A 108322-nucleotide genomic window follows, 5' to 3' on the forward strand; every position below is an offset into this window, starting at 1 on the left:
CACGGCCACGCAAGCTCGACGCCTTCCTCCAACGCTTCTTTATGCGCTTCGTAAAATTCATCGGCTTCTTCCATCGAGTCAGCACGCGCATATACTTCGCAATATTTTTCCCATAGTTCCGGCCTTGAGGGCTCGCTGATAATGGCGCCGTGGAAGCTTGCTTTGAAATCCTTCCGTTTCAGTACGTGATTAAGAAGTCCGGTTGCGGAAACCATCGTTCCGACAAGTACGATCGCAGTCGCCTTAGACCCGATCGGCACAACGACGGAGTTAAACCAATGGACGAGCTTTTCGCGCGCTTCTTTAGTTCCCTCGTTGTTCGTCGATGATGGGTCGTCTATGATAACGAGATCCGGCCGGACAGCTCCGTGCCTTTTACCCCGCAGTTGCTTACCTGACGAGGATGATTCGATAAGAATATTCGTCGTCGTAATGAACGCTTCTTCGTTATCTTTTTCGTTGCGGCTTGCGGATTCATGCATCATCGGACCGAAGTCCTCACGCAACTTGGCGTTGAACTTCATCTGCTTATTGACCCATCCGATCAGCTTTTTCGAAAGTGAGTCCGTTTCTGAAATTACGAGTATATACTTACGACGTCTGAAGGCCGCCTGGTGCAACGGTAGCGCATTCGAGAACATACCGGACTTCGAGTGCCCCCGCGCTGCCGCAATAGCAAGACGCGCATTTCGTTTTTCCTCGTTAACATAATCGCAAAGCTCGAAAAATTCCTCGTGAATCTTCGCGATATCTTCTATACCATCATGCGGCGTTCCGTCATCCGAATTCCTTACGACATTGTCTTCGTTTCCCGGATTCAGACCGTCGCTCAAATACTCGTATGTAAAATAAGCAACGTCTATTTCCGCACGGTGAACGCGTTTAAGCTTAATTAATTCCGCTTTGTTTTTCCGGAACATATCAATATGGTATTCGGTTGCTTTTTCGGACTTAATTAGGGCAGCCAACCGACGCACACTCTCGACTAATAAATTAATGCGTTCCTGCCGTTCTTGCCGCCCTATCCATTTTCCGTTAATGTACGCCAAATTTTCACCCTCCTTTCGCTTGACTTACGTTATTACTTTCGTTAATATTAATTTAACATATTGAGAACGGAGTGAAATTCAGATGAACGAAGTCCAACCGATTAGAGAAAAACGCCAAATAAACGCAATAAAAAAAGCCCTTCGTGGGCGCGATCTTCTGCTGTTCACACTCGGCATTAATTCCGGCCTACGTATTTCCGATATTCTTGCGCTAAAAGTCGGCGATGTCCGCGGTAAGGATTTCGTTACGATTACGGAAGGCAAAACGAAAAAGTCTAAGCGTTTTTTCTTCAACGCCGCAATCAAGAAAGCCGCCGCCGAACTGATACCGACCGAAGCCGTCGATAATGATTGGCTGTTTCCTTCGCGCAAAGGTTCGAAGGCTATCACCCGCGTACGTGCTTACGGTATACTTAACGAAGCCGTTGAACGGGCTGGCCTTGCGGAAAAGCTCGGCACAATCGGCTGCCACTCTTTACGTAAGACTTTCGGATATCACGCGTATAAGAACGGCACCGACCTTTCGCTCCTGCAATCGATCTTCAATCACTCGAAGCAGTCGGTCACGCTTCGTTATATCGGAATTAACCAGGACCGGATTGACGAAGTATACGCTAACGTTAATCTTTAAGCATCGGGGCTCTACGCCTGCGGTGCTTTTTTATTCATAAAGCGAGATTCATTGCGAAACCCGCTTTCACAGGGGCGGCAGGAATTGAACCTGCCCAAATAATTCGCCACCGAGGAACATGCGCCCCTATTTGCCCCACCGACCGTGGTCCGCATCGTTGAGAGGCGTGTCGGTGGATGCGCTGGCGTTACCGGAAGGCTCGGAAGCACATTCCAGCTGATCAGTAAAACGCAAGCACAAAAAGACCTCCGCCGTAGGGTGCGGAAGCCTCGTTCTGATTGCGTTTAATTGTCGCTTACTTCTTCGTAAGTCTTTTCGAAAATGTCCGGCTTACATGGGTAAAGTTCGCCCCCAACGCCGCGAATAATATAATCGCCTACCTGCGCAGTCATTACGCCTTCTAACGTCGGTATATACATTACGACCGGCTTTTGTCGGTAGTCTACCCGAATTAAATTATCGTGGGCTATTTCCGCTATAGCCGATATAGATTCCGTCGTATCTTCGAATTTTACCGCTTCTACTTCAACCGGCTTCTTGCGATACTTCGCCATCCTTTCGTCCTCCCTTCGAAATCACACGAAATTAGCGTTTCTAACGTTTACCCTACCGAATACCCTCCGTCTGGATTAAAACGGCTGAGACGCTTTAATTTCGTGGTAAAATCATTATGCTAGTCCGTGCGTCTTCTTTAACGCATCCACTTTCGTCATGATCTGCCGCTGAACTTCGTCAGCTTCTTCGGTTGCATCCGGCGTCTTACGCAGCTTTTTATGCTCCCGGATCATTCTGCGCGTTTCATAGTCGGTTACAATGACGGTGTAATGCTTCGAACAATGCGGACACTCAAAATACGTTTCCTCAATGCCGGCATTATTTAACGGGCGCTCCTTCGGTTGCATTTCGAATTCCTCTAAACATTCGTCGCAAGATACTTGCATGCGGTCACCTCCGTTCAGTTGACGCCCTGAGTTCGAAAAATTGTGCGCAAGTTCCGAACAGCAGTCGCCATGGATTTTTCGGACGGGCTTGGGGGGTCCGTCGTTTTCGTGATCAGTCGTTTGAGTCATCGTATATATCATTCGCGTTTATGAATAACGAATTTAACAGAAGTAAATTGAGTTACATTCGAATTCAATCGCAATCATTGATATACCAACGTTCATATACGTTTACGTATCGCAGTTATCCGTATGTTATTTATGCATTCGATAAACCGCGCTAGATCAACGCGTGCTGACTACGGTACATGCCGCCTGCTATGCATAGGATGGTGCATATTGCGGTGGGCATCCGGTCCAACCCCGTGAGTTTCGGAAGGGCTTACGCTCCGCGGTCTTCTCGTTACTGCGAGTACCACAACGCAACGATAACGCTTAATCTTCCGCCGCCTTCCTTCTTATATAACTATACGTATGCATATACGGTGTTACATCCGGTGTACTATACCCGTAGCCTAACGGTTGCCTATGCGGTAGGTTATACGATATGTTACGTCCTTCTATTACGTAAGACAGCATATCGGGGTAAATGTTGATACATATTCGCTAAGTTTCCGTAATTAATTTCGTTAGGTTAGCGCAAGTCTTTCCGTAGGTATTTAAACATAGCGCTAATTCCGGTCACTTCGTTCCCTACATACGCGCAGATATTAATTAATAAGTACTTGATCGCGATAATACTGGACGAAGGCGAAGCCGAAGTTCCAGAGGCTTGTGATTCACAAGACTAAGAAGTGATTGGCGGCCTAAAATCGCTGTATCCCTTGCGGCTCTAAGCACGAACCCACTTTTCGGTTGTGCGAATAAAGTCGTGTTTTTCGCCGATTTGTGCGAATAAAGTCGTGTTCATTATCAATTAGTTTTCCGTAATTGAGAATCGGAGCCTACGAAAAAAGATGACGCCATTTCAACGCCACCTCATCGACCGTATTTTCCCCGCCAGAAACAACCCTACGACGGCCCTCCGTTTTATCATCGTCAGGTACATCCGCCGAGCCCAACTTTCCTCATGCCTTAGCGCTACCTCAACCGCCTTCCCTACGTTCGGATGCTCGACTATTCGTTCGATCAGCGCCAACTTTTCACGCAGCCCTTTATCGCAGCCCGGCTTGAACTCGTTCTGAATACACCCGTTGACCGCGATATAACACTTCCGCCTTGCCAGGTCCAGCGCTACCTTTTCGTTGTACAAACCCCATCGTTTCGCATACGTCTCCAACGTATTGCCGTTTATGTACGAATCGAATAACTGCGGGTTATATTTGCGCATCAAGCTTTCGTCATTAATCTGCCGGTAATGATACAGCGGCCTATCGATATAGTACGCCGTCTGACAATACGTAAACGCGTCCATATTAAACAGCCAATCTTCGCCGAGATATTTACCGTCAGGAAACGCTAGGCCATACGTATCTATTAAACTTTTGCGGATTACTTTCCATACGCCGCCATACGATCCGTTGTATAAAAAGTCCGTTAGTATCTCCGCCTTTATCGCGTCCCGACCTAACGGCGTATTTGCTTTTGTGCGATAACTTTTCGTATAGCTTTTCGTTGTATCTTCGTAATCCCAGCAGATATCCGTAAATACAATATCGGCATTATTTGCGACTGCGACCTCGTACATTGTTGCGTATGTTTCTCGTTCGATCCAATCGTCAGCGTCGATAAACGCGACGAATTCTCCGCGCGCCTGCTTTAGCGCATTATTTCGCGCCGTTGCCGGCCCTTGATTCGCTTGGTAGATCGGCTTAACGCGTTCGTCAATGGCTTCGTAGTAACGCAATATAGTCCGCGTTGAATCGGTCGAACCGTCATCTACTATCAAAACTTCGATATTCTTAAGCGTCTGGTTGAGTACGCTGTCTATACACTCGCGTAGGTGCTCCTCGCCATTGTATACCGGGATAATAACGCTCACTTTGACTTTCGGATTCATTTCGTCCATCCTTTCGATTCGGGAATTCCCGAACTGGTATCAATAGGATAATTATACCAGCTGAGGGCCAGATTTCAAGACGAAAAAAAAAGACGCCGATTAGTCAGCGTCCCCAACTTCCTCTATTTCGAATAGCTCCTCGACTTCCACGCCGAGCGCCTTCGCAATCGAAAAAACGTGCCAATCTTCGTGGCGACTGTTCTTATCGAATCGCGAAATCGAACCCTGTGGTACGCCCGATGCTTCCGAAAGCCTTACTTGCGTCCAGCCTTTTTCTTTCATAACGGCGTTTAGACGCGGCGTAGCGTTTAATTTCATTTCGATCACCTCTGCGACTATTATACGATATCGAATAAATTTCCGCAAATCCGTTGACATACAATATCGTATATCGTATATTTAGGTCAACGAAGGGCCCTCGTTAATAAAATCCGAGAGGGGTAACGAAATGATTAACGAAACACAAAAACTGAATAAGGCGATTCTAGAACGAAACGGAGGCGCAGCCCCACCGACCAAAGCAAAGCTGCACCGTCCGAATCGAGCGAAGCACTTCCAGTATATCACAGCGTTTCTTCTATGCGCAATGTTAACCGCATTCACCACAGTCACCGCGCTAGCCACCGATGTTTACCGCAACTTTGCCGAACTCCAAGCCGACGAACCCGAGACCAACTACAACATATTCGCGATCGACCGCAATACGCCCGTTTTGATACTCGCGCCACATGGCGGCAGTATTGAAGGCGGAACTAGCGAACTTGCTCGCGAACTCAGCGACGACTATTCAACGTATCTTTTCGAATCGCTTAAGACGCCCAACGGCTTCGACCTCCACATCACGAGCACCCACTTCGACGAACCGACCGCGCTTGATCTGGTTATGCGCCACCAACGCGTTATATCTCTCCACGGTTATAGCGACAGTGCCGAGCACATTATCGTAGGCGGCACGGATCCTATACGCGGTCAGGCGTTAGTAGACCGCTTGAATGCCACCGGCTTTAGCGCCGAACTCGTAGGCGAAGGACATCGCTTTGCGGGCACCAGTGCCGCGAACATAGCGAATAAGTGCGTAACCGGCGAAAGTCTACAACTCGAGCTCAGCACCGGATTGCGAAAAAGCATGTTCGGAACGTTCTCGCTTGCTGGACGCGCCGGAACCGAAACCGCGACGTTCTATAAATTTACCGGGTTGTTGTCGGTCTTTATTAACGAAAATTATAACGTTGGAGGTAACGAATAATGCGATATACGTTGGAAGTCGAAAAGTACGGGATCAGTGACGATATTACGCAGGCAGACAGAACTACGGACGGATTTAACCGCGCCCTCCTTGACGCAGTAGAGATAGGATATCCGGAGATCTATATTCCGCGAGGTATTTATTATATCGATGCGGTCAATAAAGAATCCGCATTAAAGCCGGAAGAACACGCTGGTATCATCGTGCCAGGTAATATTACGATAATAAAACACCCGCAGGCTGAATTCCGTGTGGTTCCGAATAATTCGTTTGGGTATTCGTGCTTCTATATCGGCGAGGTCGAGAACGTGACGCTAAGAGGCGGCAAAATACGCGGCGAACGATATCAGCACGATTTTACCGGACATGGCGACTTCGAAAAGAAGAAAACGCACGAATGGGGTTACGGAATAAACGTCCATGGCGCTAGGAATGTCGTGATCGAAGGCGTTGATATTTCGGACTGTACGGGCGACTGCATTATCGTTAACGCGCAAGGTATGCTTAACGTTTCCTGGACGACTTACCGCCCTGCTCGCAATATAACGATTAGGGGCTGCGTTTTAGACGGAGCGCGCCGCAATAATATATCGGTGACGGGCGGCGAAGACGTTAAGATTGATGATAACGAAATTACCAACGCAGGCATTAACGACGGCTGCAAGCCGATGTTCGGTATTGACATCGAAGGTTACGGAGAAGGCGACATCGACTACGAAGAGCCTCGGAACGTAAAGATAACGAATAACACTTTCGCAGGCAACGTTGGGCAATCGGTGTGTAACTTTAACGGCTACGAGGTTGTTATTTCGGGTAACCACTCGGACAATACGATCTCATACGGATACGGCACCGAGACCAATATCGAAAATAACATACTCGTTCGCAAGGATAAGAAATATACCGCGATTGCCGGACTCGGCGTTTCGTCCGGATTTAACGGAAATAACGCAACGATTACCGGCAATACGATAAAAGGCTTCAGCAGTGGTATCGACATTCGTGGTGCAGACGTTACGGTATCAGATAATACGATTTCTGACCTTAGCACGGAAGGCATTGCGTTAGCGGCATTCGAAGCTAAAAACGCTAAATTCTCAGACAATACTGTACGCCACTGTTCAGGTAAGCTATGCTGCGCGCGTAATTCAAAAGACGTAACATTCGAAAGCAACGAACTTAACGACTCGGATATTACTGCGATAGAGATTATCGATTCGTCCAACGTTAAAGCAAAGTCGAATGATATAAAGCGAAGCAAACAGGGCGTCCTGGTTACGAGGTCTTGTGCGAAGATTATCGATAACGACGTCGATCTAATCGAGTATTCCGGTGCTGTGGGATACGCTATAGCTTTCGATAAAGGTAGCGACGTGTTTATTAGAGATAATCGCATATCCGCGCCTACTAACATGGCTGTCTACGGAGAAAGCGCTGAGGGTCGGAGCGTACGCATCAAAGCCAACGATGTTACTAACGCGAAATGTCTGATACCGATCTATGTTATCGGTGGCAAGCGCCATGAGATATCCGGCAACGACATAACGTTCAATCGGACGGCTTCCGGCGGCTACGGTATCCAAACGAAAAACACAGATGGTGCGTTAGTAAAGGAAAACGTTGTGTATTCCGTTAGTTCTTTCGCGTTATATAATCCGATAAAAACATCCGAATCTGTTAATTCGCGAGTTATCGGAAATAAAATAGCCGGCGCTCTTTCGCTGAACCAAACCGATATAGAAACGAATAATATTCCAATTTAATTGTTGACATACGTAATACGATATCGTATAATTAAGTTATAGAAAGGAGGTGAACGGTAAATTGATTGACATCATCGTAAAGCTTTCCGCACTACTTGCGACTTGGTTGGCGATATTCAAACTTTCGCTAGAACTACACAAGATGCGCAAGGAACGGAAAAGCAAAGAACAGCGACGGCAGGTTCCGCCAAAGAAGCGCCGTCGCCGAACATAACCAACGGGGGCGAAAGCCCCTGTCAATCAATTATACCACGTATGCGAAAAATAAATACTACGGAAATTTTGTTAATTATCGTCCTCATCACTTGGATCGCACGCTTGAGCTTCACGAATCTAGGCGTTCTCGACTATATCGGAATTGTAACGACGATCGTATTTATCGCGTTGCTGTTCTTTCGACGGAGGGATAAACGCAATGACGCTTAAATTACGGACTTTGTGGTCGGACATACCGGCACTTACACCGCAGCAGGAAGCGCAGATCCTCGATTTATACGAGCGCCCCGCCGCCGAATTCGGTAGTTGTGGGCGTGCTTACCAAATCGGAATCAATACGCTGTTAAATTATTTCGGATATCGAGTCGAAAGCTTAATCGAAGATCAAAACGGAGGACATTAACGATGATTGAATACGCCTGTGACGAATGTAATTACGCAAAGCTTGACGTAGATATTAAACCAAACGCGTGCTGCCCTACGTGTGGAGTGCGCCTACAGGTCGAGGAGGAAATCGTATGAAACGTTTATTTAAATCAATCGTAATCGCCGCGGCTTTGCTGACGAGTACTGTCGCCCTAGCGCCGCAAGCAGACGCAGCATGGTCGGGCTGGCAGACGGAGAAGTTCGGACACAAAGCGCGCGTTTATACGGATGCGACTACGTATACAAGCAGCGCAAAGACGGTCGATTGGAAAGCCGAAAAGAAAGGCGCGGCCACGCTTTACTATACGGCCGGCGTTTATAAAAAGCGCTCAGGCGGAGGACTTACCGATACGGGTTTGATACAGCGCGGCAGCTTTAAGACCGCAACGCCGCTGAAGTCGTTTAGCGTGAAGACGATTCGCAGTAAGACCGGTGCCGGCAGCTACGTGATCCAGGTCGATTGTTATGCGGATTCAGGCAAGCGTCATTATATCGGGACTTTTGAGTCAGCGCGTTTTAACGTGAAATAAGCGTGTGTGAGCCGTTTTAAGCTGCGGGGTACTTAGTATACCTGATCGGCGTTAAGGCGGCTCTTTCGCTTTGATTTCGTGGATAAAACGTTGTTAGGAGCCAAATTAGGAGATTTCCGACTGGCCTTACGTGTTATAATTTACCTATACAACGCGAATAGACACGGAGGTTTAGTGAATGGAGGAAAAAGACTACGAAACAAAGGGATACGATACGACGATAACGTACGAATACAAGGAAATGCCGGATGTTCGCGCAGGGCGTTGCGATAACTGCGACTATACGCTGTTTAAAAGTTCGGTTAAGCACGGCAAGTTTTTGCGCGAATGCAGGCGCTGCGGCATGAAAAAGAATATATGAGGAGGAAATATTAATGGGAGATATATGTAAGGCCTGTGGATTTGAGGAGACTGAAAAGGAAAAATTCAGAAGAGTGGTTAATGGCGGAGCTGTTGAGTGTCTAACCAGCCCTGATAGCTTTTTAACCGAAATCGATATGGAATCTTACTTAGGCATGTGTCCTAAATGCTTTACTGTTCGCGTTCTAAATGTTGATTCCAATTAAAGAAAAATAAAGACGCCTTTACGGGCGTCCTTTTTTCGGTCTATACCTTCTTAACGTTAAATAGCGCAATCAGCGTTTTGTCAGGCGCTTTTGACTGACGATAGAAAACGTTAGGATTAAACGTAAATCGCTCCGGCTCGGTACCGACTTTAATACGCGCGACAACGTACTCCCCGTCGAATTTCATCTGCTTAAGGCGACGTCCTAACGTGTCCGACGTAACTCCGATAGCCTCCGCAAGCTCTTTTTTATTGAACCATCGGATGCGCTTCGGATTCTTTTCGAAAGGATTTTCGCAAAGTGCGTTCGTCTCGAAGTGTATGAACGGTAGCATGCGATAAATAAGACCGATGTCTGTCGCCTTCACTTCGCTGTACACACGTTTGATTTTCGCAGTGTATAACTTCACAACGTACTGACTTCCGAAGTTACCTTTGAAATGATAGCGTTCATTTACGCTATACACGCCGTCTTTTTCCCGGATAATATCGTGCTCAGTACACGCGGTTAGGAAGTCGTAGAATGTTCGCGGTTTCTTTCCGAGCTGCAATACGTCCATCATGTCGGCCGTTGCCATTGGCGTTTTATTGCGGCTGGATTTAACGAGCACACCGGTATAGTCGACGTAGCACTGAAGTAGCATCAAATAGCCGCATTGAGCCGTCGTAAGAACGTTATAGACTTCGTGAATATTAGGCATATTCGCGTTAGAAAAGTCGCGCCGATCAGTTGCTTTTTCTTGCTGCTGACGGAAGGCTTCGTCTTGGTTGCGGTGCCGCAGCGTATAGATTTCCGATAGATCCTCGCCAGTTTCCGTGTTTACAACTCGTAATCTTCTACTCATGTAACCGTCCCCTTTAAGCGCTTAATTAGTGATACACTTTTTTGCCTGTGGCTATATTTACAGTGAATTGTCCCGGTGACTTTCCGTTAACAAAAGCGGAGTAACGTTTGCGGCGCTCTAAATTACGAGCCTTGGCGCGCTTATCGACTTGAATACTTTCGTACGTAGATAGACGTCTTCGTACTGGTTTGCTATTATTTTTTCCGAAATGGTCGTATTCTTCTGCCATTTTCTCTGAAGTCTCGCCCGATCTTCGCGTTTTCTCCATCCGTTCGCTCATGATCGGATATTCTTCGCGCATCTTGTTCTTATTGGTGTTAGAAAGTTCTTCGTAGATTATGAGATTAGCCATTCGTTCAAGCGCAGTGATATCCGGCTGTTCTCCGGTAGAGTCATAATAAGAGTTTACTAATGCCCTAGTTTCTTCGATACGTTCCAAGCGGGATAACTCACCTGCTTTGGTTCGCTTATACAATTCCGTAATAGTTTCGTGCAATATCGGTTTATTCATTGATTCGTCCTCCTAATCGCGTAGCCTTCGCTGTGGCTCGCCCAGTAGTAGTAAATATCCGCAATTCCTTCAGATGCCCGATTAAGAAGGTGATTGACCGCATCACGTTCGATACCCATCCGTTCGCCCGCCTCGGCTTGCGTTAGTTCGCCGAAGTAAACGAGCTCGATCGCCTGGCGCTGTCGGTCCGTTAAATCCGCTAGTTCAAGCGCCTTGTGAATGTCGATAAGAATCGTAGCCGCGTCGTAATCTCCGCAATGCTTCCGACTGACGAACTTCTGATAATCGGCGAGCAATAGCTTGACACCTTCTGCGTTATCGAGCGCATAGGCTGCGTCGAATTCGCGTTCCTTTCGGTGTAGGTCGACTTTGACTGAACCCATCAAACCACCTCCGCATCTATGCCGCAAAGTAAGTGAAGAAACTTGGTCTCGGCGCTTACCGTACCGAACTCCGAAGGATTAAGCACATGATGCGGAATCTCTTCCGACTCAATAAGGTCATCGTAAGGAATTAGATCGTCGTCCCAAACCACATTTAGTTCACTCGCGGTTAAGTCCGTATAAGGAAGGACGTTAAGCGACGAAAAGTGCATAAAATCGTCTCTATCGTTTTGAATAAAGAAAGCCCCTTTGCTTTTTCTCGTCAAAACGTCGCAATGTACGACCACTGCGTTCATGCCACGGAACAATAAGTTAAATAGTAAAAACGGTATTGCGCGATCGCTCATTTCCTCGCAGTGGTAGAAATACCACGAAGGCTTATAGTCGAACGGTGAGTGGTTAAGCCGGTCCGCATGCCATTTAGATATAGTCAATCCGCCAGTTCCGGCGCACCCATCGTAAGATGTTCGTGAATAAGTGCCGCCGTTTGCTATGGCCGATAAGAGGTCGCCTACGCTTCCGGGTGTAAAATCCTGTTTCTTATCCTTTCGATCAGCGTGTTCCTCTTGAAAATACACGTGAAATACGTCCTCTTCCGTTTTGCAAAGTTCTGGATCATCTACGAACTGTCTAAATATGTCCTCACGAAGTTCTCTATCGAACAGTACCTCCATAATTCTCGCAGGAGCTTTATAAGAGTCGTCGATCCCTAATATACGATTGATTTTGTCGGTAATTGTTTCTCGCAATGCCTACACTCCCTTTCGTTGACTCCTTCGTTAATTTCGTTTATGATTAACGTAAACGCTTCCGAAAGGAGTTTCGTTTATGGTTCTTACGTGGATATCTAACGACTTTGAGCGCAACCTCAAAGCGTACATAACTATCGAAAAGCAGCGCCGCCTATTTATCTCGGCAGGAGCGCGCCGCATTATCGGCCTACCAACGGACGGGTCGTTTTATCTTACGGTCGCATACGACGCGGAGGAAAAGCGCATCGTGGTCGGCAAGCCCGAATTAGTAAACCAGCCGGACGTCAAGCCGTTCAAGTTCGATAAGCGCGGCAACGTGTCGGCCATTCCGTTCTTGCGTAAGGTCGGCATTGACTTCGATAACCTACCGCAGCGCTATTATTTGATCGGCGACGGCGAGGCGGCCAAACAGCCATATCTGGCTTATCCGAAGCATACGTACGCGTTTCAGCTAGACGCCGACGCCTAAGTCCGTCATCAACGCGTCCAGCTTCGCGTATAGTTCATCGATCGTTCTGTCGTTTGTAATTTCGTAATCAACTTCGAAATCATCGACCGCTGTTTCTGTCGCATGTTCTAAGTCGGCCGGATCAAACTTATCTCCGCGTTTCTTAGCGCGATCAATACGTAAGGATTCCGGCGCAACTATGCGGACTATCTTAAAGCCTTCTGCGCGGACACGATCGTACTCTATCGGTTTTCTTATGTCGGTAATTAGTACGTTTGCAGGTCGGCAACACTGCCGCTTTATATAGTCGTTGATTTTTCGGAATTCATAGTCGACCCATACCGATTCAGCGCCAGGAACAGGCAGCTTCGTAATTCCGTTAATAAAGTCGCGCATAGGTTGCCGTGGTTTATGCTCGTATTGCATCTCCGGAAATAGATCGTAAAAGATCGACTTTCCCTTCGAAGAAAAGGTGAATGGTTGAAAATCGTGCATAGTAACGATGTAATTTGTTGCGGCGTCTTTTCCGGATGCGAAACGTCCAGTGAAGGCGAGCTTCATAGACCGGCCCTCTTCAACGCCGCAAATGCTTCCGCTAGAGCATCTACGTTTGTTTGCGTTTTCTCGCCGACTTGTTTCGTTACCCGCGCCAATTCTTCGCCGAGCGTCCGGTTGTCTTTGTGCAGCGTGTCGATTTCGTCTTGTAGCGCTAGATAGCGTCGAGTGTTTTCGGATCGAATTTTCAGATCTTCGTCCAAAGCCGCGTGTAGTTTTTTATTCTCGCGCTCTAAGTCCGCTACTCGCGTCGCCAGACTAGATACGACGTCGATTAGATCGGCTGGCTGCGGTTCGTCGGCTGCGGCGGTTTCTACCGGGACGAGCACGCGGTATTCTTCGCGATAAATAAGTCCGCTACAATTCCTGTCGGATGAAGCCCCGTCACTTTCTACGTCTCCATCTACCGGACAGTACTTGCGATCTACCGTAAAAACATCGCCGTTTTTATAGCCCTCCTCGCAATCATTCTTCGCAACAATTACGATCTTCTCGTCAACCTCCGCCTTCCGATCGACCTCTACGTATTCGCGCTTGATGCCGCCAAGTGTTTCGTCAGCCAGTACGTGGATGCTTGCGTTAGATTTCGTCATTTATTCCGCCCCCTCGTCTTTTAATTCGTTTCTTACGCGCATTAAAATCTTGCCGAGTTTATTCTGTCCTCGACCTCTACAAACGCCCCATATAGCGTCACCCCACGTGTTCCCTTCGATTAGTTCACACGATCCAGTAGCAAGAAGTCGCTTTCTAAGAGCTTCGTTTTGTCTGAACTTCGCCAATACTATTTCGTACATGTATTGTTCTTTGACGGACTCCCAATCGTCGCGCAGCTTTACGTTACGCCCCTTTCTCTTCGCGTGATTCGGAGGAAGTTCCGCGAATTGTTTCCGTATATCATTAGACAATACTTTCATCGCTTGAAAGGCTGCTTCATTATTTTGATACGTGGTACCTTCGTATGTCACCGGTGCCGAATAGAAGTTACTTAGAAAATAAAACTTTCCGCGAAACTCATCTATTTTGTTCATCCGATCACCCTCCCGTTAATTTATTACGCGAACCTGCACCGACTGCCGTCCGAACTGCACCGCGTCGGCCTCTCGCGCAACTAATACGTCAATCTTGGCGCCTTTAATCGCCGAGCCCGTATCTTGCGCCACGGCTTCAAACGTCGTGCCGTCCGCCTGTTTTATTTCAACCGTCGAGCCCAACGCAATCACTGACGGATCGACCGCTATAATGCGCTTGCCTGCGTGGTAGATCGTTCCGGTTACGTCTAGTCCGGTCGCTGTTATGCCGCTGCAACCTTCGGGACAATCCGCCGTATAAGCCGAAGCCTCGAACGTTTGCCATGCGTTTGGCGTTTCGTTAATACTTTCGTTATCCACCTTCGGTTTTGAGCGCGCCTTGGACTTCGCTTTGACTTCCGCCTTCAACTCCGCCACTTCGTCTTCAAGCGCTTGGATGCGTTCGTTCGCCTTCGCGGCACCCGCTTCCGCCTTCTGTAGCGCCGCCTCTTCTTCGGTGATGCGCGGTGGTTCTGGCGCCGGAGGCTCCGGTGGCTTGGCGGTAGGATTCGTAAGTAATTGCGTTGACATCGCTAGATTCGTTAGTATACCGATGCTTACACCTCCTCGAAAAATTGTGCGGTCCATGGTTCCACATCAACCACTTCGCGCCTTAACGCTTCAGCCAGTTCGGTGATTTCAGCCTGTGCGCCGCGTCCCTTTTTGCGTTTGGAATAGAACGATAGCAGCGCGGTCAGATTCGCAGTCATTACGAGATTCGTTGCGGTTGCATTAGGTAGGACGGCGCGGGCATCTTCGGCAGGCACTCCGGCCTCTCGCAATTTATCGTAAGCTTGTTGCGCTATTTCCATAGCCTCCGCGAATATTTCCGTAGCTGGACGATCCGTAATTGGCGCTCCGTACACAAAGTCGTACATGTCCGCCGTTTTATTGCTCGTAACTTTCTCCGGTACCACGTAATCGAACCCGCCGGTTTTGTCATCGCTTCCCATCCGTACGTAACGCTGTGATTGGACGCTGAAGCTGAAACCGACGCGATGCCGTGTAAGCTGCGCTAATAACGCCCGGCTGACGCCTTCAATCGCAAAGGTGAACGTCAGGTGCTCGAGGGTCGACGTGTGTTTGGACGCGAAGATATGTCGGAATAGCCGGTCAGCGTCCGTACCTGCGCCGCCATCTGACGCCTTGGAGCCGAAATACTTGGCGCCTTCCTTTGCGACGATTTCGGTCGGCTTGTTGGCGCTATAGCACGATCTGATTGCGGTTAGGGCGACCGCTTGGCCGTCGGTTACGTCGTTATCTTCGACATGATTGCCGTCAAAGCACCCGAGAATGACATCATAATTTCCGTAATTGAGAGAACGATAGAACTCCTCGTTCAATTGCGTATGTGCGATTAGCTGTACGTTCATTTTGGTTTCCGTCATCTATTCGTCCTCCTCGATCACCTTATACGTAAACACCTCAACTTCTTTGCGGTTAACCGCAAGCGCGTGACCATTATCTTCGCAAAATACCTCAATAAAATCCCGATTAGCCTCATCGTCAATGTTATTTCGGAGTTCTTCTAGCTCAGCCTCGGTCACTTTCGCCCAATGCTGATTCCCACCCTTAGTTAAGATATATAATTCGTACATTTACTCGTCCTCCAATCGTTTTAATGCTTCGCCGTTTTCGCAAATAGTTTCGTTAATTAATAATCTGCGGGCTTTCTCCTTCGTAGTTATTCGGAAGGTGCAATCGTCCTTTCCGTACATCTCGCAGTTAACGACGTAATCGCGAAATAGATCGTTCATATATTCGATGTCACCACATCCGTATAACTTACCGTTTAGAAAGCACGCATATATTTGCGCCATTTACTCTCCTCCTCCGTATCCGCTGTGGGCACTACTCCCGAATACTCCGATTGAAACAACCACCGCTGTAATACCCGCGGACAATACGAAAGGTACGATAACTTCGGCCAATCCATCAGCCCTATCGTTCGCGAGCATCGCCGGTTGCGTGAATAAGTAAGCGAAAAAGAAAACGATAGTTCCGTAAGTAACCCAGAACTTCATCTACTCGCCCTCCTTCGCAGTAACCCCGCTACTCCCAAAGCCGCCCGCACCTCGATCGCTATCGCCAAGCGCATCAACTTCCGTAAACACCGCCTGCTCGACCGGCTTGATTACGCCTTGCGCGATACGATCTCCTTTGCGGATGATGTACGTATTTTCCGGACGCCAATAACCGAATTCAAACAATTTCTCCGTCTTTTCCGAAGGTTCTACCACCCGCCAAAGTAACGCGTCCCTATCTGATTCGATCGACACCGCGTAACCTACCGATTCAGGCACCGTATAGTATCCGTCTTCGTCAGAATAACGGACATCTAAATTGTTCTGCGCAATATTATCGACAATCACTCCGACTTCTCCCATATATCCGCAATCTACAGTTCCGAGCTGCACGCGTAATTTAGTCTTCAGCGTAATGCCGGATCGTGGCCGGATCTGCATTTCGTAACCTTCCGGAATCTCGAACGCCAAGCCCGTTGGCACACACGCGGTTGCACCCGGCTCGATAATTACGTCGGCCGACGCAACTAGGTCGAAGCCAGCGTCCGTTGCGTGTGCGTAGGCCGGCGTTTGAGCGTCCGGCGATAAGCGTTTTATATTTACGTTCATTTCGTTTCCTCCTTCGTAACGTCCTCATATATAACTGCAACCCTACTCGCCAAAACGGACACCTTTTCGCCCTCATTATTAACTGCGTATTAACTTTCCGTTTGGCACAACGGCTTCATATATAACTGCGTATAAAGTTCGGAGAATGGACGCTTCTTAGGCGCTTTTATTTCGCCCCCAATTCGATTCTTTAATTAATTCGAATTTCCATCCGTCGTATTCTTGGCGTTCCTTACGTAAGCACTTATTTATAATTGGTCGATGTAAGCCGTATTTCTCAGCGAAAGGACGGAGTCCCTCCACTCGTATAATCTCTCCGTCCGGTGACTTAGCTACGAAGTGGACTCGTGCATTTGACATATTTCTATTAGCGTTATTAATTGCTCTAGTAACGAAACAGCAAGTAGCCACTGAATATATCATTTTGTTTTTCGGAACGCCTTTTTGTTTTATATCTTTGTCTAGGTATATAGTGCGTTCCTTGAATTTCCGCTCATCATAGCCTTCAATGTTTTGCAAATCCTTTAAAAATGATTCGAAACAATGCCAACAGCCGCATACCCTAACGCCTGCGCCTCCGTAGTCTTTGTAGCGAGTGCAAGTAGTATCATAACAACGTTCTAACATTCCGTTCCAAACACTATAAGCCGCTTTGTTATTTACCATTTTCGTGTTTCCGAGAAATCCTACACCAAACACAGACCTCTCGAAACGATCCTTTACCGTTCCTCGGTTTATCTGAACCTTTTCTACAGTAGTTTCATAACCTGTAGCCTCAAATCTCAGTTTGTACCTGTTCGCTTTTCCTTTCTCGGTGACTACTTTCTCAATAACAACGAATGACTGACCTCGGTTGTTCGTAAACCTGCGATTAATGAAGTCATCATCAGTTCTCAAATATGAAATCCTCATCCCTTATAGCCTCAACAGTGGCCTTTTTATATCCATTTCCTTGCAATGAAAAGAAGTCATGCGACTTGGTCTTCGTACTAAGCCCGTTCATCACAATTGGATTAACGGATTCATCTTCGAAATATGGATCGAAGGCGAGGTTTTGCAGCGCTTTATTTGCGTTATACCGTAAGAACTTTTTAACATCGTGAGTCAATCCAAGATCATCGTAAAGATCTTCGGTATATTTAACCTCATTCTCGTAAAGTTCCGCTAATAATTCGACTGCAAAATCGCGTAACTCTAACTGAACGGACGGATCTTGGCGGTTATATACTTCCTGTGCGAGCAAACCAACGTAAACGCCGTGGATCGCTTCATCGCGAATAATTAAGTTGATGATCTCGCCTGATTGCATTAAACGTCCTTGCCCGTAAAAATATAACGGATAATAAAAGCCGCTGTAGAAAAGAAAACTTTCGAGGTATACCGAAGCGACCAGCGCCTTATACAGCGAAATATCATCGCCGGGCTCAATCGCGTTGTACAGACCGACGATCCGCGCCGCCTTCCGCTGCAAATACGGATTGGTCTTAACCCAATCGAAAACTTCGTTAATTGTTTCGGTAGGAGCGAGCGTCATGAAAATATTAGAGTACGACTTCGCATGGACAGCGTTCTCCATCATCGCCATAAAGTTCAGCACCGCTTTCCGCTGGTGGCCGGCGATGTGTTGCGCGATAGTCGGCATGCCTACGTTGCCTTGTTCGGTGTCAAGTAGCGTTAGGCCAGCCAGGACGCGCATATACGTCGTTTGTTCAGTCGGGCTTAGCGACTTCCACGTTAAGAGATCGCCGTTTAGCGAAATCTCTTCCGGAAGCCAAAATTGCTTAACGTTCTGCGCGTAGAACATTTGCGTAAAGTCGTCTTCGTGGCGCGACCAATCGGCCGCTGTGTGGATTGCGTTTGCGTTTAAGTTCGTCAATTATTCGTCCTCCCAAAAAAGTTTTATAATTCCCTCTTTACATGCGATAACGCACATGATATATTATAAACAAGAGATGCGATAACGCACATTACAAGGAGGAATTCAAATTGGCTAAAATAATTAAGTTCCCTGGTAAATACGTAAATGAAATGGTAGGTAAAAAAGTAATCAGTATAGACGGCCCAGGTCAAAGTGAGAACTCACCAGCAAAAACAGGAACTATCATCACTGAAACTTCTGAAATTTGGGGTGACTTTTGGATAGTTCAATGGGATAATGGACACCAGGAACCGTATTATAAAAGTTCTATTAAACACATTAGTAAGATTTATGGAATTGGAGTGTACTATCAATAATGTCCGTGCTAGATAAAATAATGGGTGTAGATGAAGCCTCCGAATTATGGGGGCTTTCACCTGGATACATAAAAAACCTCTGCGCTAATAACAAAATCGAATGCAAAAAGATTGGTAAGACATGGATAATCTCTAAAGAACAGCCTAACCCTAAAAAACTGTAAAATTAATCTGGTTGATTAGAGGCCGCTTGTTTGAATATTAATAATTTCATAGGCGATTTTATCTGTTTTCCTTTCAACTTCTTTGCTATACATGAAGAAACCAGGCAACCTCTCTGCGGCCTCATAAATCGAACCTATTTTTTCGGAAAGCCGCTTAAGCTCTTGCCTTATTAACTTTGTGTTATCATCCTCATGAAAAGGCTTCACATCCTTTAAATTAAATTCTCCTCTACTAATTAACTTCTTAGCGGCTATTCCATCGGTCGTACGTCTAACCATTATTTCGAATTCGTCATTTATTACTACTTTGACGGATTCTTCTTTGCGGTTGACATATGCCTTTATTGTCCCTTTCATTATGAGATCCTTAGTTATACTACGCATGACAAGCAGCCCTCCTGCCCCGTATCCTTTGTCCGCGCATAATACAGCGTTTTGATGCCGCGATGATGTGCGTATAAATCAATCCGGTTTAGATCGCGCGTCGTCATCGTATCCTTCAAGAACAACGTAAATGAGATGCCTTGGTCGACGTGCTGCTGAATCGTTGCGATCATATCGACGACTTTAAACATATCCATGTCGTACGCTTCCTTGTAGAAGAACCAATTCTGCGGCGATAACCCCGGCATAGGATAATACGTCTTCGAATTACCATACGTACGCTCCTCGATGCGCTCCACAATCGGCATGACCGACGCCGTAGCCGACTGCACATACGAAATTGAACCCGTTGGCGCAATCGCAAGTCTGTACGAATGGTATAGGCCGTACTCGCAAACGTCAGACGATAAGTTATACCAGTCGAGGCCGTCCGGAATCCATACGTCTTTAAACAACGCTTTTACTTTCTCCGTCTTTGGAAAACAGTCGAGACCTTCGCCTTCTTGTTCGTCAACATACGCGTATTTAAAGAAGTACTCACCGGTAGCATACGAAGATCCCTCGAACCCTTCGTACGTGCTTCCAGTTTCTTTCGCTAGCTCCATCGAACGCACAAGCGACCAATAATTAATGAGCGCGAAGAATACGTTAGCGAAATCGAGCGCTTCTTCCGATTCATAAGCGATGCCGTTCTGCGCTAGATAGCCGTGCAAGTTCATCGCGCCGAGTCCAATCGAACGCATCTCACGGTTAGCTCGCGCGACGGCCGGCGCATTCTTGATATTCGAAGTTTCCGAGACTCGCGTTAGAGCATCAACGGACAGCTTGACGATAGATTCGAAGTCGCCGTTTTTCATTACGTTTGCAACGTTTAGCGATCCGAGATTGCACGAAATATCGAGGCCGATATCGTCCGGTTCCCCATAGTCGGTGTATTCGGATACCTGCGACGCCTGAAGCACTTCGCTACAGAGGTTCGAAAACTTAACTTTCGATTTATGATTGTTCGCGTGAGACGCATTAACGTTGCCTTCGAACATAATGTACGGATAGCCCGATTCTGACCGCAGCACGGCAAGCTTTTCGAGTAACTTCCGCGGATTAATTTTTTCCTTCCGCACGGTCGGATTATCGACGAGCTGATCGTACATCTCTCCGATATCCATTTCGTCTAGGTGCTGGCCGTACGCTTTATAAACGGTGTGCGGATAGAATACGTAAGCCGGTCGATCTTCGCGCGCTAACTCGATGAATTTATCCGGGATAACAACGCCGATGGATAACGTTTTAACACGTACGTCCTCATCAGCCGAGATTTTCTTCGTATCCAAGAAATCGTTAATGTCCGCATGGAAAACGTTAAGATACGCTGCGCCCGCACCGCTTCTCGCGCCTTGCTGATCTGCATATCTAAACGCGTTATCGAGGAGCTTCATTACTCCGACGACGCCTTTCGTTACATTCTCGATATCCTTAATCGATTCACCTTTCGCGCGAATCTTAGATAAATTCAACGCCACGCCTCCGCCTACTTTCGAAAGCTGCATCGAGATTCCTACGGCTCTTTCGATGTCGTTCAATGAGTCGCCTACTTCGAGTAGGAAACACGAAACTAACTCGCCGCGTCGCTTCCGGCCAGCATTCAAGAACGTCGGCGTTGACGGCTGATATTCCTGACGCATCATTAAATCAACGTAATCTAGCGCTTTGTCCGCATCGCCTTCCGCAAAGAATAACGCACAGCAAGCGACCCGATCTTCGTAGCGTTCGAGGATCTTTTTGCCGTCGTTCGTCTTCAATGCGTAATCGTTATAAAACTTGAACGCGCTCATGAACGAAGGGAATCGGAATTTGTGCGCATATGCCGCCTGATAGACCGCCTTGATTTCTTCGAACGTATAGGCGTCCAGAAATTCGGTTTCGTAGTAATCGTTATCGCGTAGGTAATCGAGCTTTTCGCGAAGGTCGTGGAAAAATACGGTGTTTTGATTTACGTAGTCAATAAAATAAGCGCGGACGGCTTCGAGATCCTTTTCGAATTGGAACCGGCCGTCCTTCTGTAGCATGATTTCGTTATTAAGTTCGATATAGCTTGCGTGTTTATTCGTCAAGCGCATTCACCCTTTCGATAAATTGTCGTACATCTGCGTCCGTGCCCGCTAATTCAAAGCGTCCGACTATCGGTACGCCGTACTGAGCCGCTATCAAGCCCGCCGCCTTTGCGTAGTTACCGCCCCAGTTGCGATTTCCCGACGCAGCCACGCCCGCTAAGTGCGCGCTATTAGCCGCAAGGAAATCCGCTACCGGCTGCGCCACCTGACCGAATCCGTACGTTCCAGTCACGCAAACGAACGGCTCGGATAGCGTCAGGTCCGGGCGTAGTTCGACGGCGGGTAGGCCGGTCTTTGCGACGAATCGGCGTACGTTGCCGGTCCGCGAATAGTAAGCGATTAGCATACATCCGCCACCAAGACCGCGAGAGGAATCGCGACCAATAGAACGAATATAACTTTCGCAATCTTTGCGCTGACGCTGCTTCCGTTTTTACCTGATACGTCAGCACTTACCGCAAGCAAAAACAACGCGACCAAACATCCGATTGCTAAATACGTCATCTAACCGACCCCTTCCGTCTCTCAATTTCTTCTTCCAACGCCGCTATATTCGCAAGCCGCCGATCCCTTTCGATTCGCAATTCGATCAGCTGTCGTTCATGCCGACTTATTGCGTAATCATCTTCGGCAAGTCCTTCGCGATGAATCCGTAACATCTGCTGTAGCTGTGCGTCCGTCGCTGATCCCATCATTCGACCGGTCCCTCCGTTTCGCGCTTGACGTCCGCCTGAAATTGCTTGTGATTGCGGTAAGATTCGACGATCAGCCAGTTAATGAATTCGATGACTAACGCCCCAAGTATCAATAACGCAACAAGCGTTAAAATTATTTTCACCACCATAGCAGCGATCGGAAAAATACTAAGTAGTGCCGGAATAACGGCGAGAGATATCGCTACAATACTTCCGACTAGCAAACCGATTACCGCAAAGACGAAATAAACAACGGATTGGATAAACCTTCGCTTAAACATTCGCATCACTCTCCTAATTCGTCTTTGTACCGTTCATTTAAGGTGTCTGCTAATACCTTGGCATATACAAGAAACGCATTGACAAAATCGGCCTCTTCTTGTGTTATAATTTCATTTTCTCTGCCTTGCTTCGCTTGAATTCGTCTAGTTAAAGCAACTGACGAATTAATAAGGGCGTCGAATACCTCTTGCTTAACAGTCATATCTGGAGTATCTTCCATCCACATCACTTCTCCTCGATCGTCATTATATTTTCGTACATCGACATGAACGGAACACGAAAACCAATCGTCTTAAACTCGTACGTCTTACCGATCTCAATTTCCGCATACAGATCGCTGGAATTAAACTTCCGCGCAAACAAAGCGTCCGTGTTTTCGAATACTTTTGCGTTGCCCTTCTCGTCCTCTCCGAAGATTAAATACTTCGAGGAATCTTCGGAGGTTTTCGTTTCTTTGTCCGTCACATTAATTACGTAAGTGTTTTCGTTATTGTAAGACGCGATCGTAACTAACGGCGCCACAACTACGAGAGCAATTACAACCAACGTGATTACCGCGATCGTTCCCCATTTAATTAAGCGATCCATCTATTCGTCCTCCTTCGGTTTATCTATTACGCCTTCATGAATCAGCCACGCAAGCCCAACCGCAGCCGCATCGCTTTCATCAAAATTAGCGAACTCGCCGGTATAGTCGGTCATGCGCCGCACCGCCGCCTGTAGTTCGTCTTTCTCCGCTCTGCCTGATCCAGCCACCTCCAGCTTGACCGTCGTTGCAGATATGCCGAGATCTGCCGTACGCTTTCCCGGCTTCCGGAACTTATCGAACGTAAGCCCGAATCGCGATGTCGCTCGTTCACACGCGCTCCATGCCGCCAGCACCGGATAGTTCGAAGTCGACGTTTTGCCTGCGAAGTCCTCCCGCACCACATAGTCGAAGCCATCTCGCGGGCAGTTTTTATCGAGAAAGACTTTCGCCCACCCTTCAATAACTTCGGCTCGGTGCGCATGATCTCGGTTTTTGTTCGGCTTAACGTGCGATAGCGCTTTGATCGTGGGCTTTCGGTTACGTACCTCAATTATCGCGACGCCTGGGCAGGTCATCGACGTATCGAACGCGAGGCACCGGATAGGCTTGGCGCTACTCATCCTCGGACGCCTCCTCGAAATCCAGGCCCGATAGGTACTCTCGTAAGTTTTTATGATCGTATTTACCGGCTAGGTTTGACGTTGCATACCGCTGCTCAGCCTCGATTAACATCGTCTTTTCTTCGGCGGTTAATTGCGACTTACAGTGCCCTTTAAACGCACAAAACGCACACTTTCCGGTCATTTCGATGGTCATTTTCGGAAGAGTCTTCTCGTACACCAATCGCGCTTGCTCCGCTAGATCGTTTAGTAAATCCTCCTGCATTTTATTGGTTATTTTGAAATGGAACGCGCGAAGATCTGGTTTCGGTTTTCCGTCCGCCCAAGTCTTTCTCGTCTTCGGTACGCTTTTATTCCCCTCGTCTGAAAACCACGAGGGTTTTTCGGTAGATTCGTAGAGTATAATCCCCTCGTTGATTCCGAATATAAGAGATTCAGCCGTAACTTGACGTAAATGACTGCTATCAGCTCCCTTAAAGTCGAGCTTACCGTTCATAGCGACTAAACCCGTAGCTTTCGTTTTATATTCGAATATTAACTTTTGTCCTTTATAATCGAGTATTCCGTCGGGCTTTGCGGTGATTGCGAATTGTACTCCGTTCCGTTCAAAAACTTTCCGCTGTTGAGCTGCGTCTTCAAAAACCCATTCCTTTACGCGATATTCCTCTCCGTCATCGTCTTCATAGGTCGACCAATCTTCAGCGATTGTAAATTCTGCTTTTTCTCCTAAACGAGCAGGCATATGAATCAAATCAAGTTGCACGAAGTCTACTATCGCGGTCCCTTGTCTTCTCTGCCTTCCGCGAAATGGCTCATCTTCCGATTTTTCCGCCTTAGTCTCGCTGTTTTTGAAAACAACTTGCCTATCGCACATATCAGTACCCGACGCTCCAAAGGTAACCAGTCCGTCTTCCGGATACGGTCTCCAAGCGAGATGGCGTACTTTTTGTTTATAGAACCTACGCTCTAATTTTTCGATGTAGAATGACGAGCTGGGATGCGCATAGTATGCGTCTAGTTGTGCTATGAACTCCTGCGCTAAATCGGATGGATTTGATTCCGCTAATTGGGCGCGCAGTGAGTTTGCGGCTGATCTTGCGTTTGCGTTCGTCAATTAATCACGCCCCTTCCAGTGTTTGCGCACGAGTGCGACTTGATTTTCGTAGTCTTCTTCTTTCGTATAATCATCGCGATTCACAACGCCAGTGAAGTATTCTTCCGGCTTCATTTCGAGCATCCAGGCGGGCTCTATAACGGTATCAGTTACGAGAGGTACCGATAAGTTAGCCGTATTTGTCATAACGTCTTTGACGAGGTCAATGACTTCGGGCGTTAGTTCGTCTTCTGGAACGCTGATTTTAATTTCATCATGGATACTCGCGTTGAACTCCCAACCACGCTCCATACAAATTCGTGCCATTCGATTTCCGTTCATCTTCAGAATATCGGCGCCTGTTCCCTGGATAACTGCGTTAAAGGCTGCGCGTTCCCAATATCCGACTAAGCCGCGTTTGTCAGCCAATGCATCTATTTCGGTTTGAAGTTTAACCATACGTTCCTGATCCCGTTGAGTTAATGATTTCTTATTACGTAATTGTTTGCGCTCAGTGTATAGTCGAATCAATCTCTGCTCATTCTTTCCCGCCGCAGCCGCTACTTCTCTATAGTCCGGAAATCTACGCTTTCGTCCGTAGAGCGTCTCTACGTATCCGTTTCGTTTCATGCCTTCGCGAATATCCGTAACCATCTGCGTAAACGATGGAAATTGCTCATCGAAATTATTGAAAAACATCTCGGCTACTTCGGTACTGACGTTCATTTTTCGCGCAAACGCCTGAGGTGTCTGTCCGTAAGATTTCGCTAGCACTCCAGTTTTCATCATTCTACGAGGCTGGAACGTGCCTGTCGGGTCGTAAGCCTTATCGGTGCAGTATTCTTCCGCAAGTCCGAATACCTTCTGCGCCATCGTCGTGTATAGATCAACGCCGTCTATAAAGATCTGACGCATAGAACCATCGCCGTATTTTACGTACATGATGTGCGCTTGAATCCGAGGCTCGATTTGCCCTAAGTCGGACCCTACAAATATCCAACCCTCGCATGGCACAAACGCATTCCTTACACGCTTACCTGACTTCGATCTCGCAGGTATATTCTGAAGGTTAACGCCACGCTTCGTATATTCATCGCTCGCAACAAGCGCCTTGACTACGTCTAAGTAATTTTCGTCAGTTATAGCCACGTTGCCACCTCCGGTTTTCTTGCGCGATATGAACTCGATGAATAACGTCCCGTTGCGGTTCCGCCTGCTTTAAAGTTCGTATGCAAACGTCCGTCAACCTCCATAACGGATTCCACTCCGTGCGATCCGAGTATCGGGCGAATATATGTCGTTAATAACTTCGTATATTCCGCAACTGTAGCCAACGGTTCAAGCGACGGCTCTTCTGCGAAATAGATATCGAGTACATCCGACTTGGTTGACCGCTTCTTACCGCGTTCTATTTTCGACGTCTGATCCTTGATGCCGAGGTGATCGTAAATTAAATACGCGATGTGATTTCCGTTTGTGATTACGAATTCTTTGATTTCTTGCGGCGCGTTTTCCACGGTTGCGTCTGCGAGCTCGGCACGCTGCTTTCGGTATTTTGCGAGCATTTCAAGTTCGTTCTGATACGCTTTCGTGTGCGTCTTTCCTGCCGCTTTCAACTCGTTTACTTTAGTTAACTTCTTCGTAATTCGATCGTCTGCTGTTCGTATTCGTTTTTGCTGGGCCGCGATCCATTTCTGTATTTTAGCTGCGTTTAAGGTACGATCCATCTTGCGTACAAATTCGTCGTCAATTCCGTAATTCTCAAACACTCGGCGCGTTGCTTCTTCAACCTTCGGCTCGTACTCGGCCTCTAGCGCTCTGAGTTGATCGAGGTCAATACAGAATCCACACCGCTCCATGAAGACGTCAGTCTCCGGTAATTTAGAGTCAATTAACGCGTAACAATCGAAAAGACGTCCGTACTTCTGCATCATTTCGAACTGAAACTCGCATAATCCCCAGCCATACTTAACGTCATTGATCGCGTATATACCGACCAGTTCGGTGTTAAACGGAGCCGGCGACCTGTTTCCGAATAAGTCCTCGAAAGTAAATACCGTTCCTGTTACGCCAAAATACTTACCGTACTTTTGCGTAAGTGGTTTAAGACCGTACGAAGGCTCATGTTCGTTCATTAAGTGCATCGCATCTAACGTATCCCAAACGCAACCGCGAATCGTATAACCGTCAGTTTGAGCGACGTGTAAATCGTATCGAGCCGCGCCCATATGAAACGTCTTACCGTGCTGAGGAGTCGAAAGATACGGCGAAATTGCAGCGATTACTTTTGAACGCGTAAGCTGTGGATCGGTATCTTTATGCGCAGCCGGAACGTCAAAGCCGCCGACATGGCCGTAAGGCAAGTAGTAGCCTTCTTCTAACAACGGAAGCCATATAGAAAAGCCGATCGATAAGTCGATGTAAGCGTCTAGCCCGGTTCCCTCAAAGTCACACGCAACTAACGAATCTACCCCGATTTTTTCAAACCGTCCAGGCCATTCCGCCCGCTGTCTCCGTACTTCCTCACGTATACGCTCAACGAATCCTGGTAGCTCCGAGTCATCCGTTAATATATAGTAGTTATCCGGCTTATTTGCGAGTGTTTCCTCGATGCGCTGTCGTCTAATCGCGGCTTCTGTTTCGGCTAGATGCGTTCGTCCTATCTCGCAAACTTCCTTTTTCGTTAATTTGCCGGTTCCTGTGCGTACAAAGTTTCCGTCTCTAAACGCCTGATACGCTGCGTCAAACTGTCGTCTTTCCTTATCGGTAAACTTCGATTCAGCTAATCTAGCGAATGCCTCGTCGAGAGTTTCCGTTTTCTTCGCTTCTGCCTTCCGCTTGACCGTCGCCTGGACCGCATCCGTTTTCGGCGGCGCCGGCTTCAACGCGTTCAAGTTTAACCGTAAGCCATCCATCCGTCGTCCTCCTTCCTTGCGAAGTAATTGCGGGTTATTTTGCGATTCTATTCAATACGCCAAGCAATACGATGCACGCTATCGACAGTACCGTTAAAACCCAATAAGAAGCGTTCATGGTATGCGCTATATACGCGAATAACACAGCTTCGAAACTGAGTTTCACTACGCCTACATAACACAGCGTCCTCATAAATCGACCGCCTCCGTCCATCTCCGTTTATATTCCGTTGCATTTTCCGCATACCACTCCGACCAACACGCCGCCCCGCACGCATATACCTCGAAGAGCGAATCGTAAATGGCGGATCGCCCTTCGTAGAGGTTAGCGTTGCAATTGGCGCAGACGGCGGCTGGCTTAGCGGTCAAAGCGCGCCTCGACTGGCGTGATGAGCGTTAGACTCGCCTTACGCATATAGCCGTCATCAGCTCCTTCTAAATTCGTAAACCTAATCGGAAATGCTAACCGGTCATCTATGCGAGTGATTTCGAACAAAATGCCGTCGGGGTTGCGGAAAATATCACCGACCTTATACTCGCCAACCTCGCGTCCGATTTCCGCCCATTTCTTTCGCTCGGCGGCTTCGCGTTCTAATTTTGCGGCTTCCTCTTCGGATAAAATTTCGAGCTGATCCGGCGTTGCGAATCCGAAGCCGCCTAAGCAGTCGCCGCCATCGAGCCGGATGCGCTTGCCTCTCGTATGGTCGAAGTTATTATCGGTAACCTCATAAATCTTACCGTTCTCAAACCCGTTTAATGGGTTCTCTCCGCCGCCGGAAAGCAACCGCACTTTTGCGCCTTTTTTGAATTTAGCGCGTGCTGCTTCGTCTTTAGCTTCGGCAACTTCTTCGTCAGTGGCGCGGACGAGTTCATCCTCGCAAAAAATTCCGCCTCCATTTCCGTTTAATTTACCGCAGAGGAAAGGCACGCTATCTCTGTCGTCTCTTTTTACTATTACGATTTCATTGATTTCCGCATAATGACCGCTCACATTTCCGACCACCTTCGCATAATCACCGACCTTCAGGCGCTCAGGCTTCGGCTTGGCGGCCACTTTTCGATAAAACTCTAATTCCTCGTCGTCAGGGCAAGCCATCAACCTCTCGCCATCATCGGCTTCGTGCTCAAAATCTCCGTCCTCATCTACGGACTTTATTTCGTATAACTTACCGATTGTGAACGTATAGTCACAGATATCAAGATAATCGCTATCGATATATTTTACGTAATCGCCCGCCCGCGCTTCGTCTTTGCCGATCCGCTTATATTCCGCTTCACCCTTCAACGCAGCCACGTCGGATTTTAACGATTCGATTTCGCCTTCCGTCTTTGCTACGCGTTCTTCTACAGACGGATTGGTTGCGACGATTTTGCGGAAAATAACGAATGTTCCGTCATAACCCCAATAGTGAGACTCGTTTGTGTTATCCCGATAGATAAATCCGGCATCTATCGGATTCATAATGGAGTAATAAGCGCCAGCCGTAGTATCTAATCCGGATTCAAGAGCCAACGCTAAATCACCGGCCTGCGCTTCGCCTTCTACCCGCTCATATTCCGCACCGTCATACGCAATCTTCGTAATTTCACCGTTCACCATATCGAGTGTCTTAACGCCTTCTAATTTCGCCAATCAAACCGCCTCCTTTTTAATTACAAGAACGTCTTCTCTTTTCGCGTAGCCCTCAACGTAATCAGCGTTGACCTCCGATATCCAGAAATCATTACCGCAACAAGTACAAGCAACGCCGTAAGGGTCAAGGTCAAGCTCGCTTTCAAAGATGTCGTTTGCTTCATACTCGTCGTGAGCTTCAACGAAAATTGTTCCGTAATCACTTTTCGCATAGCCACCCGTACCCATATCGCTATATTCAAACCACGCCAATCATACCGCCTCCGCTTCGTTAACTTTCGTAAATTCTACGTCTTCACGACTGAACGCCAAGTCCATCCGTACCCACCGCTTGCCTTCCTTCGACTGCGGTCCCCAATACTCGGTCAGCTCGCGATTCTCGAACATCCAAACGGCGGGCGCTGGACCCGTGCCGACCTCGACGCCGATAAAGTAATCGACTTCATCCAGCGTATAGGGCGTGCCGTCGTTCTTCCGCGCCTGGACGATCCGCTTGCCGCCGCGCTTTTCCCGTACGATAATCGTCTTCACCTGGAACGTTTTCCACTGCTTGCTATACGGACACTTTGCGCTAATATCGAATGATTCTTCCGTTTCGGACTTACTGACCGCCTGCCAGCCGCTAGCCAGCAGCGCAGCACGAGCGATCAGTTCCGAATACTTGCCGGTATCTTCTGTTTTATGCGCCATTACTTCGCCCCCTTGCGAATTTTTCTAAACGCATCGATCCAACAGCAGAGTGCGATACCTTCAGCGATAATTCCGATAGTATACCCTCCGGCCGAAATGCTGCATGATGCAGCTAAACCGAAAAGCATCGTTAATGTCAAACCGATTTTCCAACTCATATATTCGTCCCCTTTTCGATTTATTGTTATAGTTGCGATTAGAGCGGTAATTCTTCGGAAGTAGGTTCGTTAGATTCGGTAGCAGATTCTTTAGCCGCTGGAACTGGTGGTAACTTAGCGCGATCAATCTTTGCTTCTCCGTCAGCTTCATGTAGCAAACCGATAATGTCTGCTTCTTCGCGGAAATTGGCCAACTCTTTGAAGTCGTAGTCTATTCCGATGAACTTCTTAGCTTCGGCTAATTGCTCATCCGTGGCGTCCCCCGATTCAATAGAGAATGTTTTATCGACTTGTTTAATATGAACCGCCTCACCTACGAGAGAATATTCCGGATTGAATTTCCGCCCCATTTTTTCGGCTTTGTCATAGTCCGCAATTAGATTATTAATATGGAACTCTTTCGTATCAATCACACGATATGTTTTATATTCGAGGTCATACACCGGGATCATCGCGTACAATTTACGTGGTGCTCCGACTAAGCAGGACGGGCACGCGTCCGGATTGCCTCGCTTGTATTCATCTAGGTTTGCACGTGTTCCTTGCGGTGAATGTAGGCATGTATGTTTACGGAAGTGGTAAATCGTTCGCTGCCCATTAAACGTACTTTGTTCGTGTACATAATAAGCAAACCAATCGTCCGGATCTGCGAGAATAACGAATGTTCGTCCTTCCGCATTCACTTCACCATGCTTACCCATACGAACATATCGAGTTACACCTTCCGGAAATTCCCCGCCTGATTGCGCAGCTTCACGTTGTGCCTCACGTTGTTTTAAAGTATTACGAATGCTCATTCGTTTTCCCCCTACGATTTAATATTGAGCGTTAAGCCCTCGCAAAATGCCGGTATCTGCGCCCGAAACGCCGCCAGCGCTTGACAGTAGCGACGCGACCCGAATTACCTAACGACCGCCCCGACATTCTCCGAGGGCCTGGCGCCCTACTGCGTTTTCTCGGCGTCGTCTTTACGTATTTGCCACGCCATGCCACCGATAATGACTGCGCTGATAATCGCAACTATAGGAACGATCCATACTGCGTCAGACATATGCCGCCACTCCTTCCGCCGCTTTATATAGGTCGCGTTTGAGATCGAGAGATTCCGTCGGCAGTTCGTCTAGGCGCATTTGTAGCGCATTGATTCGCGCTTGGTAAGCCATTCGTTTTGCAGCCGATCGAGTCCGTTTATATTCGGCGCGAAAGTATTCAATTTCTTCGTTTAATCCTTCGCGAAGACTTTCGTTAGATTTAAGCGCAGCCTGCACGTTTTCTTTCAAAGTAGCGAACGCCTCCTTAATAAGGTTAGCGCCGAGGTGCTTGCGCGCTTTATATACGGTTATTACGTTGTTGTCGTTAACTCCGATATGGATAACGATGCCCTTGCCGCCATACATGCGAGCCTCGCGTCCGTTTTCATCGACATGAATTCCGAGGTACTCGGCGTCTTTCAGATGATCCGCAACCCATACGTAGGCTGCTCGATGGTTTTTAATCCCAAAGCGCGACTGCAACCGTTTATGTGCGTGTGAGGTAATGCGGAAGTTCATCCGACGCGCACCGCCTTAATGGTCGGATAATAGTCGGCCGGATCTTCGTCGTGCGGCCATGCGCCTTGGTAAATAATTTCGGTAAGTTTGCGCTCATCCGGCGCGATTAACGTTTGGATTTCGTTAAGATTGGGTAAATTTGAAGTAGTCATAGTACGTTAGCCTCCGTTTAAATTGAGATTATCGTACTAGGTCGAGGGGGTGCGTTCGCATATTGTTCGCTTGAATCCGTTGACAATATGAAATACAATGAGGGTGTAGCGAAAGTCCCTCGGACCTAGTTACGCATAGCGTGTTATACAGCTAGAAAAGCGTTAAGTTCGCCGTGTTGAGAAGCGTCGTAATTTTTCGCTAAACCTTTGATCACACGTTCTACTTTTTTGTAGTGAACGCCTACCTTACTGCCGATCGAAGCGTATGTAGGTTGCTCACTCGAAAGATGCTCTTTAACGATTGCCGTCGTTATAGCATCGGAATTTTCTGTTAGGGCCTCGATAAGTTGCCGCTTATCTTGGTCCGTTTTTATTTCTCCGTCTATTCTAGAAATCACGCAATCTTCAATTCGGATAGCATCGCCGGATTCGAATGTTGCCGCATTCTCTTCCGCTGTTGTATCGAGTAGGATACGTTTCTTTGCGTAGGTACCGTTCTTCTTACGTGTTACATCGATGGCCGCTCGCGATAGATGAAGCTTGAAATGTTTAGATACCTCATCCGTTTTACACTTATCGAAGTTCTCGACAATCCACCAGATTTTTTCATTTAACTCACTGGTTATTTCATCGAAAAGTATCGGACAATTTCTTCCGTATTTCTTCGCGATATTTCTTACCAACAGTTGAAAATTTTCGAATACCTGGTTAAACGCGTGTTGATTGGCGTTGGTTTGAAAATCATCGATCAATATTATTAAGTTTTCGTTATTTAACAAGTCTCATTTCCCCTTTCAATATTAACTGCGTATGTACTTGATTCTTTGGACACCTTTCCCAGAAAAAAATTAATATTTTCTTCCATGTCCATATATTAGCATATAAGCTTGTCATATTTTTAAAAAGGAACAACATTGCGAATTTACAGATATGTTCATACGTGTAAACAAAAAAAGAAGGCCCACCCTTTTGGTGAACCCTCTAAGTTACTAGCCTTAACCACCTATTGCATTGATTGCTACCTCTTTGCTTTGGCTGCTTTCGTTAAGCGCAAATACTCCTGCTGCTACTGCCACGCACATTAAAACAACAAATAAAGTTTTCTTCAAAAATAACCTCTCCCTTTTCCACTGTTTTTAAGTTGCTAGTAAGGGTTTTGACGAAGTCACTGTTTTCTCCGACCGCAATCAAATCCCTTACAATTATAACTGCGAAGAATAAGTTAGATGCGGACACAAAATCGCAAAATTTTTTATATTTATTTTTTATTCCGCAGCATGACTCAAAATATGCAGTTAGATCAGGGTCATTCACCTCGCTAATGACGTCTCTGGCTTTTTCTTGACTGATTTCCTTATTAAGAAACTGTCGGAGTGCGCGCAATGGTTTTGGTGCATCACCATCTAAAGGCTTCGATAAAAGGACCTTCGCGAAGTTGAAATTATAAACCGCATACCCTTCCAGCCTCGATATCCCTGTTTCTCTTGCAGCCTCAATGCTACGTTTTAGTAAGTCTAAACATTTTTTCTCATCAGTAAGGAGTTTAGTCATTCCTAAAATATACAGAGCATCCGAATCGACCCTTTTATTAATATTAGCATTTAATAATATAAACGAATAGTGCTCAGCTTCTTTCAAGTTATTCATAAAAAGATGAGTAAATGCTAATACTTCAGAGATTCTATAAAGGTAACATTCCTTTTCAAATAATTGTGTTTTTGCGCTCATTGCCTTTATTTGTTTTTCTAAATCAGTAGCTTTAGCGAGTACATATGAAAATTCTCTTTTTTGAAGAAGAGAGATACACTGATAAATTTCGACTAATATACTTAGCTTAGGGTTGTTAAGGCTTTTGAATTTATCCAATTCTTGATCAATGAGGCTAAAGTTTACGTCTCCTTTCAAATAATCCCTAATAAATGTATATACTTTTACATACTTTTCGACTGTGTGCTTCTTCTCTGTTTTATATTTCTCTAAGTGCCTGTCCAGTAAATCAATATTTCTTGTGATGGCTGCATATTCAAAAATATTCCTTATACAATCGTCTGTATCTAAATGATCATACCAATTGAGTATGTGTTCTTTATAGTTTTCTTCATCGACTAATTGAGTAAGCACTAATAAGTTACGGAAAGTTAATTCACGTTTACCACTCCGTAAATTCCTTATTTGTTTACTTCCAACCTTTAAATGCAGTTCAAGATCTTGATCTGTTATATCATCTCTGTCCTCTATCTCGTTGAATAAAAACTCCTTTACTGAATCCATGTAATTCACCCCGATTTGGATTAATGAATGACTTTTATCTCTCGTTTAAGTATAATTGAAGTATAATAAAAATGTTTATACGTGTAAACATTTATTTAGGAGGATTTTTAAAAATGGTAGATTTTTCACCTCTGTTCAAGACCCTAGAAGAAAAAGAAATGCGATTAAGTGACCTAAGAGAAGTCATTAGCTCTAAAACACAAGTTGGTATAAAAGAAAATCATTTGCAATCTAATTCAAAAATGTATATTGGAACAATCGAAAAAATCTGTCTTTTCTTAGATGTACCTGTTGAAAAAGTCATTAAGATCGTCAAGGAATAAATAATGGCAATTGCTCTTTCTATAAGTTAAAATGTTACGGACACCTTTACGAATGGAGGTGTTTATTACGTTTAAGGTCGGCAAAAGCCGGATACCCGAACTATGCAAAGATATCGGGATTGAGCACGCGCAACTCGCAGCTAAGGTCGGACTACAAAAATCACGCATTTCCGATTACGTAAGTCTTCGTAATATACCGAGCATCGAGCGCGCCTATAATATCGCTCGCGTACTCGGCTGTAAACCCGAAGACTTGTACGAATGGATTGAGGTATCCGACGACGAAACGGAGGGTTAAACCTCCGGCCGACCTAAAGTACGGGAATTCCCGAACCTAGACGTAATACAGTTCCCACGCCCTCCGCACGATCATACACGTCTTTCAACGCCTCTGTACCGCGCTTCACCAATAGTTCATTAGCGTCCTTCACCTCCGTTATATAACCGTGCGCAAGCCGCACCTTTCCGTTTAAATAACGCTCAATCGCCGCACGTAATTTATCGCCAGCTTTGTCGTTATCTGTAACTACCGTTAAATATTCGATAGGCGATTGCGTAATTATGTCCGCCTTCTTCGAATTAAATGCGCTGCCGCCGGTTCCAATCGCCGGAACTCCAACCGAACGCCACGTCATTACGTCGATTTCCGCCTCGCAGATTACAGCGCTATTAAGCCGCCTGGTATAAACGAAATCCATCCCGTAAACTAAGTCGCGAATAGGCCAGCCGCCTTTTACATACCAAAAAGCTTTGCCGCGCGTTGAACGGTATTTTACGTTAGCCAGGCGCCCGTTCGGCAACCGCCACGGAATCGCGACCGCATTACCTACGAGCCCCACGCCGGCCTCGCTCTGTACTTCAGCCGCTATACCCCGTCCGGTTAGATAAGCGTTAGGTCCGATTAGCACATCCGCCAGTAAAGATTCCGGCAATGGCTCCGGCTTGGCGACCGCCTTTAGTTTCGGAAGGCGCAGCGTCAGGCGCCCGTTTTCAGACGCAGGCGCATACGAATCCAATAAGTAATCGACGGTCTCGGCTTCGGTCTCAGCGCGCAAGAAAGCGAGCAATTTAACGAACCCGCCGCGCGCAAACTCTGCATCATAGGCTCCGGAGTCACCGAAGTAACCGGCTTTTGCGGACGCTGTGTCTTCGAGGTACACGTAAAAGCTCGGCGTTCGATCGTAACGGAACGGACTGGCTGCGAGCAAGCGATCCTCCGTCCACGTAGGACGCGTCCATTCGAATTGTTCGAGTTCATATCGGATATCAACGTCGACGTGACGTCCGTTTAGTAATAAAGTCGGCATACGAACACCTCCTAAAGATGTATTTGTAAAACATATTACCTGATTGTTACATTATTTACAGTCGGAATTTGTCGAAACTATTCAGAATTTTATATGAATTTTTTGCCAATTAAACTGCGTCTTCTGCATCGATCTTGTTTAACCACGCAAACTCACCGTGATATTTCTTTGCAGCCTCGTTGTATGCTTTCGCAGCCTCTATTTCCGTATCAAATTTACCTAACTCGATATCTTGTTTATTTACAACTATCCGGGCTCTCCATTTCTGATCTCGCTTATAGAACCCTACACCCTTAAACCTACTGACTTTTGTATGCCTTGGTTTTTGATTTTGTTGATTTTGCGTCTTAGTGCAGACACGTAGGTTTTGTCTACGATTATCCAACCCGTTACCATTCTTGTGATCTACAATCTTACCGTCTCCTGGACTTAGACCGCAGATAAACCGATGCATATACACAGCAGAGTATTTATTCTTCGCTACTCGTTGATTTCTCAAGGCGTATCCATTCTTATTATAGTGCCACTTATACTGGCTCAATAAATCGAAATCACCATCATCTACTAACGCGTATCTTCCGTCCGATAGAGGTATCTTCTTCAATAGGACACCTCCTAAAAATCGAACTGCGCTGCGGCAGATTCGCCTTTCGGAAATTCTCGCAATACACCGTAATCAAATAACGCCATTAACTCGAGCGTAAAGTCCTCGCCACCATTACGTCCTTTCTCGATACCAATACCGGCGATGCCTTCCTTGGCAACCGAATCGAACCCGATAAGGTTTGTCGCAATATCTAACAAACGTGACGTCGTTTTAACTTTATCGCGCGTAGGTATCCGAAGTTCCCTTACGCCGTCCTCACCGACTTCTTTCTTATCTACGGAAGCCTGGACCGTGTAGAATCCGACCACATCGTTATCACCAACGATATTCTCGAAGCGAGTAGCCGCGTATTCTGCAGCGCCGCCAGCCGTTTTATTTACGTTCTTTCCGTATACGTCTGCCAGTCCGTAGAACGGATCGAGGAACACAGCGTCAATCTTACCGGTGTTTAACTCGCGCTCAAGGTCCGAAAGTGTACGCGTTAATTCACTGCCGCTTTTTCCTTGGAAGTATAGCGTACCTGGATAATACGAATCGAGAACGTCAAGGACTTCGAAGAACTTATCGCGAACAACGTCCTCAAGCTTACCGGCAAGGATCGCTTTGTTCGGCAGTCCGACTTTCCGCCCAATCTTGTCGATCAGCAAACCGTCTACTGCAGTCGCAATTGAAATCAGACGCGCAATAAATACGTATTCTTTAACCTCGAATGATTTAACGAGGCAATTCGCACCTTGGCGCAAAAGTGAATCGAGGATCAAACAGATAAGATACGTTTTACCACGTCCAGATTCGCCCATGATTCCGTAAATGTCGCCCGTAAACCAACCCGTAATTTCTTTATTCAGCGATTCGAACGGAGTTTTATAGATACGGAATGAGCGACCTTCTTCGCGTTTCTTATATTCGTCGCGGAACGATTCTTTGATATCCGTTAGCGTACGTCCAATCGTTTCTCGAACACTTGTTCTCATTTTAAGACTTTCGGCCTGCTCCGTCAACCACTCGAAGAAACTTCCCATGTCGCCGCTTTTTTGCGCTGCTTCGAATTTTTCCGCAAGCTGTGGCGCTTTGACTTGTCGGTTAGTTTCCGGATCGATTCGTCCGTTAACAAGCTCGATAAATTCGCGCTCAGCCGCCTGTTCCTTAAGGTTTTTCGCAAGGTAATCCCAGCTGGCTTCGATGCTAAAATTCGGCTGGAAGTCCTCCACCTCAAGCGAAACCATTTCAGCTGTTGGTGCTTGCCCCCGGTGTTCCTCCGCGTGTTGCATTAAGTACCGGAAAGCCTTGCGTTCGCCCGGCGTTTGGAAATCGTCTTCTGCGATATTAAAGCGCAACAGAGCGTTCGGGTCGTTCGCTTCGATGGCTTTCGATATTAGTAAAGTTCCGTAGTTCATGAGCGCACCGCCTTTCGGTTTTTACGAAATAAAATCCGTTTAACTATCGCTCGTACGCCAGCCGCAATTCCTTCCGCGAGATATAAAGCACCTTCCCCGATGTAGTAAATTGCGACTAAAGGTAAGTATATCGGAGAGATAACGAAGAAGATTACGTTTTCTATGCGGACTTGCTTCGCCCAATCCTCGTCTGTATATACGTTTTTGATCCTACGCTTCATTCGCCCGCCTCCCGTCTCAATTCCGCCATCACACCGTCAGCCTTCGTTTTATATTCCGCATCCCCCAAACGTCTCGTATAGGCGCATGTAATCGTTATATTCGTCCAGCGCTACATCGATCTTCTCCGCATTTTCCTTCGCTTTCTTTTTCGTCATATCACTCGCCACCTTTTCGAGTCCTTTTCCTAACTCCGCGGCACTTTCTACGCTTGGCAATTTCGGAAAATAGTCCGCAAAATGAAACGCCGTGCTTGTAGGCTCTGGATAGTTCGTCATGTCGTAGTCCAAAAGGTAATCCTCCGCGAATTGTTTCCGACAAATCAACCGTAGATCCGTTTCGAACGCGTCAAGGAATTCACCGTTAATCACGTCAGTCAACTCGAACTCGACGTATTCACTTACGCCCCACTCCTCGGTTCTCTTTATTTCGCTACAAGACTCGACGTAGAATATCTGATTTTCGTATCCGTCTACTGCGACAATATCTCCGATAGCGAATTTCAGCTTCATCTACGCACCGCCTTCTTCTAGTCGTTTTATATCGTTTTCAACTACGGAAAGGATAGCTTCGACGTGCTCTACTTTTCTATTTGCGGACAGGCACTTCTTCGCTACGTTTGAGATTTCGATAATTAATCCGGTCGGTAGTGTAGAGCCATAACAATATTCCTTACGCGGAGAAGCAGAGTAAAGTTTCTGCGCCGCCTCCCTAGCCGCAGTAAACGCTTCATTATACTTCTCTTCAAAATAATCGTACCGGTTTTGTAAACGCACATACTCGTCGGTTTTTCCCGCTTCAACAATACTTAACGGAATATTCATCTACGCATCCCCCTTTTCGATTCGCCTACGAATTCAATCTCGCGGCAAAGGTCGCCAATACGGTCGGCCAGGCGCTTTTCCTTGAATACATCCGCCAACGAATCAAGCGCAATGTTACTCGTATAGATTGACGGTAGCTGATTCGTCACTCTTGCGTTAATTACGGCGTGCAGATCGCCGCGAAATCCGTCCGTTGCGTCTCGTACCCCTATATCGTCCAGCACCGCAAACGGCGCCGTCTTAGCCGCTTCTAACGCGCGATAATAACGGGCCGCCGCCGGCTCTGCGACTGCATCCGGAACACGCGGACGGTTGAATTCGTTATAGTCGTTCTGCCACGCGTTCACGTCGAGAAAATACGCCGGCCGCTGTAACGGCTCTAATCCCCGACGCAATGAGCCGCTATAATGGACGCGCAGCCATTCGTTTAATAACGCTGCTGCCGTGGTTGTCTTGCCGGTACCTGGCGATTCGCTTACGAGGTATAGCGACTTGATGCGGTCGGCTGGCGTTATCGTGCCGTCTTGCTGATCGAATTGACGATCGAATGTAGCCGCGTAAGCATCGACCGCTTTATAAGCCTCCGTTTGGTCACCGCGAGCCGGCGAATTCTGTAGCGTCACGAGCCGATACTCACGCGGTAGCCCTGCCGCCGCCGAACGTCCGCCGTTGCCGCTTACGCCGTGCATTGCGATGAAATACGGACAGTGTTGTGTGCAGGCGCCGGAGCCAGCCGCTTTGCATCCGTTAGCAAGTACGCAATTATTTTCGTTAGTCATATTCACGGACCTCCTTTCGTTAGATCAACTCCGCCAGCGTAAGTGTAATTAATTCGACTCTTCTACGCTGTTCATAAGAACCGATATAATAGTCGCTGGAATGGAGTTCTTCCGTCAATTCTTCGATTTTGTCGATTAACTCGTCCGTGTTGCCTTGCCTTTCGGATAGTTTCGTTATTCTTACGTACTCTGGCGTTCCAAACGTTAGCTGTCCGATACTCATTCGCCCACCTCTTCGCGTGAGTCGTCAATGATAGTTGTTATGCCGTCCCCTAAAAACTGTCTTACTAATCGAATGGATACGCAAAATGCCCGATCATCTGGTCCTTCAGATACCGTTAATCGTGGGAACGTGCGACTGTAATGAACAACGTCGCCCACACGAACCTCCGTCGGCTGCGGCGCGTTCAAATATTCGTCAGGCACCGCCAAACCTAACGCACGTCTTAACGCAATCACTTTACCGATATGAACGTTGAAGCAGTCGTCAGGTGCGGCTTTGGCGATTCCTTTTGCGTAGATATCACCTGTATATCCGCCTTTGAGTAAAATTACTACTGTTCGTTTGCTACGATTGACAACGACATTGACGGCACAGTCTAACCAGAAGTAGTCGGTCTGTGTCTCTTCCGTCAATTTCTCAACGTCCGCTTTCGCCTGCTCAACGATTTCATCACGGCGGGCTTGGGCGCTTACAGCCGGATACTTAGCGTTTAACCGTCGTCTAGCATCCTCGTAGCCTTGCTCATACGCAACCAGCCGTAATTCTTCGATTGCTTCTCTCGCGTTTTCTACCGCTATGTCATACCGTGTTTTTCCGTTTACCATTTCGTCAGCCTCCTCGTAATTTAATCGCATAAAATAGCCGCTACCTTTGCGAAGTCCTCTTTTCGCAGTGAAACTTGATCGTAACCTTCGCCAATCCGGATCACATCGTCCTCAATTTCGAACGCTAACGTTTTCTGATCTTCGTCAAAATACGAATCGTTTATCGTGTTAATTACGACTCTCATATCCACCGCAATTCCTCCTCGTTTAAAACCACGTATTATCTACGCCTTCATTGCGCTCGGCTCTTTGTTGTTCGGCTGCCACTTCCGTAAGCACTCGCGACAAAACACTTTCGCGCATATACGAGAACATGAACGCAAAGTTACAGCCCGGATACTTCAGCGTCGGCTTTTTCTCCGCGAAGCATTTATCGATGAATATCCGCGTAACCTCGGCGCCGTGTTCGTCAATCATCAACTTTAGGTTCTTCGCCTCCATGCCGCGATTGTTCGTTACGTACGGAATTCCGTAAGTTTCTTTGTGCTTGTCGTGTAGGTAGCCGATAAAATCGCGCGTGTTCCACTTGGCGACCGGCTTTGATTCATACGTTGTCATATTTACCGCCAACCTTTCGTTTAATTTTCGTAAGCTTTCCACCCTTTACCGCAAATTTATAACGTCCGTGTCCGTGAACCTTAACGAAGTAATATCCGCTGTTTACCAGGCGCCACGGCCTCGAATCTACGCGCCCGTTTATTCTTACGCCACCCTTTGCGATTAGCTCGGACGCTTCTTTATACGAGGTACCGATCAACCGGACTACGGCGCGATCTAACCGGAGCATCAAGCGTTCACTCCTTCGATTTTGATTCCGAGAAGGTTTAACGTCTCTTTTACCGCAGCCCTTGCGGATTCACATGCCACTTCGATAAACGGATCGTCTGAGTCGCAATAGTCCGACCACAGACTTTCGAAATACTCCCGCACTTTTTCCTCCGGTGTCTTTTCGACTTCGTATCCGTTGACCAATGCGGCTGCTAGCGTCATGAGGTCGAGGTCGTTTAAGCACGAGTATTCCTTGCCCCAACAATCCTTTGCGTGAAGCCGCAGCAAGTCGGATCCAGATCTATCTTTTCCGCCGTCCATGAATTTCTGAATTACTTCCGCCTGTTCCTTCGTGATTGTCGGCTTCATTTTAGCGCCTCCTTATATAAAAAATGATTCGGTTTCTCTTCGTATCGCTTTTAATAATTCGCTATAACCGGCTTTACTTTCGTCTAATGCCGGAAGACATTTATCGAGCAGTTCCATTAGATCGCAGATGTGCTTGTCGGCCTCTTCGTATAACCACAGGCTAATATCAACGTGTGCCTGCATCCGCTCCAACGTCTGCTTTACGAGGTCTTTTACGCCCTCCGGATAACCTATCGCATACTCGACCGATCCCTCTTCGAAGTCATATTCGTCCGGCAACATATCGCGAATAGCCGCTAACTCCCCGGTAAGCCTTTCGTTTTCCTCTTTCAACCGCTCGTTCTCCGCAATCAATCCGGCAATAGTGCAACGTAGGTCTGCGATTTCATTTTTCATACTCGATCAACTCCTCGTAATGATTCTCAGCCGGATGTTCCGGGAAGCCGCGCCGAGGATAATCCAGCCCACCATCTACATAAACGTCTCCGCATTTACACCTCCGAAACTCATGTGACCGTTTGGATTCGATTATGTCCCCACAATGTTTGCATCTAATTGCGTTACGTGTTATCCGCTTTTCCGCCACGTTTTTGCCGCCTCCACTCCGTGTATTTTCGCGTTTTATCGTCTACCCTACCGAATACCCTCAACCGTCAGTAACGCCCCTAATTCGCCGCGAAACTCCCGTATTAATCGTGCTAATTCCGCCAGCGATTGCGCATCCGAGGTCCGCAGCCGTCGGTTCAATACGTCCATTAGCGCGCGTTCGACCGTCGAGTGAAACGCTACCTCGCGCCACTTTTCCTGCGGCGTTGGGTCGGCGTCTGGATTTTCGGCGAGGCGCTTCGCCCAATTCGGTGCTTTCGTCGGGTCGCTGAAGTAGCGCTCCTTTACGATGATGTTGCGGTCGTCGGACGTGAGTTTGTAATCGGGTGATACCGGAATATTAATCGTCATGGGTATCGTTACTCCTTTCGTTAATTAGTCGGCCAACTTTAGCGCGTAGATCCGGAACAGATACCGACAATTCCTCTTCGAGCGAAGCGCGAGTTTCAGGCGTAATATCTATTAAGGCTTCGAAAATTGTAGCGAGTTCATATCTCGTAAACATATCGCACATCCTTTCGTTTATTAATAAGACCTAGCAATCGTTCGCTTTCGCTCACTCTTGCGGATATTCTTTATCGCGATAAGATTCTATTAATTAATAAGTATCTGCGCGAAAGGGTTTTAATTGAGCGCTATTATTTATCTAGTTATTAATGGCTCTAGTTAAAAGATGGTTCTAGTTAGTGTAAAGTCGAACCGTGTATGGGTCCGCCGTGTATGGCTAGGCGTCACATGGCTACGTTAATTCCTCCGTATCTCCATCGAATATTGCGAGCTGGCTAATCGGCATGATCGTATACCGCGCATTATCCCATCGCTGAGTCTTCGGGTCCCGCGCCTTCTGCTTTACGACTAACGGACGTTCTTGCCAGCGATAATCACACAACGATTTAATCCGCCTATTTGCCGCAGCTCGGCTGAGGTTCAGTGCGCTTGCGATCTGGTCCTGCGTCGGATAACATTCGCCGTTAGCGTTCATGAACGAAGACAGTACGCAAAGTGTCTGCCAGCGCTCCGCCCCGATGTCCGCGATAAGACCTTTCTTGACGGCATCAACGTACATCTTAACGAAGATACGCGTTTCGGACTTGCCAGACGTTATGTTGTATTCCGATTGAGATTCGACGGATACGAGCCGTTGGTGTTCGTTTGTCATGCGTTATCACCTCGCTTGCTTTTCGTTAATACTTTCGTTAGAATTATACGTAGTTGTATACGCTGGCAGTGGGAACGGTCTGCCCGCCTGTTCCCGCCATATTTCGATCGGGTATCTACTGTCACCCTCATACTTATTTTTGTTCTGGTAGCACCATTCTACAAAAGCTTCAAACTCCTTCATCGTTAATCCACTAAGCTCTGATAAATATTGCAAAACCTTTTTAGGTTCCCCGAACAGATCAGACTTCATATCTAACCACTTAATTGGATGATAATCCTTTTTAGATGAGTTTAATTTTCTAGACAAAGGTATAAGATTCTCATAGTAATGGCTATAAAATCCCCACGCGACAGGGATGAAGTGATCTAGCGTAACATCTTCATTCGATGAACTTATTGCGCACTTCCAACCAAATTGTCTTCTTACTTTTTTAAATTCGTCTTTAGTTATATCAAAATCAATTACTGATCTTCTTTTCATATTAAGATTAAAAATTACCTGCGGGTTTCTTTTAAGATAGGAAGCTGACCTCATATTAGAGCATCGCGGACACCCTGAGTATAGACCCCATAATCTAGTTTTATCTACATACCATTCTGAAATCGAGACCACATCACCGCAGTTACATCTTACAAAAATCTCATCAAGTAGATGATACTGTTTCTTATTTATAATAAAATCCCTTACAGATCCATAAAAATCTCTCACATACTTACCTATATCATAGAAACGATTGTCTTTGTCACTGTTAATAATAACAGGACCGTTAAAAGCGTTGTTCATTAAATCGTCAAGATAATCCTCCTCTTGAAATTGTTTATGCAAAGCGCTTTTAGGTACGTTGTTTTCATCAAAAGCTTCATAAATTTCAAGCAGTCCTCTCTCGACTAAACGAGTTATTTTCATGTGGTGAACTCCTAAAATTTCCGCAACTCTCGTCCTCGAATACCCCATATCTAAATATTCTTGCGCTTTTTCTATTTCGAATTTCAATGTGGACACCCCTTATTTTTCTGCTCTCATTATTAACTGCGTATCGACTTCCGGATTGGCACAACCTTTTCATAAATAACTGCAAATGTACTTTGAAAAACGGACACCTTTTCGCAAAATTTCTTCCGTCACTATTAACTGCGTATGTACTTCGGAAAATGGACAAAAAAATAGCCGCCCAATATATGGACGGCAAAAACGTTTGCGCTATAGCCTACTTCGTAATACACTTATTTTGTAAGAACAAGCCTAATTCATCGCTATTATGACGAAAAATTCATCGGAACTGCAATGAATTAATTATCGGAATCAACGGCAATTCATCGAGCAATTCAGCGCCATAAACACCGTCAATTCAACGTTTAGCTAGCCTTATGTTCTAATCTCAGCTTATCCGCAACCATCGCAATGAATTCGCTGTTGGTAGGCTTAGCTTTTGTCATGCTGACTGTATAACCGAACAGCGAGGAAATGGAATCAATGTTTCCTCTGCTCCATGCGACTTCAATCGCGTGGCGGATTGCTCTTTCTACACGGCTAGCGGTTGTGTTGAATTTTTTGGCGATGTCCGGATAGAGAACTTTTGTAATGCTGCCGAGCAATTCGATGTCATTGTATACCATTGAGATGGCTTCGCGCAGATAGAGATACCCTTTAATATGCGCTGGGACGCCGATTTCATGGATAATGCTTGTAATGCTCGCGTCGAGATTTTTCTTCTTTGGTTCAGGCTGGCTGCTGCGTATAATGCTGCTTTGCGATGATGGCGCGCGATGCGTCACGCTGCTTGCATTCCCGCTGACCTGGCGGATATGTCCGACAAGGTTTTCCATATCAAACGGTTTGAGAATAAAGTATGAAGCGCCTAAATCGACGGCCTTTTTCGTGACATCTTCCTGTCCAAAGGCTGTCAGCATAATGACATTCGGCTGTTTCTTCAGTTCTGATTCCCTCAGCCGCTCTAAAACCGCAAGTCCGTCCAAATGCGGCATAATAATATCTAATACGAGCACATCGGGATCTTTTTCTTTAAACAACGACAGGCATTCCTGTCCATTGTAAGCAACACCGATGACTTCCATGTCTTCCTGTCCTTCAATATATTCACTCAACAGGCTTACCAGCTCTCGATTATCGTCAGCAACACAAACTTTAATTTTCTCCACGTTTCTTCCTCCCCAAATGTAGTTAACAGGATTCACCCTTGCTACATGTTTACATTCGACAAAACCGCTATATACCCTCTAAAAAAATCATAATAACCAATATTAGTGGCATATCTTTGTTTTTCTATGTTTTTCTCCGTTTTTCGACTAAATATGAAATTTGACAAACAAGGAAACGTGAATTTGTCGAAAAATCTTCTTTTGTACATTTTACCGTATGTATTCTGAGAAGTGAAGAGGGATCAAAGCAAAAAAACTGCCGGAAATCCCGGCAGTCAGCTTGCTTTTTCTTTTCCGTAAATATCAATTCCCGCTTCTGACAGCATCCATTCAATATGAACGCCGTAGCCGCTTGTCGGGTCATTTACAAACACATGGGTGACAGCGCCGATCACTTTGCCATTTTGGATGATCGGGCTTCCGCTCATTCCCTGAACGATGCCGCCTGTTTCTTTTAATAGCCTCGGATCGGTTATTTTCAAGACCATTCCTTTTGTTGCCGGGAATTTTTGCGGGGTTGTGCTGACGATTTCAATATCAAATTTTTCTACCTTGTCATCATTAATGACCGTTAAAATTTCAGCCGGACCTTTTTTGACTTCAGTAGAAAACGCAACCGGCAGTCCTTGATCTGAAATCTTGTTTTGAATCGGCTGATGCAGTGTGCCGAAAATCCCAAACGGGCTATTTCTGTTAATATCCCCGATCGTTTTGCGTTCTGAGGAAAATCGCGCCAGTTTTTCTCCCGGATTTCCGCCTGTCCCTTTTTCAATTGATGTTACAGTTGATTTAACGATTTCTCCATTCTCCACTACAATCGGTTTCTTTGTGTCCATGTCGGAAATCACGTGGCCAAGTGCTCCATATTTTTTTGACTTCGGTTCATAAAAGGTCATAGTGCCGATCCCAGCGGCAGAATCCCTGATATATAACCCAATTCTGAACTTACCTTCTGCTTCATCTTTTTCCGGAATGAGCTTTGTTTTGATTTTCTGTTTATCACGTTTAATAAGCAAATCTAAAGATTCGCCGGTTTTACCGGCATTCTGAATAAATGGGGCCACATCATTCATTTTTTCAATTTTCTTTCCATTCATCTCAATAATGATGTCGCCCGATTCAATACCGGCCGTTTCTCCCGGGGATTTTTTGCCTTCACTAGTGTTGATTTGATGAAATCCGACGACAAGAACACCGACGGAATGAAGTTTAACACCAATCGATTGTCCGCCAGGTATGACTTTTAAATCAGGAAGAACTTGCACTTTTGTTTTTTTGATTGGAAATCCTGCAAGATCGTATACTAACTCTGATTCACCTGATTTTTCGCCTGTCACCTTGACTTCATGCGGGTCTTTCTTTACTGTAAACGCTTCTGAAGATTTTTGTGTATGAGCGTTTACCGATAAACCCGTTTCAATCGCTTGTGTTTGGGTTTCAAATACTCTCATTTGCGTTGGAATCAGTAAATACTCTTTTAGCGGTTTGCATAAACCTACACTTAATAACGAAACAAGGAGAATTAAACCTACTGCTTTTCTGATGTTATCGGGCATTTACTACTTCACTCTCCTCGCTCCTATCCCACACCTTCTTTATGACTTGCTGCTACATCATTTAATTTTGCCTTCTGACGCCTTATTTATAACTGTCATATAAAGAAAAACATTGGATATACTGATGAACGAATGGATGTGCGCGAAAAAAATAAGCTGCGCTTTTCGCGCAGCTCACCCCGTTGTTTTGACTTGATCCGCTTGTCTTAAAAGTTCTTTTGCATGGCGTTTCGTTAAGTCTGTTACTTCGACTCCTGCAATCATACGCCCGATTTCCGCTACCTTTTCCTGCTTAGACAGCGGCTTGACATGTGTTGTCGTTCTGCCGTCTTTTAACTCCTTCGCAATATAAAGATGCGTATCTGCCATGGCAGCCACCTGAGGCAAGTGTGTAATACACAGCACTTGTGATCCTATTGACACTTTATGGATCTTCTCAGCGATTGCCTGTGCGACTCTGCCGCTTACACCGGTATCAACCTCATCGAATATAATCGACGTCACATCCTGTTGAGAGGAAAAAATGCTTTTAATAGCAAGCATCACCCGTGACAGCTCTCCTCCGGAAGCGACTTTCGAAAGGGATTTCAGCGGTTCGCCTGTATTGGTTGAAATTAAAAACTTCACCAAATCAATCCCTTGTTCAGTCATCTGAACAGGCTGGCCGTTTACAATCGGCGCCTCCTCATTTCGGAGTGCTGTTCTGATCTTAAATTCCGTATCAAAAGTTGATTTTTCCATGTAGAGGCTTTTTAATTCCCGATGAATCTCATCAGCCAGCTTTTTCGCCCATGCTTTGCGGATTTTTGAAACATTTTCCGCTTCCACTGCGACATCTTTGCCGACTGAGTCAAGCTCCTTCTTCACGCTTTGAAGATGGCTGTCCCTGTTTTCAATTTGGTCAATCTCTTCTTCAATTTTAGAAGCGTATTCCAAGATATCCTCAACAGTTGCACCGTATTTTCGTTTCAGCTGTTTGATTTCATTAAGGCGCGTCTCAATATAGTTCAGGCGTTCCGGATCATATTCAAGTTCATCCAGCATATTTCTCATCTGAAATGTAGCGTCCTCCAGAAGATAGTAGGAGTTCGAAACATTTTCAGACAGTTTTTTCAGCGGTTCGTTAATATCGGATATATCTTCAAGCTGCGCTGATGCCATTCCGACCCAGTCCAGTCCGCCCTGCTCGCTGCGAAGCGCGTTATATGCATTTTGCAGCGATTCATATATCTTCTCAAAGTTTGAGATTTGCTGGCGCTCTTCCTGAAGCTGCTCATCTTCATTAAGCTCGAGCTTAGCCGATTCGATTTCTTCGAGCTGAAATTGAATGAGATCAAGACGGTGGGCCATTTCCTGTTCGCTTTCAGAAAGTTGCTTTAGCTTTTTAAGCAACTTCATATACCGCTGGTACCCTTCCTGATACGTTTGAAGCGCGCTTTCCGCTTCGGCTCCGGCAAACTTGTCCAAAAGCTGGAGATGATTTTCGTCCTCCATTAACAGCTGGTTATCGTGCTGCCCATGAATATCTAATAAAAGCCTGCCGATCTCTCTTAGCGAGGCAATCGTGACAAGCTTGCCATTAACTCGGCAAACGCTTTTTCCGCTCGTGCTGATATCCCTTCTCATGATGATCATTTCGTCAGAAACGTCAATTCCCTGCTCAGCGCATACGTCAAAAACGGGATGGCCGCTCTCCAATAGAAACAGCCCTTCAAGCTCGGCTTTTGTCTCCCCATATCTGACAAATTCGGATGAGCCGCGGCCTCCGACTAAAAGAGAAATGGCATCTATGATGATGGACTTGCCGGCTCCGGTTTCTCCTGTTAAAACCGTGAGTCCGCGTTCAAAAGAAACCGTCAGTTCCTCAATGATGGCAAAGTTTTTAATGGATAGTTCAGCTAACAAACAGCATTACACCTCTTTATCTTTGTTAGATTTTCTATTACAGCAGCTCAAGCAGCCTGTTTTTTACGCCGTCTGTATCTTCAGGAGTCCGGCAAATTATTAAAATCGTGTCATCTCCGCAAATGGTTCCCATTATTTCATCCCAGTCCAAATTGTCCATCAGCGCCCCGATTGCCTGGGCGTTGCCGGGCATCGTTTTCAGCACAATCATATGGCTTGCTGAGTCTATTTTCACAAATGCGTCCATCAGTGCCCGCTTCAGTTTGGACAGCGGATTGAAACGCTGGTCTGCCGGAAGACTGTATTTGTAAGAGCCGTTATTCGTAGGCACTTTCACTAGGTGAAGCTCTTTAATATCGCGTGAAACCGTGGCTTGCGTCACTTTGTATCCATCCTGCTTCAGCATGTCAACCAATTCGTCCTGCGTTTCGATTTCATTGCTTGTAATGATCTCTCTGATTTTAATATGCCTCTGGCCTTTGTTCATGTAAGCACCTCTATTTCCAGCTTATCTGTTCTTTTATGTTATATGTTTCTCTGCAAAATGTACATAAATGCAGAAAAAAGGAATAATAGCGCCCTATTATTCCGGTACATCTGCTTTTTTTTCTTTTAACGTCTTATGTGCCTCTTCTACAATGCGATTGATCTCTTGTTCTGACAGCTCCTGTCCTTCCTGTCCCTCTCCCGGCCAATGCAAATGAAGGAGAAATTCAATATTTCCGTCTCCTCCCGTGATTGGAGAAAATGACAGGCCTTTGCAGATATAGCCTTCAGCAGCAGAGAAACTGACCATACGCTTGAGAACATCAGCATGCACTTTAGGATCCCTGACAATCCCTTTTTTGCCGACGGATTCCCGTCCCGCTTCAAACTGCGGCTTAACAAGAGCCATGCAGTCACTGCCAGGCACAAGCAATGTTTTGAGGACAGGCAGGATAAGCCGCAGTGAAATAAAGGACACGTCAATCGTAGCAAACTCCGGCATGCCCTTTGTAAAGTCTGCCGGTGTTGCGTAACGGAAGTTTGTCCGTTCCATCACGACGACCCGTTCATCCTGTCTAAGCTTCCACGCAAGCTGATTGTAGCCTACATCTACCGCGTATGACTGTTTAGCACCGTTTTGCAGAGCGCAGTCCGTAAAACCGCCGGTGGAGGAGCCAATATCAATCATGATTTTATCCTTAACAGAGATGGGAAACTCCTTCAGCGCTTTTTCAAGCTTTAGACCGCCTCTGCTCACATATTTCAGCGGGTTTCCTTTGACTGTTAACGGCAGATCGCGGTCAATTTTTTCCCCAGCCTTGTCCAAGCGGTTTTCGTTTGAATAGACGATCCCCGCCATAATGGCTCTCTTGGCTTTTTCCCGCGTTTCCGCCAGCCCTCTTTCTACTAGTAATACATCTAATCGTTCTTTCTTTGACGTCATGATCCAATTCCTTTGTGTGTCTTCGGCGGCATCAGTAATCTAATGCGGTTTGCCGCCTGCTGTTTTGTTAGTCCAATTTCTTCAAGAAGCGCCGTTACGCTTCCGTGTTCAATAAACCGATCCGGGATACCCATTCTGTCAATCGGTGTAAGGAATTCACCTTGATCATGAGCGAATTCTAAAATCGAGCTTCCGAAACCGCCTTCTAAGACCGCTTCTTCAATCGTTAAAATCGGCAAGCCTTCTTTTAAGATATCCTTCATCATCTTTTCATCGATCGGCTTAATAAAACGCGCATTGACAACGCGCACGGACAGGCCTTCTTTTTGCAGCTCTTCAGCTGCTTCAAGCGCCATTTCGATTGTTGTTCCAAATGTTAAGATGACTGCGTCGTTCCCCGGGCGCAGCACTTCCCACGTGCCGATCGGAATTGTTTTCAGCTGTTCATCCATTTTTACGCCGAGTCCGTTTCCGCGCGGAAAACGCATCGCAATCGGGCCTTCGTCATAGCTGAGTGCTGTATGAACCATATGCTGTCCTTCATTTTCATCTTTCGGCATCATTAAGACCATGTTTGGAATGTGGCGCATAAACGCAATATCAAACACGCCTTGATGTGTCTCTCCGTCAGCACCCACAAGCCCTGCACGGTCAATGCCAATAAACACATTGGCGTTTTGGCGGCAGATGTCATGAACCACTTGGTCATATGCCCTTTGCAGGAAGGTTGAATAAATCGCCAAAAACGGCTTCATCCCCTGCATTGCCATAGCTGCAGCCATCGTTGCCGCATGCTGTTCGGCGATTCCTACGTCAAACATGCGATCAGGGAATTCGTTTGCGAAGCCTTCAAGCTTTGAGCCGACAGGCATAGCCGGCGTAATGGCTACAATGCGTCCGTCCTCTCGCGCCATTCGCTGCACAGTCCCGCTGACAAGACCGCTCCATGAAGGTGCTGCGGCTTTCGGTTTTACAAAGTCACCTGTATTAATTTTATATGGTCCGGTACCGTGCCATGTTCCGATCGTATCGGTCTCAGCCGGTTTGTACCCCTTCCCTTTTTTCGTGATGACATGCAGGAGAACAGGGCCTTTCGTTTTTTTGGCGTATTGAAGATTCTCAATCAACTCATGATAAGAATGTCCGTCCACCGGGCCTAAATACGTAAAACCAAGCTCTTCAAAAAACATGCCCGAGACAAGCATGTATTTCAGGCTGTCTTTCACGCGTTCCGCCGTGGCGGCAAGTTTGCCCCCAACTGCCGGGATCTTTTTAAACAAGTATTCGAGCTCATCTTTCACCCACTGGTATTTTCCGGCAGTGCGCAGCCGTCCGAGCATAGAATGAATGGCTCCGACATTCGGCGCAATACTCATTTCATTATCATTTAGGATGACAATCATGTCTTTTTTCTCGTCACCGATGTGGTTCAGCGCTTCGAGCGCCATTCCGCCTGTCAGTGCACCGTCACCGATGATCGGAATAATAAATTCATCGGTTCCTTTTATATCACGCGCGGCTGCCATTCCCATCGCACCTGACAGAGAGGTTGAGCTATGCCCTGTTTCCCAAACATCATGCTCGCTTTCACTACGCTTTGGGAATCCGCAAAGCCCTTTGTACTGGCGAAGCGTCGCAAATTCTTTTCCGCGTCCTGTCAGCAGCTTGTGGACATACGACTGGTGGCCTACGTCCCACAGAAATTTGTCTTTCGGGCTGTTAAATTCCTTATGCAGCGCAACAGTAAGCTCTACGACACCTAAGTTTGGGCCGATATGGCCGCCGGAAGCGGATAAAGTTGTAATTAAAAATCGACGGATTTCATCACTTAATTTCTCTAATTCATCAATGGACATGTTTTTTAAAAACGACGGGTCCTGTATTGATAAAAGATCCAAAGCGGATCAACTCACTTTCAGCATGAATTTCTGCAATGATACATGTCTTCCACATGCCGAGCTGGACAATGGCCAGTTCTCAGACATAAAAAAAGACAAACGGGCTTTTCTCTTTCATTTTTCATATAAACTGCTTACATTTTACCATATCTCGTGCAGCCGCTTCAAATTAGGATCGGTTTAGTGATCTCTAGCCGCAATTAAATCACAAAGCTCATATAAAAGCTCTTTTTGAAGAGAGAGTCCGCCGATCAAACGCTTCGCCTCTTTTATGTGAACATCCAATTTATGTTTGGCCCCTTCCAGTGACAGAAGGGACGGGTAAGTCGATTTGTCGTTAGTTGTATCCGAGCCGACACGTTTGCCGATTTTCTCTTCACTGCCTTCTAAATCTAAAATATCGTCTCTGATTTGAAAACCAATTCCAATATGGCTGCTGAAGGTACGCAGTGTTTCAATGTCTTCTTCAGGCGCATCCGCCAAAATAGCACCGGCGGTTACGCAAAAACCGAGAAGCTTAGCGGTTTTCCGTTCATGAATGGATTCAAGTTCTTCAAGCGTGACCTGGCGGTTCTCCGCTTCCATATCAGCTACTTGTCCACCGACCATGCCTTCAGTACCTGCCGCTGAAATCAGTTCATTCACAAGCCGAAGGCGCTTTTCTGCTGACACCCCGTCCGACATGTGGGAGGTGATCAGCTTAAAGCTTTCCGTGAGCAGCCCGTCACCCGCTAATACTGCTGTCGCTTCACCGAACACTTTATGGTTTGTCGGCTTCCCGCGGCGTAAATCGTCATCATCCATACAAGGAAGGTCATCGTGAATTAACGAATACGTGTGAATCATTTCGACAGCACAACCCACCGGAATGCCGTCCTTTTCACTTTTCCCATATGCGTTTAAAACGGCCAGTACAATGAGAGGACGCAGCCGCTTTCCGCCAGCCTCAAGGGAATACAGCATAGACTTTTTTAATGAGTCCGGCATATCGAGCTTTTCTGTATAGACAGAAAGCTGATTTTCAATCGTTTTTTTCCGCTCCGCCAGAAAAGCCGTTAATTTATTTGTCACCTTCGTCTTCCTCCTGAACACTAAAAGGTGCCAGTTCGCCGTCTTCTTTTAAAATGAAGTCCATTTGTTTTTCGACTTTTTGCAGCTTTTCGTGGCACATTTTTGAAAGAGCCATGCCTTCTTGGAAATAGTTAATCGCTTGCTCTAAAGGCACATCGCCCTCTTCAAGCTTTGACACAATGCTCTCAAGCCCTTTCATCGCTTCTTCAAATGTCATGTTTTCATTTTTTTTCACGTCTGTCATTTTTCTTCCCCTCTCTTTTCTAATACTTCACAGGTCAGCACGCCATCCTTCAGCTTGACTTCAAGCTGGTCCTTCTCTGCTATCTGACTGACACTTTTTATGAGTTCGTCTTCTTTATAAGCCAAGCTGTATCCTCTTTCCATCACTTGAAGAGGACTCAACGCATTCAGCTTGCCAAGAACCGTCTGAAATTGGGAATGCAGCTGTTTCATTTGGATAGCCATATTTTTTCTCAGCTGATTTGTCTGTTCCTCATATCGTGTTCTCGCTTGCTTCAGCTGTTCATGAGGGTGCAGCGCTTCTAATCTGTACGTTTCACGTTCCAGCTGTCTGCTTTTTCGATCTAAAAGAGCGGTTAACTGTGATTGAAACTGCTGATAGGCAAGGTCAAACTGCTGCTCTTTTTGCGCATACAACCGCTTTGGAAAACGAAAGGCATACGAGGATTGCAGCGTTTGAATCCGTTCTTTTTTCTGGCCGAGATGCTGTTGCATTGCTCTTGTCATTCTAACTTCCGCTGTTTTTGTCCGTTCGATTAAATCAGTTGTATGCGGTACGGCAATCTCAGCTGCTCCTGTCGGCGTCGCGGCTCTGATATCAGCGACAAAATCACTGATCGTAAAGTCCGTTTCATGCCCGACTGCCGATATAACCGGAATGTTAGAAGCAAAGATCGCGCGTGCTACAATTTCTTCATTAAATGCCCACAGTTCTTCTATCGAACCGCCGCCTCTCCCAACAATTAATACGTCGCAAACCTCTTTTTCATTTGCCTCTTCAATGCGCGTAACGATGGATCTGCTCGCATTTTCGCCTTGTACGAGCGCTGGAAGAACAATGACTTTTACAAGGGGATATCTTCTTTTTAGAGTTGTAATGACGTCTCTGACAGCGGCACCCGTTGGAGATGTCACAACCCCGATTGTGGCTGGAAATGCGGGGATTTGTTTTTTATAGCGGTCGTCAAATAAACCTTCTCCGGCAAGCTTCTTTTTTAACTCTTCGTATGCTAAATAAAGCGCTCCGACCCCGTCAGGCTGCATTTCTTTAGCATATAATTGGTAGTTTCCGCTCGGTTCATATACGGAAATTCCGCCTCTGACCAGCACCTTCATGCCGTTTTCAGGTTTAAAAGGCAGACGCTCGCTCTGTCTTGCGAACATCACCGACTGCATTCTGGCGTTTTCGTCTTTCAATGTGAAATAAATGTGGCCTCTTGTATGTATTTTTACATTCGATAATTCGCCTTTAATCCAAATATTTTCAAGGTGAGGATCTACATCGAATTTTCGTTTTATATACTTTGTCAGCGCTGAGACGGTAACATACGCTGTTTCACCCATGTCTCAAACTCCTCTCATAAGCATTCCTGCACCATAACTAAAGAAAACCCGCCCTGGCTGTAGGAGCCTGAAGAAGCGGGTATCGTGCTCATATTCACGGCGGGCAAAATCTCCCGCCTGTGAACATCTCCAATTATCTATGATAACGTACGTTTCGCAGATTTAACAGTATTATGCGCAAGCATTGTGATAGTCATCGGACCAACTCCGCCAGGGACTGGCGTGATGAAGGACGCTTTTTCCTTTGCTCCTTCAAATTCAACGTCTCCGCAAAGCTTTCCACTTTCCAGACGGTTAACGCCGACGTCAATCACAACAGCGCCCTCTTTGATCTGGTCTGCATTGATGAAATTAGCTCTGCCGACTGCCACCACCAGGATGTCCGCTTTTTTCGTATGTTCGGTCATATTTTCTGTTCTTGAATGACAGTAAGTAACCGTCGCGTTCTCATTTAATAAAAGCTGGCCGACAGGTTTGCCGACAATATTGCTTCGGCCGACTACAACAACCTCTTTACCGGAAAGGTCGATATTGGTTTTCTTCAAAAGCTCAACAATTCCGTGAGGCGTGCAAGGAAGAAACGTATCTTCGCCAAGCAGCATTTTCCCTACGTTTAACGGATGAAAACCGTCTACATCTTTATCAGGAGAGATACGTTCGATCACCGCTTTTTCAGAAATATGGTCTGGAAGCGGGAGCTGAACGAGGATGCCGTGAAACTCAGGGGCTTGATTGTATTGATCGATAATGGAAAGCAGTTCCGTTTCTGTTAGACTGCTGTCGAATTGATCAAGCTTGAAATTTATTCCCATAGTTTCAGCCGCTTTTTTCTTTCCTCGCACGTAAGAGTGAGAAGCAGGATCATCTCCAATCAAAATAACCGCGAGCCCGGGAGTGACGCCTTGCTTTTTAAGCTCTTCTACCTCTTTTGCCAATTGTTCGCGTTTTTCTCTAGCCGTTTCTTTTCCGTCGATGATTGTTGCAGTCATTTTCTTTCCTCCTATGATTGTTCAATATCAGATTTAATGTTAGAAAGAACCCCGTTTACAAACTTTGTCGCTTTGTCATCACCAAACCGTTTTGCCAGCTCAATCGCTTCGTTCATAGAGACATTCACCGGAATGTCTTCGGCATACGCCATTTCGTATGCTCCCAGACGCAAAATCGCGCGGTCAACATTGGCAATCCGATCGAGCTTCCAATTCACCAGATGATTGGAAATCATTTCATCAAGCTGGACTTGGTGTTCCAATACCCCGTGTACAAGCTGTTCAAAGAAAGGATCTGTTTTTTCTTCATCCAATGCGTGTTCTATGGCTTCATTCACTGCAATATCGCTGACATCAATTTGAAATAGTGCCTGCAAAGCTTTTTCTCTTGCTGTTCTTCTTTTCATTTTCTTTCTCCTTTGATCCTCTTTATCCGCTTGTCGTTAAGCCATAAAGAGATCATAACATATTTTTTTCGTATCCGCATATTGAAATCAAGGTTTTTTCACCCTATTACCGAATATTTTCACACACCTTGATATGATCATTCGGATTTCACGATCATGAAGAAACTCGGCTGCCTTGAGCCGGCTTTCTTCATGCTTTGAAATAAAGGGTAACGTGTAAAAAAACCAAAGGGCCGCCCTCCCCTTGGTTTCTTGTTAAGCCATTTACATTTCTTCGTCGATTTGGACTTCCTGGGCTTTTGTGTCAAATTGAATGCCGACGATATGAATATTGATCTCGTTAATCGAAAGAGACGTCATATTTAATAAGGTTTGACGAATGTTTTCCTGAACGGACGCTGCAACTTTCGGAATCGAAACGCCAAATGTAACGACGCAGTATACATCGATCGTAATGCCGTCATCCGCCAGGTCGACTTTGACACCTTTGCCATGATTTACTTTACCGAAGCGTTCGACGACACCTGTCGCAAAGTTTCCGCGCATTTCGGCAACACCGTCAACTTCTGAAGCTGCTATGCCGGCAATGACCTCGATGACTTCCGGTGCAATCTCAACCTTACCTAAATGCGTATCTTCTTGATTCATTTTAAGCAAGCTGTTGTCTTTCATTCAATTCACCTCCGTAAAAATTATGAGCCCATTACATCATATGTTTCTAAAAATTTCGTATTAAACTCTCCGCCAACAAATGTTTCATGTTCAAGCAGTTTTAAGTGGAATGGGATTGTTGTCTCAATGCCTTCAATGACGAATTCGCTTAATGCGCGCTTCATGCGGGCAATCGCTTCATCTCTCGTTTTTCCGTATGTGATCACTTTTGCAATCATGCTGTCATAGTACGGAGGGATGGAATAGCCCGGGTAAGCAGCTGAATCTACACGGACACCAAGACCGCCCGGAGGCAGGTACATTTTAATTTCACCAGGAGACGGCATGAAATTTTTACTTGGATTTTCTGCGTTGATTCGGCATTCGATCGCCCAGCCTTGGAATTCGACATCTTCTTGGTTAAGGCTCAGTTCCATTCCTGATGCCACTTTGATTTGTTCCTTAATCAGGTCTGTTCCCGTCACCATTTCCGTGACTGGGTGCTCCACCTGGATTCTCGTGTTCATTTCCATAAAGTAGTAGCGCTGTTCGTTGTAATCATAAATAAATTCAACTGTTCCGGCGCCTGAATAGCCAACTGCTTTTGCAGCCTTAACCGCTGCATCTCCCATCTGCTCCCTGATTTCTGAATCAAGCGCCGGAGATGGTGTTTCTTCCAAAAGCTTTTGCAGGCGTCTTTGAATCGAGCAGTCGCGTTCACCTAAATGGATGGTATTTCCGTGGTTATCGGCAAGCACTTGGATCTCAACGTGACGAAAATCTTCTATGTATTTTTCGATGTAAACACCTGGATTTCCGAATGCTGTTGCAGCTTCCTGCTGTGTAATCTTAATGCCTTTGATCAGTTCCTCTTCGGTGCGGGCAACCCTGATTCCTTTTCCGCCTCCGCCTGCGGTGGCTTTTATAATTACAGGATACCCAATTTCATTAGCAAGTGAAACCGCTTCTTCCACATTTTCTATAATTCCTTGCGAACCCGGCACGATCGGCACGCCGGCCTGTTTCATCGTTTCCCTCGCAACGTCTTTTGTTCCCATTTTTGAAATGGCGTCAGCGCTCGGGCCGACAAATGTGACGTTAACTTCTTCACATAATTCCGCGAAATCTGCATTTTCAGCTAAAAATCCATATCCCGGATGAATAGCATCCGTTCCTGTCAGCTTCGCAACACTCACAATATTTGTAACATTTAAATAGCTGTCTTTTGATGCTTTCGGTCCGATACAAAAAGCTTCATCAGCCATTTGAACATGAAGGGCATCTTTATCAGCTTCTGAATAAACAGCGACAGTCTCAACTCCGAGCTCTTTGCAGGCTCTTATGATTCTGACAGCAATTTCTCCTCTGTTGGCGATCAATAGCTTTTTAATCATGTTAAGTCTCCTTACTCTGCTTTCACAAGAAATAGAGGTTGTCCGTATTCGACCAGCTGGCCGTTTTCTACTAACACTTCAACGATTTCACCTTTTACTTCCGCTTCAATTTCGTTGAAAAGCTTCATCGCTTCTACAATGCAGACAACTGTGTTTTCATTTACTTTTGAACCGGCTGTTACATATGGGCCAGCTTCAGGTGATGAAGACGCATAAAACGTTCCTACCATAGGTGAAGTGATTTTATGCAGATTCTCATCTTGCTTCGGTGCTTCTTGGGCAGGTGCCGACGCTGCTTGCTGCGCTTGCGGCTGAACTGCCTGTGGAGCCTGTGCCTGTACTGGTGCTGCCGGCGCTTGCTGCATCACTTGAACAGTGCCTGCTTCATGTTTTTTCAGTTTTAAGGATACACCTTCATTTTCATATACGAATTCATCAATTGCAGACTCGTCAATTGCTTTAATCAGCTCGTGGATTTCTTTAATATTTAACATTCAATCGCACTCCTATGTATAAAATGTCTTTTTTTATAGGTTACTACTAAAAGTACATACTATGTTTATCTTACAGGAGCGGACTTTTGAATTCAACTCTAATATGATTGGCACACAAAAAGCCCGCTGCTTAAGCGGGCGTATTTTTCCTCTTATTTACTTGGATGGCTCAAATGTGACAGCGACGTCTTTCATTGTTTTAATTTCTTTTGCCACAAGGTCTATGATGGCTGTCGCCTTAGATTTAGAATGTTTGTCTGATTTGACTGTAATGTTGATTTTGTCTCCTTCAGCATTGACGAGCGCGTCTTTGTAGCCTTGTGTTTTAATAAGGGTTTCCAGCTGTTTTTCTGTTCCTTCCACTTCACTGAGAGCCGTCATTTTATCATATGCTTCGCTCTTTTCCTTTGCTGTCGCATCATCGCTTGACACTATGGCATTCAGCTCTTCTCTTTCTTTGCTTCTGGTATCTTCTAAATCTAGACGGTATGTTGTAAACAAATCATCATCGGCTGTTTCTGTTACAACAGTTCCTTTTTCACTGGCTTCAGCGGATGTTTCCTTGTCTGCTGATGAATCTTTCGTGCCCTTTGTTCCATCTTCTTTTTCCGTTTCTGTTTCAGTTTCCGGACCGCTTTTTTCCTTCGTGTCTTGCTTGGCAGGCGCTTTTTCAGTTGCGACCTCTCCTGAGTCAGACGCATTTTTTTCACTTTTCATTTGCACGGCATTTTTGCTTTCCGGAGACATGATATAGTAGACGCTTAACACCACGACAAGACTGAGCATTGTTAATAGCCAAACGGTTTGTTTTTTGAGCATTTATGAATCCTCCTTTATTTTTTTAGGGGCAACCGCAACCCGGTGGCTTGGAACATCCAGGACCCGTGTCACCGCTTCAATAATCGTTTGTTTTATTTGAACGTTGTCCACTCCTTGAGCAACAACGAGTACACCGCGTATATCAGGTTTTTTCGTTTGGACGACGACGGGTGTTTCTTTATCGCCGTTTTTGATCATCACAATTTCTTCTTCCGATGTCTGGTCTGTGACGCTTCTTGTCCCGCCCTCTTTGTCTGTTTCTTCAGTGGTTGTATTTTTGTTTGATTTGTTTTTTTCATATACTTTCAGCGACGTTGCATCAACATTCACGACAACCGAGACATCGTCTACACCTATGATCGTTTCAAGAATTTCTTTCAGCTGGTTTTCGTATTCTTTTTCATAATCATCGATCGAGTTTTTAGGTTCATCAGATTTTGAGGCTTTAAACACTTCGGCTGTTTTCCCTTTGCCGGCTGCAGTATCCTGTGATGATACCGCCGTAATCGGTTTGGCGTTTTCCGTTTTCTCCGGCGATGAAAACAGATGGCTGACGAGCATGAAGGAAACTCCGAGAACAAAAACGAACAGAAAGTAATGATATTTGGTCAGCTTCGGCTTTTCGCCGTGCTTCGTTTGCCCCGGAAGAAACTGCTTTTTCAATACATTCCATAATCCGTTTTTATTCATTGCCGACACTCTCCCCGCCTTCCATTTGAACCGTAATTTTCTCACTTTCGATCTCCCAAATGTCCGCAAGCTGTGACTGGATCTGTTTTGCTTCTTTTTGTTCGGCTGCTTCTTTCGTTGCGTACGCATGATCTGTGTCAATGCGAACCGGCGCGACCGTTTGGACCGTGTTTTCAGAAGACGGGGCCATATACACGCTGATTGTTTTAATATCCTCTTCTGAATCTACCTTTTCTCCTGCCGTAAGTTTGATGTGGTCTACTTTGTATTCATCATGACTGAATCTCTCCTCCGCTTTCTTTTTTAGTTGGACAGCCATTTCTTCTAAAATATATGCACGCTGGGAAGCTTGTATTTCTATTTTTTTTGAATTGATTTGATTTTTTATGTCGGCAGACTCTGACTGCCTGTTTTTTGTGAGGTATTCAAAGATGACTTCAGGATCTGTGTTGAAAAGCTTGAAAATCGGTGTAAGCATGACGACAATCAAGAGCAGGCTGACCACCATTTTTGCGTACTTTTGCATGCTGGAGCTCGGCAGCAGCATATCAATCACAATTGCAAATAGGATAAACAATACGATGGTGGTAAGCCATTCAGTTAGAAAACTCATCCGCCAGCCTCCTTTATTTCATCATCATCGTGAGGTTTCCGGCTGTGATGATGACGGTAAGGCTTAAAAAAAACATGAGGGACACAATGGCGAGAGCTGCAAAAATATAAATGACGCTTTTGCTGATGACATCGAGGCAAGTAATGACGGGTCCGCCTCCAAGCGGCTGAAGAATCGCGGCTGCCAGCTTATAAATAAAAGCGAGGGAAAGCACTTTGATTGCCGGAAAGGCCGCGATACAGATCAAAATAGCAACACCGAGAATCCCTACGGTATTTTTCAGCAATAAGGAAGCGCTGATCACTGTATCTGTCGCGTCTGTAAACATTCGGCCAAGAACGGGAATAAAGTTTCCGGTTATAAATTTAGCCGTTCTGAGCGTAATGCCGTCTGTCACTGCAGCTGAGGCTCCCTGAACAGAAATAACGCCGAGAAAGATGGTGAGAAACACGGCCAGTGCTCCGATGGCGATATTCCTGAGCAGGTTGGCCAGCTGCGTTACTTTGTATTGTTCAGTCATAGTGCTGACAATGCTTAGAATCGCTGATAAGAAAATCAGCGGCATGACGATATTCTGAATTAATAGACCGCTCGTATTCATCAGAAAGAGGATAACAGGATGAAAGAAGGCTGCAGATACAGCTCCGCCTGAGGAAGCCAAAAGCGCCAAGAGGAGCGGAATGAGCGCCAATATAAAGCTGGTCATCGTCTGAATGGCCTCCGTCGCATAATTGATTGCCACATGAAAACTGTTCAGCGCAAGAATAATCAACACCATATACACAATTGAATAGGCGACCTTGCTGACGGTGCTTTTCTGAAACGCATTTTGCAGAAGCTGCAGGATGACGCAAAAAATGGTGAGTAAAATTAATGTGCCCAGCAGCTTGCCGTTGGCTAGCACTTCATGAAACAAATAAGAAAAGAGAGCTTTCAGCCATTCTTGCGGTGAAAATGATTTATCGCCATTGATAAAATCAATTAAGCTGCCTTTTTGGCTTTCCGGCAGCAGTCCGCCATATTCTGTCATAATGTCATTCCAAAATTCACCGATCTTGTCTGTTTCAAGCGAGGCCGCTGTCCTTTCCGCTAATTGCTCAGCCGTTTCAGCATGTTCATCCGCTTGTTCGGCATCACCGGCTGCTTGTACCAATTCTGCACGGCCTGCTATGATCAGCACGGCCAGAACTAAAGCCCAGTGGAAACGCTTCAATCTACCGCCTCCCTTCGGTTATGACATAGAAGGTATAAGTCCGAGAATCGTTTCAATAATGACTGTTAAAATAGGCACAGCCATAACAAGAATTAAAATTTTCCCCGCCAATTCTATTTTCGAGGCGATGGCCCCTTGACCGGCATCTTTTGTAAGCTGCGCCCCGAATTCAGCGATATAGGCGATTCCGATAATCTTTAAAATGGTTTCAACATAGACCATGTTGACGTTTGCGTTAATTGCTATTTTTTCTATCATTCGAATAATGTCGTAGATTTGGTCTACCAAATAAAGAAAAATGGCACAGCCTGCAAACACGACGATTAAAAACGCAAAAGTCGGCTTTTGTTCTTTAACAATTAAAGAAAGGAAGGTGGCGATCAGCCCTAAACCTACAATTTGAACAATGTCAATCTGCAAGCCCCCCTATCCTTGGAATAAAAACACAGCTTTTATCTTTTTAAATAGGTCGTCTACAATTGTGGCGACCATAAATAAAATATAGATAAAACCTAACAGCGTCACCCACTGGGCGTATTCTTTTTTGCCCATCTGATCCAAAATCGTGTGTAAAAAAGCCACCACGATTCCCACTCCGGCGATTTGAAATATCACGTTCACGTCTACTCCCATTTTATTTTTGCTCCCCTCACGTTTACATCAATAGAAGAATGAGTAACAAGCCCGCTAAAAAGCCTAAACTTTTTATCATCTTTTCATTTTTCGCCTGTGCCTGCTCAGCATCCGCTTCCGAGGCTTCCAAGTGTGTAAGCGCCAGCTTGATGTGCTTTTGCTGCGAAATTCGGTCATGAATCCCGAGCGTCTCGCCAAATTGCTTCAGCACTTCATATTCGCTTTTTTTCAAAGACATGGTGTCCCACACCTTCTTTAAGCTTTGCTCCCACGCGGTTTTCGCGGAATCGCTGCCCTTGTCCAGCTGATTACTGAATGTGGTAAAAAGAGCCGAAACAGGCTGTGCCAGCTGCTTGGCAATCTGCTGTGAAGCGATATGAAGCGGTGTATGGCCGTACATGATTTCAGCCTCGAGGGATTGGAGCGCCGCACGCAGCTGGCGGATTTGCCGCGGCCGTTCCATATAAACTTTCGCGATCTCAAAACCTGTCCATGTTGTCGCCACCACAATGAATACAGCACCCAGCAGCTTCAGCATGTCTTCACGCCCATCGTCCCAGACAGCACATTTCCATCTTTGTCATAAATGCGGCTTATTGTGCCCGGTCCCTTCGCTCTCGATAATTCCAAATAGCGGTCAAAGGCTCTTTCTTCCCACAATCGCTTTAATGAAGGCCGTTTCATCAGATCAGATATGCTCCAGCCATGCGCCGATACGATGACTGAAACACCTGCATGCAGCGCTTCAAGAAGTGCGTCTGTATCTTCCATACGCCCGATTTCATCGACAATGATCACCTCAGGGCTCATAGACCGAATCATCATCATCAGGCCCTCAGCCTTTGGACAGGCGTCTAACACGTCAATCCTCTGCCCGAATTGATGCTGGGGAATGCCGCGCAGGCATCCGGCAATTTCTGACCGTTCATCGACGATTCCTGTCTTTACGGGCGACATGCGTTTTTTGCCGGTGCTCGAGAGTCTCGCAAGATCTCGGAGAAGTGTTGTTTTTCCAGTTTGCGGCGGACCGATAATCAGCGTATTCAACCAACTGTCTTGATATAAGTATGGAAGCAGCGGCTCCGCAATCCCCAGTTTTTGCCGGGCAATTCGTATATTAAAAGATGCGATGTCACGGAGGCCTTTCACACCTCCGTTTTCCGTAATGACTCTGCCTGCCAGCCCGACTCTGTGGCCGCCTCTGATCGTGACATACCCTTTCTTCAGCTCTTCTTCGAGCGTATACATACTATAGTTGCTGAGCCGGCTGAGAATCAGATGGGCATCCTCGGCCGTGCCCGCATAGGACAAAAAAACAGGTTGTCCTTTTCGAATTAATTCAACAGGGCGGTTGACCCGAATTCTGACTTCTTCGATTTCAAGCCATTGATGTTCCGGTATTTCAGAAAGGGCGTTTTTCATGGATTCAGGGAGAACCTCAGCGATTTCATTCAAACAGAGCCTCCTCCTTTCTACCGATTGGCTTCTTTAAAATGTATGATGTGAGGCAGACTTTATGACAAGCCTCTCTTTATTTATGAACACCCGCCAAAATCAAAACAACACCCGTAAAAATCAGAATCAGCTTTGCATACGACAGCTGCCCGGCAATTTGATAGATTCCGACAGTCATGGTGATGATAAAAATCAGCGGACCGACAATAGCGAGAATGCTGTTAACCACAACCGCCTTCCGGACATCATTTGTCACAAGCATGATAATCGCTGCCGTCAGCTCAATCATAGAGGATAAAACGCGCAATCCGGCCATTGTTAAAACAGTAGAATTGATATTTCCAAGCAAAAATTTCATAGCACTCTCCCAACCTCCCATTTTTTTATATGATATGCTCTAGCTTGCGGAAGTAGTCTTGTCATTTTCGTATAAAAGAAAGATTCTCTTTATAGGCACAAAAAAAGCCTGCTCCCATTTGGGAACAGACTTCTCTTTTCTTTCTATGCTCTTGAAACGTATGAGCCGTCAGATGTATTGACAACAAGTTTGTCGCCTTCATTTACAAAGAACGGCACGTTTACAATAAGGCCGGTTTCGGTTTTCGCAGGTTTTGTACCGCCAGATGCTGTATCACCTTTAATGCCGGGTTCAGTTTCAACAACTTTCAGTTCAACTGTGTTTGGAAGTTCGATACCGAGCGTTTCTTCTTGGTACATCATGATATGCACAGACATGTTTTCAAGCAGGTATTTTAATTCCTCTTCGATTTGAGTCTCGCTTAGTTCAAGCTGCTCATAAGAAGAAGTATCCATAAATACGTGCTGATCTCCGTTTGCATATAGATATTGCATTGTTTTTGTTTCGATTTGCGCTTTCGCTACTTTTTCACCAGCGCGGAATGTTTTTTCCTGAATCGCGCCAGTTCGAAGATTGCGGAGTTTAGAACGGACAAACGCCGCGCCTTTACCAGGTTTTACATGCTGGAAGTCAACGACGCGCCAAATGCCGCCGTCTACTTCGATTGTTAATCCTGTACGGAAATCGTTAACTGAAATCATGTTTAATGTCCTCCTATATTCCAATCACAAAATAATAAGTTCTTTTGGGGAATGGGTGATTGTCCGGTTGCCGTTTTCTGTAATCACGATGTCATCTTCTATGCGGACACCGCCTGTTTCTGGTATGTAAATGCCCGGCTCCACTGTCACCACCATGCCCGGTTCAAGGATAGCTGAAGATCTGACGGACAATCCCGGCGATTCATGAACCTCCATGCCGAGCCCGTGTCCGGTTGAATGGCCAAAATATTCACCGTAGCCTTTTGCCGCAATGTGATCTCTTGTGAGGGCGTCAGCTTCTTTTCCTGTCATTCCCGGCTTAATATGTGCGACGCCTAATGCCTGAGCATCAAATACGACCTGATAAATCTCCTTCAATTGGTCACTTGGCTCACCTACAGCGACCGTACGGGTAATATCAGAACAATATCCTTTATAATAAGCGCCAAAATCAAGTGTAACTAGATCTCCGCTTTCAATCAGTTTGTCACTGGCCACACCATGCGGAAGGCTTGACCGAAGGCCCGAGGCGACAATCATATCAAAAGAAGAGCTGTCAGCTCCCTGGCTTCTCATATAAAACTCCAGCTCATTGGCAACAGCGATTTCAGAAATGCCGGGTTTCATAAACGTCAAGATATGTTTGAAGGCATCATCTGCAATCTTCGCAGCTTCCTCTAATATCTTAATCTCTTCATTAGACTTAATCAAGCGCAACTTTTCCACGGATTCAGCCACAGGCACTAATTCAGCCTCGCTGATAACCGCGCTGTACGACGCATATGTGCCGTATGTCATGCTGTTTTGCTCAAAGCCGAGGCGTTTAATGCCGAACGCTTCAATCGTGTCGGCGGTGGTCTGAATCAGGCTTCCGCCATGCTCAATGATTTCAAAGCCCTTTACCTGAACCTTCGACTGCTCTGTATAACGAAAATCCGTAATAAACGCCGCCCTGTCACCTGATATAACAGCCAGGCCCGCTGAACCGGTAAATCCTGTCATATAGCGTACATTCGTGCTGCTTGTAATCAGCATTCCGTCAATCCCCAGCTGTCCAAACTGGTCTCTTAATTTCTCTAGCTTCATCTTGATTCTCCCCCTTGCTGGCTTAATAAGTAGCGAATCGCAAGCTTGTAGCCTTCAGCTCCAAGTCCGACAATCTGACCTTTCGCAACCGGAGCGATAACCGACTGATGTCTGAATTCCTCCCTGGCATATAAGTTTGATAAATGCACCTCAACCACAGGAAGGCCGATGCTCGAAACAGCATCCCTGATTGCGTAGCTGTAATGGCTCAGCGCTCCGGGGTTCAGAACAATGCCGTCGTATTGCTCCGCTGCCTCATGAATGGCATCAATCAAATCACCTTCGTGATTAGACTGGAAGAAAGTGAGCTGGATATGTAAGGCTTCAGCAAATTGAAAAAGATCTGTTTCTATGTCGGTCAGTGTCTGGCGGCCGAATACCTCCGGCTCACGCTTCCCCAGCCGATTGACATTCGGCCCGTTCAAAATCAAAAAATGAGGCACATGAATCTCTCCTTTTCGTGAGGGTTTCTCATGTAAAAAAATGTCCACTTCTCGTGAACATTTTATCATACTGGAAAAGGATAATACACTATTCTCTATGCGCTGTTCCTAGCGCACGTGCCAGCTTCTCCGAATTCAGCTCATTGTATTCAAATGAGATGGAATAACCGACAAACAGCCCGTAAAGCAAATAAATGCAAATGGTCGTAATAACTGTATCTGCTTTCAGTGCTGTCACCGCACGCACATCAGGAAAAATGGGATTAAAAACAAAAAACACGAGCATCCAAAGCAGAAAGCCATATAAAATACCCGGCCACATTGTTTTTAATCGTTTCAATAGAAGAAAATATAGGAATGCTGCGCCGATTGAAAGAATTCCGATTAAAATAATGCTGATTACTGTCCCCAGTCCATGTTTTTTCCACTCTCCGAGTACAAACGGCTGCAAAATCATATTCGGACTGACTTCGGAAAAATGAAACAAATACGCAATATAAGCGATGAAACTCCATAATGCGCCTCCGAAAAAACCTGTTGCCGCCACCCTGCTGGCCATCGGAACAGGCGGTCCCTGCTTCTCATTCGATTGTTCATTTTGTTCTGTCTTTTTTTCGCTTGTCATCATGGCACCTCCAGTTAAAGTGTGCCCAAAAAATGAAATGTCAATAAAAAAGCTCACACTTTTTGACAGCTGCGAGTAAAATTTGAAATTAACGGGTATAATGCATGTAGATAAAGCAAGGCTAGACAATTTTTCAGCCTGTCAATCTAGAGGTTTAGCGCTGTTTCCTGTACAATAGAGTGAAAGGAAATGGTTAGCAATCCTAAAGAAATAGGCAGGTTGATAATATGTCAAAACATAAAATTCCGCCCGCTTACGGCGGGCAGGCAGTTGTGGAAGGCGTTATGTTTGGCGGAAAGCATCATTACGTTACAGCAATCAGAAGAACGGACGGAAGCATTGACTTCTTTAAGCTTCCCCGCAAACGCAACCCGAAACTGAACATCGTGAAAAAGATTCCGTTTTTACGAGGGATCGCGGCCATTATTGAAGCGAGCGCAAACGGCACCAAGCATTTGAATTTTTCTAGCGAACGTTACGGGCTTGATCCATCTGAAGACGAGACACTTGAGCAGGAAGAAAAAAAATCCTCCGGGCTGTCTATGTATCTCAGCCTCGCGGTTATCGGCGTCTTATCATTTTTGTTCAGTAAATTTGTATTTACATTGGTTCCTGTTTTCTTAGCTGAACTGACAAGGCCGGTTTTTTCATCGGACACAGCGCAAATCGCGGTTGAAAGCCTCTTTAAGTTGATTTTGCTGCTCGGTTACATTTATTTTTTATCCATGACACCACTCATTAAAAGAGTGTTTCAATATCATGGAGCCGAACATAAAGTCATAAACTGTTATGAACAGAATTTGCCAATTACAGTAGAGAATGTTCAAAACCAATCTCGGCTTCATTACCGCTGCGGATCAAGCTTTATTTTATTTACGATTATTGTCGGCATGTTTGTCTATTTGCTCGTTCCGACAGATCCGCTTTGGCTGCGTGTTATAGATCGTGTCGCGCTGATACCGGTCGTACTCGGCATATCTTTTGAAGTTCTGCAGCTGACAAACAAAGTGCGTGATATTCCCGGACTGAAATTCCTTGGGTACCCGGGGCTCTGGCTTCAGCTGTTAACAACAAAAGAGCCTAAGGATGACCAGGTTGAAGTTGCAATCGAAAGCTTTAACGAGCTTCTCAGACTCGAAGAAATGTCTGCACAAAATCAGAAGCCTTCTCACAACGTCATCTAATATCCGTTGCCCTGCTATTACTTTCGGAGGTGGACAGTTATGAATCATCGTGTACAACCTATTATTGCTGTATTAATTGCGCTGGGAGCGTTCGGTTTCCTCTATGTACTGGTAACCAATCCCGGAGAAATGGCAAAAATGGCGGTAACCGTCATCGTGGCAGGTATCATTATTTATTTTTTTGTGAAATATGTAATGAATCGAAATGCGGGCAGCGAAGGAGCAGCCTTCAAAAAAGCGGCGAAACAATCCCGGCGCCGGATGAAAGAACAAAAAGCAAAGCACCGCGCCGGACATAAGGGACGTGTCAGCCACCTGCGAAGCGTTCCGAGCGCCAGCAAGCCTAAGCCGATGATTCTCAAGAAAAAAAGCCAGACTCAGCTGACTGTTATAGAAGGGAAAAAAAATAAAAAGAAAAACAGAGCGCTTTTTTAATAGGTCCACTGTTTTAAAAACAGCTCTGTCTGTCTTTTACCTAGCTCAATCAGGGCTAGTTTTTTTTGTTGTGTTAAATGAAAATCGGTCGCCATGACGTCATCAACCGGGAGAAAAATGATGTTTTGTTCATAGCGTGACGCAATGTGCCTTGCGTCATGTGCATCCTTCATCGTTTCAAACAGGGCGCCGAACAGTTCGAATGCGTTGCGGATATTTTTTCTCGGACGCTCCCTTTCCCGCGGTGCAAGCGTCACACCGATAACAGGGCGTTTTCTTTCCTTTGAAAACAGCCAAATGGGAAAATTACTTAACACCCCTCCGTCAACAACCGTGGCGGTGTCTGTGTCCGTTTTTAATTTTATCGGTTCAAAGAAATACGGAATGCTGCAGCTCATTCTTACCGCCCTGGCAACCGGAAACATATCGGGATTTAACCCGTAACGGACCAAATCGTCCGGCAAAACAATCATGGTGCCGTTTGTCAGATCAGAAGCGATAAGGCGCAGAGACCCTTTCTGCAAATCACCGAAAACCCTTATGCCTTTCGCTCTTAACAGATCGGCAATCCATTTTTCTATCGTATCGCCTTTATATAAGCCAAGACGCCAGTAAATGGACACCCACTGAAGCATTTTCAAGGGGAGAAATGAGTACCGCTGGTCCAGCAATTTCTCTCCGTCCACTTCTTCAATTAAAGCGTGGATTTCTTTACTGGTGTAACCTGAGGCAATGAAAGCCGCTATAATTGCGCCCGCGCTTGTACCCGCAAGCCGTTTAAAGCGGAAGCCTTTTTCCTCAAGCGCTTCATAAGCGCCTGCCAGGGCAATGCCTTTTACTCCGCCGCCGGAAAATACACCGTCAATATACATCTCATTCCCCTCCCCCTCCATCCAATCGTTTATTACCATTTTAAGAAAACATGCGAAGAAATAGACCATCGAATGACGCGCGGCGTAGCGAATCAAAAAAGACGGCCTCCTTCGAGACCGCCTTTTTACTGATTATGATGTTCTGTTTTCTTTTGGATTGATTTTAGATCTTTTTTACGAGCATCATCTTCTTCAAAATATTGAACAAGATCCCCGATGCGATCAATGCTGTTCCAGCTTAAATGATGTTCGATTCCTTCGACATCGTTATATATTTTCTCTTCATCAACACCAATGATTCTTAAAAACTGCTCAAGCAATTCATGTCTGTATACCAGCCGTTTGCCTATTTTTTTCCCTTTAGACGTTAACACGAGACCGCGATATTTTTCATAAATTAAATATTCGTCTTTATCTAGTTTTTGAACCATTTTCGTTACAGAGGAGGGATGGACTGCCAATGCTTCCGCAATATCGGAAACCCGTGCATATCCTTTTTCTTCAATCAGCATATAAATCTGTTCAATATAATCTTCCATACTTGGTGTTGTCATCGAAACCCTCCCAAAAAGCACCTTAACTTTATAAACCATTACAAGTTTACACTAATGAACTTGAAAAAACAAGGATGCTCCGCGGGTCAAAAGCCCTGTTTACCGCTTGTAATTCCATTCATCTGAAGCGTATTTTGTTTCTGCCAAGTGATGTACAAAATCAAGCTCTTCCTGAGATAGTTCGTATGGCTCCAAATGAATGTTAAGGCCTGTTTCAAACCCTTCTTTAAAGGCTTTACGGGCCTCATCCATCGTTACCTGTTTTTCAGTGAGTTCATTAATGGCAACCGCTTTATTTTTGAAATTGCGCTGCATCCGCTCTCTGACTCTTTCACTTGGATACAAGAACAAATCAAACAGCTTGTCCTCATCCAAGTCGAGCAGAATGGAGCCGTGCTGAAGAATCACGCCTTTTTGTCTCGTTTGCGCGCTTCCCGCCACCTTGCGTCCCTCAACCACTAGCTCATACCATGAGGGCGCGTCAAAACAAACGGATGACCGCGGGTTTTTTAAGCTTTCTTTTTCTTTGTCGGTTCTCGGAATGGCAAAATAAGCGTCCAGACCAAGATTTCTAAAGCCTTGGAGTATGCCTTCTGAAATGACCCGGTATGCCTCAGTGACCGTTGCCGGCATTTCGGGATGTTCTTCTGAAACAATCACGCTGTATGTCAATTCCTGATCGTGCAGCACACCTCTCCCGCCGGTCGGGCGTCTAACGAATCCGAGATTATACTTATGTACGGCTTCAAAATTGATTTCCTTTTTAATATTTTGAAAATACCCTACAGAAAGTGTCGCCGGATTCCAGCCGTAAAAACGGATAACCGGGGGAATTTTTTCTTCGCTGTGCCAATATAAAAGCGCTTCATCAAGCGCCATATTGAATGCAGGATTTGCATTGCCTGAGTCTATAAACCGCCAAGTTTCTTTTTCCATTTTGAGACCTTCCTTACCGTTTTAATAGAATTAGTTTATCAAACTGCCGGGAAAATGAAAAATATTTTCGTTTCATTATGGATGACAATCGCGCCATGCTTTACTATAATAGTATTTGTCGAAAACGGCTCTATGGCCTTGTTTTACGAAACAGGGTTTTGATTTTATATGCTAAAGGAGTAGAATCACATTGTCTAATATGATCGTTTTAATTATTTTTGCTGCGTTTATCGTGTATATGATTGCTTCATATGTCTATCAGCAGCGAATTATGAAAACACTTACGGAAGAAGAATTCCGCGCGGGTTACCGAAAAGCGCAGCTCATTGATGTCCGTGAACCAAATGAGTTTGAGGGCGGGCATATTTTAGGTGCCCGCAACATCCCGCTTTCCCAGCTGAAACAGAGAAAAAATGAAATCCGTCCGGACAAGCCTGTTTATCTGTACTGCCAAAACAGCGTCCGCAGCGGACGCGCGGCACAAACCCTGCGCAAAAACGGCTGCACTGAGATTTACAACCTAAAAGGCGGCTTTAAAAAATGGGGCGGAAAGATTAAAGCAAAGAAATAAAGCAAACAGCTGTCTTTTTACAGACAGCTGTTTTTTTACTTCTCTTTCGTCTCATACCTGAGCACTGGATGTCTCGCCGCTTTTGTTTCATCCATTCTTTTTACAATTGTCGTATGCGGCGCCTCCTGGACGATCTCCGGATTCTCCTCCGCTTCTCTTGCGATTTGAATCATAGCGTCGATAAACGCATCCAAGGTTTCCTTTGATTCCGTCTCTGTCGGCTCAATCATGAGGCATTCTTCAACATTAAGCGGGAAATAAATCGTAGGCGGATGATAGCCGAAATCGAGCAGCCGTTTTGCTATATCAAGCGTACGCACCCCCAGCTTTTTCTGCCGCTTACCTGACAATACAAATTCATGCTTGCAATGACGGTCAAACGGAAGATCGTAATAAGGCGCGAGCTTTCTCATCATATAGTTGGCGTTTAACACTGCGTTCTCCGTAACAGCCTTTAACCCGTCAGGCCCCATGGAGCGGATATATGCATACGCTCTGACATTGATGCCGAAGTTGCCGTAATACGGCTTTACGCGGCCGATCGAATGAGGGCGGTCATCATCAAATGTAAAGCGGCCTTCCTTTTTGATTAAAACTGGTTTTGGCAAATAAGGAATCAGATCTTTTTTTACACCGACAGGGCCTGAGCCGGGACCTCCGCCGCCATGAGGGCCAGTGAATGTTTTATGCAGGTTGAGGTGCACTACGTCAAATCCCATATCGCCCGGTCTCGCTTTGCTTAAAACCGCATTTAAATTGGCGCCGTCATAGTACAATTTCCCCCCCGCTTGGTGAACAATTTCCGCCATCTCGTTGATCTGCTCCTCAAACAAGCCAAGCGTGTTCGGATTCGTCAGCATAAGAGCAGCAGTTTCTTCATTCACTGATCTTTTTAAATCCTCCAGATCGACAAGCCCATTTTTATTTGATTTCACTGTAATCGTTTCAAAGCCAGCTACTGTCGCTGAAGCAGGATTTGTCCCGTGCGCGGAATCAGGAACAATGACCTTTGTCCGCTTGAAATCCCCGCGCGCTTCATGATAGGCTCGGATCATCATCAGCCCCGTCCATTCGCCATGCGCCCCAGCAGCTGGCTGAAGCGTAACCTCATCCATTCCCGTAATTTCTTCAAGGTGCTCACTTAAATCATATAAAAGCTCTAAAGCCCCTTGTACCGTGTCTTCATCTTGAAGAGGGTGAATTGCAGCAAAACCGGGAATGCGTGCGATTTTTTCATTGATTTTCGGATTGTATTTCATTGTGCATGAACCGAGCGGATAAAAGCCGGAATCCACCCCGTGATTCCGTTTGGACAGCGCTGTATAATGGCGCATGATATCCAGCTCGGACACCTCCGGCAGCTCTGCGTCCTCGCCACGAATATAGGTGTCTGATAAGAGGTCCTCCAATTCGACTTCCGGTACATCGAGCTCCGGCAGACTGTAGCCGATGCGGCCTTCTCTGGAAAGCTCAAAAATAAGTGCCTGATCTTGATTACTCATGGCGATCCCCCAATTCCTGAATGAGTGCGTCAATTTCTTCTTTTGTTCTCAGCTCCGTTACAGCAATCAGCATATGACAGTCCAGCTTCGGATACGTCAGCCCAAGATCGAATCCGCCGATGATGCCTTTTGCAAGCAAACGCTGGTTCACAGCTTTCACCGGTTCATCCAGTTTGATGACAAATTCATTAAACATCGGTCCGTCAAATATGACGGGGAGGCCCGCTTTTTTTGCTTCTTGCTTTGCATAGTTGGCTTTTAGGAGATTTTGGCGGGCGATTTCTTTTACGCCGTTTTTTCCGAGAGCTGTCATGGCGACAGAAGCTGCCAGCGCATTTAAAGCTTGGTTCGAGCATATATTTGATGTTGCTTTATCCCTGCGGATATGCTGCTCTCTAGCTTGTAATGTAAGCACAAAGCCTCTTTTTCCGTTTTCGTCTTCCGTTTGTCCGACGAGACGGCCCGGCATCTTTCTCATTAATTTTTTGGTGACGGCAAAAAAACCGCAATGCGGGCCGCCATATGCTGATGGAATGCCGAATGGCTGCGCATCGCCGACGACGATATCAGCCTGAAACTCGCCCGGCGGAGCGAGCAGGCCTAACGCAAGGGGGTTGGCTGATACAATAAACATGGATTTCCCTTGATGAGCGATAGGCTCAATATCCTTTAACGGCTCGATCCGGCCAAAAAAATTCGGGTACTGAACGATCACTGCGGCTGTATCCTCGCAAACGGTTTGGCGCAAAGCATCAAGATCGGTAACGCCATCTGCAGCGGGGACTTCAACGACTTCAATATACTGACCTTTTGCGTACGTTTTCAGCACTTCTCTCGATTCAGGATGCACGGTTTTTGACACAACGATTTTTTTCTTTTTCGTATGGCCGGAAGCAAGCATTGCCGCTTCCGCCAAGGCTGTTCCGCCGTCATACATAGAGGAGTTGGCAATATCCATTCCTGTCAGTTCACAGATCATCGTTTGGAATTCGAAAATGGCCTGAAGCTCCCCTTGCGAAATTTCCGGCTGATAGGGCGTATACGCCGTATAAAACTCAGAGCGTGAAATAACATGATCCACAATCACAGGCTGGTAGTGGTCATATACACCCGCTCCCAAAAAAGAGGCGTGTTGTACGGTATCCTTATTTTTAGAGGCCAGCTTTGTCAGTTCTCTTGTGAGTTCCGTTTCTGATTTCGCTTTTTTGATTTGATACTCTTTTTTATATTTGACGTTTTCCGGTATATCAGCAAATAGTTCATCGATGCCGCTTACGCCGATAGCGGCAAGCATTTCCTGTTTATCCTCTTCTGTTGCGGGCAAATAACGGTGCTTCATGTGTTGACTCCTCTCCCCAAGAAAAAATATTAGCGTTTATAAAATGGTGTTTTAACAACCTTTGCTTTCACTAATTTTTTGCGAATCTCCACCTCTACAACTGTCCCGATTTCACTCGCTTCCGCAGCAATTAAGGCAAGGCCGACGTTTTTCCCAAATGTCGGCGACTGCGTGCCGGTTGTCACCTTTCCGGCGGGCTTGCCATTATAGAACACTTCATATCCGTGCCGCGGTATCCCTTTTTCGATCATTTCGAGACCGACAATCTTCCTCATTGCTCCGTTTTCTTTTTGTTCACTCAATACTGACTTGCCGAAAAAATCAGACTCCTTTTTGTGTTTTACGGCAAAGCCTATACCTGCTTCAATCGGTGTAATATCCCGGGTCAGCTCCTGGCCGTAAAGCGGGAGCTTCGCTTCAAACCGGAGAGTATCGCGTGCGCCGAGACCGCATGGAATCAGCCCATATGCTTCCCCCGCATCAATAATTTGTCCCCATATATACACAGCATCCTCATTGCGACAGTAAATTTCATACCCGTCCTCACCCGTATAGCCGGTGCGAGAAATGAGTGCTTTGCAGCCGCTGATATCAGCTTCATCAATAAATGCAAACGGCTTTAATGCTGATACATCTGAAGATACCAGTGTTTTTAAAATTGTTTCTGCTTTCGGCCCCTGTACAGCTAAGAGCGCAATCTGATCAGACAAATTATCAATCTGCACTTCACCTGCGGCATGTTCTTTCATCCAAGCCAAATCTTTATCTATATTAGATGCATTAATGACCAGCAAATAACTGTTCTCACCTTTTTGATAGATAAGTAAATCATCGACGGTTCCGCCATCCGAATAGCACATCGCCGTATATTGCGCACGGCCTGGCGTTAACGCGGAAACATCATTGGTCATCAGCCTTTGCAAAAAAGACAGACTATCGTTTCCTGACACTTCGATCTCTCCCATATGAGATACATCAAACAGCCCGGCCGCAGTTCGGACAGCCTCGTGTTCCTTTTTTATAGAAGAAAATTGAACAGGAAGCTCCCAGCCCCCAAAATCAATCGTTTTTCCTCCATATTCCTTATACAGATCAAATAACGGCGTTCTTTTCAGCATCGAATTCCTCCCCTTTTTTAACGGCGCAGCTAAAAAAACATACAAAAAAGGACAGAGAAACACCTCATGTAAAATGAAGGTTCTCTGTCCTGGCACCTGAAAGTTTACTTTGCATACGCAAAGACGTCCCCTTTGGTGGTTTGCGCATCCGCACAAACACTCTCCAGAGTTGCGTCGAGCAAGAGTTCTTTTGCCTGAGAGATTCACTCCGCAGTTTGCTCCTTCGGCGCCTGTATCCCGAAGTTCTCGGTCAGGTCTCTCCCCTTGCTGTCATTCGCTCATATTTTCATGCAGTTATGGACATACTATAGCAATATCTTACATCAAATACATACTCATATCCTACCACCATCACTATATGCTGGGCAACAGCAATTTGGGCAGATTTTTCTTATATTGCGCATTTTAAGAATCGAAGAATAAGAAAGGCGGTTTCAAAACAATGGACGCTGAAATGATCTACGATGCAAAATGGCCTGATGAATTCGCTGAAAGGCTTCAACATGATGGCCCGTGGGCGAACTGGGAACTGTACAAGCTTTCTGCAGAAATCCAGAAAACATTAGCCATTCCTGAATTTGAAGGCTTACGGGCCCCTTTATACCTGCCTTCCTTTACGCCGCTCCCGCACCAGCTTGAGGTTGCGCAAAAAGTGGTTGAAAAAATGAACGGGAAAGCGATTTTAGCAGACGAGGTAGGCCTTGGGAAAACGGTTGAAGCGGGACTGATTCTAAAAGAATATATGATTCGCGGTTTAGCCAAAAAAATATTGATCCTTGTGCCCGCTTCCCTTGTATCACAGTGGGTCAAAGAGCTTCAGGAAAAATTTTTGATCCCGGCTGTTGAACAAAAAAAAAGCTATGTGTGGGAGCAATGCGATATTGTCGTCTCATCAATCGATACCGCAAAGCGCTCGCCCCACCGGGAAATCGTGCTGTCAATCCCATATGATCTCGTGATTATTGATGAGGCGCACAAACTGAAAAATAGTAAAACGAAGAACTATGAATTTGTCCGGAATCTCGTAAAAAAATATTGCCTGTTGCTTACCGCGACGCCAATTCAAAACCGTATTGAAGAAATTTTCAATTTGGTGTCCTTATTAAAACCCGGCCATTTAGGCAGTCAAAATTACTTTCAGGAAGAGTTCGCTAACAAGAAATCCAGTTTAGGAGCGCATGAGCATTTAAAAGATCTTGTGAATAAAGTCATGATCCGAAACAGGCGGCATGATACCGGGCTGACTTGGAAACAGCGCCATGTTGAAACAGTACCGATTGAATTTTCTCCATCAGAGCAGGCGCTTTATGATGAAATTTCCCGCCTGAAGGAAGGCATCAATAAGCCGGCCAGCATATTCTCGATTATGACATTGCAAAGAGAATGCTGTTCGAGCAGAGAAGCGGTATATATGACGCTGAAAAAAATGCTTGATCAAAAAGAAAAACAAGCACCGGCCATTGATGAACGCACCATTTCGGTTTTAATAGACCGCATCAACCAAGTCACACAAAACTCTAAAGCGCTGCAAGTCGTTGATCTGGTCAAGAAGATAGACGATAAGGTCATCATTTTTACAGAATACCGGGCAACCCAGATTTACCTGCAATGGTTTCTTCAGCAAAACGGCATCAGCTCCGTGCCGTTCAGAGGCGGATTTAAACGCGGGAAAAAAGACTGGATGAAGGATCTTTTCCGCGAAAAAGTCCAGGTTCTGATTGCAACTGAAGCCGGCGGAGAAGGGATTAACCTGCAATTTTGCAATCACATGATCAACTATGACCTGCCATGGAATCCGATGCGTCTTGAGCAAAGAATCGGAAGAATTCACAGGCTCGGACAGGAACGTGACGTGCACATTTACAACATGGCGACAAAACATACTGTGGAAGAGCATATTTTAAAGCTGCTGTATGAAAAAATTCACCTGTTTGAAAAAGTGGTCGGCGAACTTGATGATATATTAACGAAAATTCAAGTGAACAATTTTGAAGAACATCTGCACGACATTTTGTGCCATTCAGCAACAGAGGAAGACATGAAAATCAAAATGGACAACTTAACTTCATTTTTGTCTTATAAAAAACAGCAACCTGCTGAAAAAAGAGGATCTTAGCCTGTAAGGAGGTTTTATAAGTGAGACAGCAAGAGATTCACGATTTTCTGCTTCGTTTTTTTCAGGCAAACAGCTGCCCGATCATCGATCAAGGTTCCGGCTATATGACAGTGCAGCTTACAGTTGAAATGGACAAACAGATCATGAACCGCCCTTTCTACTGGCACTGGCGCGAGAAGACAGGCGGCGATCCGAATCCAATGAAAATCACTTTTATTACAGATAAGGAAACCGCTCCAAAAGACCTAGATGGCGAATTTATTTATTTTGGGGCGCCGCGCCTCTTTCAAATTTTTAAAGCTGTTAAACAAAATGGGAGATTTACCAGAATGTATGAGAAAATTGAATCAGCCGGAGCCAAAGTCCCACTTCAGCCTTGGCTTGGTATAAATGTCACGATTTCATACCAGTCCGACATGAAAAAGGATAAGCTATTGTCACTAGGTCTTCATCTAGTCTCTGGAACCATAATTGAACATTTTCAAAGTAAGCTGACACACCTTTCACTGACGTCGCAAATATGCGACTATTGCTTCACCATATCGCCTATGATCAAACCAGCAAGCGGCCTTACGCGGATGGAAAACTATATTGCTAAATCCGCTATGCAGGAGCCGTCAGACTGGGCAGAACAGGCGGTAAACAGGTGGAAGAATGATATGTCATTGCTTGACAAGTTTTATGAGCATATAGAAGAAAAACCAGAAGAGTATCATCTAGAAAAACAGGCGCTGAAATCCTTGTATCAACCAAAGATATTGGTGGAAATTGAAAATGGCGGATTATTTTATTTGCAAAATAATATTTCAAGCTAACTTTTTTACCATTCGACATCGTTCTCGTTTTTTTTGAAAAAATGCGATTATAATAAAGGTATACTGGAAAAAAATTCTGGCAATTTCAATGGCAAATGACTTCCAGAGACGCTGAAGCCATACAATGAGTCATGGCCGGACTGGCTGAAATACATAAACAAGTATTTTAGGAGGAGAAACTGCATGAAAAATGCAAAACAAGAGCACTTCGAATTAGATCAAGAATGGGTTAAATTGATGATGAAAGCCAAAGAGGCAAATATCAGCCCGGAAGAAATACGAAAATATTTACTTTTAAACAAAAAGTCTGCTCATCCTGGTCCGGCAGCCAGAAGTCATACCGTAAATCCTTTCTGAATGTGCTATAATATCACAAGGAAGGTGATGACATTGATTGGCCAGCGTATTAAACAATACCGTAAAGAAAAAGGCTACTCACTATCAGAACTAGCTGAAAAAGCTGGGGTAGCGAAGTCTTATTTAAGCTCAATAGAACGAAATCTACAAACGAACCCCTCCATTCAATTTCTCGAAAAAGTCTCCGCTGTTCTGGACGTCTCGGTTCATACTTTGCTCGATGAGAAACATGAAACCGAATACGATGGTCAATTAGATAGTGAATGGGAGAAATTAGTTCGCGATGCAATGACATCCGGGGTATCGAAAAAACAATTTCGTGAATTTTTAGATTATCAAAAATGGAGAAAATCCCAAAAAGAGGAGTAGTGCCTGAGCAGAGGCACTGACTCCTCTTTTGTCAATAAACATCAAGATGGCCCAGTATATCAATACTGGGCCATCTTGATGTTATTCATTTTAATCCTCACTGTGCGCTCTTTCATTTTCTTTAATGTAACCGTCTTTATCAGTATGTTCCTTTTTGACTGTCAAGCCGTTCCACTGTGTCGCTTCGAATGAGAATTGAAGCTGCACTGAATTGCCTTGATATTTATTTTGAACCATTAGCCCGTTTTCGTCTTTTGTTTTATCGTCTTTGAATTGGATCTCCATTTGGACTTGGTCAAAATCAATCGGTGTCTTTGGAACACCATCATATTCAGGAGCGGTTGTACCGTCAATTGTTGCTACATTGACTTTACCGCTTGCATGTAAGAATTTAGGGTCAATTTGTTTTTTGATTTTTTCAGTAGCCGCTGCATCATTTTTAGCGGACATCAAATACAAGTCCTTGAGGTTTGCATCATCTAAAATAATATTTTTCGGGTATCCATTGCCGCCCTCTTTTCCAACTGTCAATACTGTCACCTCAAACTGGCTGAGAAAATCTTCTGCTGATGTATTGCTGCCGCCGTTTGCTTTAAATTCACCGTAATTCAGCGCCATTAATACTTCTTTGATCGCAAGTGAGCCGTTATTTTCAAATTGGAAGTCTTTCGTCAATTTGTCTCCCGGCTTTAGATTTGATAGGTTGACACTTGCTGAATTTTCTTTAGCAGATAAATCAAGTGTACCTGACGCAAAAGTAGCATCCGTTGATTTAATGTCGTTAAATGCTGCCCATGTTCCTCCTCCTACTAAAGCTAATCCTAATGCCGCCGAAGCCACTCCTAAACTTAATTTCTTTTTCATACCCATGGCAAACTCCCCTTTTATTGAATGATTTATATCGAAACCTGTTGCCAGGTTTACAACTGAAGTTAAGTGGACATGGTGCTGTCCTTTGTATCTGTTTCCAAAGCTTTTGTCTTTCTTTCAATTTCTCTAATAGCGCTTGTGATCGTCACAAAAGCGTACATCAGCAGCATCACGCCCGGAACAATCAGTAAAACAGCGGTTCCGATTGGCTGACTGGCAAAATGAAGCATATAGCCGGCATACGGAAGCTGAAAACCCGTATATTGCGCGCGGACATTTTCTTCCGATACTAGCGCTGAATCAGCTGCGGCGTTATTGTCCCCTTTTGTTTTAAATAACAAATGGTCTCCTTGCTTCGTTACGTCAACAATCCTGTGGGTGACCGCCGTATTTGCATCCTGCATAAATGTAATGACGTCACCCTTTTGGAGCTCTTTCACATCGGTGATTTCCTTGACCAATATTAAAGAACCTGTGTTGAACTCGGGCTCCATTGAACCCGAGAGAACTGATTTCAGCGTGTATCCAAACACTGCCGGCTCTCCCCCGGATGAACGTGTTGATATCACGACAAGCGTAAGTACAATAATGAGAGTAAAGATGATCACGTAGAGAATATTACTGATCAGCTTCATTGCTTTTTTCATCCTCTTCCCCGCTTTCCTTCACAACTGATTGAGTACCTTTTTCTTCCGTTACTGCTTCTTGAGATGCATCCTCTTTATTTGGTTTTTCTTGCACATCCTTTTGCGGTGTTTCCTTCTCCTTTTTGACGGCAGGCTTCGTTTCTTTTTTCGGGACTGTCGGTTTTTCATCGCACCTTGCAAGCGTCATTGGCTCCGACCACTCAAATGTACTGCCGTCTGCCGGATAGCCAGCCGGTTGATATACTTTAAATGCATAAATGCCGGGTTTCATTTTTTTCTTCGTCTCAATTTTATAAAGTGAATCGCCGGTTTGATTGGAAACGAATCCTTTTTCGATCACGTTCCCATCCTTTAACGGTTTGCGGGCATTTTTCAGCTTATGAAGCTCCCACTTCCACTTTGATTTCTTCAGTTTCTCACCTGTATTTTTAAGCTCAGCAAATAAAGTGACAGGTGAGCATACAGTGCCTTTTGTATCCGTTTGATCTGACAGATGCAAATCACTTTGGTCCCAACGTTTATCGTAATGGCAGTTTTTATCTGTATGCTGAAAGTCTTTACACGTTTGAAGCGAAACATTAAATGTTTCTATATCATGAAAAACAGCGCTTGTATCACCGGAAAATTGTAAGCATATCGCGGCAGTCAGACTGAAAATGACTGAAAGCTGAAAAAAAAACAGAACTTTTAGTTTCGTCTTTGCCTTTTGCTGATTGCGGAACAATCGAAACATATCTTACCTCCTGTAAAACACTGTAACTTAATATCACAATTGTTCTCTTTAAAGAACTACACAAATTGAGTATAATCAACGTTTAATGGATTGAAAAACACCAAAATTGACCGTTTAGTTCGTTTAAAAGAACATTTCCATCATCTTACTAAGTCTTACTCAGTATTGCTCATCTTTTTGAAATTTTTAGATTGTTATGTGAGAAAGTAAATGCATATCCAAGTTCGATTTGGAAATCATAAACAAGGAAAGGGTGACAGCATAATGTTCAAACAGTGTGTGATTTGTCTTTCTCTTCTCTTTTTCGGCACCCCTGCCGCTCACGCAGAAGAAGTGCCGCTTGTGACCGCCCGTCACATATCTAAATGGGAAGAGCTTGCAGTAAAAGAAGCAAAAAAAAGATACCCGCTCGCACAGGTACTGTTCAAACAAAAAGTATGGGACCGCAAAAGAAAAGATGAGGCAGTGAAGCAATACCATTTAACCCTAAGAGAAGGATCAAAGGAATTCGGCGTATTTGTCACGATTTCGTTCAATCCCTATAGCCAAAAGGTTAATAAAATTGCCATATTAGAAGAATATCAATAAGGTCCTCCATTTTCGAAGGACCTTATTCGCTATAGCAGTGCAATTATTTTTTTCGCTTCAGCCATAACCTGAAACCATAGGGTAAAATACCGAACCACTGCTGTGAGGCAGGTGTTTTTGTTTCTTTCCGCACCTCTTTTCGTTCTTTTCGTTCATCTTTCGGAGTATCTATATATTTGACAAATTGCTGAGTCATGTATTTGACATAATCATTTGTTTTCACGTGATCACCTCATCATTCAATTATTATGAGTGTTGGCTCACAGGACTTTTTTTATACCCTTTCTTTGCTTTATTCTGTCCAGCTCAGCAGTTGTTTCTGTTTTTGATCAAACACTAGCTGTGCAGTTCTTTCTGTTCCCGACTCCGTCATGGCTTTTAAATTGATTTCTTTTTGCTCTTTTATCGATGTATCATGAATGTCATAAGAAACCTGCCCATATGTAAACTGCTGTGAACCCTTTTGGCCTTTCCGTTGCTCAAGAATATGCCGAATAGACAAAAGCGCGCCGTTCTGAAGTAAATTCTCTCCTGTGTAAAACTCTTTTGTTTCCTTTTCAAACATGCAGTGTGAAATATATTGAGCAGCAGTAAAGTTCACGATCAGCAGTACAAGCGCGGACACAAAAAGAACAGCGGGATAAACAAACCCTCTCGTGCGGTACATTCACCCTCCTCCTAAATACCGATAAACCGGAAAAGCAGTTTGATACAATTTTTGATTCTCACTCTCAATTTTTAACAAAACCATCCCATTTTCAATATCGGCTTTCATGACTGTAATATGATCTAGTATCGGAACATGCCCTTTGCCATCTACCCTTTTTCTTATCATTGAATGATAGGTTTCAAAACGGATGTCTTGCCCGGAAAGATTGGTGCAAATCAATACGCTCCCATGCTCAGTTGTCTTGACTGCGCGAGACTGCTTGCACTCGTTCATCATCTGCTCTACCGAAATCATCCATTCTTGCTCTGTGAACCCGTCATGTCCCTGTTGGCGTGACAAAAACAGATGGAAGATCATAGCTAACGATCCTGATATGATTAAAAAAACAGAAAGCGAAAATAATACGTTAAGAAGCGTATAGCCAGTCTGTCCGCATAATGCTGAGGCAAAATGGTTTTTCTTTATAAGCTGCTGCTGAGATGCATACGTTTTGATCATGACCCTCCTCCTCCCACTTCAGCGCATAGATCTTATTGTTCTTTATAACCGTTTTTGAAGCATCTCTTTCACCAGTCATTATATATTCGCCAATGCTTTCATTCATTATCTGGTAGCCGGTTTCTCGTGATTCCGCCATCTTTTCATCAGCTATCAGCTTGCTCCACATGGGAATGACTGCCAGCAGCAGAAACAGCCACAGACTTAGCGCAGACATTGTTTCTATTGTAGAAAAACCTTTATTTTCTCTCCACATTGACTCTCCCGCTCCCTAAATAAACTGTTATGTCGTAAGCGGCATGTCCTTGTACTCGTATTTTTCCGCCTGCATTCGGATGCCCTTTCTCATTAAATTCCAAACGGTCTTTTAATGTCAGCGGCTCTATAGAAAGTCCTGTTGGATAGGGACGTTCAATCACCGTATCATCCATGACTAATTGATAGTCTTTTCTCTGAAAGAGAATTTTCGTTCTTTGATGACTGGACATTGCAGTCTGCTGTGCAAGCATAATATCGTTTTTCAGCTGCCACGCCGCCTGACGAACCGCTGTATTGCCATAAACAGGAGGAAGTGCGGTAAACACGGCAATCAAGAGGATAGAGGCGAGGCTTAACACAAGTAAGCTTTCTAAAAGAGTAAATCCCTCCTCCTCGTTTAATTTAATGTTCAATCTTAACTTCTCCGCCAGTGATGACAATATGCTTCCCATCTGGACAAACCGCATCCTTTTTCACATAGCCCTCTGACTGTAAATCGGCAAGGCTCGGTGTCTGTCCTTCATGATCGAGCTCATATGCAGTCATTTGTGCCTTAATCATGTTTTGCAGGCCCTCACAGCCCTTTTTCTGAATGGTTTGATTATGTTTCGTGACGTTCGGTATCGTAATTAAAAGCAAGATTGAAATAATAAAGAGCACAATTAGCATTTCAACAAGAGTGAATCCTTTCTCATTCATCGGCCTCTTCCTTTCACATTTGATTCATCATCTGATACATAGGCAAGAGCATAGACAAATACACAATTAAGATCATCGCAGCAACAAATCCATAAATCATAGGCTGAAGGATGCCTGTCCATTTCTGAGCCTTGTGTTCCAGCCGCTGCAATATGAACTGGCTGTATGTGAAAAGCTCCCTGTCTAGGCGGCCGCTCAGCTGGCCGTGAGATATGACTTTTGAAAAATCTGTTTCATAAAAAGGGCTGTCACAAATAGCGGCTTCAATAGATTCACCAGCTTTTAACCGTTCAATCACTTGCTCAGCCTCGCAGCGGTAGAAAGGGAGAAACGATTGATGTTTAAATGCATTAAGGCTGTCATAAATTGAGAGGCCTGATTTTAAAAGGCTGCTTAGCTGCAAAGAAAAAAAGTAGCTGTTAAACAGCCTGACAAGTTTTCCAACTAAAGGTATCCTCACACAAATAAGCATTTGCCGGGCAGGTGACTTTTTCTTAAACACCAACCAATAATAAAGCCCGATACCTGCTGCAAAAAGAGCCGCCAAAACGACCATCAGATCAATATGCTGAAAACAAGCGAAAAGCATATCGGTTGAACGTGAGGTTTCCATATTCATCGATTGATAAATACCGGAAAACTGCGGAATGATGATAGACTGTAACATATAAAACATGACAGCGACTGTAAAGATGAGGAAAAGCGGATAGCGCAGCACCCTTTTCAGCTGGTCTGCCTGTGCGATTTTTCGTTCCAGCAGCTCTCCGCTCTGGATCATGGAAGCAGGCAATTCACCATGTGTTACAGCAAAATAACAAATACCTATGGCTTCCTTATGAAATGACAAACTCTTTAATACTTGATAAAACGGAGCCCCTTCCCTCAAACGAGTGACCGCGTCAGCCAAGTCGGCCACCTGCCTCTTATTCATCTGAAGCTCCATCAGGCGTAATCCATCCAGAAGCGTATATCCGCCCGCCATCATTTCACCAAGCCGCTTTAATAACAAGGCTTGATCCTTTAGCGACCAAGTTTTTCTAATCTGTTTCATGATAAACCCACTGGTCATAGTTGTTTGTCGTTAAGTAGCCAAGTGCAATTCCTTTTCTAATAATTTGACGCAGTGTTTGATATTGGTAATTTGCATGATTGCCTTTTGCCTCCTGAATACACTGCTGAAGGTTTTTTCCGTAAAGCAGCTCATAAACGCTTACTCTTCTGGTGTTTCGAGACTGGCGGCAATACACCGATGAACATCTGTTTTCACAAAACGGGCAAGCTAAATCAACCAAGCGCTGAGCCGCTATCGCAATGACGGTCTGTTCGATTTCATTCATATTGATGCCGAATTCAAGCAGCCTGTAAATCGCGCCCTTCGCATCTCTCGTATGAAGGCTCGTTAGCACCAAATGCCCCGTCATCGCTGCTCGCACGGCAATTTTAGCTGTTTCCGCGTCTCTGATCTCACCTAAAATAATCATATCCGGGTCATGGCGCAAAATAGCCTTCAGCCCTGCCGAATATGTCACACCGGCTTTTTCATTCACCTGCACCTGAAGAACATCCTCGTCCCTTGTTTCAACAGGGTCTTCCAGTGTGACAATATTTCGATTAAAGTGTTTTTTTGCATATTGAACGAGAGAGTATAATGTGGTGGTCTTCCCTGAGCCAGTTGGACCGGTAAAAATGAGCATGCCGTGAGAATGTTTTAAAAATGAGAGTAAAGTGGCTCCTGTCTTAGGAAATAATGACAGTTTATCAATTGATGGGATATTATATTGAGGCATCACTCTGATCACGAGGCTTTCTTCATTAATAGTGGGGAGCGTTGACATTCTTAAATGAACATTTCCCTTTCCCAGTTTTAACGTAAGCGAACCATTTTGCGGCTTTCTCCTTTCCCCTATGTCCATCGCTGAGAGAAATTTAAAATGTGAAATCAGTCTTACGCACTCTTCTTTTTTCATGTTCCTTTTTTTCAGCAAGGCGTGATCTACCCGAAAATGAATGATGGCGTCCCGCTCCCTCGGCACAATGTGAATGTCAGAAGCCTTTGTTGAATACGCCTCTTCAATCAAGGTTCTGCTTATCGTTTCTATTGAATCCAATTTGATTCCCTCTCCTTTCAATGCGTATTGTAGAAAAATAAGGACTGGTAATCAAACGGAGAAAAAGTGATTTTCCGGAGATGTTATATGCCGAAAAATCAATTTCTGCTGACAGAAAAGATTGTTTCAGCTGAATGTTCCTCCTTGATTTCATTATTTTTCTAAATGAAAAAGCAGGCATGATGATCATCATGCCTGCTTTCCTCTATCTTTCATTATGCTGATTTAGAAATTTCACTTAATGCTTCTCCTGCTTTTTGGTCTGTATTTTTCTCAACGGAAAGATCGCCTAATGCAACAATACCGGCAATTCGTTCGTTTTGAAGAATCGGTAAACGGCGGATTTGGTGCTCTGCCATAAGCTGACTCGCTTCTTCAGCAGACATATCAGGGTGGCCGGATACGATGTCAGCGCTCATGATGTCTCTTGCTTTTGCATCCATCTGATTCTCAGCTAAGCATCTCGTCACAATATCCCGATCAGAAACAATCCCCTTAAGTGTGTCGTTTTCACAGACTGGAATAGAACCGACATTGGAGTCTTTCATCTGTTTCGCTAGTTCTGTGATTGAAGCGGTTGGTTCACAGCATTCTACATTCTTCGTCATAATGTCTCTTATTTTCATTTCCATTCCTCCTTTACCGTGTTCTATTTATTTTTTATCCGCTGCACAAAAAATGAAACATCCTACAGTGTCTGCCTTTTTTGAGATTTCTTTTTCTTCTTTCCCTCTTGCAGCATATCTCCCGTCCAGCCTTTCTTCTTCAAATATAGGTAGATCAGGACCGTAGACGTGCCAATCAATAAGAGCGAAAAGAGATATCCGTATTTCCAATTCAGCTCAGGCATCACTGAAAAGTTCATCCCCCAGAGGGCCCCAAGTGCTGTAACCGGCGTAAAAAGCGTCGTGAAAATGGTCAGCGCTTTGAATATTTCATTTCCCCTGTGAGAGGTAATGACTTCCTCTGAATGCAGCAGACTATTAAGCTCCCCTTCAAATTCACTGATGTATGTAAACCCCCTGTCAATTTTGAGTTGTGTCCGCTGATAAACCTTTTTATATTCATTTTGAGACAAGAAGGTTTCTTTCAATGCCATTTCAATTTTTTTAGTGTTTAGGATTAAGTTTTTCCAGATCATCAGCTCATGGTGCAAGAGATGGACACGGTTTAAAATGCTTTTGCTATTGTCGTCTTTGATTTGCCATCTGAGCTTTCTCAGCTTTACTTCAAATTCATCTAAACCGATTAGATACGCATTCATTAACTCGCCGAGAAGGATCAAAAATCCCTCCATGGTACTATCCGCTCTTTCCATTTGCTGGACAACTTGTTTTCCCTTAATCCCATTCAAAATCGAAAAATCAAAGTTTATTGTAAAAAAATATTGTCTGGTAATATAAAAGTGAAAAACGGTATGGTCTTTTTCCTCACCCAGCCCCTGATCATATACAATTGAGCCAAATATTGCTTCATTTTCCGTTTCAGTTGTGTCCACACGCAAAAAGTTAATATGATGGTTATTTTCAAACCACTTTTCGCATTGAGGCCAGTGAGAAAAATGGATCAGATCTCTTGCCTTATCTCTTTCCTGAGGCCCCATTTGGTACCAAAACCAATCCTTTCCCGTATGTGCCTTCATGTCAAGCTCCTCCAAACTTTTGTTCTTTTGTTCTTTAATTGCCCAAGAAAGGCCTCGCTAAACCAGTCAGCCGCTTCAACACATGTTTTGTGGGCATTTTCCTGTGGTATGGAAAATAGAAAGACATCGGAAAAGGGAGGTGCATGCCTTCCTTGGAGAAGGCAGTTGTTTTGGAATTTGTCAATTTACTAGCAGTCGCTATTCTCATTTTGTTAACAGGATTTTTTGTTGCCGCAGAATTTTCAATCGTAAAAGTGCGGCGTTCCAGAATTGATCAGCTTGTCGCAAAAGGAAAGAAAGGCGCTAAAGCAGCAAAGCATGTCATCACTCACCTTGATGAATATTTATCAGCCTGCCAGCTGGGCATCACAGTGGCAGCTTTAGGATTGGGCTGGCTGGGAGAACCGACCGTGCAAACCTTGCTTCGTCCCCTTTTTCATAAAGCAGGCTTGAATGAGTCGCTCACCCACCTTCTTTCACTTGTCATTGCCTTTTTAGCGGTGACGTATTTAAATGTCGTCATAGGGGAGCTGGCGCCAAAGAGCTTCGCCATTCAAAAAGCAGAAAGCATTACATTGATGCTTGCCAAACCGCTTATTTGGTTTTATAAAATCATGTTTCCATTCATTTGGCTGCTGAACCACTCTGCCCGGTTGATTACAGGGTTGTTTGGGCTGAAGCCGTCATCAGAGCATGAACTGGCGTATACAGAGGAAGAACTGCGGGTTCTTTTAGCTGAAAGCTATAAAAGCGGTGAAATCAGAAAAAGCGAATTAAGGTATATGGATAATATCTTCACCTTTGATAAACGAATGGCAAAGGAAATCATGGTGCCGCGAAATGAAATGGTCAGTTTGTCACTTGATGAAGACTCAATCCCAAGTCTGCAGGAAACAGTGAAGCAAACAAAATATACACGGTACCCAGTTGTAAGAGAGGATAAAGATAACGTTATGGGCGTAATCAATATGAAAGAAGTGCTGTTTTCAATGCTGACGAAAGATTTTTCACTGAACAAGCAGCATATTGAACCTTTCATTCAGCCCGTTATCCATGTTATTGAGACAATTCCTATTTATAAATTACTGCTGAAAATGCAAAAGGAACGCACCCATATGGCGATTCTCATTGATGAATATGGCGGGACTTCCGGTTTGGTCACTGTCGAGGATATTATCGAAGAAATTGTAGGAGAAATCCGTGATGAATTTGACGAGGATGAGGTGCCTCATATCCGCGAGCTCGGAAAAAATCACTACTTATTAAATGCAAAGTTATTAATCAGCGATGTAAATAACCTGCTTGGAACAGATTTATCAGAAGCTGAAGTGGACACCTTGGGCGGCTGGTTTCTGACACAAAACATAGACGCCGAGGCTGAAAGTGTGATTGAATACGATGGCTACTCTTTTAAGGTAAAAGACATTGACAGCCATCACATTTTATTTATAGAAGTTAAAAAAGCTGAATAGCCCAAGGGAGGCTGTCCAGCTTTTTCCAGAATGAACATGTTTGTGATTGTTCAGGGTATCATGATTCTTCTATCTTAAATCCTTTATTGGCCAGGGCTTTAGCAAGGCTTTGCTCGGTTTTCACATTCGAAAAATCCAGCCCCAGCTTCACCACAGTTTGGGCAATTTCTGGCCTGATTCCTGAAATAATCGTCTCAATTCCGAGTAGTTTGGTGCTGTCAATCACTTTGAAAATTTGATAAGCCACCATTGTATCGACGATGGGAACGCCCGAAATATCTAAAAATAAATAGGATAGTTTTATCGCTGAGCACTGCTGCAGCACCGACTCCAAAATCGTCCTCGCTCTGTACGTATCAATTTCACCGACAAGCGGAAGAATCCCTATCCCCTCAGAGATCGGCATAATCGGCGCACTCAATTCATTAATCATTTCTTTTTGTGCGTTTAATTGTATCATCGTGACCTGGGAATATTCTTCAGTAAACACTTCGATGATCTCATCAATGGTTTGATTCAAGATCCGGCTCCACTCATAAATGTCCTGAATGCTGATTTCTTGAGAAGAGGCTTCGCTGAATGTCTGAATCCATTTAAACATGATGTGCCTGAAGGCGTTAAGTTGGCCGACACTTTCTGTTACAGTCACTTCATGAACGGCACGGTCTCTGGCGCATTGAAGAGACCATCGATTGAGCTCATCCTTTACGTCTTCTGCTTTACTAAGGGATTTCGCCACGATGGTCACTAATGATTCATGCTGGTCTTTTAACTTTTGTTCTAATTTTTTTTGATCTTTATCGGAATGCAGCCAACTTCCTTTTGACGCGCAAGTTTCCAGCCATTGTTTGATAATATCTTCTTTGTGCTCTGTTACATGCTGATCAAGAGCTATCATCTTAATGAGCTACCTCCTGTTTTTTTGAAAAATATATGTTTCCTATGCATAATGCGTCTTCCTCAGCACATACTATGTTTACATTCGATGGGCTATAGCCAAGCGGTAAGGCAATGGACTTTGACTCCGTGATCGTTGGTTCGAATCCAGCTAGCCCAGTTTCTGAACAGGTGAAAAACCGAAGATAAGCTGATTCATAAAAATCAGCGGATCTTCGGTTTTTCATCATGCAGATTGATGAACCGTTTTCTTCTTCGATAGCTTCAACAGTTCTCCCGGATTATAACCGATCACCAGCTTTTTGTTGTCCACAAGAATCGGACGTCGCAAAAGCTTCGGCTTCTCGATTAAAAGTTCCAGCACCTCATTTACCGTCATCTCTTCGATGTTTAGATTTAAATCTTTGAAGGTCTGGCTTCTTGTCGCTAAAATTTCATCAATACCTTCTGTCGTTAACGATAAAATGTACCTTAATTCTTCTATTGTCGGGGTTTCTCTGAATAAGTGCCGTTCGTTAAATTCAATTTGATGCGCTTTGAGCCAATGTTTTGTTTTTCGGCATGACGTGCAGCTTGGATATGAGTAAAAAATTAATTGTTCCATTCGTTTTTTCCTCCTCAGTTAACCATCTCTTTGTAGAATAACTACCCGGATCATTTTTTATTTAAACCATTTAAAGAACTTTTTTTCGGATTATTTTTAAAAAACCATTCATATAATAGAAAACACAATCAAAGGAACAAATTCCATTTGTATAACAATAATGAAAATGTTTACATTTCTAGGTGTGATCTATTATAATAACAATCAGAGGGACTCTCGGGAGGGGATAAAATGAATCGCATGTTCCGGGTGTTAGGATTTTGGACGGGAATTTTTGCAGTCATGTTTTATTTGGGTGATATGAAAGATGCTTCCCTATTGTTTTTTGGACAGACGATCCTATTTGTATTTCTATCGTATTTGAACTTAACTGAACGCATGTATATTTATATTTTTGGCGCTTATTTAACGATTTTCTTTGCCGGCTTTACATATTACTCAATTTTTATTATGGTGCCCGGCGGCGGAGGCCATTAAATGCAAAAAGAGACAAACCTTATCGGTTTGTCTCTTTTATTACAATGAAAACCCATTTAAAAACGGATTTTGATCCTGCTCATTCTGCACGTCTGTTTCAGGGCCATGGCCGCTTAACACCAGCGTGTGCTCCGGCAGCGTAAGCAGTTTTTCATGAATGGACGTCAGCAGCGTCTCTTGATCGCCGCCTATCAAATCCGTACGCCCTATGCCGCCTTGAAACAGGACATCTCCGGAGATCACCAAATCTGCATCCTTCACGTAGTAAGAAACACTGCCTGGCGAATGTCCCGGCGTAAATAATGTTTCCAAATGAAACGGCCCGATGTTCAGTTCACCGTCTCCTTCGATCAGGTGATCTGCAGGCTTAGCTGTGATTTCTATCCCTCGCAGCATGCCGGAGCCGTTTAAAGAGGCATCCGTAAGCCAATTCTTTTCATTCTGATGTAGGTAAACAGGGATATCCCATTTTTCTCTCACTTCATCCAGCGCTCCAATATGGTCGAAATGGGCATGTGTAAGCAAAATGGCTAAAGGCGTCAGCCCTTTTTCTTTTATGTATTGATTAATTTTATTTCCTTCGCCGCCCGGATCAAAAATCAGGCATTGATCATCATTGATGAGAAAATATGCGTTCGCCTGAATCGGCCCTACTGGCATTCGTCTCCATTTCACTATGATCACCTCTTTCTTTTTATGCTCCTATTATGAGGGTTTTTGAAAAAAGATTCAAACAATCGCAATGAAAACGCTATCGACAAACCTCTAAAAAACAGGTAGAATAAAAATGGAAAGAATTGCAGGTTTTTCAATGTAAAGGGGGCTGCGTAATGTTACTTGTCGTGATTTTCGGCCTTGTCGCTCTTTTCGCTTTATGGGGAGTCTTGCGTTCTGTTAAAAATAGAAATATACTTGGATTTTTAATGGCCGGAGCCACCTTATTTGTCTTTGGCTGGTTTACGGTGATGACCGTGATAAACAGCGGTTATCCAACCGCACATTAAAACCTGTATCCCATTGGATACAGGTTTGTTTTTATTGCTGTAAACGTTTATTGACACTTTCTATTTTGCTTTCAAGCGTCGTTTTTTTGTCACGTCTGTCATCAATTCGGATGTTTGTTGCCACTCTGTGCAGCCCTTTTTGAAACGGTGCTTCGTGAATTTCCTGAATAACTGTGAAAAGGTCACTGAGTTCTCCCTCGATCAGCGTGTTCATCGGTGTCAGCTGATATTTGATTTTCCCTTCTGCTTGATATCCTTCTAAAATTTTTTGGACATCGGCCACGTAAGCACTCACACTAGGTGTTTCCGTTCCGATTGGGATAATGGTTACATCTGCGATAGCCATCGTTATTCCATCTCCTTTTGTTCAATGATGAGTTGCTTCATTTCATGTGATTCCAATAAAATGATCTGTTCAAAATGAAAGCCGTATAACGCATATTTCCCGTTCGGAGAAATTTGTATCGGCTCCATTTTCGGCAGGGAGAAAAGATCGCTTGCCTTTCCCGATGCCACATTGACAGCTGCGAGCTTATATGAATCGCCGCTTTCTTTAAACGTATAAAAAAGAGCTTTTGCTTCATCATAATCATACTCCATCGGAGCCAAATTTGTATATTTTGTTTGGAGCGGCCATTCCGCTGTAACTGGCGATTTTGTTTGCGGCGTATTAAACTGATACGTCCCTTTTTGTTCGGAAGCTGATTTGACAGTAAAGCTCATTTGATGGAAAGAATCAAAGAAAAGAACATCATCCTCGAGCTTTTCTTCCGTTTTGGAGGCCGTATCGAACGTATATAAAGGCCCTGACTTATCCTCTCTTCCCTCTTTTACATAACCAAATGTATTTTTGGATGTCCAATGAATAAATGGAACCTGTACCGGACTTAAGGAAGACTCGTCTTTTTTGGCATTCACCTGATATGTATGGAAATCCCAGTTTTCAGAGAATACCGTAACCATTATTTGATAAGGATCATACTGGTTCCAGGCAGCCTCGAGCTCATACGTTTCGTATTCTTTTTGGTAAAGCGTCTCTCCTTTTGCATTAAGCAAAACCACTGCTGTCTTTTGGCTGTGCGTAACTTGCAGCAGAATCATCTGCTTCCTCGGATTGATTTGAACATCAACGATTTGGCCATCCGTCCGATAAAGCTTTTTCGCTTTGCCGGTATAGATGCGGTACGAAAAAAGCTCTGTTTTCGTCGGATCGGACGCGGTATATAAAATTGTGCTGTTATTCAGCCAGCCTTCAGCTCCGTCCGCTTTTTCCGCGGAAAGCGGAATGATGTCTTTTTCCTCATCTTTTGCCGCCGATGCTTGTTTTTGCTGCTGATGAGATGGTTCGCATGCCGTTAAACTAAACAGCAAAGCCGACAGCAGAATGAAACAAACTGATCTCATCAGCCTTCCCCTCCGATCATCTTTATTGTCGCATATTTGCTGCGGCAGAAAAAAGAAAAAGTTTTCAGTTACTCATGAAAAAATAGCGACCTCCACAAAATGCCGTTTGTCGCATTATAAATATGTGAAAACTGCTGAAATGGCAAAGGATTTTGACCTTTTCCAAGTTCCACCGTATATCCTTCTTTAAAATAATAGTGAATAAACCAATCGCGAAATCCCGCATAGCTGTCTATATCCCTTATCCCTTTATAAATGTTCCCGCTTAACTTCTCAAAATCCTTTATGACTGCAACAGATTCTTCAGGTTCAAGGCCTTTGTAGCCCCAATAAATTTCTTCTCCCTGAGTATGGAGGGCCAGCAGTCTGTCAGGTGGATTCTCCGTTATCAGACGGTACATCGCGATGGATTCCGGTTCCGTAAGCGGAGTGATTCCCGGAAAATCGCGGTAGGTCGGTGCTGTCGGTTTGCGGTGTTTCTCAATTTCCCATAATGACGGAAATTGTTTATTTAAATCAACGCCGTTTATGTTTGCCTTCCATTCATTGAAATTCGGACGATGGCCATTTAGCCGTTCGAGCTCTTCTTTCCTGGTTCCCATGCCTTCTGATCCGTTCAAGACAAGATCAATGCCATCCGGATTGACAAGAGGAACGAGAGACAGAGATGTGCTGCTGAACAGCTTCATGGGAGAAAAGCCGAAGAAAGGCGAGTTGCAGCATAATGACATGCAGTATTCCTTAAACCATTTCAGCAGGACAGACGTGGTGATCCACTCATTCGCATGAAACGAGGCGTTCATATGAACCTTTTTTACAGCATGCTCTCCACCTGTCTTCAGCTCCCAGATTGGTCTGCCAAGTACAGAACGACCAATTTTTCGGCATGAAACAAAGGGAAATACATCAATAATCTTCTTTACTTCCTTTTCAACACCTGCATCATCATAGATTTTTTCTTGCTCTATCCAGTTATCAGAAAGATCAAGCTGCCGAGGCTGTAAAAAGCTCTTGATCTCCTGAATGGTTAGAAGCTCCTTATCGTTATTCTCTTCAATCAAATAACCTGGACAATACAATTGGTGCTTCTGTGCGGAGCGATTTGCGCTATTAAGCAGTTCCTCGTCTATCTTCAGTTCTCTCGCCACTCTGGTCAAGTTGTGCTTGATCTCAGGTTTCACCGTAATAAACGCCATCATCATCCCCCTTTTTTGTTACTATATGACAGCGTGTTTAAAAAAAGAAAGCCTCCCGCCACTTTGTTGGGGGAGACATTGTGATTACGATGCCTGATCGAGCATTTGTTTTTCTTTTCGTTTTGACGAATTGTCCAGCCTTTTCTGATCATAAAAACGCAACAAATCACCATAGATGATTTCATCAGAAAGTGACAGCTCCTGTTTCGCTTTATCAGCAAATGCTTCACATTGTTTTGCCTCTTTTAGCGGGTTACCGGTCTCTTTGTCATAACAAACACCGTCAGTATATACAACCTGATCCGTGATAAAACTCCCGTCCCGGAGCACTGTAAAGTCCATTTTTTCCTCTGAAAGCAGATCATTGCCAAATTGAATTTGATCTTTCGTTTCAATCCCTAAAAGATTCATCAGCGTCGGCCTGATATCAATCTGTCCGCCTACTGTTTCAATGGTTTGCGGCTTTTTATCAGTAATACCGGGAATATGAATGACAAGCGGCACCTTTTGGAGCTGTACTTCTTCAAATGGTGTAATCTCTTTCCCTAAAAATTGCCCCATCGCTTCATTATGGTTTTCCGATATACCATAATGGTCACCGTATAATACGATAATAGAGTTGTTGTATAATCCGTCTTCTTTCAGCTTTTCGATAAACCGTTTCAGCGCCTCATCCTGATAGCGTACTGTCGGGAAGTATTTATTTAGCGTCTGGCTGCTTGAATCATATCGATCAATCAATTTGTCCTCTTCATCAAGATCAAAAGGGAAGTGGTTCGTCAGTGTGATCAGCCTCGAGTAGAACGGCTGAGGCAGATTTTTCATCAGCTCTGAAGATTGCTCAAAAAATTCTTTGTCCTTCAGTCCCCAGCCGACTGAATTTTTGTCAGTTACATCATAGGCATTACTATCTAAAAAAGAATCATATCCAAGCGATTCATACATTAAATCACGATTCCAAAAGCTTTTATTATTAGCGTGAAGTACAGCTGAATAGTAACCGCTGTTTTTCAGAATCTCAGGTGCGGCTCTGTATTCGTTGCCTGCATTTGTAAAAAACACGGCGCCTCGTCCAAGCGGATACAGTGAATTGTCCACGATAAATTCAGAATCCGATGTTTTCCCCTGGCCGGTTTGGTGGTAAACATTATTGAAATTGTAGCTCTGTTTGATAAAGTCATTCAAAAAAGGCGTGATTTCTTTTCCATTCACCTTTTCATTGACCACAAAGCTTTGCGTCGACTCTAAGGATACGAGAATGACGTTCCTTCCTTTTGCAGCGCCGAATAAACTTTTGTTGGCGTCTTTCACATTAGCGGTTACGTAGTTTTCAATTTCCGTCAGGCTGTTGCTGTCAGCCAAGGCTCTTTGTGCAGACTGCTTCGACTGAAGAACACCGTCGTAAATATGAAAATTAAACAAACTGATGTTTTTAACAAGCATTTCTCTGTCAAATGAACGTGTCAATAGCTGAGGTCTTTCTGCTTCAGACAAGCCCAAATTGAAGAAATAAACAGAAACAACAAACAGAAAATATGCCGCCCGTTCATTTTTCGTGGAGGGAATGTCCGATTGAAAAGCTTTTTGCCCAATGTGAAGCCATATTAAAACCGCAATATCTACAGCCAATAGGAGGTCTGTCGGCTCTAGAAGTGTTCCGATGCTGCTTCCGAGATCACCCATATTGCTCGTTTGAAAAAGAACAGGAATCGTTAAGAAATCATTGTAAAAACGGTAAAATACCATATTTGCCAGCAATACAAACGTGACAAGACAGCTCATCGCAATCATGTAACGATTTCTGTTTTTGCCTTTTAAAAACAGGCTGAAGCCAAAAATGAACAGCAAAAAGCTCAATGGGTTGATAAACAGAATAAATTCCTGCGTTAGATTGTCGATTTTAATATGAAAACTGGTTTTGTAAACAGCATACGTTTTCAGCCACATCAATAAAATGGCAATCAGCATAAATGAAATCTTCGAAAAAAACGTTTTTCGCATTTCAACCTCCTATGCAGCACGCTCAAAAAATCAGTCTATTCCTAACATTCTCATTATCACATCAATTTAAATCTTAACCTGAACATAACAAAAAATCAATTTCATTTACACAATTTTAACAATTTTGGTGTTTCAGCCATTCGTTTTTAGCGATCCAAGCGCCGCCGATAACGCCGGCATCATTTCCAAGTGTGGCAATTGAAATATCAGCCGCTTCTGCTGCCCGCGGAAACGCGCATTTGCGGAATGTTTTCTCGACTTTTGATCTCAGCAGTTCTCCAGCTCTCGAAACGCCACCGCCCAGAACGATTTTTGACGGATTAAGCGAGCTTGCCAAATTTCCGAGCACCAAACCAAGGTGTTCGGATACATAATCAATGACTTCAAGGGCAATTTCGTCATTTTCACCCGCCGCTTCAAATACATCCCTCGCTGACAATTGTTCAGATGCTTGTATACGTGTCGTCTGCTTAGCATCTGCAATTTTCTCTTTTGCAATTCTTACAATCCCGGTTGCGGACGCTATTGTTTCGATACAGCCCGTTTTTCCGCAGTTGCAAGGCGCTCCGCCTTCAGGAATGCTGCAAATATGGCCAATTTCCCCGCCGGCGCCATTTATGCCATGTACAATTTCACCATTTACAATGATGCCGCCGCCAACTCCTGTGCCAAGCGTCACGAGAATGACGTCTTTTGCGCCGTCACCCGCTCCCTTCCACATTTCCCCGAGCGCAGCAATATTCGCGTCGTTTTCTATCACAGCCGGGATGCCGGTTTCTGTCTCCAGATGGTTCTTTAAAGCATAGTTTTTCCACCCCAGATTTACTGTTTCATAAACGACTCCTGCCGCCATATCTACAGGACCTGGTGCGCCCATTCCGATGTATTTAATGATATGCTTCGGTTTTTGCAGCTCATCCAGCTTGCTGTCGATTGTTTTTGCAATCGTAACGGTAATGGTATCGCCGGTTTTATCAGTCGGGACTTCCCACTTATGCTGAATTTCACCATATTGATTAATAAAAGCGAGTTTAATCGTCGTTCCTCCCAGATCAATGCCTGCAAACCATATCTCGTCCATTTTTATCACCTTAGCCTTTACATCTTTCGTTTTTTTGTTTGTTCCAATTCTTTTCGAAGGACAGCTGCCGCTTTGGCCCATTGCTCCTTCTCAATCATGTGGTTCATGTATAATTCCTTTAATTCATCCAGCATAAACTCTATTTCAAGCTCTCTGTCTCCAAAATAAACAATGTGGCCAAACGTTTTTAACAGCTGCTGCACATCATAAAATGTATTCATTTTTTCCTCACCATTCTTGATCTTAACTATCATAAGCGTATTCATATAGATGCAGCCGGTCAAGAAGAAAACGCTGACAAAAAAGCCAGTCTCCCCCCTCGGCATATTCCATTCCTTATGATTCTTTATTGTTTTCTATTTGTCGCTGCAGCTCTTTATAGCGCTGCTCCTTCGGCTCTAGGTTTACAGCCGACTCGATAGCCTTTCCTGCTTGACCAAGCTCATTTTTTTCCGCATACAGCAAGGCTAAATAGTAATAGGAGACATGGTCTTTAGGTTCTTTTTCCACTGCTCTTTCCAAAAGGGAAATCGCCTGATCATATTCACCGATTTGAATATCTGAAACAGCCAGAATTTTCAATAGATCAACAGAGGCATCTTTTTGCTCCGCTTCTCCGTTCAGCAATTCCGTTACTTCTTTATACTTTCCTTCCTGATTCAGCTCTCTCGCCTGCTGAATCAGCGCCGACTCCTGATGGGACGGCGAATGCAATCCGTAGTATAAAAACCCGGCCGCCAAAGCAAGCAGCAAAACCGCTGACAATAATCTTCTTGCCAATGCTCGGGCTTTGGGCAATCCTAGTGCGGCAGCTGCGAAAAAGCCGCCAATCAAGCCGCCGATATGTCCCGAATTATCAATATTCGAAACCGCAAAACCAAAGCCCAGATTGATGATAATAATGACGATAATATTGGTTCCGATCGTTCTAAAAAACATTTTCCGATTTGACAAAGCTATATACAGCAATGCACCTAAGCATCCGAATATGGCTCCTGAAGCGCCTGCTGAAGGATACGGGCTGAACACAAAGCTTGCGATCGAACCCGTAATGCCAGCAGCCAGATAAATCAGCAAAAATCTGCCCGATCCGTACATCCGCTCAACCGCTGTACCGACCGACCATAAAGCCAGCGTGTTAAACGCTAAATGCGCAATGCCGATGTGAAGCACAATCGGCGTCAAAAGCCGCCACCATTCTCCAGCTGCAATCAGGCTGTTTTCCTTTGCTCCAAAAGCGACAAGCGTCTCCGTATTTGTACTGCCCCCGTTTAATTCAAGCAAGAAAAACATCAAGATCTGAAGCGCGATGAATAAATATGTAAAGATTGGTTTTCCGTTTTGAAAAACCGCCGCTTCATTTTTTCTCTGTTCTTCTTGTTTCAGTACTAGCGAAAGGAAGCGTTCTCTCGCCATTTGCGCGTCTTCAAACGAAGCGCGGGCTTCTGTGCATTCTTCTGCCGGAAATGATGGAAAAACAGCTTGAAGATCATCACGGAGCATCGTTCTCCTCACGATCGCCGGCTCAACTGATACAGGCCCCTTCTCAAAAGGCTTTTCGGCGATCTCTTCCCAGTCATCAACAGGGGCTTCCGCTGAAAAAAATACATTCAGCAGCTTCATCTGACGTTTGCCCACCGACGCCCTGATTCGTTCTACTCGTTCAGCCTGCTCTTCTATGTCTCTTGCCATTTCCTGGCGAAAATCAATATCATGTTTATATAGGCGAACCAGATCATAAGAGGACTTGTCCGGTGCTTCCAGCCACATTTCACCTGACTCACTGGCTTGTATAACGCCATACCCGCTTTTCACTAGGTGCGCCGCAATTTTCCAATATGTATACTCCAGTAAATACATGTTTACCGCTCCAATGGTTTTTTTTCATTATAACAGCTGATGCTCCGAACGCCTACCGAAAGCAAAAAATCCCGTTTTCACGGGATTTTAGAAAGCTTGCTGTATAAACTTATTGCGGATAAACGGAATTCTTAAAAATAAATGAATAAAAGACCGCCTGATTCCCGGCTGGCTGAGTACGGTATTCATAAGACGGTAGCGGTTTTGATAAAACATGACGGCAGAAACAGCGAAAATGGTATAAATCATAAGTTTTTTCATCATATCCCTCCTGCCAATTAGGGTTTGTCATTCTTTCTTATTTATTCTTGAATTAGGAGCAGGGAGCGTTAGGAACAACAAGAAATGATTCGATCCTCTGTTATCAGCTGATGTACCGAGATGTCATGCGGCAGACGGGGAACGTGTGAAAACAGCTGGCACTCCAAAAGCAAAGAGACTGTCTTCCCTTCATAATCGCTTAAAAAACGGTCATAATAGCCGCCGCCAAAGCCGACCCTAAACCCATCAGTATCGAAACAAACACCCGGAACGATGATCAAGTCAATTTGTGATGGTTCCACTTTTTTTGTTTTTTCGATTACCGGCTCAAGAAGTCCGGCGTAAACGGTTTCGAGCTGATCATCGGTCTGATATGTGCGGAATTGCATGTTTTTCGTTTCCGGGTCGCATTTGGGAATACAAACTTGTTTCCCTTCTTTCCAAGCCTGCTTAATGACGGGACGCGTCGGTAATTCCAGCCCTCTGGAGATGGTGACGGCAATGGTGCCGGCATTTTGCCACTCCGGCAGAGAAAACAAACGCTTGTACATACGCGCTGTTTTTTGAAGAAGATCTTCACCTGATACAGCAGATAGTGCCTCCATCGTCTTTTTTCTTAATTGTGATTTCATCTCTCATCCCCCTCGGAAAAGAAAAAAAGCCAGAACCTTTTTTCAAAGCTCTGGCTTTTTTTACACCTCAAACAGCTGAGCTGTTATTTTGTTTCACGGTGTAACGTAGATTTTTTATCACGTGGGCAATATTTTTTAAATTCAACGCGGTCTGGATTGTTGCGTTTGTTCTTTTTAGAAATATAGTTACGCTCACCACATTCAGTGCAAGCCAAAGTAATATTAACGCGCATTATTTTCCCTCCAAACTAAAATCATTTACTTATTCAGACTTATATATAATACCACTATAATGGACGGAATGCTAGGCTGTTTTTCAATGAATTATTGAATTATGAATAATACGCTCATAAAGCTGCAAATATGATTCCGTAATGAGCCGGGGATGGTGTAGTTTGATCACTTGTTCTCTGCCGGCTTCTTTTATCCGGCGGGCTCTTTCCCGGTCTTTTAAAAACCTGTCCAGCAGATCAGCCGCTTCCTGCGCGCGCGTAAAATCAACGGTGAATGCTGTTTTGTCGTGAAGGGCAAAGTCACAAAAACCGCCCGACTGAGAAACGACAGTCAGCACACCTTGTTCCATGCTTTCTTGCGCGGCAAGCCCAAACGGCTCATAAAAACTAGGGAAAACAGCCATTTCACAGTGAGACAGAAACGTTCTGATGTCTCTTCTATGCAGAAACGGCAGGAACATAACACGTTCCTTCAAATTCAATGCTGCAGCCAGTTTTTCATAGGAGGAGAGAGACGGACCTTCCCCAGCCAGCACTAAATGCAGGTCAGGCTGACGCCGCCTCAGGATAGCAAACACCTTTAACAGCTGAGAAAAACCTTTTTCCGGAACAAACCTACCAAACGAAAATATGAACCTTCCATTCATGTTCCTTGGAACTTCCCCCTTTTCCACCTCCATAGATGCAGGGCTTGGGATGACAGTTATTTTTTCACGTGCTGCCTTATCAAGTGACCGTTTCATAAAAGAGCTTAGTACAATCAATTCATCAGCAGATTCTATCAGGAGCCGTTCGGTCTGCAGTCTGTATGGATGCGGGGCTTCTTGGCACGCCTTCTTCCTTTCGCTTTCAAGACCGTGGATAGTCACTGCAAGCGGGATGCCAAGCCGTTGTTTCAAATAATGAGCAGCGGGAGCTGTCATATCGTCATGGGCATGAATCAGATCGAAACGCTCATTGCAGGATAACACATGCTGAACCATTGTAAAGTTAGCATCAGCCATAAAATCTTCAAACTGCGCATATGAAAACAGCCGCCTGCTTGGAGTAAAAACAGTTATGTTGATATGCGGGTTTAAATAAGAAATAAAACGGTCTATATGGACACCGAGCCCACTTTTCGGCTCATGAGGATGTTCAAGTGAAAGCATGAGAACGTTCATCTTTCTTTTTCCCCTCCTCCATAACACGTGTAGGCAGAAAATTGCTTCTCCCACCAGGTGTACGCGTCATCAGTCTGAAAACTTTTTAGATCACTAACCCCATTTTCCTCAAGATAGATGTCCTCTGTATCCGCGAGCTTGAGAGAGACATTCATTGAGTTAACCATTCTGTATTCAGCCCGATATACAGCATCACCAGCCGCCTGTCCAATTGTCCATTCCCCTTTATGATACGTTATGCGTTTCGTCCTGACAGCTTCGATGTTTTTTCTTTTGATGACAATGCGCAATTCTTTTATCATATCCCGCGGGCTTTCAAAAAGCACAGCTTCAGCCAGCCGCATTGTTTCTTCTGAGATGTCCCAGCGTACGGTCAAGGTGCGGGCGTTTTGAATCACCATATCGAATGTATCCCTAAAAAAAGAAAACTTATGTCGTATATTATAGAGAAATGGGTATTGATCCATGGATTTTTAACATTCTCCTTTCCTATCGTTCACTCGGTGTTCCTATTAAATCATTACATAGAGTGGAAGCAAAGAAAGACTTCTCGACAAAATCTCGTTTTTTTCGCGAATACCTTTAGAATCTATTGGTTTTATGGTATAAAAAAGAAGGATAAAAAAAGAATAGAAGGTGATGAAACGTGGAAATTGCTATTATTGCGTTGTTTATCGTCAGTATAGCGCTAATTGCATTCTCATATTCTCAAAGAGATCCGATGAAAGATGTAGAGCAAGAGCTCGAAACACTGCAGCTTTCTGCAATGCAGGAAATTTACAAGCTCAAAAAGAAAATGACAGTGCTTGAGGAAGAATTACTGGAAACAAACCTTGTCATCCGCAAATCAAAGCATAGCGATATCAATCAAAAGATCGCTAAACAAATACTTTCAAAATATAATAATGGCATGTCCGCTGAAGCGATCGCTAAAGCTGAGCATGTATCAGTGGAAGACGTAAATACGATTATCAAAGATAACGAGAGGGTGCTCGTATGACAAAACGGGGCATTCAGGCATTTGCTGGCGGCATTATTTTAGCGACAGCCGTTCTTGCAGCTGTTTTTTATCTAACAGACGAAGACCAGGCCGCTGCTGTAAAAGAAAATAAAACAGTAACCGAACAAGACGTGAGCAATTACCTCGATTCTAAAAAAATGGTTTCTGTTAACCGTGATGAATATCAAAAACTTCTTGATTCAAAAGAGAAATCCTTGAACGACGACAGCAGCTCAGACACGAAAACAAACAAAGTAAAAACGTACAAGCTCAACATTAAAGACGGCATGAGCACCGCAGATGTATCTGCTATTCTTGAAAAAGAAGGCATCATTTCCTCGGCTCAAAACTTTAACGACTATGTCATTGATGCCGGATATCATAAAGAAATCCGCGCCGGCGAGTTTAAAGTAAAATCAGACATGAGCTTCAAAAAGATCGTAAAAACGTTAACACGATAAAAAACAGGCTGACTGTCAGCCTGTTTTTTTATCCAAACTTTCCTGTGATGTAATCGAGAGTTCTTTGATCCTGCGGGTTAGAGAACATTTTATTAGTATTGTCACATTCAACAAGCTCGCCCATGTAGAAAAAGGCCGTTTGATCAGAAACCCTTGCTGCCTGCTGCATGTTATGCGTAACGATTACAATAGTATATTTATTTTTCAGCTCAAGAATCAGTTCTTCAATTTTTCTCGTTGAAATTGGATCTAGTGCAGATGTCGGTTCATCCATCAGCAAAATATCAGGATTTGTCGCAAGCGCTCTGGCGATACAAAGACGTTGCTGCTGGCCGCCTGATAATGAAAGGGCTGATGAATGCAAACGATCATTCACCTCATCCCATAACGCCACGTCTTTTAATGACTTTTCCACAATGTCTTGAAGCTTCTTTTTATTTTTGGTGCCGTGGACTCTCGGTCCGTAAGCGACATTATCAAAGATAGATTGCGGAAACGGGTTCCCTTTTTGAAATACCATGCCGATATTTTTTCGTAAATCCACGATATCCACTTTATCCTTTAAAATGTTGCTGCCATTATAATTCAGTTCACCTGCAAGCTTTACATTCGGCGTCATTTGAATCATTAAATTCAATGTTTTAATGAAGGTCGATTTCCCGCATCCTGACGGCCCGATAATCGCGGTGATCTCGTTTTCATGAATACTCAAATTGATATTTTTTAAAGCGTGATGCTGTCCATACCATAAGTCCATTCCATTGACTTGATAGACTTCCTGTTTCATTACAGTTTCGGTAGCAATACTCATTGCCGCCCTCCTATCCGAATTTCCCGTTAATATAATCCTCTGTCTTTTGCTGTTCCGGACTGGTGAAAATTTGTTCAGTCTGCCCATATTCTACAAGCTCGCCGTTTAAAAAGAATGCCGTCCGGTCAGAAACCCGCAGCGCCTGCTGCATATTGTGCGTGACAATAATAATTGAGTATTCGCTTTTCAGTTGTGTTATTAATTCTTCTATTTTTGCATTTGAAATCGGATCTAGCGCTGAGGCTGGTTCATCCAGCAGAAGAACGGCCGGCTTCATCGCAAGCGTTCTCGCGATGCATAAACGCTGCTGCTGGCCGCCTGATAACGAAAGTGCAGACGAATGCAAACGATCCTTCACCTCATCCCAGAGTGCTGCTTTTGTTAAGCTTTCTTCCACAATCTCATCTAAAACAGCTTTATTCCGCTCTCCGGCATATTTCAAGGCATGTGAGATATTCGCATAAATCGATTTCGGAAATGGATTCGGTTTTTGGAAAACCATTCCGATTTCTCTTCTTAAGCTGACAACATTAATATTGCCGCCCAGTATATTTAATTCTTCATAAAGGATTTCACCTTCAGCCCTTGCAGAAGGAATTAAGTCATTCATTCGGTTAATGTTTCTCAAAAAAGTGGACTTTCCGCACCCTGACGGTCCAATCAAAGCGGTCACCGCATTTTTTTCAATATCCATATTCACGCGGTGAACTGCCTGTTTATCTCCGTAAAAAATAGACAGATCTTTCACTTCGAGCACGTGGCGCTGTTTCGGAACGAAAACAGCACGTTCAGGCTTTTCTTTTACCATTTGTTCAGACATGTTTTTCGCCTCTTTCCGTTCTAATTTGCCGTAAGCTTTTTGTAGATCATCGTGCCAAGCCATCTCGCTGCGAGATTAAATACAAGAACAGAAATGACCAGCACCGCAGAACCTCCATTGGCAATCGCTTCAGCATCCGGAATAATTCCTTGCGTATTTACGTTCCAAATATGAACCGCAAGTGTTTCAGCGGGCCTGAAGATATTAAATGGCGATATTTCAGAAAACGGGTTCCATTCCGTAAAATTAAGACGCGGTGTTGTCAGACCGGCTGTAAATAATAATGCCGCCGCTTCCCCGAACACCCTTCCTGACGCTAAAATCGCTCCGGTGATGATAGAAGGGATTGCACTTGGAATTAAAACCGTTTTTACGGTATGCCAGCGTGATACACCTAAAGCGAGAGAAGCTTCCTTCAAATCTTTAGGGACTGAACGAATCGCGTCTTCTGTCACACGCACCATGACAGGAAGGTTAAAAACAGTTAATGCAAGCGCCCCGCCTATGATCGTATATCCCCAGCCTGTTAAGTTAACAAACATCAATAATCCAAACATCCCTATCACAATTGATGGAAGAGATGAAAGCACCTCTATACATGTTCTGATGAAATCAGTCACTTTGTTATTAGGCGCGTACTCAGCCATGAACACTCCGCCGCCCACACCGAGCGGGATTGTAATCAGCATCGTAATAAACAAAATATAAAAGGAGTTGAACAGCTGGTCGCGTATTCCTCCTCCAGCTGCAATGGCACTTGATTTCGTCGTAATAAAGTCGAAGCTGAGCTGGGAAACACCGTTAATAATAATATAGGAAAACAAGCCTACCAGAATTGCCGCGATAATGGCTGCGCATAAACCAAATATTCCAGTTGCCAGTTTATCTGTTATTTTGCGGTTCATTACACTTTCCTCCTAGATGACAAGTAGCGGATAAACAGGATGAACAAGAATGACATCACCAGAAGCACAAGCCCCATTGACCACAGCGTATTGTTTTCAACGCTGCCATATGTGGTGTGACCCATATTCAGCGTGATGATCGTTGTCAGGGTTCCAGCAGTGTCAAACAGGCTTTCCGGCAATACTCTTGTATTTCCAATGACCATCTGAACAGCCAAAGCTTCGCCAAACGCCCGTGCCATACCAAGCACAACAGCCGTCATTAATGTCGGAAAAGCTGCGGGTACAAGTACTTTTCTGATCGTCTGCCATCTTGTCGCACCGAGCGCATAAGAACCTTCTCTTAAACTCTTCGGAAGAGAAGCCATCGCATCAGCAGAGATCGATGTAATGGTCGGCAGGATCATAATGGAAAGGACAATCGTTCCCGCCAATAAACTGTGCCCTGTTCCGCTCGATTTGAACTGAGCGATAAACGGCACTAATACTGTAAGACCTATGAATCCATAAACAACAGATGGAATGCCGACTAAAAGCTCAATCACCGGCTGCAGTACTTTCTTTCCCCAATTCGGCGCAATTTCTGTCATAAAAATCGCACCTGCAATGCCGAGCGGCGCAGCAATGAGTGCAGAAAGAATCGTTACTGCAAATGATCCAAAAATAAATGGGAGCACTCCATATTTCGGATCCGTATCTGTAGGGTTCCAATTTAGGCTCGTTAAGAATTCAATTGGGCTTACACCATTTACAAGAAAAGATTGCAGCCCCTTCACGCTGAGGAAAATGGTGATCGCAACAGATGCCGCAATCATAATAAGCGCACAAGCTGTCACAATCATTCTTCCCCGAACTTCATCCAATTGCCGATTTTGCCTTGAGCTGATTAAACGCTCGCTCACAGACATATTTTCTCTATTGTTTATCATTGTTTTACACTCCTATGAATGTGTTAAGAGGAGAAACGGTTGCCACCGCACTCCTCTTTTTATAAAGATCAGCTTTGCTTCCCGTTAGCATCACGTGTCACTTTCATATCAGTAACCGGAATGTACCCTTGGTCGGTAACAATGCTTTTTTGAATGTCATCACTCTTTAAATAATCAAGGAATTCCTTAGCTAAATCTGTCGCTTCACCTTTTGTGTAAGAATGCTGATAAGCCCAGATTGGATACTCGCCAGCTGCAACATTTTTCGCTTCAGGTTTTACACCGTCAATAGATAGAGCAGTTACTTTGTCATCTGTTAAATATGAGAATGCAAGATACCCAATCGCTCCCGAAGTATCAGCAATGATTTTTTTCACTGTGTTAGATGAATCCTCTGTAATGCCTTCTGCAGGTTCTTCTCCGTCAAGCGCATATTTCACAAATGTAGCACGTGTGCCAGAAGAATCAGGACGGTTTACAAGTGTGATCTTTTGGTCTTTGCCTCCAAGCTCTTTCCAGTTTTTGATTTTGCCGGTGAAGATTTTTTTTAATTCATCTTTTGAAATATCCTTCACACCGGCATCAGGGTTTACAGCTGCTGCCATACCCACTACTGCGACTTGATGATCGACTAGCGCTTTTGCATCAATTCCTTCTTTTTCTTCAGCAAAAACGTCTGAATTCCCGATCTGAACAGCTCCTTCAGAAACTTGAGAAAGCCCTGTTCCAGAACCGCCAGCTTGCACCTGTATATCTGCATCAGGGTTTTCTTCCATAAATTTTTCTGCGGCAGCGAGTACTAATGGCTGCATAGCAGATGAAC

The 108322-nt window shown here is 44.8% G+C and carries 151 protein-coding genes, 1 tRNA gene and 1 riboswitch (2 of these 153 only partly in view); of the genes, 26 read left to right on the forward strand and 126 right to left on the reverse strand.

Going from position 1 to position 108322, the window contains the following annotated elements; genetic code table 11:
- Positions 1–1049, reverse strand: partial view of a hypothetical protein gene (locus tag V6D41_RS01270; protein ID WP_333517026.1) — the 5' portion only. Its footprint begins 706 nt before the window's first position; the window shows 1049 of its 1755 coding nt (coding positions 1–1049); it begins with the start codon at positions 1047–1049; its stop codon lies beyond the left edge, outside the window.
- Positions 1050–1131: 82 nt separating this feature from the next.
- Here V6D41_RS01270 and V6D41_RS01275 point away from each other — a divergent pair, with 82 nt between their 5' ends.
- A complete protein-coding gene (locus tag V6D41_RS01275; RefSeq protein WP_333517027.1) occupies positions 1132–1680 on the forward strand; it encodes a site-specific integrase in 549 nt (182 codons plus the stop codon).
- A gap of 284 nt (positions 1681–1964) precedes the next feature.
- Here the strand turns inward: V6D41_RS01275 and V6D41_RS01280 are convergent, their stop codons facing one another.
- The 4 genes from V6D41_RS01280 to V6D41_RS01295 form a co-directional block, all read right to left on the reverse strand.
- On the reverse strand, positions 1965–2234 hold the full coding sequence (locus V6D41_RS01280; RefSeq protein WP_333517028.1) for a hypothetical protein: 270 nt from the start codon (positions 2232–2234) through the stop codon (positions 1965–1967).
- A 114-nt stretch (positions 2235–2348) separates the two neighbouring features.
- Entirely contained in the window at positions 2349–2621 is a 273-nt protein-coding gene (locus tag V6D41_RS01285; protein WP_333517029.1) for a hypothetical protein, read from the reverse strand.
- Between the two features lie 967 nt (positions 2622–3588).
- Positions 3589–4620 carry a glycosyltransferase family 2 protein gene (locus tag V6D41_RS01290; RefSeq protein ID WP_333517030.1) on the reverse strand — a complete coding sequence of 344 codons (1032 nt, stop codon included), beginning with the start codon at positions 4618–4620 and terminating at the stop codon, positions 3589–3591.
- A 99-nt stretch (positions 4621–4719) separates the two neighbouring features.
- A complete protein-coding gene (locus V6D41_RS01295) occupies positions 4720–4938 on the reverse strand; it encodes a helix-turn-helix domain-containing protein (protein ID WP_333517031.1) in 219 nt (72 codons plus the stop codon).
- 130 nt (positions 4939–5068) lie between these two features.
- On the opposite strand from V6D41_RS01295, the gene V6D41_RS01300 reads away from it, so the two are divergent.
- From V6D41_RS01300 to V6D41_RS01325, 6 genes are all read left to right on the forward strand, one after another.
- Positions 5069–5866 carry a poly-gamma-glutamate hydrolase family protein gene (locus tag V6D41_RS01300; protein WP_333517032.1) on the forward strand — a complete coding sequence of 266 codons (798 nt, stop codon included), beginning with the start codon at positions 5069–5071 and terminating at the stop codon, positions 5864–5866.
- The gene (locus tag V6D41_RS01305) at positions 5866–7629 is read left to right on the forward strand and encodes a right-handed parallel beta-helix repeat-containing protein (RefSeq protein ID WP_333517033.1); all 1764 of its coding nucleotides are present in this window, start codon (positions 5866–5868) and stop codon (positions 7627–7629) included. The genes V6D41_RS01300 and V6D41_RS01305 overlap by 1 nt, the downstream gene beginning before the upstream one ends.
- A gap of 415 nt (positions 7630–8044) precedes the next feature.
- A complete protein-coding gene (locus tag V6D41_RS01310; protein ID WP_333517034.1) occupies positions 8045–8248 on the forward strand; it encodes a hypothetical protein in 204 nt (67 codons plus the stop codon).
- A gap of 115 nt (positions 8249–8363) precedes the next feature.
- The gene (locus V6D41_RS01315; RefSeq protein ID WP_333517035.1) at positions 8364–8801 is read left to right on the forward strand and encodes a hypothetical protein; all 438 of its coding nucleotides are present in this window, start codon (positions 8364–8366) and stop codon (positions 8799–8801) included.
- A gap of 178 nt (positions 8802–8979) precedes the next feature.
- The gene (locus V6D41_RS01320) at positions 8980–9162 is read left to right on the forward strand and encodes a hypothetical protein (protein WP_129093151.1); all 183 of its coding nucleotides are present in this window, start codon (positions 8980–8982) and stop codon (positions 9160–9162) included.
- 13 nt (positions 9163–9175) lie between these two features.
- Positions 9176–9367 (forward strand): hypothetical protein, encoded by a 192-nt coding sequence (locus tag V6D41_RS01325; protein ID WP_333517036.1) that lies wholly within the window; start codon positions 9176–9178, stop codon positions 9365–9367.
- Positions 9368–9407: 40 nt separating this feature from the next.
- Here the strand turns inward: V6D41_RS01325 and V6D41_RS01330 are convergent, their stop codons facing one another.
- The 4 genes from V6D41_RS01330 to V6D41_RS01345 are packed head-to-tail and all read right to left on the reverse strand — an operon-like array spanning position 9408 to position 11854.
- Positions 9408–10211 (reverse strand): hypothetical protein, encoded by an 804-nt coding sequence (locus V6D41_RS01330; RefSeq protein WP_333517037.1) that lies wholly within the window; start codon positions 10209–10211, stop codon positions 9408–9410.
- 25 nt (positions 10212–10236) lie between these two features.
- Positions 10237–10722, reverse strand: a complete 486-nt coding sequence (locus V6D41_RS01335; protein ID WP_333517038.1) for a hypothetical protein — start codon at positions 10720–10722, stop codon at positions 10237–10239.
- Positions 10719–11105: a sigma factor-like helix-turn-helix DNA-binding protein gene (locus tag V6D41_RS01340; protein WP_333517039.1), complete on the reverse strand. Its 387-nt coding sequence runs from the start codon at positions 11103–11105 to the stop codon at positions 10719–10721. Before V6D41_RS01340 ends, V6D41_RS01335 begins: the two co-directional genes overlap by 4 nt.
- On the reverse strand, positions 11105–11854 hold the full coding sequence (locus V6D41_RS01345) for an SAM-dependent DNA methyltransferase (RefSeq protein WP_333517040.1): 750 nt from the start codon (positions 11852–11854) through the stop codon (positions 11105–11107). Before V6D41_RS01345 ends, V6D41_RS01340 begins: the two co-directional genes overlap by 1 nt.
- A gap of 79 nt (positions 11855–11933) precedes the next feature.
- Here V6D41_RS01345 and V6D41_RS01350 point away from each other — a divergent pair, with 79 nt between their 5' ends.
- Complete coding sequence (locus V6D41_RS01350; RefSeq protein WP_333517041.1) at positions 11934–12326, forward strand: hypothetical protein; 393 nt, start codon at positions 11934–11936, stop codon at positions 12324–12326.
- On the opposite strand, the gene V6D41_RS01355 is transcribed toward V6D41_RS01350, so the two are convergent.
- The 11 genes from V6D41_RS01355 to nrdF form a co-directional block, all read right to left on the reverse strand.
- On the reverse strand, positions 12309–12701 hold the full coding sequence (locus tag V6D41_RS01355; RefSeq protein WP_333517042.1) for a hypothetical protein: 393 nt from the start codon (positions 12699–12701) through the stop codon (positions 12309–12311). The genes V6D41_RS01350 and V6D41_RS01355 overlap by 18 nt on opposite strands.
- Positions 12702–12862: 161 nt before the next feature.
- Positions 12863–13453 (reverse strand): hypothetical protein, encoded by a 591-nt coding sequence (locus V6D41_RS01360; RefSeq protein WP_333517043.1) that lies wholly within the window; start codon positions 13451–13453, stop codon positions 12863–12865.
- Positions 13454–13888 carry an NADAR family protein gene (locus tag V6D41_RS01365; protein WP_333517044.1) on the reverse strand — a complete coding sequence of 145 codons (435 nt, stop codon included), beginning with the start codon at positions 13886–13888 and terminating at the stop codon, positions 13454–13456. It abuts the gene before it with no gap.
- Between the two features lie 15 nt (positions 13889–13903).
- Entirely contained in the window at positions 13904–14458 is a 555-nt protein-coding gene (locus tag V6D41_RS01370) for a 3D domain-containing protein (protein ID WP_333517045.1), read from the reverse strand.
- Between the two features lie 26 nt (positions 14459–14484).
- Positions 14485–15315, reverse strand: coding sequence for an FAD-dependent thymidylate synthase (gene thyX / locus V6D41_RS01375; protein WP_333517046.1), 831 nt, complete (start codon positions 15313–15315; stop codon positions 14485–14487).
- Positions 15316–15525, reverse strand: a complete 210-nt coding sequence (locus tag V6D41_RS01380) for a hypothetical protein (protein WP_333517047.1) — start codon at positions 15523–15525, stop codon at positions 15316–15318.
- Complete coding sequence (locus V6D41_RS01385; protein ID WP_333517048.1) at positions 15526–15747, reverse strand: hypothetical protein; 222 nt, start codon at positions 15745–15747, stop codon at positions 15526–15528.
- Positions 15748–15951, reverse strand: coding sequence for a hypothetical protein (locus tag V6D41_RS01390; RefSeq protein ID WP_333517049.1), 204 nt, complete (start codon positions 15949–15951; stop codon positions 15748–15750).
- Positions 15952–16560, reverse strand: coding sequence for a dUTP diphosphatase (locus V6D41_RS01395; RefSeq protein ID WP_333517050.1), 609 nt, complete (start codon positions 16558–16560; stop codon positions 15952–15954).
- A 156-nt stretch (positions 16561–16716) separates the two neighbouring features.
- The gene (locus tag V6D41_RS01400; RefSeq protein ID WP_333517051.1) at positions 16717–17457 is read right to left on the reverse strand and encodes a hypothetical protein; all 741 of its coding nucleotides are present in this window, start codon (positions 17455–17457) and stop codon (positions 16717–16719) included.
- On the reverse strand, positions 17447–18412 hold the full coding sequence (nrdF, locus tag V6D41_RS01405; protein ID WP_333517415.1) for a class 1b ribonucleoside-diphosphate reductase subunit beta: 966 nt from the start codon (positions 18410–18412) through the stop codon (positions 17447–17449). The genes V6D41_RS01400 and nrdF overlap by 11 nt, the downstream gene beginning before the upstream one ends.
- Before the next feature lie 134 nt (positions 18413–18546).
- Between nrdF and V6D41_RS01410 the strand changes: the two genes are divergently transcribed.
- On the forward strand, positions 18547–18795 hold the full coding sequence (locus V6D41_RS01410; RefSeq protein WP_308837417.1) for a hypothetical protein: 249 nt from the start codon (positions 18547–18549) through the stop codon (positions 18793–18795).
- Positions 18795–18959, forward strand: a complete 165-nt coding sequence (locus V6D41_RS01415; protein ID WP_308837416.1) for a helix-turn-helix domain-containing protein — start codon at positions 18795–18797, stop codon at positions 18957–18959. The genes V6D41_RS01410 and V6D41_RS01415 overlap by 1 nt, the downstream gene beginning before the upstream one ends.
- 15 nt (positions 18960–18974) lie before the next feature.
- On the opposite strand, the gene V6D41_RS01420 is transcribed toward V6D41_RS01415, so the two are convergent.
- From V6D41_RS01420 to V6D41_RS01525, 22 genes are all read right to left on the reverse strand, one after another.
- Complete coding sequence (locus V6D41_RS01420) at positions 18975–19343, reverse strand: hypothetical protein (protein ID WP_333517052.1); 369 nt, start codon at positions 19341–19343, stop codon at positions 18975–18977.
- On the reverse strand, positions 19331–21460 hold the full coding sequence (nrdE, locus tag V6D41_RS01425) for a class 1b ribonucleoside-diphosphate reductase subunit alpha (protein ID WP_333517053.1): 2130 nt from the start codon (positions 21458–21460) through the stop codon (positions 19331–19333). The genes V6D41_RS01420 and nrdE overlap by 13 nt, the downstream gene beginning before the upstream one ends.
- Positions 21444–21800, reverse strand: a complete 357-nt coding sequence (gene nrdI / locus V6D41_RS01430) for a class Ib ribonucleoside-diphosphate reductase assembly flavoprotein NrdI (protein ID WP_333517054.1) — start codon at positions 21798–21800, stop codon at positions 21444–21446. Before nrdI ends, nrdE begins: the two co-directional genes overlap by 17 nt.
- Complete coding sequence (locus tag V6D41_RS01435) at positions 21794–21958, reverse strand: hypothetical protein (protein WP_333517055.1); 165 nt, start codon at positions 21956–21958, stop codon at positions 21794–21796. The genes nrdI and V6D41_RS01435 overlap by 7 nt, the downstream gene beginning before the upstream one ends.
- Positions 21955–22149 carry a hypothetical protein gene (locus tag V6D41_RS01440; RefSeq protein WP_333517056.1) on the reverse strand — a complete coding sequence of 65 codons (195 nt, stop codon included), beginning with the start codon at positions 22147–22149 and terminating at the stop codon, positions 21955–21957. The genes V6D41_RS01435 and V6D41_RS01440 overlap by 4 nt, the downstream gene beginning before the upstream one ends.
- Positions 22146–22430, reverse strand: a complete 285-nt coding sequence (locus V6D41_RS01445) for a hypothetical protein (protein ID WP_333517057.1) — start codon at positions 22428–22430, stop codon at positions 22146–22148. Before V6D41_RS01445 ends, V6D41_RS01440 begins: the two co-directional genes overlap by 4 nt.
- Before the next feature lie 5 nt (positions 22431–22435).
- On the reverse strand, positions 22436–22651 hold the full coding sequence (locus V6D41_RS01450) for a hypothetical protein (protein WP_333517058.1): 216 nt from the start codon (positions 22649–22651) through the stop codon (positions 22436–22438).
- A 5-nt stretch (positions 22652–22656) separates the two neighbouring features.
- A complete protein-coding gene (locus tag V6D41_RS01455) occupies positions 22657–23019 on the reverse strand; it encodes a hypothetical protein (RefSeq protein WP_333517059.1) in 363 nt (120 codons plus the stop codon).
- Positions 23020–23580: a hypothetical protein gene (locus tag V6D41_RS01460; protein ID WP_333517060.1), complete on the reverse strand. Its 561-nt coding sequence runs from the start codon at positions 23578–23580 to the stop codon at positions 23020–23022.
- Positions 23573–24694 carry a hypothetical protein gene (locus V6D41_RS01465; protein WP_333517061.1) on the reverse strand — a complete coding sequence of 374 codons (1122 nt, stop codon included), beginning with the start codon at positions 24692–24694 and terminating at the stop codon, positions 23573–23575. The genes V6D41_RS01460 and V6D41_RS01465 overlap by 8 nt, the downstream gene beginning before the upstream one ends.
- Positions 24695–25822 (reverse strand): DNA polymerase A family protein, encoded by a 1128-nt coding sequence (locus V6D41_RS01470; protein WP_333517062.1) that lies wholly within the window; start codon positions 25820–25822, stop codon positions 24695–24697.
- Positions 25813–27588 (reverse strand): DNA polymerase, encoded by a 1776-nt coding sequence (locus tag V6D41_RS01475; protein WP_333517063.1) that lies wholly within the window; start codon positions 27586–27588, stop codon positions 25813–25815. Before V6D41_RS01475 ends, V6D41_RS01470 begins: the two co-directional genes overlap by 10 nt.
- A gap of 34 nt (positions 27589–27622) precedes the next feature.
- Positions 27623–27781: a hypothetical protein gene (locus tag V6D41_RS01480; protein WP_333517064.1), complete on the reverse strand. Its 159-nt coding sequence runs from the start codon at positions 27779–27781 to the stop codon at positions 27623–27625.
- A 165-nt stretch (positions 27782–27946) separates the two neighbouring features.
- On the reverse strand, positions 27947–29221 hold the full coding sequence (locus V6D41_RS01485; protein ID WP_333517065.1) for a hypothetical protein: 1275 nt from the start codon (positions 29219–29221) through the stop codon (positions 27947–27949).
- The gene (locus tag V6D41_RS01490; RefSeq protein ID WP_333517066.1) at positions 29222–29473 is read right to left on the reverse strand and encodes a DUF7296 family protein; all 252 of its coding nucleotides are present in this window, start codon (positions 29471–29473) and stop codon (positions 29222–29224) included.
- Positions 29474–29911: a hypothetical protein gene (locus V6D41_RS01495; protein ID WP_333517067.1), complete on the reverse strand. Its 438-nt coding sequence runs from the start codon at positions 29909–29911 to the stop codon at positions 29474–29476. It lies immediately after the preceding gene.
- The gene (locus V6D41_RS01500) at positions 29911–30069 is read right to left on the reverse strand and encodes a hypothetical protein (RefSeq protein ID WP_333517068.1); all 159 of its coding nucleotides are present in this window, start codon (positions 30067–30069) and stop codon (positions 29911–29913) included. Before V6D41_RS01500 ends, V6D41_RS01495 begins: the two co-directional genes overlap by 1 nt.
- 38 nt (positions 30070–30107) lie before the next feature.
- Complete coding sequence (locus tag V6D41_RS01505) at positions 30108–30866, reverse strand: single-stranded DNA-binding protein (RefSeq protein WP_333517069.1); 759 nt, start codon at positions 30864–30866, stop codon at positions 30108–30110.
- Between the two features lie 246 nt (positions 30867–31112).
- Complete coding sequence (locus tag V6D41_RS01510) at positions 31113–31583, reverse strand: hypothetical protein (RefSeq protein WP_333517070.1); 471 nt, start codon at positions 31581–31583, stop codon at positions 31113–31115.
- 32 nt (positions 31584–31615) lie between these two features.
- On the reverse strand, positions 31616–31771 hold the full coding sequence (locus V6D41_RS01515) for a hypothetical protein (RefSeq protein ID WP_333517071.1): 156 nt from the start codon (positions 31769–31771) through the stop codon (positions 31616–31618).
- A 143-nt stretch (positions 31772–31914) separates the two neighbouring features.
- Positions 31915–32550 carry a hypothetical protein gene (locus V6D41_RS01520; protein WP_333517072.1) on the reverse strand — a complete coding sequence of 212 codons (636 nt, stop codon included), beginning with the start codon at positions 32548–32550 and terminating at the stop codon, positions 31915–31917.
- 265 nt (positions 32551–32815) lie between these two features.
- Positions 32816–34042, reverse strand: coding sequence for an AimR family lysis-lysogeny pheromone receptor (locus tag V6D41_RS01525; RefSeq protein WP_333517073.1), 1227 nt, complete (start codon positions 34040–34042; stop codon positions 32816–32818).
- A gap of 113 nt (positions 34043–34155) precedes the next feature.
- On the opposite strand from V6D41_RS01525, the gene V6D41_RS01530 reads away from it, so the two are divergent.
- Together V6D41_RS01530 and V6D41_RS21495 are read left to right on the forward strand one after the other, a co-directional pair.
- Positions 34156–34365 carry a helix-turn-helix domain-containing protein gene (locus tag V6D41_RS01530; RefSeq protein WP_333517074.1) on the forward strand — a complete coding sequence of 70 codons (210 nt, stop codon included), beginning with the start codon at positions 34156–34158 and terminating at the stop codon, positions 34363–34365.
- A gap of 52 nt (positions 34366–34417) precedes the next feature.
- Positions 34418–34663, forward strand: coding sequence for a helix-turn-helix domain-containing protein (locus V6D41_RS21495; protein WP_442893043.1), 246 nt, complete (start codon positions 34418–34420; stop codon positions 34661–34663).
- 13 nt (positions 34664–34676) lie between these two features.
- On the opposite strand, the gene V6D41_RS01535 is transcribed toward V6D41_RS21495, so the two are convergent.
- The 45 genes from V6D41_RS01535 to V6D41_RS01750 all read right to left on the reverse strand — a co-directional run bounded on the left by V6D41_RS01535 (position 34677) and on the right by V6D41_RS01750 (position 67410).
- The gene (locus tag V6D41_RS01535; protein ID WP_333517075.1) at positions 34677–35672 is read right to left on the reverse strand and encodes a toprim domain-containing protein; all 996 of its coding nucleotides are present in this window, start codon (positions 35670–35672) and stop codon (positions 34677–34679) included.
- A gap of 109 nt (positions 35673–35781) precedes the next feature.
- Positions 35782–36276 carry an HNH endonuclease gene (locus V6D41_RS01540; RefSeq protein WP_333517076.1) on the reverse strand — a complete coding sequence of 165 codons (495 nt, stop codon included), beginning with the start codon at positions 36274–36276 and terminating at the stop codon, positions 35782–35784.
- Between the two features lie 11 nt (positions 36277–36287).
- The gene (locus V6D41_RS01545; RefSeq protein WP_333517077.1) at positions 36288–37676 is read right to left on the reverse strand and encodes a DNA helicase; all 1389 of its coding nucleotides are present in this window, start codon (positions 37674–37676) and stop codon (positions 36288–36290) included.
- Positions 37673–37897 (reverse strand): hypothetical protein, encoded by a 225-nt coding sequence (locus V6D41_RS01550; protein WP_333517078.1) that lies wholly within the window; start codon positions 37895–37897, stop codon positions 37673–37675. The genes V6D41_RS01545 and V6D41_RS01550 overlap by 4 nt, the downstream gene beginning before the upstream one ends.
- A gap of 48 nt (positions 37898–37945) precedes the next feature.
- Positions 37946–38185, reverse strand: coding sequence for a hypothetical protein (locus V6D41_RS01555; protein WP_333517079.1), 240 nt, complete (start codon positions 38183–38185; stop codon positions 37946–37948).
- A gap of 222 nt (positions 38186–38407) precedes the next feature.
- Positions 38408–38719 (reverse strand): hypothetical protein, encoded by a 312-nt coding sequence (locus tag V6D41_RS01560; protein ID WP_333517080.1) that lies wholly within the window; start codon positions 38717–38719, stop codon positions 38408–38410.
- Entirely contained in the window at positions 38716–39498 is a 783-nt protein-coding gene (locus V6D41_RS01565; RefSeq protein ID WP_333517081.1) for a DNA replication protein, read from the reverse strand. Before V6D41_RS01565 ends, V6D41_RS01560 begins: the two co-directional genes overlap by 4 nt.
- Before the next feature lie 19 nt (positions 39499–39517).
- A complete protein-coding gene (locus tag V6D41_RS01570) occupies positions 39518–39721 on the reverse strand; it encodes a hypothetical protein (protein ID WP_333517082.1) in 204 nt (67 codons plus the stop codon).
- Positions 39718–40326 carry a hypothetical protein gene (locus V6D41_RS01575; RefSeq protein WP_333517083.1) on the reverse strand — a complete coding sequence of 203 codons (609 nt, stop codon included), beginning with the start codon at positions 40324–40326 and terminating at the stop codon, positions 39718–39720. Before V6D41_RS01575 ends, V6D41_RS01570 begins: the two co-directional genes overlap by 4 nt.
- A gap of 20 nt (positions 40327–40346) precedes the next feature.
- Positions 40347–40517 carry a hypothetical protein gene (locus V6D41_RS01580; protein WP_333517084.1) on the reverse strand — a complete coding sequence of 57 codons (171 nt, stop codon included), beginning with the start codon at positions 40515–40517 and terminating at the stop codon, positions 40347–40349.
- Positions 40518–40533: 16 nt separating this feature from the next.
- Positions 40534–40884 carry a hypothetical protein gene (locus V6D41_RS01585; protein WP_333517085.1) on the reverse strand — a complete coding sequence of 117 codons (351 nt, stop codon included), beginning with the start codon at positions 40882–40884 and terminating at the stop codon, positions 40534–40536.
- Positions 40871–41113 carry a hypothetical protein gene (locus tag V6D41_RS01590; protein ID WP_333517086.1) on the reverse strand — a complete coding sequence of 81 codons (243 nt, stop codon included), beginning with the start codon at positions 41111–41113 and terminating at the stop codon, positions 40871–40873. Before V6D41_RS01590 ends, V6D41_RS01585 begins: the two co-directional genes overlap by 14 nt.
- Entirely contained in the window at positions 41113–41463 is a 351-nt protein-coding gene (locus tag V6D41_RS01595; protein WP_333517087.1) for a hypothetical protein, read from the reverse strand. Before V6D41_RS01595 ends, V6D41_RS01590 begins: the two co-directional genes overlap by 1 nt.
- Positions 41464–41475: 12 nt before the next feature.
- Entirely contained in the window at positions 41476–41859 is a 384-nt protein-coding gene (locus V6D41_RS01600; RefSeq protein WP_333517088.1) for a hypothetical protein, read from the reverse strand.
- The gene (locus tag V6D41_RS21500; RefSeq protein WP_442893044.1) at positions 41849–42049 is read right to left on the reverse strand and encodes a DUF7695 domain-containing protein; all 201 of its coding nucleotides are present in this window, start codon (positions 42047–42049) and stop codon (positions 41849–41851) included. The genes V6D41_RS01600 and V6D41_RS21500 overlap by 11 nt, the downstream gene beginning before the upstream one ends.
- A gap of 47 nt (positions 42050–42096) precedes the next feature.
- Positions 42097–42420 (reverse strand): hypothetical protein, encoded by a 324-nt coding sequence (locus V6D41_RS01605; protein ID WP_333517089.1) that lies wholly within the window; start codon positions 42418–42420, stop codon positions 42097–42099.
- A 388-nt stretch (positions 42421–42808) separates the two neighbouring features.
- Entirely contained in the window at positions 42809–43228 is a 420-nt protein-coding gene (locus tag V6D41_RS01610; RefSeq protein ID WP_229043267.1) for a helix-turn-helix domain-containing protein, read from the reverse strand.
- 6 nt (positions 43229–43234) lie between these two features.
- On the reverse strand, positions 43235–44224 hold the full coding sequence (locus V6D41_RS01615; RefSeq protein WP_333517090.1) for a hypothetical protein: 990 nt from the start codon (positions 44222–44224) through the stop codon (positions 43235–43237).
- A 362-nt stretch (positions 44225–44586) separates the two neighbouring features.
- Positions 44587–45390: a sporulation transcription factor Spo0A gene (gene spo0A, locus V6D41_RS01620; RefSeq protein WP_148962014.1), complete on the reverse strand. Its 804-nt coding sequence runs from the start codon at positions 45388–45390 to the stop codon at positions 44587–44589.
- Positions 45391–45665: 275 nt separating this feature from the next.
- Positions 45666–46946: a SpoIVB peptidase gene (spoIVB, locus tag V6D41_RS01625; RefSeq protein WP_333517091.1), complete on the reverse strand. Its 1281-nt coding sequence runs from the start codon at positions 46944–46946 to the stop codon at positions 45666–45668.
- Between the two features lie 174 nt (positions 46947–47120).
- Entirely contained in the window at positions 47121–48851 is a 1731-nt protein-coding gene (recN, locus tag V6D41_RS01630) for a DNA repair protein RecN (protein WP_333517092.1), read from the reverse strand.
- A 37-nt stretch (positions 48852–48888) separates the two neighbouring features.
- A complete protein-coding gene (argR, locus tag V6D41_RS01635) occupies positions 48889–49338 on the reverse strand; it encodes an arginine repressor ArgR (RefSeq protein WP_014114358.1) in 450 nt (149 codons plus the stop codon).
- 96 nt (positions 49339–49434) lie between these two features.
- Complete coding sequence (locus V6D41_RS01640; protein WP_333517093.1) at positions 49435–50280, reverse strand: TlyA family RNA methyltransferase; 846 nt, start codon at positions 50278–50280, stop codon at positions 49435–49437.
- Complete coding sequence (gene dxs / locus V6D41_RS01645) at positions 50277–52178, reverse strand: 1-deoxy-D-xylulose-5-phosphate synthase (protein ID WP_333517094.1); 1902 nt, start codon at positions 52176–52178, stop codon at positions 50277–50279. Before dxs ends, V6D41_RS01640 begins: the two co-directional genes overlap by 4 nt.
- A 180-nt stretch (positions 52179–52358) precedes the next feature.
- Entirely contained in the window at positions 52359–53249 is an 891-nt protein-coding gene (locus V6D41_RS01650) for a polyprenyl synthetase family protein (protein WP_333517095.1), read from the reverse strand.
- Complete coding sequence (locus V6D41_RS01655) at positions 53239–53493, reverse strand: exodeoxyribonuclease VII small subunit (protein WP_003226409.1); 255 nt, start codon at positions 53491–53493, stop codon at positions 53239–53241. The genes V6D41_RS01650 and V6D41_RS01655 overlap by 11 nt, the downstream gene beginning before the upstream one ends.
- Positions 53490–54836 (reverse strand): exodeoxyribonuclease VII large subunit, encoded by a 1347-nt coding sequence (gene xseA / locus V6D41_RS01660; protein ID WP_333517096.1) that lies wholly within the window; start codon positions 54834–54836, stop codon positions 53490–53492. The genes V6D41_RS01655 and xseA overlap by 4 nt, the downstream gene beginning before the upstream one ends.
- A gap of 137 nt (positions 54837–54973) precedes the next feature.
- The gene (folD, locus tag V6D41_RS01665) at positions 54974–55825 is read right to left on the reverse strand and encodes a bifunctional methylenetetrahydrofolate dehydrogenase/methenyltetrahydrofolate cyclohydrolase FolD (protein WP_333517097.1); all 852 of its coding nucleotides are present in this window, start codon (positions 55823–55825) and stop codon (positions 54974–54976) included.
- Between the two features lie 11 nt (positions 55826–55836).
- The gene (nusB, locus tag V6D41_RS01670; RefSeq protein ID WP_087990674.1) at positions 55837–56232 is read right to left on the reverse strand and encodes a transcription antitermination factor NusB; all 396 of its coding nucleotides are present in this window, start codon (positions 56230–56232) and stop codon (positions 55837–55839) included.
- Positions 56233–56496: 264 nt separating this feature from the next.
- Positions 56497–56904 (reverse strand): fatty acid biosynthesis protein YqhY, encoded by a 408-nt coding sequence (yqhY, locus tag V6D41_RS01675; RefSeq protein ID WP_010328286.1) that lies wholly within the window; start codon positions 56902–56904, stop codon positions 56497–56499.
- 20 nt (positions 56905–56924) lie between these two features.
- Positions 56925–58277, reverse strand: coding sequence for an acetyl-CoA carboxylase biotin carboxylase subunit (gene accC / locus V6D41_RS01680; RefSeq protein WP_333517098.1), 1353 nt, complete (start codon positions 58275–58277; stop codon positions 56925–56927).
- Between the two features lie 11 nt (positions 58278–58288).
- Entirely contained in the window at positions 58289–58771 is a 483-nt protein-coding gene (gene accB, locus V6D41_RS01685) for an acetyl-CoA carboxylase biotin carboxyl carrier protein (RefSeq protein WP_087990676.1), read from the reverse strand.
- A gap of 156 nt (positions 58772–58927) precedes the next feature.
- Positions 58928–59590: a stage III sporulation ratchet engulfment protein SpoIIIAH gene (spoIIIAH, locus tag V6D41_RS01690; protein WP_202327216.1), complete on the reverse strand. Its 663-nt coding sequence runs from the start codon at positions 59588–59590 to the stop codon at positions 58928–58930.
- The gene (gene spoIIIAG, locus V6D41_RS01695) at positions 59591–60280 is read right to left on the reverse strand and encodes a stage III sporulation protein AG (protein ID WP_087990678.1); all 690 of its coding nucleotides are present in this window, start codon (positions 60278–60280) and stop codon (positions 59591–59593) included.
- Positions 60273–60893, reverse strand: coding sequence for a stage III sporulation protein AF (gene spoIIIAF, locus V6D41_RS01700; protein ID WP_148962026.1), 621 nt, complete (start codon positions 60891–60893; stop codon positions 60273–60275). The genes spoIIIAG and spoIIIAF overlap by 8 nt, the downstream gene beginning before the upstream one ends.
- A 13-nt stretch (positions 60894–60906) precedes the next feature.
- Positions 60907–62106, reverse strand: a complete 1200-nt coding sequence (spoIIIAE, locus tag V6D41_RS01705) for a stage III sporulation protein AE (RefSeq protein WP_333517099.1) — start codon at positions 62104–62106, stop codon at positions 60907–60909.
- Between the two features lie 18 nt (positions 62107–62124).
- A complete protein-coding gene (gene spoIIIAD / locus V6D41_RS01710) occupies positions 62125–62526 on the reverse strand; it encodes a stage III sporulation protein AD (RefSeq protein ID WP_003230228.1) in 402 nt (133 codons plus the stop codon).
- A 6-nt stretch (positions 62527–62532) separates the two neighbouring features.
- Positions 62533–62739 carry a stage III sporulation protein AC gene (spoIIIAC, locus tag V6D41_RS01715; protein ID WP_003153142.1) on the reverse strand — a complete coding sequence of 69 codons (207 nt, stop codon included), beginning with the start codon at positions 62737–62739 and terminating at the stop codon, positions 62533–62535.
- A 22-nt stretch (positions 62740–62761) separates the two neighbouring features.
- A complete protein-coding gene (gene spoIIIAB / locus V6D41_RS01720) occupies positions 62762–63277 on the reverse strand; it encodes a stage III sporulation protein SpoIIIAB (RefSeq protein WP_333517100.1) in 516 nt (171 codons plus the stop codon).
- Complete coding sequence (spoIIIAA, locus tag V6D41_RS01725) at positions 63271–64194, reverse strand: stage III sporulation protein AA (protein WP_087990682.1); 924 nt, start codon at positions 64192–64194, stop codon at positions 63271–63273. The genes spoIIIAB and spoIIIAA overlap by 7 nt, the downstream gene beginning before the upstream one ends.
- Positions 64195–64270: 76 nt before the next feature.
- A complete protein-coding gene (locus V6D41_RS01730) occupies positions 64271–64552 on the reverse strand; it encodes a YqhV family protein (RefSeq protein WP_003226379.1) in 282 nt (93 codons plus the stop codon).
- A gap of 143 nt (positions 64553–64695) precedes the next feature.
- Complete coding sequence (efp, locus tag V6D41_RS01735; RefSeq protein ID WP_148962031.1) at positions 64696–65253, reverse strand: elongation factor P; 558 nt, start codon at positions 65251–65253, stop codon at positions 64696–64698.
- Positions 65254–65277: 24 nt separating this feature from the next.
- Positions 65278–66339, reverse strand: coding sequence for an aminopeptidase PapA (gene papA, locus V6D41_RS01740; protein ID WP_333517101.1), 1062 nt, complete (start codon positions 66337–66339; stop codon positions 65278–65280).
- Entirely contained in the window at positions 66336–66782 is a 447-nt protein-coding gene (gene aroQ, locus V6D41_RS01745) for a type II 3-dehydroquinate dehydratase (RefSeq protein WP_148962033.1), read from the reverse strand. Before aroQ ends, papA begins: the two co-directional genes overlap by 4 nt.
- Before the next feature lie 88 nt (positions 66783–66870).
- The gene (locus V6D41_RS01750) at positions 66871–67410 is read right to left on the reverse strand and encodes a YqhR family membrane protein (RefSeq protein ID WP_148962034.1); all 540 of its coding nucleotides are present in this window, start codon (positions 67408–67410) and stop codon (positions 66871–66873) included.
- Between the two features lie 224 nt (positions 67411–67634).
- On the opposite strand from V6D41_RS01750, the gene V6D41_RS01755 reads away from it, so the two are divergent.
- Positions 67635–68591, forward strand: a complete 957-nt coding sequence (locus tag V6D41_RS01755) for a DUF1385 domain-containing protein (RefSeq protein ID WP_087990687.1) — start codon at positions 67635–67637, stop codon at positions 68589–68591.
- Positions 68592–68630: 39 nt separating this feature from the next.
- Positions 68631–69026, forward strand: coding sequence for an SA1362 family protein (locus tag V6D41_RS01760; RefSeq protein ID WP_333517102.1), 396 nt, complete (start codon positions 68631–68633; stop codon positions 69024–69026).
- Here V6D41_RS01760 and V6D41_RS01765 read toward each other — a convergent pair.
- From V6D41_RS01765 to lipM, 3 genes are all read right to left on the reverse strand, one after another.
- Entirely contained in the window at positions 69023–69898 is an 876-nt protein-coding gene (locus V6D41_RS01765) for a patatin-like phospholipase family protein (protein ID WP_333517103.1), read from the reverse strand. The genes V6D41_RS01760 and V6D41_RS01765 overlap by 4 nt on opposite strands.
- Positions 69899–70023: 125 nt before the next feature.
- On the reverse strand, positions 70024–70452 hold the full coding sequence (gene mntR / locus V6D41_RS01770) for a transcriptional regulator MntR (protein WP_003236923.1): 429 nt from the start codon (positions 70450–70452) through the stop codon (positions 70024–70026).
- 99 nt (positions 70453–70551) lie between these two features.
- A complete protein-coding gene (lipM, locus tag V6D41_RS01775) occupies positions 70552–71388 on the reverse strand; it encodes an octanoyltransferase LipM (protein WP_087990689.1) in 837 nt (278 codons plus the stop codon).
- Between the two features lie 190 nt (positions 71389–71578).
- Here lipM and V6D41_RS01780 point away from each other — a divergent pair, with 190 nt between their 5' ends.
- Positions 71579–71959: a rhodanese-like domain-containing protein gene (locus V6D41_RS01780; protein ID WP_014664580.1), complete on the forward strand. Its 381-nt coding sequence runs from the start codon at positions 71579–71581 to the stop codon at positions 71957–71959.
- 35 nt (positions 71960–71994) lie between these two features.
- Here the strand turns inward: V6D41_RS01780 and gcvPB are convergent, their stop codons facing one another.
- Genes gcvPB through gcvT form a run of 3 tightly spaced genes read right to left on the reverse strand, consistent with a single transcriptional unit; the run spans position 71995 to position 75918 of the window.
- Positions 71995–73461, reverse strand: coding sequence for an aminomethyl-transferring glycine dehydrogenase subunit GcvPB (gene gcvPB, locus V6D41_RS01785; protein ID WP_333517104.1), 1467 nt, complete (start codon positions 73459–73461; stop codon positions 71995–71997).
- Entirely contained in the window at positions 73454–74800 is a 1347-nt protein-coding gene (gene gcvPA, locus V6D41_RS01790; protein WP_333517105.1) for an aminomethyl-transferring glycine dehydrogenase subunit GcvPA, read from the reverse strand. Before gcvPA ends, gcvPB begins: the two co-directional genes overlap by 8 nt.
- Positions 74801–74829: 29 nt before the next feature.
- Positions 74830–75918 carry a glycine cleavage system aminomethyltransferase GcvT gene (gene gcvT, locus V6D41_RS01795; protein WP_333517106.1) on the reverse strand — a complete coding sequence of 363 codons (1089 nt, stop codon included), beginning with the start codon at positions 75916–75918 and terminating at the stop codon, positions 74830–74832.
- Between the two features lie 172 nt (positions 75919–76090).
- Positions 76091–76192: riboswitch (glycine riboswitch) on the reverse strand.
- A 168-nt stretch (positions 76193–76360) separates the two neighbouring features.
- On the opposite strand from gcvT, the gene V6D41_RS01800 reads away from it, so the two are divergent.
- The 4 genes from V6D41_RS01800 to sinR all read left to right on the forward strand — a co-directional run bounded on the left by V6D41_RS01800 (position 76361) and on the right by sinR (position 79575).
- Positions 76361–78034 (forward strand): DEAD/DEAH box helicase, encoded by a 1674-nt coding sequence (locus V6D41_RS01800; RefSeq protein WP_333517107.1) that lies wholly within the window; start codon positions 76361–76363, stop codon positions 78032–78034.
- A gap of 20 nt (positions 78035–78054) precedes the next feature.
- Complete coding sequence (locus V6D41_RS01805; protein ID WP_333517108.1) at positions 78055–78849, forward strand: YqhG family protein; 795 nt, start codon at positions 78055–78057, stop codon at positions 78847–78849.
- 183 nt (positions 78850–79032) lie between these two features.
- Positions 79033–79206 carry an anti-repressor SinI gene (gene sinI, locus V6D41_RS01810; RefSeq protein ID WP_087990694.1) on the forward strand — a complete coding sequence of 58 codons (174 nt, stop codon included), beginning with the start codon at positions 79033–79035 and terminating at the stop codon, positions 79204–79206.
- A gap of 33 nt (positions 79207–79239) precedes the next feature.
- A complete protein-coding gene (gene sinR, locus V6D41_RS01815; RefSeq protein ID WP_003226345.1) occupies positions 79240–79575 on the forward strand; it encodes a transcriptional regulator SinR in 336 nt (111 codons plus the stop codon).
- A 90-nt stretch (positions 79576–79665) separates the two neighbouring features.
- On the opposite strand, the gene tasA is transcribed toward sinR, so the two are convergent.
- From tasA to tapA, 3 genes are all read right to left on the reverse strand, one after another.
- Positions 79666–80445, reverse strand: a complete 780-nt coding sequence (gene tasA / locus V6D41_RS01820) for a biofilm matrix protein TasA (protein ID WP_333517109.1) — start codon at positions 80443–80445, stop codon at positions 79666–79668.
- A gap of 62 nt (positions 80446–80507) precedes the next feature.
- Positions 80508–81080: a signal peptidase I SipW gene (gene sipW / locus V6D41_RS01825; protein ID WP_333517416.1), complete on the reverse strand. Its 573-nt coding sequence runs from the start codon at positions 81078–81080 to the stop codon at positions 80508–80510.
- Positions 81064–81825, reverse strand: a complete 762-nt coding sequence (gene tapA / locus V6D41_RS01830) for an amyloid fiber anchoring/assembly protein TapA (protein ID WP_333517110.1) — start codon at positions 81823–81825, stop codon at positions 81064–81066. The genes sipW and tapA overlap by 17 nt, the downstream gene beginning before the upstream one ends.
- A gap of 261 nt (positions 81826–82086) precedes the next feature.
- On the opposite strand from tapA, the gene V6D41_RS01835 reads away from it, so the two are divergent.
- Entirely contained in the window at positions 82087–82413 is a 327-nt protein-coding gene (locus tag V6D41_RS01835) for a YqzG/YhdC family protein (RefSeq protein WP_333517417.1), read from the forward strand.
- A gap of 43 nt (positions 82414–82456) precedes the next feature.
- Here the strand turns inward: V6D41_RS01835 and V6D41_RS01840 are convergent, their stop codons facing one another.
- The 10 genes from V6D41_RS01840 to V6D41_RS01885 form a co-directional block, all read right to left on the reverse strand.
- Positions 82457–82636 (reverse strand): YqzE family protein, encoded by a 180-nt coding sequence (locus V6D41_RS01840; RefSeq protein WP_087990697.1) that lies wholly within the window; start codon positions 82634–82636, stop codon positions 82457–82459.
- 69 nt (positions 82637–82705) lie between these two features.
- A complete protein-coding gene (gene comGG / locus V6D41_RS01845) occupies positions 82706–83080 on the reverse strand; it encodes a competence type IV pilus minor pilin ComGG (RefSeq protein ID WP_333517111.1) in 375 nt (124 codons plus the stop codon).
- Positions 83081–83461, reverse strand: a complete 381-nt coding sequence (locus V6D41_RS01850) for a ComGF family competence protein (protein WP_333517418.1) — start codon at positions 83459–83461, stop codon at positions 83081–83083.
- A gap of 28 nt (positions 83462–83489) precedes the next feature.
- Positions 83490–83837, reverse strand: a complete 348-nt coding sequence (comGE, locus tag V6D41_RS01855) for a competence type IV pilus minor pilin ComGE (RefSeq protein ID WP_333517112.1) — start codon at positions 83835–83837, stop codon at positions 83490–83492.
- On the reverse strand, positions 83821–84252 hold the full coding sequence (gene comGD / locus V6D41_RS01860) for a competence type IV pilus minor pilin ComGD (protein WP_333517113.1): 432 nt from the start codon (positions 84250–84252) through the stop codon (positions 83821–83823). The genes comGE and comGD overlap by 17 nt, the downstream gene beginning before the upstream one ends.
- Complete coding sequence (gene comGC, locus V6D41_RS01865) at positions 84242–84538, reverse strand: competence type IV pilus major pilin ComGC (protein WP_333517114.1); 297 nt, start codon at positions 84536–84538, stop codon at positions 84242–84244. The genes comGD and comGC overlap by 11 nt, the downstream gene beginning before the upstream one ends.
- Positions 84539–84551: 13 nt before the next feature.
- A complete protein-coding gene (comGB, locus tag V6D41_RS01870; RefSeq protein ID WP_333517115.1) occupies positions 84552–85589 on the reverse strand; it encodes a competence type IV pilus assembly protein ComGB in 1038 nt (345 codons plus the stop codon).
- Positions 85576–86646, reverse strand: a complete 1071-nt coding sequence (gene comGA / locus V6D41_RS01875; RefSeq protein ID WP_333517116.1) for a competence protein ComGA — start codon at positions 86644–86646, stop codon at positions 85576–85578. Before comGA ends, comGB begins: the two co-directional genes overlap by 14 nt.
- A gap of 215 nt (positions 86647–86861) precedes the next feature.
- On the reverse strand, positions 86862–87272 hold the full coding sequence (locus V6D41_RS01880; RefSeq protein ID WP_333517117.1) for a CBS domain-containing protein: 411 nt from the start codon (positions 87270–87272) through the stop codon (positions 86862–86864).
- 62 nt (positions 87273–87334) lie between these two features.
- The gene (locus tag V6D41_RS01885) at positions 87335–88288 is read right to left on the reverse strand and encodes a magnesium transporter CorA family protein (protein WP_333517118.1); all 954 of its coding nucleotides are present in this window, start codon (positions 88286–88288) and stop codon (positions 87335–87337) included.
- Between the two features lie 143 nt (positions 88289–88431).
- Between V6D41_RS01885 and V6D41_RS01890 the strand changes: the two genes are divergently transcribed.
- Positions 88432–89760, forward strand: coding sequence for a hemolysin family protein (locus V6D41_RS01890; RefSeq protein ID WP_333517119.1), 1329 nt, complete (start codon positions 88432–88434; stop codon positions 89758–89760).
- Positions 89761–89818: 58 nt separating this feature from the next.
- Here V6D41_RS01890 and V6D41_RS01895 read toward each other — a convergent pair whose 3' ends face one another.
- Positions 89819–90658: an STAS domain-containing protein gene (locus V6D41_RS01895; protein WP_333517120.1), complete on the reverse strand. Its 840-nt coding sequence runs from the start codon at positions 90656–90658 to the stop codon at positions 89819–89821.
- Between the two features lie 88 nt (positions 90659–90746).
- Here V6D41_RS01895 and V6D41_RS01900 point away from each other — a divergent pair.
- Positions 90747–90817 (forward strand) — tRNA-Gln (locus V6D41_RS01900).
- A 66-nt stretch (positions 90818–90883) separates the two neighbouring features.
- On the opposite strand, the gene mgsR is transcribed toward V6D41_RS01900, so the two are convergent.
- Positions 90884–91261 carry a transcriptional regulator MgsR gene (gene mgsR, locus V6D41_RS01905; RefSeq protein ID WP_087990709.1) on the reverse strand — a complete coding sequence of 126 codons (378 nt, stop codon included), beginning with the start codon at positions 91259–91261 and terminating at the stop codon, positions 90884–90886.
- Between the two features lie 231 nt (positions 91262–91492).
- Here mgsR and V6D41_RS01910 point away from each other — a divergent pair, with 231 nt between their 5' ends.
- Entirely contained in the window at positions 91493–91738 is a 246-nt protein-coding gene (locus tag V6D41_RS01910) for a DUF2626 domain-containing protein (RefSeq protein ID WP_003226300.1), read from the forward strand.
- Between the two features lie 39 nt (positions 91739–91777).
- On the opposite strand, the gene V6D41_RS01915 is transcribed toward V6D41_RS01910, so the two are convergent.
- Positions 91778–92413, reverse strand: coding sequence for an MBL fold metallo-hydrolase (locus V6D41_RS01915; protein WP_333517121.1), 636 nt, complete (start codon positions 92411–92413; stop codon positions 91778–91780).
- Between the two features lie 155 nt (positions 92414–92568).
- Here V6D41_RS01915 and V6D41_RS01920 point away from each other — a divergent pair, with 155 nt between their 5' ends.
- Complete coding sequence (locus V6D41_RS01920; RefSeq protein WP_202327183.1) at positions 92569–92742, forward strand: DUF2759 domain-containing protein; 174 nt, start codon at positions 92569–92571, stop codon at positions 92740–92742.
- Between the two features lie 31 nt (positions 92743–92773).
- Here the strand turns inward: V6D41_RS01920 and V6D41_RS01925 are convergent, their stop codons facing one another.
- From V6D41_RS01925 to V6D41_RS01980, 12 genes are all read right to left on the reverse strand, one after another.
- Positions 92774–93088, reverse strand: coding sequence for an MTH1187 family thiamine-binding protein (locus tag V6D41_RS01925; RefSeq protein ID WP_148962056.1), 315 nt, complete (start codon positions 93086–93088; stop codon positions 92774–92776).
- A gap of 2 nt (positions 93089–93090) precedes the next feature.
- Positions 93091–94146, reverse strand: a complete 1056-nt coding sequence (locus tag V6D41_RS01930; RefSeq protein WP_333517122.1) for a hypothetical protein — start codon at positions 94144–94146, stop codon at positions 93091–93093.
- Between the two features lie 68 nt (positions 94147–94214).
- The gene (locus V6D41_RS01935; RefSeq protein WP_333517419.1) at positions 94215–95345 is read right to left on the reverse strand and encodes a M14 family metallopeptidase; all 1131 of its coding nucleotides are present in this window, start codon (positions 95343–95345) and stop codon (positions 94215–94217) included.
- An 81-nt stretch (positions 95346–95426) separates the two neighbouring features.
- Positions 95427–97343: an LTA synthase family protein gene (locus V6D41_RS01940; protein ID WP_333517123.1), complete on the reverse strand. Its 1917-nt coding sequence runs from the start codon at positions 97341–97343 to the stop codon at positions 95427–95429.
- A gap of 115 nt (positions 97344–97458) precedes the next feature.
- Positions 97459–98424, reverse strand: a complete 966-nt coding sequence (gene glcK / locus V6D41_RS01945) for a glucose kinase GlcK (RefSeq protein ID WP_148962059.1) — start codon at positions 98422–98424, stop codon at positions 97459–97461.
- A gap of 17 nt (positions 98425–98441) precedes the next feature.
- Positions 98442–98645: a YqgQ family protein gene (locus tag V6D41_RS01950; protein ID WP_087990717.1), complete on the reverse strand. Its 204-nt coding sequence runs from the start codon at positions 98643–98645 to the stop codon at positions 98442–98444.
- Positions 98646–98760: 115 nt separating this feature from the next.
- Positions 98761–100284 (reverse strand): rhomboid protease YqgP, encoded by a 1524-nt coding sequence (gene yqgP, locus V6D41_RS01955; protein WP_333517124.1) that lies wholly within the window; start codon positions 100282–100284, stop codon positions 98761–98763.
- A gap of 87 nt (positions 100285–100371) precedes the next feature.
- A complete protein-coding gene (locus V6D41_RS01960; protein ID WP_333517125.1) occupies positions 100372–100545 on the reverse strand; it encodes a hypothetical protein in 174 nt (57 codons plus the stop codon).
- A 68-nt stretch (positions 100546–100613) separates the two neighbouring features.
- Entirely contained in the window at positions 100614–101177 is a 564-nt protein-coding gene (locus V6D41_RS01965) for a 5-formyltetrahydrofolate cyclo-ligase (protein ID WP_333517126.1), read from the reverse strand.
- Between the two features lie 83 nt (positions 101178–101260).
- Positions 101261–101410 carry a 50S ribosomal protein L33 gene (rpmG, locus tag V6D41_RS01970; protein ID WP_003153056.1) on the reverse strand — a complete coding sequence of 50 codons (150 nt, stop codon included), beginning with the start codon at positions 101408–101410 and terminating at the stop codon, positions 101261–101263.
- Between the two features lie 83 nt (positions 101411–101493).
- Entirely contained in the window at positions 101494–102573 is a 1080-nt protein-coding gene (locus V6D41_RS01975) for a glycosyltransferase family 4 protein (RefSeq protein WP_333517127.1), read from the reverse strand.
- Positions 102570–103040: a hypothetical protein gene (locus tag V6D41_RS01980; protein WP_333517128.1), complete on the reverse strand. Its 471-nt coding sequence runs from the start codon at positions 103038–103040 to the stop codon at positions 102570–102572. Before V6D41_RS01980 ends, V6D41_RS01975 begins: the two co-directional genes overlap by 4 nt.
- A gap of 179 nt (positions 103041–103219) precedes the next feature.
- Between V6D41_RS01980 and V6D41_RS01985 the strand changes: the two genes are divergently transcribed.
- Positions 103220–103573 carry a hypothetical protein gene (locus V6D41_RS01985; protein WP_087990723.1) on the forward strand — a complete coding sequence of 118 codons (354 nt, stop codon included), beginning with the start codon at positions 103220–103222 and terminating at the stop codon, positions 103571–103573.
- Positions 103570–104034: an endolytic transglycosylase MltG gene (locus tag V6D41_RS01990; RefSeq protein WP_333517129.1), complete on the forward strand. Its 465-nt coding sequence runs from the start codon at positions 103570–103572 to the stop codon at positions 104032–104034. Before V6D41_RS01985 ends, V6D41_RS01990 begins: the two co-directional genes overlap by 4 nt.
- Positions 104035–104062: 28 nt before the next feature.
- On the opposite strand, the gene pstB (V6D41_RS01995) is transcribed toward V6D41_RS01990, so the two are convergent.
- The 5 genes from pstB (V6D41_RS01995) to V6D41_RS02015 form a co-directional block, all read right to left on the reverse strand.
- Complete coding sequence (gene pstB / locus V6D41_RS01995) at positions 104063–104845, reverse strand: phosphate ABC transporter ATP-binding protein PstB (RefSeq protein WP_333517130.1); 783 nt, start codon at positions 104843–104845, stop codon at positions 104063–104065.
- Between the two features lie 10 nt (positions 104846–104855).
- Entirely contained in the window at positions 104856–105665 is an 810-nt protein-coding gene (gene pstB, locus V6D41_RS02000; protein ID WP_333517131.1) for a phosphate ABC transporter ATP-binding protein PstB, read from the reverse strand.
- 20 nt (positions 105666–105685) lie between these two features.
- A complete protein-coding gene (pstA, locus tag V6D41_RS02005) occupies positions 105686–106570 on the reverse strand; it encodes a phosphate ABC transporter permease PstA (protein ID WP_333517132.1) in 885 nt (294 codons plus the stop codon).
- Positions 106570–107499: a phosphate ABC transporter permease subunit PstC gene (gene pstC, locus V6D41_RS02010; RefSeq protein WP_333517133.1), complete on the reverse strand. Its 930-nt coding sequence runs from the start codon at positions 107497–107499 to the stop codon at positions 106570–106572. Before pstC ends, pstA begins: the two co-directional genes overlap by 1 nt.
- Positions 107500–107567: 68 nt before the next feature.
- On the reverse strand, positions 107568–108322 hold the 3' portion of the coding sequence (locus V6D41_RS02015; protein WP_087990729.1) for a phosphate ABC transporter substrate-binding protein. 148 nt of this gene lie beyond the right edge of the window; 755 of the gene's 903 nt are visible here — the last part of the coding sequence; the start codon falls outside the window, past its right edge — the gene reads right to left on this strand; the stop codon is at positions 107568–107570.

The organism is Bacillus sp. 0102A (genome assembly GCF_036765155.1).
GTDB lineage: Bacteria > Bacillota > Bacilli > Bacillales > Bacillaceae > Bacillus > Bacillus subtilis_G.

What these genes read in the sequence shown, in the direction of transcription:
- V6D41_RS01275 (WP_333517027.1), top strand. Translation starts at nt 1,132, where the DNA reads ATGAACGAAGTCCAACCGATTAGAGAAAAACGCCAAATAAACGCAATA.
- V6D41_RS01280 (WP_333517028.1), bottom strand. Translation starts at nt 2,234, where the DNA reads ATGGCGAAGTATCGCAAGAAGCCGGTTGAAGTAGAAGCGGTAAAATTC.
- V6D41_RS01285 (WP_333517029.1), bottom strand. Translation starts at nt 2,621, where the DNA reads ATGCAAGTATCTTGCGACGAATGTTTAGAGGAATTCGAAATGCAACCG.
- V6D41_RS01290 (WP_333517030.1), bottom strand. Translation starts at nt 4,620, where the DNA reads ATGAATCCGAAAGTCAAAGTGAGCGTTATTATCCCGGTATACAATGGC.
- V6D41_RS01295 (WP_333517031.1), bottom strand. Translation starts at nt 4,938, where the DNA reads ATGAAATTAAACGCTACGCCGCGTCTAAACGCCGTTATGAAAGAAAAA.
- V6D41_RS01300 (WP_333517032.1), top strand. Translation starts at nt 5,069, where the DNA reads ATGATTAACGAAACACAAAAACTGAATAAGGCGATTCTAGAACGAAAC.
- V6D41_RS01305 (WP_333517033.1), top strand. Translation starts at nt 5,866, where the DNA reads ATGCGATATACGTTGGAAGTCGAAAAGTACGGGATCAGTGACGATATT.
- V6D41_RS01310 (WP_333517034.1), top strand. Translation starts at nt 8,045, where the DNA reads ATGACGCTTAAATTACGGACTTTGTGGTCGGACATACCGGCACTTACA.
- V6D41_RS01315 (WP_333517035.1), top strand. Translation starts at nt 8,364, where the DNA reads ATGAAACGTTTATTTAAATCAATCGTAATCGCCGCGGCTTTGCTGACG.
- V6D41_RS01320 (WP_129093151.1), top strand. Translation starts at nt 8,980, where the DNA reads ATGGAGGAAAAAGACTACGAAACAAAGGGATACGATACGACGATAACG.
- V6D41_RS01325 (WP_333517036.1), top strand. Translation starts at nt 9,176, where the DNA reads ATGGGAGATATATGTAAGGCCTGTGGATTTGAGGAGACTGAAAAGGAA.
- V6D41_RS01330 (WP_333517037.1), bottom strand. Translation starts at nt 10,211, where the DNA reads ATGAGTAGAAGATTACGAGTTGTAAACACGGAAACTGGCGAGGATCTA.
- V6D41_RS01335 (WP_333517038.1), bottom strand. Translation starts at nt 10,722, where the DNA reads ATGAATAAACCGATATTGCACGAAACTATTACGGAATTGTATAAGCGA.
- V6D41_RS01340 (WP_333517039.1), bottom strand. Translation starts at nt 11,105, where the DNA reads ATGGGTTCAGTCAAAGTCGACCTACACCGAAAGGAACGCGAATTCGAC.
- V6D41_RS01350 (WP_333517041.1), top strand. Translation starts at nt 11,934, where the DNA reads ATGGTTCTTACGTGGATATCTAACGACTTTGAGCGCAACCTCAAAGCG.
- V6D41_RS01355 (WP_333517042.1), bottom strand. Translation starts at nt 12,701, where the DNA reads ATGCGCGACTTTATTAACGGAATTACGAAGCTGCCTGTTCCTGGCGCT.
- V6D41_RS01360 (WP_333517043.1), bottom strand. Translation starts at nt 13,453, where the DNA reads ATGACGAAATCTAACGCAAGCATCCACGTACTGGCTGACGAAACACTT.
- V6D41_RS01365 (WP_333517044.1), bottom strand. Translation starts at nt 13,888, where the DNA reads ATGAACAAAATAGATGAGTTTCGCGGAAAGTTTTATTTTCTAAGTAAC.
- V6D41_RS01370 (WP_333517045.1), bottom strand. Translation starts at nt 14,458, where the DNA reads ATGTCAACGCAATTACTTACGAATCCTACCGCCAAGCCACCGGAGCCT.
- thyX (WP_333517046.1), bottom strand. Translation starts at nt 15,315, where the DNA reads ATGACGGAAACCAAAATGAACGTACAGCTAATCGCACATACGCAATTG.
- V6D41_RS01380 (WP_333517047.1), bottom strand. Translation starts at nt 15,525, where the DNA reads ATGTACGAATTATATATCTTAACTAAGGGTGGGAATCAGCATTGGGCG.
- V6D41_RS01385 (WP_333517048.1), bottom strand. Translation starts at nt 15,747, where the DNA reads ATGGCGCAAATATATGCGTGCTTTCTAAACGGTAAGTTATACGGATGT.
- V6D41_RS01390 (WP_333517049.1), bottom strand. Translation starts at nt 15,951, where the DNA reads ATGAAGTTCTGGGTTACTTACGGAACTATCGTTTTCTTTTTCGCTTAC.
- V6D41_RS01395 (WP_333517050.1), bottom strand. Translation starts at nt 16,560, where the DNA reads ATGAACGTAAATATAAAACGCTTATCGCCGGACGCTCAAACGCCGGCC.
- V6D41_RS01415 (WP_308837416.1), top strand. Translation starts at nt 18,795, where the DNA reads ATGTCCGTGCTAGATAAAATAATGGGTGTAGATGAAGCCTCCGAATTA.
- V6D41_RS01420 (WP_333517052.1), bottom strand. Translation starts at nt 19,343, where the DNA reads ATGCGTAGTATAACTAAGGATCTCATAATGAAAGGGACAATAAAGGCA.
- nrdE (WP_333517053.1), bottom strand. Translation starts at nt 21,460, where the DNA reads ATGCGCTTGACGAATAAACACGCAAGCTATATCGAACTTAATAACGAA.
- nrdI (WP_333517054.1), bottom strand. Translation starts at nt 21,800, where the DNA reads ATGCTAATCGCTTACTATTCGCGGACCGGCAACGTACGCCGATTCGTC.
- V6D41_RS01435 (WP_333517055.1), bottom strand. Translation starts at nt 21,958, where the DNA reads ATGACGTATTTAGCAATCGGATGTTTGGTCGCGTTGTTTTTGCTTGCG.
- V6D41_RS01440 (WP_333517056.1), bottom strand. Translation starts at nt 22,149, where the DNA reads ATGATGGGATCAGCGACGGACGCACAGCTACAGCAGATGTTACGGATT.
- V6D41_RS01445 (WP_333517057.1), bottom strand. Translation starts at nt 22,430, where the DNA reads ATGTTTAAGCGAAGGTTTATCCAATCCGTTGTTTATTTCGTCTTTGCG.
- V6D41_RS01450 (WP_333517058.1), bottom strand. Translation starts at nt 22,651, where the DNA reads ATGGAAGATACTCCAGATATGACTGTTAAGCAAGAGGTATTCGACGCC.
- V6D41_RS01455 (WP_333517059.1), bottom strand. Translation starts at nt 23,019, where the DNA reads ATGGATCGCTTAATTAAATGGGGAACGATCGCGGTAATCACGTTGGTT.
- V6D41_RS01460 (WP_333517060.1), bottom strand. Translation starts at nt 23,580, where the DNA reads ATGAGTAGCGCCAAGCCTATCCGGTGCCTCGCGTTCGATACGTCGATG.
- V6D41_RS01475 (WP_333517063.1), bottom strand. Translation starts at nt 27,588, where the DNA reads ATGGATGGCTTACGGTTAAACTTGAACGCGTTGAAGCCGGCGCCGCCG.
- V6D41_RS01480 (WP_333517064.1), bottom strand. Translation starts at nt 27,781, where the DNA reads ATGAGGACGCTGTGTTATGTAGGCGTAGTGAAACTCAGTTTCGAAGCT.
- V6D41_RS01495 (WP_333517067.1), bottom strand. Translation starts at nt 29,911, where the DNA reads ATGGCGCATAAAACAGAAGATACCGGCAAGTATTCGGAACTGATCGCT.
- V6D41_RS01500 (WP_333517068.1), bottom strand. Translation starts at nt 30,069, where the DNA reads ATGAGTTGGAAAATCGGTTTGACATTAACGATGCTTTTCGGTTTAGCT.
- V6D41_RS01505 (WP_333517069.1), bottom strand. Translation starts at nt 30,866, where the DNA reads ATGAGCATTCGTAATACTTTAAAACAACGTGAGGCACAACGTGAAGCT.
- V6D41_RS01515 (WP_333517071.1), bottom strand. Translation starts at nt 31,771, where the DNA reads ATGACTACTTCAAATTTACCCAATCTTAACGAAATCCAAACGTTAATC.
- V6D41_RS01525 (WP_333517073.1), bottom strand. Translation starts at nt 34,042, where the DNA reads ATGGATTCAGTAAAGGAGTTTTTATTCAACGAGATAGAGGACAGAGAT.
- V6D41_RS01530 (WP_333517074.1), top strand. Translation starts at nt 34,156, where the DNA reads ATGGTAGATTTTTCACCTCTGTTCAAGACCCTAGAAGAAAAAGAAATG.
- V6D41_RS21495 (WP_442893043.1), top strand. Translation starts at nt 34,418, where the DNA reads ATGGAGGTGTTTATTACGTTTAAGGTCGGCAAAAGCCGGATACCCGAA.
- V6D41_RS01535 (WP_333517075.1), bottom strand. Translation starts at nt 35,672, where the DNA reads ATGCCGACTTTATTACTAAACGGACGTCACGTCGACGTTGATATCCGA.
- V6D41_RS01545 (WP_333517077.1), bottom strand. Translation starts at nt 37,676, where the DNA reads ATGAACTACGGAACTTTACTAATATCGAAAGCCATCGAAGCGAACGAC.
- V6D41_RS01550 (WP_333517078.1), bottom strand. Translation starts at nt 37,897, where the DNA reads ATGAAGCGTAGGATCAAAAACGTATATACAGACGAGGATTGGGCGAAG.
- V6D41_RS01560 (WP_333517080.1), bottom strand. Translation starts at nt 38,719, where the DNA reads ATGAATATTCCGTTAAGTATTGTTGAAGCGGGAAAAACCGACGAGTAT.
- V6D41_RS01565 (WP_333517081.1), bottom strand. Translation starts at nt 39,498, where the DNA reads ATGACTAACGAAAATAATTGCGTACTTGCTAACGGATGCAAAGCGGCT.
- V6D41_RS01570 (WP_333517082.1), bottom strand. Translation starts at nt 39,721, where the DNA reads ATGAGTATCGGACAGCTAACGTTTGGAACGCCAGAGTACGTAAGAATA.
- V6D41_RS01575 (WP_333517083.1), bottom strand. Translation starts at nt 40,326, where the DNA reads ATGGTAAACGGAAAAACACGGTATGACATAGCGGTAGAAAACGCGAGA.
- V6D41_RS01585 (WP_333517085.1), bottom strand. Translation starts at nt 40,884, where the DNA reads ATGACAACGTATGAATCAAAGCCGGTCGCCAAGTGGAACACGCGCGAT.
- V6D41_RS01590 (WP_333517086.1), bottom strand. Translation starts at nt 41,113, where the DNA reads ATGCTCCGGTTAGATCGCGCCGTAGTCCGGTTGATCGGTACCTCGTAT.
- V6D41_RS01595 (WP_333517087.1), bottom strand. Translation starts at nt 41,463, where the DNA reads ATGAAGCCGACAATCACGAAGGAACAGGCGGAAGTAATTCAGAAATTC.
- V6D41_RS01600 (WP_333517088.1), bottom strand. Translation starts at nt 41,859, where the DNA reads ATGAAAAATGAAATCGCAGACCTACGTTGCACTATTGCCGGATTGATT.
- V6D41_RS01605 (WP_333517089.1), bottom strand. Translation starts at nt 42,420, where the DNA reads ATGACGATTAATATTCCGGTATCACCCGATTACAAACTCACGTCCGAC.
- V6D41_RS01610 (WP_229043267.1), bottom strand. Translation starts at nt 43,228, where the DNA reads ATGACAAACGAACACCAACGGCTCGTATCCGTCGAATCTCAATCGGAA.
- spoIVB (WP_333517091.1), bottom strand. Translation starts at nt 46,946, where the DNA reads ATGCCCGATAACATCAGAAAAGCAGTAGGTTTAATTCTCCTTGTTTCG.
- argR (WP_014114358.1), bottom strand. Translation starts at nt 49,338, where the DNA reads ATGAACAAAGGCCAGAGGCATATTAAAATCAGAGAGATCATTACAAGC.
- V6D41_RS01640 (WP_333517093.1), bottom strand. Translation starts at nt 50,280, where the DNA reads ATGACGTCAAAGAAAGAACGATTAGATGTATTACTAGTAGAAAGAGGG.
- V6D41_RS01655 (WP_003226409.1), bottom strand. Translation starts at nt 53,493, where the DNA reads ATGACAGACGTGAAAAAAAATGAAAACATGACATTTGAAGAAGCGATG.
- xseA (WP_333517096.1), bottom strand. Translation starts at nt 54,836, where the DNA reads ATGGGTGAAACAGCGTATGTTACCGTCTCAGCGCTGACAAAGTATATA.
- folD (WP_333517097.1), bottom strand. Translation starts at nt 55,825, where the DNA reads ATGACTGCAACAATCATCGACGGAAAAGAAACGGCTAGAGAAAAACGC.
- nusB (WP_087990674.1), bottom strand. Translation starts at nt 56,232, where the DNA reads ATGAAAAGAAGAACAGCAAGAGAAAAAGCTTTGCAGGCACTATTTCAA.
- yqhY (WP_010328286.1), bottom strand. Translation starts at nt 56,904, where the DNA reads ATGAAAGACAACAGCTTGCTTAAAATGAATCAAGAAGATACGCATTTA.
- accC (WP_333517098.1), bottom strand. Translation starts at nt 58,277, where the DNA reads ATGATTAAAAAGCTATTGATCGCCAACAGAGGAGAAATTGCTGTCAGA.
- accB (WP_087990676.1), bottom strand. Translation starts at nt 58,771, where the DNA reads ATGTTAAATATTAAAGAAATCCACGAGCTGATTAAAGCAATTGACGAG.
- spoIIIAH (WP_202327216.1), bottom strand. Translation starts at nt 59,590, where the DNA reads ATGCTCAAAAAACAAACCGTTTGGCTATTAACAATGCTCAGTCTTGTC.
- spoIIIAG (WP_087990678.1), bottom strand. Translation starts at nt 60,280, where the DNA reads ATGAATAAAAACGGATTATGGAATGTATTGAAAAAGCAGTTTCTTCCG.
- spoIIIAF (WP_148962026.1), bottom strand. Translation starts at nt 60,893, where the DNA reads ATGAGTTTTCTAACTGAATGGCTTACCACCATCGTATTGTTTATCCTA.
- spoIIIAC (WP_003153142.1), bottom strand. Translation starts at nt 62,739, where the DNA reads ATGGGAGTAGACGTGAACGTGATATTTCAAATCGCCGGAGTGGGAATC.
- spoIIIAB (WP_333517100.1), bottom strand. Translation starts at nt 63,277, where the DNA reads ATGCTGAAGCTGCTGGGTGCTGTATTCATTGTGGTGGCGACAACATGG.
- V6D41_RS01730 (WP_003226379.1), bottom strand. Translation starts at nt 64,552, where the DNA reads ATGAAATTTTTGCTTGGAAATATCAATTCTACTGTTTTAACAATGGCC.
- efp (WP_148962031.1), bottom strand. Translation starts at nt 65,253, where the DNA reads ATGATTTCAGTTAACGATTTCCGTACAGGATTAACAATCGAAGTAGAC.
- papA (WP_333517101.1), bottom strand. Translation starts at nt 66,339, where the DNA reads ATGAAGCTAGAGAAATTAAGAGACCAGTTTGGACAGCTGGGGATTGAC.
- V6D41_RS01750 (WP_148962034.1), bottom strand. Translation starts at nt 67,410, where the DNA reads ATGATGACAAGCGAAAAAAAGACAGAACAAAATGAACAATCGAATGAG.
- V6D41_RS01755 (WP_087990687.1), top strand. Translation starts at nt 67,635, where the DNA reads ATGTCAAAACATAAAATTCCGCCCGCTTACGGCGGGCAGGCAGTTGTG.
- V6D41_RS01760 (WP_333517102.1), top strand. Translation starts at nt 68,631, where the DNA reads ATGAATCATCGTGTACAACCTATTATTGCTGTATTAATTGCGCTGGGA.
- V6D41_RS01765 (WP_333517103.1), bottom strand. Translation starts at nt 69,898, where the DNA reads ATGTATATTGACGGTGTATTTTCCGGCGGCGGAGTAAAAGGCATTGCC.
- mntR (WP_003236923.1), bottom strand. Translation starts at nt 70,452, where the DNA reads ATGACAACACCAAGTATGGAAGATTATATTGAACAGATTTATATGCTG.
- lipM (WP_087990689.1), bottom strand. Translation starts at nt 71,388, where the DNA reads ATGGAAAAAGAAACTTGGCGGTTTATAGACTCAGGCAATGCAAATCCT.
- gcvPB (WP_333517104.1), bottom strand. Translation starts at nt 73,461, where the DNA reads ATGAGTAATCAAGATCAGGCACTTATTTTTGAGCTTTCCAGAGAAGGC.
- gcvPA (WP_333517105.1), bottom strand. Translation starts at nt 74,800, where the DNA reads ATGAAGCACCGTTATTTGCCCGCAACAGAAGAGGATAAACAGGAAATG.
- gcvT (WP_333517106.1), bottom strand. Translation starts at nt 75,918, where the DNA reads ATGCTGAAAAGAACGCCGTTATTTGATCTGTATAAGGAATATGGAGGA.
- V6D41_RS01800 (WP_333517107.1), top strand. Translation starts at nt 76,361, where the DNA reads ATGGACGCTGAAATGATCTACGATGCAAAATGGCCTGATGAATTCGCT.
- sinI (WP_087990694.1), top strand. Translation starts at nt 79,033, where the DNA reads ATGAAAAATGCAAAACAAGAGCACTTCGAATTAGATCAAGAATGGGTT.
- tasA (WP_333517109.1), bottom strand. Translation starts at nt 80,445, where the DNA reads ATGGGTATGAAAAAGAAATTAAGTTTAGGAGTGGCTTCGGCGGCATTA.
- sipW (WP_333517416.1), bottom strand. Translation starts at nt 81,080, where the DNA reads ATGAAGCTGATCAGTAATATTCTCTACGTGATCATCTTTACTCTCATT.
- tapA (WP_333517110.1), bottom strand. Translation starts at nt 81,825, where the DNA reads ATGTTTCGATTGTTCCGCAATCAGCAAAAGGCAAAGACGAAACTAAAA.
- comGG (WP_333517111.1), bottom strand. Translation starts at nt 83,080, where the DNA reads ATGTACCGCACGAGAGGGTTTGTTTATCCCGCTGTTCTTTTTGTGTCC.
- comGE (WP_333517112.1), bottom strand. Translation starts at nt 83,837, where the DNA reads ATGTGGAGAGAAAATAAAGGTTTTTCTACAATAGAAACAATGTCTGCG.
- comGC (WP_333517114.1), bottom strand. Translation starts at nt 84,538, where the DNA reads ATGAATGAGAAAGGATTCACTCTTGTTGAAATGCTAATTGTGCTCTTT.
- comGB (WP_333517115.1), bottom strand. Translation starts at nt 85,589, where the DNA reads ATGAAACAGATTAGAAAAACTTGGTCGCTAAAGGATCAAGCCTTGTTA.
- V6D41_RS01880 (WP_333517117.1), bottom strand. Translation starts at nt 87,272, where the DNA reads ATGAAAATAAGAGACATTATGACGAAGAATGTAGAATGCTGTGAACCA.
- V6D41_RS01885 (WP_333517118.1), bottom strand. Translation starts at nt 88,288, where the DNA reads ATGAAGGCACATACGGGAAAGGATTGGTTTTGGTACCAAATGGGGCCT.
- V6D41_RS01890 (WP_333517119.1), top strand. Translation starts at nt 88,432, where the DNA reads ATGCCTTCCTTGGAGAAGGCAGTTGTTTTGGAATTTGTCAATTTACTA.
- V6D41_RS01895 (WP_333517120.1), bottom strand. Translation starts at nt 90,658, where the DNA reads ATGATAGCTCTTGATCAGCATGTAACAGAGCACAAAGAAGATATTATC.
- mgsR (WP_087990709.1), bottom strand. Translation starts at nt 91,261, where the DNA reads ATGGAACAATTAATTTTTTACTCATATCCAAGCTGCACGTCATGCCGA.
- V6D41_RS01910 (WP_003226300.1), top strand. Translation starts at nt 91,493, where the DNA reads ATGAATCGCATGTTCCGGGTGTTAGGATTTTGGACGGGAATTTTTGCA.
- V6D41_RS01920 (WP_202327183.1), top strand. Translation starts at nt 92,569, where the DNA reads ATGTTACTTGTCGTGATTTTCGGCCTTGTCGCTCTTTTCGCTTTATGG.
- V6D41_RS01925 (WP_148962056.1), bottom strand. Translation starts at nt 93,088, where the DNA reads ATGGCTATCGCAGATGTAACCATTATCCCAATCGGAACGGAAACACCT.
- V6D41_RS01930 (WP_333517122.1), bottom strand. Translation starts at nt 94,146, where the DNA reads ATGAGATCAGTTTGTTTCATTCTGCTGTCGGCTTTGCTGTTTAGTTTA.
- V6D41_RS01935 (WP_333517419.1), bottom strand. Translation starts at nt 95,345, where the DNA reads ATGATGGCGTTTATTACGGTGAAACCTGAGATCAAGCACAACTTGACC.
- V6D41_RS01940 (WP_333517123.1), bottom strand. Translation starts at nt 97,343, where the DNA reads ATGCGAAAAACGTTTTTTTCGAAGATTTCATTTATGCTGATTGCCATT.
- glcK (WP_148962059.1), bottom strand. Translation starts at nt 98,424, where the DNA reads ATGGACGAGATATGGTTTGCAGGCATTGATCTGGGAGGAACGACGATT.
- V6D41_RS01950 (WP_087990717.1), bottom strand. Translation starts at nt 98,645, where the DNA reads ATGAATACATTTTATGATGTGCAGCAGCTGTTAAAAACGTTTGGCCAC.
- yqgP (WP_333517124.1), bottom strand. Translation starts at nt 100,284, where the DNA reads ATGTATTTACTGGAGTATACATATTGGAAAATTGCGGCGCACCTAGTG.
- V6D41_RS01960 (WP_333517125.1), bottom strand. Translation starts at nt 100,545, where the DNA reads ATGAAAAAACTTATGATTTATACCATTTTCGCTGTTTCTGCCGTCATG.
- V6D41_RS01965 (WP_333517126.1), bottom strand. Translation starts at nt 101,177, where the DNA reads ATGAAATCACAATTAAGAAAAAAGACGATGGAGGCACTATCTGCTGTA.
- rpmG (WP_003153056.1), bottom strand. Translation starts at nt 101,410, where the DNA reads ATGCGCGTTAATATTACTTTGGCTTGCACTGAATGTGGTGAGCGTAAC.
- V6D41_RS01975 (WP_333517127.1), bottom strand. Translation starts at nt 102,573, where the DNA reads ATGAACGTTCTCATGCTTTCACTTGAACATCCTCATGAGCCGAAAAGT.
- V6D41_RS01980 (WP_333517128.1), bottom strand. Translation starts at nt 103,040, where the DNA reads ATGGATCAATACCCATTTCTCTATAATATACGACATAAGTTTTCTTTT.
- V6D41_RS01990 (WP_333517129.1), top strand. Translation starts at nt 103,570, where the DNA reads ATGACAAAACGGGGCATTCAGGCATTTGCTGGCGGCATTATTTTAGCG.
- pstB (WP_333517130.1), bottom strand. Translation starts at nt 104,845, where the DNA reads ATGAGTATTGCTACCGAAACTGTAATGAAACAGGAAGTCTATCAAGTC.
- pstB (WP_333517131.1), bottom strand. Translation starts at nt 105,665, where the DNA reads ATGTCTGAACAAATGGTAAAAGAAAAGCCTGAACGTGCTGTTTTCGTT.
- pstA (WP_333517132.1), bottom strand. Translation starts at nt 106,570, where the DNA reads ATGAACCGCAAAATAACAGATAAACTGGCAACTGGAATATTTGGTTTA.
- pstC (WP_333517133.1), bottom strand. Translation starts at nt 107,499, where the DNA reads ATGATAAACAATAGAGAAAATATGTCTGTGAGCGAGCGTTTAATCAGC.